This window comes from Paenibacillus sp. (assembly GCF_048976745.1).
Taxonomy (GTDB): Bacteria; Bacillota; Bacilli; order Paenibacillales; family Paenibacillaceae; genus Paenibacillus.
Window position 1 is genome coordinate 1 of record NZ_JBHGUU010000004.1, and the last position, 115343, is coordinate 115343.

General features: G+C 46.4%; 106 protein-coding genes, 1 other RNA gene and 1 other annotated feature (1 of these 108 running past the window's edge). Of the genes, 97 read left to right on the plus strand and 10 right to left on the minus strand.

Annotation, left to right across the window (positions count from 1 at the left end; genetic code table 11):
- Positions 1–1634 (plus strand): SbcC/MukB-like Walker B domain-containing protein (locus tag ACE3K2_RS00895; RefSeq protein WP_421885662.1); only part of this gene is annotated, 1634 nt, incomplete at its 5' end.
- Positions 1635–2156: 522 nt separating this feature from the next.
- Positions 2157–2501, plus strand: a complete 345-nt coding sequence (locus tag ACE3K2_RS00900) for a hypothetical protein (protein ID WP_421885665.1) — start codon at positions 2157–2159, stop codon at positions 2499–2501.
- A gap of 531 nt (positions 2502–3032) precedes the next feature.
- Here ACE3K2_RS00900 and ACE3K2_RS00905 read toward each other — a convergent pair.
- Positions 3033–4166: a bifunctional cystathionine gamma-lyase/homocysteine desulfhydrase gene (locus tag ACE3K2_RS00905; RefSeq protein WP_421885667.1), complete on the minus strand. Its 1134-nt coding sequence runs from the start codon at positions 4164–4166 to the stop codon at positions 3033–3035.
- Between the two features lies 1 nt (position 4167).
- Positions 4168–5091 (minus strand): PLP-dependent cysteine synthase family protein, encoded by a 924-nt coding sequence (locus tag ACE3K2_RS00910; protein ID WP_421885670.1) that lies wholly within the window; start codon positions 5089–5091, stop codon positions 4168–4170.
- Positions 5092–5339: 248 nt separating this feature from the next.
- Between ACE3K2_RS00910 and ACE3K2_RS00915 the strand changes: the two genes are divergently transcribed.
- The 25 genes from ACE3K2_RS00915 (at position 5340) to rnpB (ending at position 28125) form a co-directional block, all read left to right on the plus strand.
- Positions 5340–5699, plus strand: a complete 360-nt coding sequence (locus tag ACE3K2_RS00915; protein WP_278298876.1) for a histidine triad nucleotide-binding protein — start codon at positions 5340–5342, stop codon at positions 5697–5699.
- Positions 5700–5888: 189 nt separating this feature from the next.
- On the plus strand, positions 5889–6062 hold the full coding sequence (gene rpsU / locus ACE3K2_RS00920; protein WP_005547957.1) for a 30S ribosomal protein S21: 174 nt from the start codon (positions 5889–5891) through the stop codon (positions 6060–6062).
- A 15-nt stretch (positions 6063–6077) separates the two neighbouring features.
- On the plus strand, positions 6078–6521 hold the full coding sequence (locus tag ACE3K2_RS00925) for a GatB/YqeY domain-containing protein (RefSeq protein ID WP_062835503.1): 444 nt from the start codon (positions 6078–6080) through the stop codon (positions 6519–6521).
- A gap of 284 nt (positions 6522–6805) precedes the next feature.
- The gene (locus ACE3K2_RS00930) at positions 6806–8128 is read left to right on the plus strand and encodes an NfeD family protein (RefSeq protein WP_421886829.1); all 1323 of its coding nucleotides are present in this window, start codon (positions 6806–6808) and stop codon (positions 8126–8128) included.
- A 161-nt stretch (positions 8129–8289) separates the two neighbouring features.
- Positions 8290–9300: a flotillin-like protein FloA gene (floA, locus tag ACE3K2_RS00935; protein WP_307534251.1), complete on the plus strand. Its 1011-nt coding sequence runs from the start codon at positions 8290–8292 to the stop codon at positions 9298–9300.
- A 13-nt stretch (positions 9301–9313) separates the two neighbouring features.
- Entirely contained in the window at positions 9314–9922 is a 609-nt protein-coding gene (locus tag ACE3K2_RS00940; RefSeq protein ID WP_421885686.1) for a hypothetical protein, read from the plus strand.
- 179 nt (positions 9923–10101) lie between these two features.
- On the plus strand, positions 10102–10395 hold the full coding sequence (yqfC, locus tag ACE3K2_RS00945) for a sporulation protein YqfC (RefSeq protein ID WP_017687241.1): 294 nt from the start codon (positions 10102–10104) through the stop codon (positions 10393–10395).
- Positions 10392–11585: a sporulation protein YqfD gene (gene yqfD / locus ACE3K2_RS00950; protein ID WP_421885689.1), complete on the plus strand. Its 1194-nt coding sequence runs from the start codon at positions 10392–10394 to the stop codon at positions 11583–11585. Before yqfC ends, yqfD begins: the two co-directional genes overlap by 4 nt.
- A 6-nt stretch (positions 11586–11591) precedes the next feature.
- Complete coding sequence (locus ACE3K2_RS00955; protein WP_215077563.1) at positions 11592–12563, plus strand: PhoH family protein; 972 nt, start codon at positions 11592–11594, stop codon at positions 12561–12563.
- Positions 12564–12579: 16 nt separating this feature from the next.
- Positions 12580–14829: an HD family phosphohydrolase gene (locus tag ACE3K2_RS00960; RefSeq protein ID WP_421885692.1), complete on the plus strand. Its 2250-nt coding sequence runs from the start codon at positions 12580–12582 to the stop codon at positions 14827–14829.
- 114 nt (positions 14830–14943) lie between these two features.
- A complete protein-coding gene (ybeY, locus tag ACE3K2_RS00965) occupies positions 14944–15441 on the plus strand; it encodes an rRNA maturation RNase YbeY (RefSeq protein WP_421885695.1) in 498 nt (165 codons plus the stop codon).
- A complete protein-coding gene (locus tag ACE3K2_RS00970; RefSeq protein WP_017687246.1) occupies positions 15441–15812 on the plus strand; it encodes a diacylglycerol kinase family protein in 372 nt (123 codons plus the stop codon). The genes ybeY and ACE3K2_RS00970 overlap by 1 nt, the downstream gene beginning before the upstream one ends.
- 291 nt (positions 15813–16103) lie before the next feature.
- On the plus strand, positions 16104–16517 hold the full coding sequence (locus tag ACE3K2_RS00975; RefSeq protein ID WP_421886831.1) for a cytidine deaminase: 414 nt from the start codon (positions 16104–16106) through the stop codon (positions 16515–16517).
- 37 nt (positions 16518–16554) lie between these two features.
- Positions 16555–17454: a GTPase Era gene (era, locus tag ACE3K2_RS00980; protein ID WP_145151051.1), complete on the plus strand. Its 900-nt coding sequence runs from the start codon at positions 16555–16557 to the stop codon at positions 17452–17454.
- Positions 17455–17558: 104 nt separating this feature from the next.
- Positions 17559–17699: a YqzL family protein gene (locus tag ACE3K2_RS00985; RefSeq protein ID WP_091013993.1), complete on the plus strand. Its 141-nt coding sequence runs from the start codon at positions 17559–17561 to the stop codon at positions 17697–17699.
- A 33-nt stretch (positions 17700–17732) separates the two neighbouring features.
- Positions 17733–18485 carry a DNA repair protein RecO gene (gene recO, locus ACE3K2_RS00990; protein WP_339236016.1) on the plus strand — a complete coding sequence of 251 codons (753 nt, stop codon included), beginning with the start codon at positions 17733–17735 and terminating at the stop codon, positions 18483–18485.
- A gap of 142 nt (positions 18486–18627) precedes the next feature.
- The gene (locus ACE3K2_RS00995; RefSeq protein ID WP_339236014.1) at positions 18628–18759 is read left to right on the plus strand and encodes a hypothetical protein; all 132 of its coding nucleotides are present in this window, start codon (positions 18628–18630) and stop codon (positions 18757–18759) included.
- A 135-nt stretch (positions 18760–18894) separates the two neighbouring features.
- Positions 18895–19782: a glycine--tRNA ligase subunit alpha gene (gene glyQ / locus ACE3K2_RS01000; protein ID WP_339306711.1), complete on the plus strand. Its 888-nt coding sequence runs from the start codon at positions 18895–18897 to the stop codon at positions 19780–19782.
- Positions 19775–21850, plus strand: coding sequence for a glycine--tRNA ligase subunit beta (gene glyS / locus ACE3K2_RS01005; protein WP_421885700.1), 2076 nt, complete (start codon positions 19775–19777; stop codon positions 21848–21850). The genes glyQ and glyS overlap by 8 nt, the downstream gene beginning before the upstream one ends.
- 209 nt (positions 21851–22059) lie before the next feature.
- Positions 22060–22548, plus strand: coding sequence for a YaiI/YqxD family protein (locus tag ACE3K2_RS01010; RefSeq protein WP_339306713.1), 489 nt, complete (start codon positions 22060–22062; stop codon positions 22546–22548).
- A gap of 47 nt (positions 22549–22595) precedes the next feature.
- Positions 22596–24416 carry a DNA primase gene (gene dnaG / locus ACE3K2_RS01015; protein WP_421885703.1) on the plus strand — a complete coding sequence of 607 codons (1821 nt, stop codon included), beginning with the start codon at positions 22596–22598 and terminating at the stop codon, positions 24414–24416.
- Positions 24417–24459: 43 nt separating this feature from the next.
- Entirely contained in the window at positions 24460–25599 is a 1140-nt protein-coding gene (rpoD, locus tag ACE3K2_RS01020; RefSeq protein ID WP_062835490.1) for an RNA polymerase sigma factor RpoD, read from the plus strand.
- A 184-nt stretch (positions 25600–25783) separates the two neighbouring features.
- Positions 25784–26542, plus strand: coding sequence for a tRNA (adenine(22)-N(1))-methyltransferase (locus tag ACE3K2_RS01025; protein ID WP_421885707.1), 759 nt, complete (start codon positions 25784–25786; stop codon positions 26540–26542).
- Positions 26518–27633 (plus strand): Nif3-like dinuclear metal center hexameric protein, encoded by a 1116-nt coding sequence (locus tag ACE3K2_RS01030; protein ID WP_421885710.1) that lies wholly within the window; start codon positions 26518–26520, stop codon positions 27631–27633. Before ACE3K2_RS01025 ends, ACE3K2_RS01030 begins: the two co-directional genes overlap by 25 nt.
- Positions 27634–27715: 82 nt before the next feature.
- An RNA gene (gene rnpB, locus ACE3K2_RS01035) (RNase P RNA component class A) lies at positions 27716–28125 on the plus strand.
- Between the two features lie 286 nt (positions 28126–28411).
- Here rnpB and ACE3K2_RS01040 read toward each other — a convergent pair.
- The gene (locus ACE3K2_RS01040; protein ID WP_421885713.1) at positions 28412–29641 is read right to left on the minus strand and encodes a PLP-dependent aminotransferase family protein; all 1230 of its coding nucleotides are present in this window, start codon (positions 29639–29641) and stop codon (positions 28412–28414) included.
- A gap of 107 nt (positions 29642–29748) precedes the next feature.
- Here ACE3K2_RS01040 and ACE3K2_RS01045 point away from each other — a divergent pair, with 107 nt between their 5' ends.
- Together ACE3K2_RS01045 and ACE3K2_RS01050 are read left to right on the plus strand one after the other, a co-directional pair.
- Complete coding sequence (locus ACE3K2_RS01045; protein WP_421885715.1) at positions 29749–31269, plus strand: PLP-dependent aminotransferase family protein; 1521 nt, start codon at positions 29749–29751, stop codon at positions 31267–31269.
- A gap of 86 nt (positions 31270–31355) precedes the next feature.
- A complete protein-coding gene (locus tag ACE3K2_RS01050) occupies positions 31356–31613 on the plus strand; it encodes a hypothetical protein (protein ID WP_421885718.1) in 258 nt (85 codons plus the stop codon).
- Positions 31614–31712: 99 nt separating this feature from the next.
- Here ACE3K2_RS01050 and ACE3K2_RS01055 read toward each other — a convergent pair whose 3' ends face one another.
- A complete protein-coding gene (locus ACE3K2_RS01055; protein ID WP_421885720.1) occupies positions 31713–33587 on the minus strand; it encodes a S8 family peptidase in 1875 nt (624 codons plus the stop codon).
- A 283-nt stretch (positions 33588–33870) separates the two neighbouring features.
- Between ACE3K2_RS01055 and ACE3K2_RS01060 the strand changes: the two genes are divergently transcribed.
- From ACE3K2_RS01060 to thiI, 6 genes are all read left to right on the plus strand, one after another.
- Complete coding sequence (locus tag ACE3K2_RS01060) at positions 33871–34377, plus strand: YpuI family protein (protein WP_421885723.1); 507 nt, start codon at positions 33871–33873, stop codon at positions 34375–34377.
- Between the two features lie 163 nt (positions 34378–34540).
- Positions 34541–34759, plus strand: coding sequence for a DUF1540 domain-containing protein (locus tag ACE3K2_RS01065; protein WP_339306725.1), 219 nt, complete (start codon positions 34541–34543; stop codon positions 34757–34759).
- Between the two features lie 35 nt (positions 34760–34794).
- Positions 34795–35208: a hypothetical protein gene (locus ACE3K2_RS01070; protein WP_421885726.1), complete on the plus strand. Its 414-nt coding sequence runs from the start codon at positions 34795–34797 to the stop codon at positions 35206–35208.
- A gap of 190 nt (positions 35209–35398) precedes the next feature.
- The gene (locus tag ACE3K2_RS01075; RefSeq protein ID WP_421885728.1) at positions 35399–36151 is read left to right on the plus strand and encodes a lytic transglycosylase domain-containing protein; all 753 of its coding nucleotides are present in this window, start codon (positions 35399–35401) and stop codon (positions 36149–36151) included.
- A 171-nt stretch (positions 36152–36322) separates the two neighbouring features.
- Positions 36323–37471 carry a cysteine desulfurase family protein gene (locus tag ACE3K2_RS01080; protein ID WP_421885731.1) on the plus strand — a complete coding sequence of 383 codons (1149 nt, stop codon included), beginning with the start codon at positions 36323–36325 and terminating at the stop codon, positions 37469–37471.
- Between the two features lie 6 nt (positions 37472–37477).
- On the plus strand, positions 37478–38719 hold the full coding sequence (thiI, locus tag ACE3K2_RS01085; protein WP_421886834.1) for a tRNA uracil 4-sulfurtransferase ThiI: 1242 nt from the start codon (positions 37478–37480) through the stop codon (positions 38717–38719).
- Positions 38720–38843: 124 nt separating this feature from the next.
- Here the strand turns inward: thiI and ACE3K2_RS01090 are convergent, their stop codons facing one another.
- On the minus strand, positions 38844–39554 hold the full coding sequence (locus tag ACE3K2_RS01090; protein ID WP_421885734.1) for a TerC family protein: 711 nt from the start codon (positions 39552–39554) through the stop codon (positions 38844–38846).
- 87 nt (positions 39555–39641) lie between these two features.
- On the opposite strand from ACE3K2_RS01090, the gene ACE3K2_RS01095 reads away from it, so the two are divergent.
- The 6 genes from ACE3K2_RS01095 to ACE3K2_RS01120 all read left to right on the plus strand — a co-directional run bounded on the left by ACE3K2_RS01095 (position 39642) and on the right by ACE3K2_RS01120 (position 45374).
- Positions 39642–40301 (plus strand): TerC family protein, encoded by a 660-nt coding sequence (locus ACE3K2_RS01095; RefSeq protein WP_421885737.1) that lies wholly within the window; start codon positions 39642–39644, stop codon positions 40299–40301.
- A 258-nt stretch (positions 40302–40559) separates the two neighbouring features.
- Positions 40560–41054 (plus strand): hypothetical protein, encoded by a 495-nt coding sequence (locus tag ACE3K2_RS01100; protein ID WP_421885740.1) that lies wholly within the window; start codon positions 40560–40562, stop codon positions 41052–41054.
- Positions 41055–41230: 176 nt separating this feature from the next.
- On the plus strand, positions 41231–43075 hold the full coding sequence (typA, locus tag ACE3K2_RS01105; protein WP_421885742.1) for a translational GTPase TypA: 1845 nt from the start codon (positions 41231–41233) through the stop codon (positions 43073–43075).
- Positions 43076–43374: 299 nt separating this feature from the next.
- Entirely contained in the window at positions 43375–43671 is a 297-nt protein-coding gene (locus ACE3K2_RS01110) for a YlaH-like family protein (protein WP_421885745.1), read from the plus strand.
- 90 nt (positions 43672–43761) lie between these two features.
- Entirely contained in the window at positions 43762–44823 is a 1062-nt protein-coding gene (locus ACE3K2_RS01115) for an LCP family protein (RefSeq protein WP_421885748.1), read from the plus strand.
- Between the two features lie 98 nt (positions 44824–44921).
- Positions 44922–45374: a pyridoxamine 5'-phosphate oxidase family protein gene (locus ACE3K2_RS01120; protein ID WP_421885751.1), complete on the plus strand. Its 453-nt coding sequence runs from the start codon at positions 44922–44924 to the stop codon at positions 45372–45374.
- 7 nt (positions 45375–45381) lie between these two features.
- Here the strand turns inward: ACE3K2_RS01120 and ACE3K2_RS01125 are convergent, their stop codons facing one another.
- Positions 45382–46080, minus strand: coding sequence for a YhcN/YlaJ family sporulation lipoprotein (locus tag ACE3K2_RS01125; protein ID WP_421885753.1), 699 nt, complete (start codon positions 46078–46080; stop codon positions 45382–45384).
- A 152-nt stretch (positions 46081–46232) separates the two neighbouring features.
- Between ACE3K2_RS01125 and ACE3K2_RS01130 the strand changes: the two genes are divergently transcribed.
- Both ACE3K2_RS01130 and ACE3K2_RS01135 read left to right on the plus strand, forming a co-directional pair.
- Positions 46233–47567 carry a PhoH family protein gene (locus tag ACE3K2_RS01130; RefSeq protein ID WP_024628438.1) on the plus strand — a complete coding sequence of 445 codons (1335 nt, stop codon included), beginning with the start codon at positions 46233–46235 and terminating at the stop codon, positions 47565–47567.
- A gap of 221 nt (positions 47568–47788) precedes the next feature.
- A complete protein-coding gene (locus ACE3K2_RS01135; RefSeq protein ID WP_421885757.1) occupies positions 47789–49060 on the plus strand; it encodes an extracellular solute-binding protein in 1272 nt (423 codons plus the stop codon).
- Positions 49061–49159: 99 nt separating this feature from the next.
- On the opposite strand, the gene ACE3K2_RS01140 is transcribed toward ACE3K2_RS01135, so the two are convergent.
- Both ACE3K2_RS01140 and ACE3K2_RS01145 read right to left on the minus strand, forming a co-directional pair.
- Positions 49160–50239 (minus strand): hypothetical protein, encoded by a 1080-nt coding sequence (locus ACE3K2_RS01140; protein ID WP_421885760.1) that lies wholly within the window; start codon positions 50237–50239, stop codon positions 49160–49162.
- A gap of 183 nt (positions 50240–50422) precedes the next feature.
- A complete protein-coding gene (locus ACE3K2_RS01145; RefSeq protein WP_017687281.1) occupies positions 50423–50659 on the minus strand; it encodes a DUF2626 domain-containing protein in 237 nt (78 codons plus the stop codon).
- Between the two features lie 313 nt (positions 50660–50972).
- Here ACE3K2_RS01145 and ACE3K2_RS01150 point away from each other — a divergent pair, with 313 nt between their 5' ends.
- From ACE3K2_RS01150 to ACE3K2_RS01330, 37 genes are all read left to right on the plus strand, one after another.
- Positions 50973–51623 carry an RsfA family transcriptional regulator gene (locus tag ACE3K2_RS01150; RefSeq protein WP_215077527.1) on the plus strand — a complete coding sequence of 217 codons (651 nt, stop codon included), beginning with the start codon at positions 50973–50975 and terminating at the stop codon, positions 51621–51623.
- Between the two features lie 150 nt (positions 51624–51773).
- The gene (locus ACE3K2_RS01155) at positions 51774–52727 is read left to right on the plus strand and encodes a ketopantoate reductase family protein (RefSeq protein WP_421885763.1); all 954 of its coding nucleotides are present in this window, start codon (positions 51774–51776) and stop codon (positions 52725–52727) included.
- On the plus strand, positions 52727–53101 hold the full coding sequence (locus tag ACE3K2_RS01160; protein ID WP_421885766.1) for a DUF3397 domain-containing protein: 375 nt from the start codon (positions 52727–52729) through the stop codon (positions 53099–53101). The genes ACE3K2_RS01155 and ACE3K2_RS01160 overlap by 1 nt, the downstream gene beginning before the upstream one ends.
- Positions 53102–53254: 153 nt before the next feature.
- Positions 53255–54952: a peptide ABC transporter substrate-binding protein gene (locus ACE3K2_RS01165; RefSeq protein ID WP_421885769.1), complete on the plus strand. Its 1698-nt coding sequence runs from the start codon at positions 53255–53257 to the stop codon at positions 54950–54952.
- Positions 54953–55142: 190 nt separating this feature from the next.
- Positions 55143–56075: an ABC transporter permease gene (locus ACE3K2_RS01170; protein ID WP_100527052.1), complete on the plus strand. Its 933-nt coding sequence runs from the start codon at positions 55143–55145 to the stop codon at positions 56073–56075.
- 47 nt (positions 56076–56122) lie between these two features.
- Entirely contained in the window at positions 56123–57004 is an 882-nt protein-coding gene (locus tag ACE3K2_RS01175) for an ABC transporter permease (protein WP_421886837.1), read from the plus strand.
- A 17-nt stretch (positions 57005–57021) separates the two neighbouring features.
- Positions 57022–58791, plus strand: coding sequence for a dipeptide ABC transporter ATP-binding protein (locus ACE3K2_RS01180; RefSeq protein WP_421885772.1), 1770 nt, complete (start codon positions 57022–57024; stop codon positions 58789–58791).
- 157 nt (positions 58792–58948) lie between these two features.
- Positions 58949–60580, plus strand: coding sequence for a bacillithiol biosynthesis cysteine-adding enzyme BshC (bshC, locus tag ACE3K2_RS01185; protein WP_421885775.1), 1632 nt, complete (start codon positions 58949–58951; stop codon positions 60578–60580).
- Between the two features lie 44 nt (positions 60581–60624).
- A complete protein-coding gene (locus ACE3K2_RS01190; RefSeq protein WP_145323188.1) occupies positions 60625–61890 on the plus strand; it encodes an adenosylhomocysteinase in 1266 nt (421 codons plus the stop codon).
- Positions 61891–62163: 273 nt separating this feature from the next.
- A complete protein-coding gene (gene mraZ, locus ACE3K2_RS01195) occupies positions 62164–62601 on the plus strand; it encodes a division/cell wall cluster transcriptional repressor MraZ (RefSeq protein WP_017687291.1) in 438 nt (145 codons plus the stop codon).
- Positions 62602–62619: 18 nt separating this feature from the next.
- A complete protein-coding gene (rsmH, locus tag ACE3K2_RS01200; RefSeq protein ID WP_421885779.1) occupies positions 62620–63570 on the plus strand; it encodes a 16S rRNA (cytosine(1402)-N(4))-methyltransferase RsmH in 951 nt (316 codons plus the stop codon).
- A 27-nt stretch (positions 63571–63597) separates the two neighbouring features.
- Positions 63598–64026, plus strand: a complete 429-nt coding sequence (locus tag ACE3K2_RS01205; RefSeq protein ID WP_421885782.1) for a hypothetical protein — start codon at positions 63598–63600, stop codon at positions 64024–64026.
- A gap of 12 nt (positions 64027–64038) precedes the next feature.
- Positions 64039–66372 carry a penicillin-binding transpeptidase domain-containing protein gene (locus ACE3K2_RS01210; RefSeq protein WP_421885786.1) on the plus strand — a complete coding sequence of 778 codons (2334 nt, stop codon included), beginning with the start codon at positions 64039–64041 and terminating at the stop codon, positions 66370–66372.
- Positions 66373–66465: 93 nt separating this feature from the next.
- Positions 66466–68418: a stage V sporulation protein D gene (locus ACE3K2_RS01215; RefSeq protein ID WP_421885788.1), complete on the plus strand. Its 1953-nt coding sequence runs from the start codon at positions 66466–66468 to the stop codon at positions 68416–68418.
- A gap of 140 nt (positions 68419–68558) precedes the next feature.
- Entirely contained in the window at positions 68559–70046 is a 1488-nt protein-coding gene (locus ACE3K2_RS01220; protein ID WP_421885790.1) for a UDP-N-acetylmuramoyl-L-alanyl-D-glutamate--2,6-diaminopimelate ligase, read from the plus strand.
- Positions 70046–71458 carry a UDP-N-acetylmuramoyl-tripeptide--D-alanyl-D-alanine ligase gene (locus tag ACE3K2_RS01225; protein WP_421886840.1) on the plus strand — a complete coding sequence of 471 codons (1413 nt, stop codon included), beginning with the start codon at positions 70046–70048 and terminating at the stop codon, positions 71456–71458. The genes ACE3K2_RS01220 and ACE3K2_RS01225 overlap by 1 nt, the downstream gene beginning before the upstream one ends.
- 12 nt (positions 71459–71470) lie before the next feature.
- The gene (gene mraY, locus ACE3K2_RS01230; RefSeq protein WP_047843751.1) at positions 71471–72439 is read left to right on the plus strand and encodes a phospho-N-acetylmuramoyl-pentapeptide-transferase; all 969 of its coding nucleotides are present in this window, start codon (positions 71471–71473) and stop codon (positions 72437–72439) included.
- A gap of 3 nt (positions 72440–72442) precedes the next feature.
- Entirely contained in the window at positions 72443–73864 is a 1422-nt protein-coding gene (gene murD, locus ACE3K2_RS01235) for a UDP-N-acetylmuramoyl-L-alanine--D-glutamate ligase (protein WP_421885793.1), read from the plus strand.
- Positions 73865–73912: 48 nt separating this feature from the next.
- Positions 73913–75010 carry a stage V sporulation protein E gene (gene spoVE, locus ACE3K2_RS01240; RefSeq protein WP_278298912.1) on the plus strand — a complete coding sequence of 366 codons (1098 nt, stop codon included), beginning with the start codon at positions 73913–73915 and terminating at the stop codon, positions 75008–75010.
- A 7-nt stretch (positions 75011–75017) separates the two neighbouring features.
- Positions 75018–76127, plus strand: coding sequence for an undecaprenyldiphospho-muramoylpentapeptide beta-N-acetylglucosaminyltransferase (murG, locus tag ACE3K2_RS01245; protein WP_074095850.1), 1110 nt, complete (start codon positions 75018–75020; stop codon positions 76125–76127).
- Between the two features lie 147 nt (positions 76128–76274).
- A complete protein-coding gene (gene murB, locus ACE3K2_RS01250; protein ID WP_421885796.1) occupies positions 76275–77180 on the plus strand; it encodes a UDP-N-acetylmuramate dehydrogenase in 906 nt (301 codons plus the stop codon).
- Positions 77181–77197: 17 nt separating this feature from the next.
- Positions 77198–78481: a UDP-N-acetylglucosamine 1-carboxyvinyltransferase gene (gene murA, locus ACE3K2_RS01255; protein WP_421885799.1), complete on the plus strand. Its 1284-nt coding sequence runs from the start codon at positions 77198–77200 to the stop codon at positions 78479–78481.
- A 58-nt stretch (positions 78482–78539) separates the two neighbouring features.
- Positions 78540–79307 (plus strand): cell division protein FtsQ/DivIB, encoded by a 768-nt coding sequence (locus ACE3K2_RS01260; RefSeq protein WP_421885802.1) that lies wholly within the window; start codon positions 78540–78542, stop codon positions 79305–79307.
- A 293-nt stretch (positions 79308–79600) separates the two neighbouring features.
- Positions 79601–80884: a cell division protein FtsA gene (gene ftsA / locus ACE3K2_RS01265; RefSeq protein WP_076211532.1), complete on the plus strand. Its 1284-nt coding sequence runs from the start codon at positions 79601–79603 to the stop codon at positions 80882–80884.
- Between the two features lie 150 nt (positions 80885–81034).
- Positions 81035–82150, plus strand: a complete 1116-nt coding sequence (gene ftsZ, locus ACE3K2_RS01270) for a cell division protein FtsZ (RefSeq protein WP_421885805.1) — start codon at positions 81035–81037, stop codon at positions 82148–82150.
- A 262-nt stretch (positions 82151–82412) separates the two neighbouring features.
- Positions 82413–83393 carry a sigma-E processing peptidase SpoIIGA gene (spoIIGA, locus tag ACE3K2_RS01275; protein ID WP_421885808.1) on the plus strand — a complete coding sequence of 327 codons (981 nt, stop codon included), beginning with the start codon at positions 82413–82415 and terminating at the stop codon, positions 83391–83393.
- Positions 83394–83404: 11 nt separating this feature from the next.
- Positions 83405–84127, plus strand: coding sequence for an RNA polymerase sporulation sigma factor SigE (sigE, locus tag ACE3K2_RS01280; RefSeq protein ID WP_017687308.1), 723 nt, complete (start codon positions 83405–83407; stop codon positions 84125–84127).
- Positions 84128–84238: 111 nt separating this feature from the next.
- Positions 84239–85021: an RNA polymerase sporulation sigma factor SigG gene (sigG, locus tag ACE3K2_RS01285; protein ID WP_017687309.1), complete on the plus strand. Its 783-nt coding sequence runs from the start codon at positions 84239–84241 to the stop codon at positions 85019–85021.
- Between the two features lie 173 nt (positions 85022–85194).
- Entirely contained in the window at positions 85195–85587 is a 393-nt protein-coding gene (locus ACE3K2_RS01290) for a YlmC/YmxH family sporulation protein (protein WP_251035120.1), read from the plus strand.
- Between the two features lie 51 nt (positions 85588–85638).
- A complete protein-coding gene (gene pgeF / locus ACE3K2_RS01295) occupies positions 85639–86538 on the plus strand; it encodes a peptidoglycan editing factor PgeF (protein ID WP_421885812.1) in 900 nt (299 codons plus the stop codon).
- Between the two features lie 5 nt (positions 86539–86543).
- The gene (locus tag ACE3K2_RS01300; protein ID WP_421885815.1) at positions 86544–87245 is read left to right on the plus strand and encodes a YggS family pyridoxal phosphate-dependent enzyme; all 702 of its coding nucleotides are present in this window, start codon (positions 86544–86546) and stop codon (positions 87243–87245) included.
- Positions 87236–87703 carry a cell division protein SepF gene (locus ACE3K2_RS01305; RefSeq protein WP_215077507.1) on the plus strand — a complete coding sequence of 156 codons (468 nt, stop codon included), beginning with the start codon at positions 87236–87238 and terminating at the stop codon, positions 87701–87703. The genes ACE3K2_RS01300 and ACE3K2_RS01305 overlap by 10 nt, the downstream gene beginning before the upstream one ends.
- A gap of 7 nt (positions 87704–87710) precedes the next feature.
- Entirely contained in the window at positions 87711–87980 is a 270-nt protein-coding gene (locus ACE3K2_RS01310) for a YggT family protein (RefSeq protein WP_301290087.1), read from the plus strand.
- Between the two features lie 14 nt (positions 87981–87994).
- Entirely contained in the window at positions 87995–88777 is a 783-nt protein-coding gene (locus tag ACE3K2_RS01315; protein WP_421885819.1) for an RNA-binding protein, read from the plus strand.
- A gap of 147 nt (positions 88778–88924) precedes the next feature.
- Positions 88925–89434, plus strand: a complete 510-nt coding sequence (locus ACE3K2_RS01320) for a DivIVA domain-containing protein (protein ID WP_062835445.1) — start codon at positions 88925–88927, stop codon at positions 89432–89434.
- Positions 89435–89491: 57 nt separating this feature from the next.
- Positions 89492–89783: a binding site (T-box leader), on the plus strand.
- Positions 89784–90126: 343 nt separating this feature from the next.
- Complete coding sequence (ileS, locus tag ACE3K2_RS01325) at positions 90127–93225, plus strand: isoleucine--tRNA ligase (protein ID WP_421885822.1); 3099 nt, start codon at positions 90127–90129, stop codon at positions 93223–93225.
- A gap of 165 nt (positions 93226–93390) precedes the next feature.
- Entirely contained in the window at positions 93391–93747 is a 357-nt protein-coding gene (locus ACE3K2_RS01330; RefSeq protein WP_421885824.1) for a DUF5665 domain-containing protein, read from the plus strand.
- Positions 93748–93785: 38 nt separating this feature from the next.
- Here the strand turns inward: ACE3K2_RS01330 and ACE3K2_RS01335 are convergent, their stop codons facing one another.
- The gene (locus ACE3K2_RS01335; RefSeq protein WP_421885827.1) at positions 93786–94523 is read right to left on the minus strand and encodes a TraR/DksA C4-type zinc finger protein; all 738 of its coding nucleotides are present in this window, start codon (positions 94521–94523) and stop codon (positions 93786–93788) included.
- A 221-nt stretch (positions 94524–94744) separates the two neighbouring features.
- On the opposite strand from ACE3K2_RS01335, the gene lspA reads away from it, so the two are divergent.
- The 8 genes from lspA (at position 94745) to ACE3K2_RS01375 (ending at position 101457) form a co-directional block, all read left to right on the plus strand.
- Positions 94745–95239, plus strand: coding sequence for a signal peptidase II (gene lspA / locus ACE3K2_RS01340; protein WP_091028497.1), 495 nt, complete (start codon positions 94745–94747; stop codon positions 95237–95239).
- Positions 95232–96194 carry an RluA family pseudouridine synthase gene (locus ACE3K2_RS01345; protein ID WP_421885830.1) on the plus strand — a complete coding sequence of 321 codons (963 nt, stop codon included), beginning with the start codon at positions 95232–95234 and terminating at the stop codon, positions 96192–96194. Before lspA ends, ACE3K2_RS01345 begins: the two co-directional genes overlap by 8 nt.
- Positions 96195–96304: 110 nt before the next feature.
- Complete coding sequence (locus ACE3K2_RS01350) at positions 96305–97558, plus strand: LL-diaminopimelate aminotransferase (protein WP_036674844.1); 1254 nt, start codon at positions 96305–96307, stop codon at positions 97556–97558.
- 209 nt (positions 97559–97767) lie between these two features.
- The gene (locus ACE3K2_RS01355; RefSeq protein WP_421886844.1) at positions 97768–98658 is read left to right on the plus strand and encodes a decaprenyl-phosphate phosphoribosyltransferase; all 891 of its coding nucleotides are present in this window, start codon (positions 97768–97770) and stop codon (positions 98656–98658) included.
- A gap of 18 nt (positions 98659–98676) precedes the next feature.
- Positions 98677–99309 carry an HAD-IB family hydrolase gene (locus ACE3K2_RS01360; RefSeq protein ID WP_421885833.1) on the plus strand — a complete coding sequence of 211 codons (633 nt, stop codon included), beginning with the start codon at positions 98677–98679 and terminating at the stop codon, positions 99307–99309.
- A gap of 26 nt (positions 99310–99335) precedes the next feature.
- On the plus strand, positions 99336–99626 hold the full coding sequence (locus ACE3K2_RS01365) for an EamA family transporter (protein WP_197997836.1): 291 nt from the start codon (positions 99336–99338) through the stop codon (positions 99624–99626).
- A complete protein-coding gene (locus tag ACE3K2_RS01370; protein ID WP_314825574.1) occupies positions 99613–99933 on the plus strand; it encodes an EamA family transporter in 321 nt (106 codons plus the stop codon). The genes ACE3K2_RS01365 and ACE3K2_RS01370 overlap by 14 nt, the downstream gene beginning before the upstream one ends.
- Before the next feature lie 219 nt (positions 99934–100152).
- The gene (locus ACE3K2_RS01375) at positions 100153–101457 is read left to right on the plus strand and encodes a DUF6080 domain-containing protein (protein WP_421885836.1); all 1305 of its coding nucleotides are present in this window, start codon (positions 100153–100155) and stop codon (positions 101455–101457) included.
- Between the two features lie 109 nt (positions 101458–101566).
- On the opposite strand, the gene ACE3K2_RS01380 is transcribed toward ACE3K2_RS01375, so the two are convergent.
- Positions 101567–104242 (minus strand): YhgE/Pip domain-containing protein, encoded by a 2676-nt coding sequence (locus tag ACE3K2_RS01380; RefSeq protein ID WP_421885839.1) that lies wholly within the window; start codon positions 104240–104242, stop codon positions 101567–101569.
- 709 nt (positions 104243–104951) lie between these two features.
- On the opposite strand from ACE3K2_RS01380, the gene pyrR reads away from it, so the two are divergent.
- The 9 genes from pyrR to ACE3K2_RS01425 form a co-directional block, all read left to right on the plus strand.
- Positions 104952–105515, plus strand: coding sequence for a bifunctional pyr operon transcriptional regulator/uracil phosphoribosyltransferase PyrR (pyrR, locus tag ACE3K2_RS01385; protein ID WP_017687330.1), 564 nt, complete (start codon positions 104952–104954; stop codon positions 105513–105515).
- A complete protein-coding gene (locus tag ACE3K2_RS01390) occupies positions 105515–106426 on the plus strand; it encodes an aspartate carbamoyltransferase catalytic subunit (RefSeq protein WP_421886848.1) in 912 nt (303 codons plus the stop codon). The genes pyrR and ACE3K2_RS01390 overlap by 1 nt, the downstream gene beginning before the upstream one ends.
- Before the next feature lie 127 nt (positions 106427–106553).
- Positions 106554–107858 (plus strand): dihydroorotase, encoded by a 1305-nt coding sequence (locus ACE3K2_RS01395; protein ID WP_421885842.1) that lies wholly within the window; start codon positions 106554–106556, stop codon positions 107856–107858.
- Positions 107859–108264: 406 nt separating this feature from the next.
- Positions 108265–109407 (plus strand): glutamine-hydrolyzing carbamoyl-phosphate synthase small subunit, encoded by a 1143-nt coding sequence (gene carA / locus ACE3K2_RS01400; protein WP_047843735.1) that lies wholly within the window; start codon positions 108265–108267, stop codon positions 109405–109407.
- 1 nt (position 109408) lies between these two features.
- Complete coding sequence (gene carB, locus ACE3K2_RS01405) at positions 109409–112627, plus strand: carbamoyl-phosphate synthase large subunit (protein WP_062835433.1); 3219 nt, start codon at positions 109409–109411, stop codon at positions 112625–112627.
- Positions 112628–112729: 102 nt separating this feature from the next.
- Positions 112730–113470 carry an orotidine-5'-phosphate decarboxylase gene (gene pyrF / locus ACE3K2_RS01410; RefSeq protein WP_421885846.1) on the plus strand — a complete coding sequence of 247 codons (741 nt, stop codon included), beginning with the start codon at positions 112730–112732 and terminating at the stop codon, positions 113468–113470.
- Positions 113467–114108 carry an orotate phosphoribosyltransferase gene (gene pyrE / locus ACE3K2_RS01415; protein WP_253439277.1) on the plus strand — a complete coding sequence of 214 codons (642 nt, stop codon included), beginning with the start codon at positions 113467–113469 and terminating at the stop codon, positions 114106–114108. The genes pyrF and pyrE overlap by 4 nt, the downstream gene beginning before the upstream one ends.
- Positions 114109–114380: 272 nt before the next feature.
- Positions 114381–115328, plus strand: coding sequence for an ABC transporter ATP-binding protein (locus ACE3K2_RS01420; protein WP_421885850.1), 948 nt, complete (start codon positions 114381–114383; stop codon positions 115326–115328).
- A protein-coding gene (locus ACE3K2_RS01425; protein ID WP_421885853.1) for an efflux RND transporter periplasmic adaptor subunit crosses the window boundary here: on the plus strand, positions 115291–115343 show its 5' end (the start). 1057 nt of this gene lie beyond the right edge of the window; only the first 53 of its 1110 coding nucleotides appear in the window; it begins with the start codon at positions 115291–115293; its stop codon lies beyond the right edge, outside the window. The genes ACE3K2_RS01420 and ACE3K2_RS01425 overlap by 38 nt, the downstream gene beginning before the upstream one ends.

The window sequence follows — 115343 nt, forward strand, 5'->3', positions numbered from 1 at the left end:
TTGGCGCTGGGGCCGGCGAAGCTCCGGCCGCAGCCGAGGCCGCGCCTGCGGCAGCGGAGCCCGAGCCCGCCGGGTCGCTCGAACACGGGCGCTCCCCGGCAGGCTGGGCATCGCGTGCCGCTGCGCTGCGCGAAGCCGCGCAGGCGCTGGCTGCCGCAGCAGCGCCGCTCCAGGCCGAAGCCGCCGCGTTGCAGCAGGCGGCTGTGGGCGCGCAGCAGCGCCGCATGGAAGCGGCAGCTGCGCAGGAGGCCGGCCTTGCCGGGCTCGCCCAGGCGGAGCGCAAGCTGGCCGAGAGCGAGGCCGCAGCGGCTGCCTTGCAGGGCCGCTGGGCCGCGGAACTGCCGGGCATCGCTCAGGAGGAGGCCAAGGCCCTCTATCAGGCGATGCAGGAGCGCGATGCGCGCGCCGAAGACATCAAGGAACGTCTGAACAAAAGTGTGACGTTCCTTGAGGAAAAAGACCAAATCATTCAATCTCTCCAGCACAAGCTGGTGGAATTGGACAAACAACTGATCCAGTGGCAGACCCAGTGGCAGGGCAATAACAAACAGCTCGCCGAGAAGGAAGAACGCTTGCGCCAGTGGGTTGGGGAGCAGCGGGTAGAAGACCTGATTACTGCGGCTCAGGCGCGTCTGGATGGACTGCGGAAAGCAGCTGCAGACTCGGCACAACGCTTCAAAGAGGCGGACACGCTGAAGCAGGAGTCAGCCAAGAAAGACGTCATGGCTCAGCAGGCAGCTGTTTCGGCAACAGAACATCTGCAACAGGCACAGGAACGGTGGAAGTTATTGCTGGAACAATCCCCGTTTGACTCGGATGATGCTGTTGTGTCCGCGGCGATTCCTTCCCAGGAAGCGGAAAGACTCGCAGGAGAGATTCAGCAGCACCGTGAACGTGAGCGTGAACTGGCATCCCAATTGCGTGAACTGGAACAAAAGCTGGATGGTGCTGTCGTATCGGAGGAACAGTGGTTAGCCTGCGCCGAACGTTTGCAGCAGGTCCGAATTGAGGACGAGGCTGCCCTTCGTGCCAAAGCACGCGCAGAACGTGATTTGGAGGATGTGGAGCAGCGACATGTTCGCTGGACCGAACTGGAGAACAAGCGAGTGGAGGTAAGCCGTCAAGGTGAGTTGCTCAGCAAACTTCAATCTGCGTTCAGAGGTAATGCTTTTGTCGAGTATATTGCGGAGGAACAACTGATGCAGGTTAGTCATGCGGCATCTCAGCGTCTGCGTTTCCTGACCAAACAACGTTATTCACTGGAGGTGGATTCCGGTGGTGGTTTTGTAATTTGTGATGATGCCAACGGGGGAGTCAAACGACCGGTATCAACGTTGTCAGGTGGCGAGACGTTTTTGACCTCGTTGTCACTGGCCTTGGCACTGTCGGCCCAGATTCAGCTGCGAGGTCAATATCCGCTTCAATTCTTCTTCCTGGATGAAGGGTTTGGTACACTTGACCCTGAGCTGTTGGATACCGTTATTACGTCTCTGGAAAAATTACATGACGACCGATTGGCTGTTGGTGTAATCAGTCACGTGCCTGAATTGCGCGCACGATTGCCGCGCAAGCTTGTGGTGATTCCGGCAGGTGAGGCCGGAAACGGCTCACGGGTGGTCTTGGAAACCTTATAGAGGGAAATATATATGATGTACACGCCCCTCCTTATGATCCGAACTTGGGCCGGAATGCCGAAAATATAGAGCGGGTGTTTGTCTGTCTGGAGAAGCGACCTGTTACGGCTTGAACGGCATGACGTGGAGAAAAGAGGGAAGCATTAGGCTTCTCTCTACCCCAAGAGTTTCAGCAATATAAAAGATAAAAGCTCTTATAGCCCAAGTAACTGAATATTACCGAATATTATTATTGTAAAAATATTTCTTTTCTTGCTTTTATAACATAGCGGAGTGAGTTACATCACAGATACAGGTTCATCCCGCTGTTATACTACAGTTAAGCCGACAAACTTGTTTTAAGTACCCCGGCGGACATCTGATCAGGACGTTTCCTGAATAGATGTCCGCGCAGCAGACTTCCAAGGAAGCCGCTCACGGGGTGCTTCTTTTTTTTGTGTTTTCTCGTCGGTAGTGTCAATTCGCCCAGTTCTGAATACCATGAAAAGGTGATCAAGAGCAGAATCAGGGAGGCGTTGGCAAGTGGAAAAAGTGGAAGCGAAGAAATTATGCAAGGAACACATGCACCGTTATGTATGTGTACAGATGAATGACGGTATGCACTACGATGGCATTATGGAAAATGTGGATGATGAAATGATCTACCTGGCTGTTCCCGTTGGACCGGAAGCCATGGTGAATCATGCGAACTGGGCTCCTAATGCAATGCCGGGAGGGAACTATCCAATAGGTCATACCCGCGGATTTTATCCGGGATACGGGTACCCTGCGCCTTATCCGTATTATGGTTATGGCCGCAGACGTTTTAACCGACTGGTGCTCCCGTTATTCGCGCTTACAGCGTTAACTCTTTTACCGTACTATTGAAATTGAGAAATAAAAGCATAAATACAGCGAGTCACTTTTCATGTTCATTATAAGAGTCTTTGAAAAAACAGTGTCGGGATGAATATGTTTCATTTTTGGAACCACCATGCAGGATGAAATAGAGCGGTCTTATCACATACGGAGTCTCAGCCTGATGTATCGTGACAGTCATTGCAATACAACGGGCAACATACCGAACATCCAAAAGGCCATGTCTGCAGAAGCGAACTTCTGCAAGGCATGACCTTTTTTTGAACCTAATCAGTGTGTAAGGTTGATGATGAATAGATGGAACAAGGGGTGTATTTTAAACCCGCTGAAAGCAGAAGCCAGATATCCGCATAAACAGCCGTTTTCATCATGGTTGTAAGGTCATTTTGGGAAATAACGTGCCTGCTGTTCCTTAACATTTGAGATGAGGGCCTTAAACCGACACCAAATAAGACGTCCTGTGTTCCTTAGAAAATCGACAACCGACCATTCGCAAACATCAGCTCGCAAGCATCAGTTAGCATGGGCTTCACAATGCCCTTAACTTAATGCAGATTTCAAATCTTCAAGTAAGTCCTCAACATCCTCGATCCCAACGGAGATACGAATCAAACCATCCGTGATCCCCAATTCCTGCCGCCGTTCATAAGGGATGGAAGCATGTGTCATTCGGGCAGGCACAGAAATTAAACTTTCCACCGCACCCAGACTCTCAGCCAATGTGAAATAACGGATTTTGCTTAACACGTCATCTACTTTATCAGCACTACCTACATCAAAGGAAATCATACCGCCATATCCTCTCGCTTGTGTCGAAGCCAGCTTGTGCTGCGGATGGTCGGGCAACCCGGGATAATAGACTTTGCCCACTGTTGGATGTTGATTCAACAAGGTCACAATCTGCGCTGTATTCCGTTCCTGTGCTTCCATCCGCAATCCCAACGTTTTCAGACCACGCATGAGTAGCCAGGAATCCATAGGTCCCAGAACAGCGCCGATTGCATTTTGGATAAAATGCAGATCCTCTCCAAGTTGCTCGCTGTTAACAACCGCAAGTCCTGCCACGACATCACTATGACCGCCGATATATTTCGTTGCAGAATGCAGTACAATATCTGCCCCCAGACCCAGCGGGTTCTGCCAATAAGGCGTACTAAACGTGTTATCCACGATAAACAGCAATTCATGTTGTTTTGACCATTTCGCTACAGCAGCAATATCCGTGACCTTGAGTAATGGATTAGTAGGTGTTTCTACATAAATGGCTTTTGTATTGGATTGTAAAGCTTGCTTCAGTGCTTGTAATGATGTTGTATCTACAAAGGTAGACTCGATCCCCAGACGATTCAGCACCTTGGTGAAAATGCGATAGGTCCCGCCGTATACATCATCCGTCAGAATGACGTGATCTCCAGTGTTCAACAGCGACAGTACAGCGTGAATCGCAGCCATTCCCGAACTGAAAGCAAAACCTCGAACGCCATCCTCCAGCTCCTTAATGACTTCTTCCAGTGCATGACGGGTAGGATTGCCTGTACGTGAATACTCGTATCCTTTGTGTACACCCACCGATTCCTGCTCATACGTGCTGACCTGATAGATAGGTACACTCACTGCTCCAGTGTGTGGATCACCAACAATTCCTGCATGAATCAGTTTTGTTTTGGGTCTCATTTCATTGTCCTCCATTATAGATATTTTGGCTTAAATACCGTTCGCTGCTATCCGGAAAAATAACGACAATGTTACTTCCCGGAGCTGCGTGAAGGGCTTCATTCAATGCGGCTTGCATAGCAGCTCCTGAGGAACTTCCTACCAGTAGTCCTTCCAACAGGGCTAGATCCTTGACCCGCTCAAAGGCGTCTTCGTCTGAGATCGTATGAATGGCGTCAAAATAATTCACATCCATAAATGGAGATAACGTTTCGACGCCTATGCCTTCTGTACGATGAGGTCCAGAGGGACCCCCTGCTAGAATTGAACCTTCGGGTTCCACGATACATGTTTTAATTAACGGGTTTTGCTCCTTCAAATAGCGGGATCCTCCCATGAAGGTTCCGCCAGAACCGGCTCCGGCGACATATACATGCACCTGTCCGTTCAGATCACGCCAAATCTCAGGGCCCAGATGTTCATAATGTGCGAGCGAGTTATCCGCATTGGAGAACTGACCTGGAATATACGAACCCGGTATTTCTTTCGCCAGCGATTCCGCCTTGCGTATGGCACCAGTGATTCCTTCTGATGTGGGGGTGTTTACAACCGTAGCTCCAAGGGCTTTCATCAATTGCTGTTTCTCAACGCTGAACTTCTGAGGTACCGTGAAAATGACATTTAAATTCAGGCCTACAGCCGCCATTGCAAGACCAATGCCTGTATTACCAGCAGTAGCTTCAATTACCGTTCCACCTGGCTTAACATCTCCTCGTGCCAAAGCCTGCTCCAATAAAAACTTGCCGATCCGGTCTTTCACACTTCCTCCAGGATTCATGAATTCCAGTTTGGCGAACAGGCGGATTCCTTCCGGTAAGGGATATCGAGTTAATTCAAGCAGAGGCGTATTACCTATCAGTTCCTGAACATGTTGATAAACGGTCAAATTAACCAATCTCCTTTTTTACGTTCATTAACTATACATATTTGTTTACTCGGGAAAAGTGCGTGATAAAACCATATTTCGATAAAATGGTCTGTAATACATCAATTGTTGTATAGTATTCGGCTCGATGATAGATGGAGAGTTGAGCTATATTACCTGGTTGTGCGCCTAGAGATTGGACGTGGGTTTTTACTTTTAGTATGATAGAAGGGAATACATACATTGCAATACAAAGGAGGGTATGAACTATGGATTGCTTATTTTGCAAAATTGTAGAGGGCACCATTCCCTCCAATAAAGTACTGGAGAATGACCATGTTATCGTGTTTCATGACATCCAGCCCGCTGCACCGACACATGTGCTTGTCATTCCGAAGAAACACATTGCTTCCATGAATGATGTTACTGCAGAAGATCTGCCTTTGATCGGCGAGATTCATCTGGCTGCTCAAGAAGCGGCCAAGCGTCTTGGGGTGGAGGAAACCGGATATCGTTTAATCAACAATTGTGGTAAGGATGGAGAACAGACTGTTCATCATCTGCACTATCATTTGCTGGGCGGTACGAGACTTGGCGTGCTGACCAGTCTGTCGGATTCTCACAAATAAACGAGCTAATGGGTACTATTATTGAGGATTTAGTCATATGCATTAAGTCCATGAACATGTGACCAAACGCTCATATAAATAAGGGATCATTACATTGAGGTTGACACCTTTATTACCTTTCGCCTATAATGAAAGATGATGAACCGTGTTATTGCTCTTGGACGGTCTGGTCGGAGGGAGGGAAAACTGGTGTCTGAAACTAAAGTTCGCAAAAACGAGACTATTGATGCTGCACTTCGTCGTTTTAAACGCTCCATCGCTAAAGATGGCGTATTGGCTGAGGTGAAGAAACGTAAGCATTATGAGAAGCCAAGCGTAAAGCGCAAGAAAAAGTCCGAGGCTGCTCGTAAGAGAAAGTTTTAGGAGGATTTTAACTACATGAATCTTAGCGAACGATTGAACGAAGATATGAAGCAAGCGATGAAGAGTAAGGACAAGTTCAGACTCTCCAACATTCGGTTGATTCGTTCGACGATCAAGAATCTTGAAATAGATTTGAAAAGAGATTTGGATGACAACGAAGTGCTTGATATTCTGAGTCGTGAAATCAAACAGCGCAAAGATGCCCTCCAAGAATTTGACAAAGCGGGCCGTGAAGACCTCGCGGCAAATGCAAAAGCGGAAATTGAAGTACTCATCCAGTACCTTCCCGCACAACTTTCCGAAGAAGAAATTAAAGTTATTGTACAGCAGACCATCCAGGAAACCGGTGCTTCTTCGAAAGCCGAGATGGGGAAAGTTATGGCGGCCCTTATGCCGAAAGTTAAAGGCAAAGCGGACGGCAAACTGGTAAATCAAGCAGTTCAACAATTTCTGCAATAAAGCAAATCAATAAACACCTTCTGACTTGTCAGAAGGTGTTTTTTCCATTTTCTTAGAAGGCATGATGCCCTTGTGATAGCAAAACTTCTTTTTAATGGTTAATATATATTATTATGGATTTATATTCTTGCAATTGATCAAGTTTTCAAATATAATTTTAAGATTTTGAAACGAAATGTTGCATTGCACGTAATAAATACCATAAGCTGGACAGTATAAGATGAATGGAAAAGGGGGGGACTATTGTGAAGGGAAAGCGCCGGAAGAGGCTTACGGGGCCATTGATGCTCTTAATGCTACTGACGCTGCTGCTTCCTGTCTGGATTGGATCACCGTCAGCGCATGCAGCTGAGAAGAGTGGCGCCGTATATATTATTCCGGTTGATAAACCAATCGAGCAGGGACTTGGCAAGTTCATGGAACGTGGGTTCAAGGAAGCAGAAAAGATGAATGCTGGCCTGATCGTTCTTGATATCAATACGCCGGGAGGCCGTGTCGACACTGCGGAAGCGTTGGGTACCCTGATCAAGGACAGTCCGATTGCGACTGTTGCATTTGTCCGTGGAGACGCTGCTTCAGCCGGGAGTTTTCTGGCTCTGAATGCAGATAAGATCGTAATGTCACCAGGCAGCATGATTGGTGCGGCAGCCATGGTGGATAGTACGGGTAAACACGTTGATGATCCCAAGCTTGTTGCATTCTGGAAGAGCAAAATGCAGGGAGCTGCTGAAATCAGTGGTCGTGATGGCAAGATTGCAGCTGGAATGACGGATGTTAACATCGTTGTTGAAATGCCAGAGATCAATAAAACCAAGCAAAAAGGTGAAATTATTGCTCTCTCGGCTGAAGAAGCGCTGAAAGTTGGTTATGCCGACCACATCAGCAACACACCGGAAGAAGCGGCAGCTTGGCTCGGTTACAGTCAGGATGACGTATTTAAGGTAGAACGTACAACAGCGGAGAATATCTCGTCGTTTCTTACCAATCCGGTTGTTATGACTGTACTATTATTCCTGGGAATCGCAGGTGTGATCATTGAATTGATTGTTCCTGGTTTTGGAGTTCCGGGTATTGTAGGTATCGTGTGTTTCGTCTTGTATTTCTCGGGTAATTACATTGCGGGATTTGCCGGAGCAGAGACATGGGTGTTATTTACCGTCGGACTCATCATGATGATCCTGGAAATGTTTATTCCGAGTATGGGTATTCTGGGTATTCTCGGATCAATTGCGCTTGTAGCAGGTGTTGTGAGAGCTGCTTATGATACGAGCGATGCATTTGTGTCCTTGGGTATTGCTTTCGGAGCAGCATTGGTAGTTATTGCGATTATCGCGGTACTGTTTAAGGATCGAGGGATATGGAATAGATTCATCCTGAGTGACAGTTTGTCTGCGGAGCGTGGATACTCATCCGCTACCGAACGTAAAGAATTGATTGGTATGCAAGGAATCAGTCTGACACCGCTTCGGCCTTCTGGAACAGCAATGTTTGAAGGGGAACGGATTGACGTTGTGACGGACGGAGATTTTATTCCCATCGATACACCAATTATTGTGATTAAAGCGGAAGGTACCCGGATTGTGGTTCAGCAAGCATTGCCGGTGTAACTCTTCTGCTTGTCGGAGCGGATTACGCTTCGGCATTGTACATAGTCCTTATGCGAAGCTGCTGGCAGAAGGGTACCAAATTTACAAATCAGCAGCAAAATCTCTAAATGTTTATTATGATGTAATTTATAAATCAAAGCGAAAATGGAGGAATTTTCACTATGGAACCAACCATGATTACGGTTTTGCTCATTGCGGTAGTTGCTATTATTGTATTGAGCGTATTTTTCAGCTTTTTCCCGGTCATGCTCTGGATCTCGGCAATTGCATCCGGTGTGCGTGTTAGTATTATTACACTGGTCGCGATGAGACTCAGACGTGTAACGCCTAGCCGAATCGTAAATCCTATGATTAAAGCAACTAAAGCAGGCATTCAATTGTCGATGAATCAGCTGGAAAGTCACTTTCTTGCCGGTGGTAACGTTGACCGCGTTGTTAATGCTCTGATTGCTGCTCAGCGTGCAAACATTCCACTCGAATTTGAACGTGCTGCTGCGATTGACCTCGCTGGTCGTGACGTATTGCAGGCGGTTCAAATGAGTGTTAACCCGCGTGTTATTGAAACGCCTGTTGTATCTGCGGTGGCAAAAGATGGTATTGAGGTCAATGTTCGAGCAAGAATCACAGTTCGTGCAAACATTGATCGACTCGTTGGTGGTGCTGGTGAAGAGACGATCATTGCCCGTGTCGGTGAAGGGATCGTAAGTACCAATGGTTCAGCAGAAACGCATAAAGTGGTGTTGGAAAATCCGGATCTGATCTCTCGTACAGTCTTGTCCAAAGGTCTGGATTCTGGAACTGCCTTTGAAATCCTGTCCATTGATATTGCGGACGTAGATATCGGTAAAAATATTGGTGCATTCCTGCAAACCGAGCAGGCAGAAGCTGACAAACGAATTGCTCAGGCAAAAGCGGAAGAGCGTCGTGCGATGGCTGTAGCCCAGGAACAAGAGATGAAAGCGCGCGTTGTGGAAATGAGAGCGCGTGTTGTTGAGTCTGAATCCGAAGTGCCGCTCGCCATGGCTGAGGCTTTACGTAGTGGTAAGATCGGTGTTATGGATTACATGAACCTGAAAAATATTGAAGCGGATACTCAAATGCGTAATACACTGGGAAAACCTGTTGAAGGTTCGAGTTCCAACGATCAGGGTGATTCCAAAAACGGAAGATAGGCGGTGAGTGCATATGGGCCTATTTGAATGGATTTTTAATAATCTGTATATCGTGGCCGTCATCGGTTTTGCGCTTTTTTCCTTTTTGGGGAAAGCGGCCAAATCGGCTGATCCGAACAAAAAGCGCCCTGGAAACGGGATGCCAACTTTTGGAGGCGGTGGTGATTCAGACCGGTCCGATCGTTCACCAGCGCAGACCTCAAGGCAGCAACCTGCCCCGACCGAGACTGCAGGTGGAACTCGTTATGATGAACCTTATGAGAATCCATATGATGAAGACCGGTATGAGAACCCGTATGATGAAAAACATTATGAAAGTGAACAGCATGATGATCGTTATGATCAACCGCATCCGGAGTCTGCGGCGTCTTCTCGCACAAGCTCGCTTGAGCAACAAATGAAAGAAGTGGAACGACAGGAGCGTTTGATTCAAGAGAAGTTAAATCGCTTCTCTTCTGCGAATAAACCTGTTGTGTCTGATTCCAGTTGGGATATACCTGGCACAGATGAAACGGGAGTATCCCCTCTTCGTCCGACGGACATCCGCACAGGTGTATTATGGGCAGAAGTACTGGGTCCTCCACGTTCCAAGCAACCGTTTGGTACAAAAGGGAAACTGTAAACAAGTTAGGCTGTTGGACGGAATTAGAGCCGTCTCTGGTGAGCATGAAGCCGCCAGAGACGGCTTTTTTTTGTTCTAGCCTTTTTTCTCAACATTCGTGCCTAACACGCGCCGGAATTTTCATAAATTCTTAAATCTGCGCATAAGTTGAACTGTAGAGGAAGGGGGAAGACCTTCGAATGACCCGGATCAGCCGCAAGCTGCGCAGATGGACCAGTGAAGTGTTGGATCTGCCGCAGGATGTGCTTTATGATATGCCACGGTTAACCCTGATCGGCAGTAAGCAATTGTATATAGAGAATCATCGCGGTGTCATCCATTTCACGCCGGATCGCATCGTGCTGGCTCTTTCCCAGGGTCAGTTAGAGATCAAAGGAACTGCCTTGGTGATACGTAACATTTTGCCGGATGAAGTAGCTGTGGAAGGAACGATTCTGGATATTCATATGAATGGAGTGGAGGGGAACGGATGAAGCAGCCCAGTCTGTACAAACTGCGGGGAGCAGTCCGAATCACGGTCACTGGGGGAGACATTGAAACTTTGATCAACACGGTGGCAGAGCAGGGACTGGAAGTGTGGAACCTGCGTGCTCACGATGGACGCGTGGCAGAGATGAACATTCTGCTGCCGCATTTTTTCAGGTTGCGTCCTGTGTTGAAGCGGACAGGCTGCAGGGTGAAAGTGACCCATCGCAGCGGTTTCCCTTTTTTTGCAGCCCGATTATTACGTAGGAAGTTCTTTCTTGGAGGAATGCTGTTTTTTGTGGCAGCTTTATTTGCGTTATCATCCATGGTATGGGATGTGGAGGTTAAGGGTAACGCCACCATTCCTACGGATGAGGTGCTCGCAGCAGCGAAGAAAGAGGGGATATATCCTTTCCAATGGGGGTTTCGCTTGCCAAGCCAAGACAAGCTCTCCAGACAGCTTGCACTTGCTCTGCCGGATGTAACCTGGATTGGCGTGAGCAAAGAGGGGACAACCATCACCATTCAGGTCGTGGAATCGGCGCAACCAAAGCGCGAGCCGTTACTGAATCCCAGACATTTGATCAGCAAGTCAGATGCTGTGGTCACTCAAATCTATGCGGAGCAGGGACGTCCTGTTGTTCAGAAGGACATGCGTGTCAAAAAGGGTCAGGTATTAATCTCGGGGATTCTCGGGGATGAGGAGAACACCAAAACCATCGTTGCCAAAGGCGAAGTTCGTGGTCTGGTGTGGCGTGAGTATCAGGTAGAGGTCCCGCTGGTGCAAAAACATAACACAATGACAGGTGAGAGCAAAGAACGTTTTTACATGGTACTGGGGAAATGGGCGATCCAACTGTGGGGGTACGGAAGTACACCGTTTAGTTCATTTGATACCGAGAGTAATCACAGACCTTTAACGTGGCGATCCTTCACACTTCCGATGGGTTGGCTGACAGAGAAAGATCTGGAGACCCGGGAGCATGAGGAACAACAGACGATAGAATGGGCCAGAACAAAAGGATTGGAAGGAGCAAGGAACGATATTATCGCCAAAAACGGTAAAGGAACAAAAATTATAAGTGAAAAAATTTTGCATGAGAAGAAAGAGAATGGTAAAGTTTATATGAAAGTCTTATTTGAAGTAGAAGAAAGCATTGCGGAAGAACTTCCGCTAGTCCATAGTCAAGGAGAATGAGGATATTTGTCAGAGCAAACACGCAGCATACAAATCTCCCTCCAGAGTGCGGGAGAGGGCCAATCTCTTTTTGGACCCCAAGATACTTTTCTTAAACTGATTGAATCCGAGATTCCCGCCCAGATTGCATCCCGTGAAGCGGAGATCGTGATTTTTGGCAACGCACAGCAGGTGGAATCGCTTGAACAATTATTTGATGTGTTACTGCAATTGATACGCAACGGATATGTGTTAACCGAAAGAGATGTGAAGTATGCGATTGAACTTGCCAAGGATATGCGGGCAGACCAGCTATTGGATCTGTTCAAGGGTGAGATTACGACGACATACCGAGGTAAACCAATCCGTGTTAAAACCATTGGACAGAAGCACTATGTAACTACAATTAAAAAACGTGATATTGTATTTGGGATTGGTCCTGCCGGTACGGGGAAAACCTACCTTGCTGTTGTCCTGGCTGTTGCCGCAATTAAAGAAGGCAGCGTCAAACGCATTGTACTCACACGGCCTGCTGTTGAAGCGGGAGAAAGTCTTGGTTTTTTGCCAGGTGATCTTCAGGAAAAGGTAGACCCGTATCTGAGACCGCTGTACGATGCCCTATATGACGTTATGGGACAAGAACAGACCGCGAAGGCACTGGAGCGTGGGTTAATTGAAATTGCGCCACTAGCCTACATGCGGGGGCGTACCTTGGATGACTCGTTCATCATTCTAGATGAAGCACAGAACACAACGCCGGAACAGATGAAGATGTTTCTAACCCGTCTTGGTTTTGGCTCCAAAATGGTCATCACCGGAGACGTGACACAGATTGATTTACCGCGTGGTAAGAAATCCGGGCTTGTGGAAGCGAATACGATCTTGAACGAAGTTGAAGAGATTGGATTTGTGCATTTTGCCGAGCAAGATGTTGTGCGGCATTCTCTCGTCCAGAAAATTATCGTGGCTTACAACCACGCCGCAGAAAATCAAGCATAGAAAGGGATTGTCTAAAGTGACCTCGAAGGAACCGTCAAAAGGCAAATCTTTTCAGAATAAGGCTACAGGATGGAAGTATAGCGTGTGGGCACGCTATCTTCTGTTTTTGTTTCTGGTGATACTTTTCTACGTGAGTCTGGCTTCCAAGCTGCTCCCTGAGCGGTATGATATTCAGGAAGGTACACGGAGTGAAGTGGATATTGCTGCACCCATGCAGATTCCGAATAACAAGGCGACACTCAAAGCACAGGAAGAAGCTGCTGAACGTGTACAGCCGATATTTCAGATCGTGCAGATGCGAAATGAAAATCTCATGACGACCCTGCTTGATCGTGTAGATCGATTGAATCAGGATGATCAGATTTCAAGTCAGGACAAGATTGATATTTATCGGGATGAAATTCCGCAGCGTCAGAAGGACTTTGTGACTAACTATATCAATAATAATCGGAAAGCCGGTACATACTCCGAGACTCTGTTGGAAGAGATCAGAAACGTGGTACAGGAGCAAAGCTACCGTATTCCCGAAGAAACCTACATCAAGATCTCACGTCTGACATCGGATGATATCCAGGAGATGAAACCCGTTGCGAGGGATATTGTTGCCCGGTTAATGACGGATCAGATCAGTGATGCAACTACAGCCCGTGCCAAAGTAGCTGAGATGGTGAGTGTCAGCTCTCTTAGTAAGCGTACGCAACGTGAGGTCGTGCAAGAGCTTGCCCGCCTCGTTGTGACTGCTAATCGCTTCTACGATGAAGAGGGAACCAAGGAAGCGAAAGTGCAGGCGCGTGAGAACACGCAAACCGTCTTTATCAAGCAAGGCGACACTTTAGTTGCCAAAGGTGAGATGATCACCCCGGAGATGTATACTTTGCTGGATGAGAATGATTTGCTGAAAAATGAAGTGAACTACTGGCCACAGCTTGGTCTTCTTATGTTTTCCTGCCTGTTGTCAGCAGCAATTCTGATGTATATTCAGCAATGCAGCGGAACGCATTTCAAATATAACAATGCGCAGCTGTTGATGCTTGTTCTCATTTTTATTATTACAATTGTGGTTATGCATGTGACGGCGATTATTCAAACCAATGAGAGGTCGTATGTGGGCTTCCTTGCACCTGTTGCGGTAGGGGCAATGTTAATTGCGCTGTTGCTGGATACGTCGCTTGCCTTTGTATGTTCGATATTGATCGGTATGTTGTCCAGTATCATTTTGAACACGCATCAGGGTCAGCTTTTTGACTTCGAACTAGGGTTCTTCGCTGTAGTAGTTTCGTTTGTTGCGATCTTTGCAACTCATCGGGCTAGCCAGCGATCAACGATTCTGAAAGGGGCCATTATGGTCTGCCTGTTCGGGTCGATCGCCGTCTTCACCCTGGCTTTGATTGACTCGGGAGACTGGAACCGCACCACGACACTGTATGGTGTTGGGTTTGCATTTGCGGGTGGTGTATTAACTGCCATATTGGTCATTGGGCTGATGCCATTTTTCGAAACTTCATTTGGCATTTTGTCAGCGCTCAAACTGGTGGAACTGTCCAATCCGAACCATCCGCTGTTACGCAAGTTGCTCACGGAGACACCGGGTACCTATCATCACAGCGTTATGGTAGGGAATCTGTCCGAAGCTGCTGCAGAAGCCATTGGGGCTAACGGATTGCTCTGCCGGGTAGGTTCGTATTATCATGATATTGGCAAGACGAAGCGGCCCATCTATTTTATTGAGAATCAGAACAATATGGAGAATCCGCATGATTCAATTGATCCAAAACTGAGCAAGTCCATTATCGTTGCCCATGCGCGCGATGGGGTGGAAATGCAGAAGGATTACAAACTGCCCAGACCTATTCGGGATATTGCAGAACAGCATCACGGCACAACATTTCTTCACTATTTCTATCACAAAGCACTGCGCCAAGCGGAAGAAGCAGGCGTTGAACCTGATTTCACGGAAGAAGATTTCCGTTACCCTGGGCCGAAGGCTCAGTCCAAGGAATCAGCTATTGTTGGCATTGCTGATAGTGTGGAGGCTGCTGTGAGATCTTTGCGCAAACCGACCGTGGAACAAGTGGAGTCCATGATTGAGAAGATTATTAAAGGACGATTGGACGATCATCAATTCAATGATTGTGACCTTACGATGCGTGAACTGGATATCGTCGCCAGAACATTGAAGGAAACGGTGATGGGTATCTTCCACTCTCGGATAGAATATCCGGAGGAGATTAAGAAACCAAAGCCGACTTCACCTGAAGCAGGTTAATTCAATAATAGTTCATGTTCAAAAGGTTCGGTTTTCAGTGCCGAAGAAGATGGGATGAAGCTAGAAAGGCTTTTTGAACAACCTCTAATATGAGCAGACAGGAGTTATGAAAGAATGAGTCTTAATCTGGCATGGAATAATGAACAACAGGATAAAGAAATAACAGAACCGATGATTGCAATGCTGGAACAGTTGCTGAATCTCGCCGGGGAAGCGGAAGGTGTTGCAGACGGGGAAGTCGCTCTGACTTTTGTGAACGATGAGCAGATCCATGAGTTGAACCGTGATTATCGCGGTATTGACCGTCCTACGGATGTATTATCTTTTGCAATGAACGAAACGGTGGATGAAGAGCTTGATATTATCTATGAGCTTGACGAAGATGAGGAAATGGAAGAAATGCCGGATGTTCTTGGAGACATCATCATTTCCGTACCACGGACCATCCTGCAAAGTGAGGAGTATGGACACTCATTTGAACGTGAACTTGGTTTTCTGTTTGTCCATGGTTTCTTGCACCTGCTCGGATATGACCATCAGGATGAAACAAGTGAGGCTGAAATGATGGGCAAACAAGAAGCCGTATTGGCCCAGGCCGGGTTGACACGATAATGAAAAGGCGCTCCTGGGGTCTGGTATTCCGCAATGCTGCGGAAGGAATCGCATATGGGTTGCGGACTCAGCGTAATGTGAGAGTTCACACGGGAGTGGCTATTTTGATGTGTGTAGCCGGCTTTTTTTTCAGAATCTCAAGAACGGATTGGATGTTTGTGCTGACCGCTGTCTTTTTGGTTCTGGTGACTGAATTGATGAATACGGCTGTAGAGGCAGCAGTTGATTTGGCACATCCCCATATCCATCCGCTGGCAAAAGCGGCGAAGGATACCGCGGCCGGGGCAGTTCTGCTGGCTGCGGTATTCGCCGTCATCATCGGTTGTATCGTTTTTATTAAGCCGGTGATGAGCTGGCTTGGTTTGTACTGATTTTGTGGTAACTTTGTTTTGATTCGTTTGGTTTGATTGGTTTCGTTTCAATTTGCTTTGCTTTTAAATACTACACACTAATATAAAGTTACTTGATGCAAACACGATAACGGAGAGGTCAGAAGAAACCTGAAGAAACGGAGTGTGCGCCTTTATCACCGGATTTTCCCTTATTAAAAGGGATCAAAAAAATCTGGGGATAACAGCGCTCGGAAGGTTGTTCTGACAGCGGAGTGTCCAGTGTAAATGCACTAGTTTGATTTTATATTGCACCCTAAGGGAGAGAATATGATGGATAACAGTTTGCTAATGCAAGAAGCAATTAAGGCACGTACGAAGGCATATACGCCTTACTCCCATTTTGGTGTAGGTGCGGCTTTGCTTGACAGTGAAGGGCATGTGCATCATGGTTGTAATATTGAGAATGCTGCGTACACTCCAGGCAACTGTGCTGAACGTACAGCGATGTTCAGTGCCATTGCAGGTGGGCAGAAGCCTCGCAGCTTCAAAGCGATTGCCATTGTGGGAGATACGGATGGTCCGATTGCTCCATGTGGTGTATGTCGTCAGGTGATGTACGAGCTGTGTGAACCCGATATGAAAGTTATCTTGGGGAATATGAAAGGTGATCTGCAAGAGACCACCGTTGCTGAACTGTTACCTTGGGCTTTTGGGCCTTCTGATCTCAATTCTGCCAAAAAATAAACCAATATTCCAGGCCTAGGCGCCTGAGGAGGAACATATGAAAAAACAAGCATTTAAATCCGGTTTTGTAGCTATTATTGGACGTCCGAACGTAGGTAAATCCACACTGATGAACCAGGTGATCGGTCAGAAAATTGCGATCATGTCGGACAAGCCGCAAACCACTCGTAACAAAATTCATGGTGTGTACACATCTGAACATCAGCAAATCGTATTCCTCGACACCCCGGGGATTCACAAACGTCAATCCAAACTGGGCGATTACATGAACCAGACTGCTCTGAACACGCTTGGAGAAGTGGAAGCAGCACTGTTCCTGATTGACGCTTCGGAAGGTATGGGTGGCGGTGACCGTTATATTGCGGAACAGTTGAAAAATATCCGTACACCGGTCATTCTTGTCATGAATAAAATTGACAAAATCGAGCCGGAAGCGCTGCTTCCTCTTATCGAGGAGTATCGCAAGTTACATGATTTCGCTGAAATTGTGCCTGTTTCTGCCATGCTCGGCAGTAATGTAAGCACCTTATTGGAACAGCTCGGCAAGTATTTGCCAGAAGGTCCACAGTACTATCCGGATGACCAGGTTACTGACCATCCAGAGCAGTTTGTATGTGCGGAATTGATTCGTGAGAAAATTTTGCAGATGACTCGCGAAGAAGTGCCGCACTCCATTGCTGTAACAATTGAGGATATGAAAGTACAGGATAACGGTGTTGTTTATATCTCAGCCGTCATTTTTGTGGAGCGGGATTCACAAAAAGGGATCATCATCGGGAAGCAGGGTGCCCTTTTGAAAGAAGTGGGTAAACGAGCTCGTCATGACATTCAAAACCTGCTTGGTTCCAAAATTTTCATGGACCTGTGGGTTAAAGTGAAAAAAGACTGGAGAAATCAGGATCGAGTTCTGCGTGATCTTGGCTTTGGCCGCGAATAATCACCGGATTTGTATCCATTAATTGCAACACATAGTTTACCTTGCAAGACTCCATCCTATTTGGTAGATGCAGACGTCATTTCCGAAGAGAGGATGAAATTCCGATGCGAGATTTTTCGTGGAAGGTTTTTGCGATGACGGGGGATGTAGAGTCCTATTTGTTATATACCGAGGCGTGTAACTCGTTAGGACAGGAGTCGGATCATGCAAGGGAAGTGATTGAAGATGAAGAAGCCGAAGGATAATTGGCTGATTCGGGAATGGTTAGGTGACGAGGCATGCTATACAGGGTGGAAGGGATTGTCATCCGCAGCATGGACTACGGCGAAGGGAACAAAATCATTACGCTTTGCACCGAAAGCGGCGGGAAAGTAGGGGTACTCGTCCGCGGTGCCAAAAAGCCCAAGAGCCGACATGCTGCACTGGTGCAGCCGTTTACGTATGGTCAATATGTATATTTTCGCAATACAGGTCTAGGCACACTGAACGCTGGAGAAATTGTTGAATCCTATCATGAGTTGCGTGAAGATCTGGTCAAGGCCTCTTATGCTTCTTATGCGTGTGAACTATTGGATCGTGTACTTCAGGATGAAGAGACAGGTGCTTTTTGGTTCAAGCAGTTGAAGGCGTGCTTGCAAGCGTTGAAGGAGGAGAAAGATCCGATTGTCATAACAAGTCTGTACGAAATGAAGATATTACAGGCAGCCGGTTATGGTCCGCAGTTTGACGAGTGCATCTCCTGCAATCAGGAGCGACCGGATGAGCAGTTGTTTGTAAGTCCAAGACTTGGTGGTGTCCTGTGTCGTGCATGCAAACATTTCGATCCTCCAGCGATGTCAGTCAGTCCAAAGGCTCTGAAATTGTTACGTTTGTTCGCACAGTTGGATCTGCAGCGTTTGGGAAATATATCAGTGAGTGAATCTACCCGTGATGAGATCAAAAAGCTGATGCGTGCTTTTATGGATCATCAGCTTGGTCTGAATCTTAAATCCCGTTCTTTCCTCGATCAGATGGAGAAGTACGGGATTTGAGGCGTTTTTGTGGGAGTGAAACTATATCTTGACTTCATACTAGATTTTATATATTATGAAATATAATTTCTCTTTATGAGACATGCATTGAACGAGAGAGTAGAAGTCTGGATTTATTGCATTTATGGAGACAAGTCGTTGTATGACACTTGCAATCATGGATGAGCGAGCCGGGGATGGTGGAAGCCTGGCTGAATCGGTCTTTGAAACGGCACTCGGGAGCATGAATGGACACGGAAAAGTGGGCTGGAACGAACAGGATCATCTTGTTTGATCCAAGCCAAGTAGGGTGGAACCGCGGGAATAGCTCTCGTCCCTACGTCTGTACAACAGGCGTAGGACGGGGGCTATTTATTGTTGTCTGCACCGTTCTAAGCTTGCCAACAAACCATCGAAAAGGAGCATGATTATGAATTTTCAGCAGATGATTCTAACGCTGCAACAATTCTGGGCCGAGCATAACTGTATTATTGTCCAGCCATACGATACGGAAAAAGGGGCAGGTACGATGAACCCGATGACCTTTTTGCGTTCGCTTGGACCCGAACCTTGGAAAGTGGCCTATGTGGAGCCTTCCCGTCGTCCTTCGGACGGACGTTATGGCGAGAACCCTAACCGGCTGTACCAGCATCACCAGTTCCAGGTAATCATCAAGCCTTCTCCAGACAATATTCAGGAAATTTACTTGGAAAGTCTGAAACGCCTGGGTATTGATCCGCTCAAACATGATATTCGGTTTGTCGAAGATAACTGGGAGAATCCTTCCCTTGGTTGTGCAGGTCTTGGTTGGGAAGTATGGTTGGACGGAATGGAAATTACTCAATTTACGTATTTCCAACAGGTTGGTGGAATTGAGACAAATCCGGTAGCTGTTGAAATTACGTATGGTATGGAGCGTTTGGCTTCTTACATTCAGAATAAAGAGAATGTGTTTGATCTGGAGTGGGTGGAAGGTATCACTTATGGTGATGTATTCCGTCAGCCAGAATTTGAACACTCTAAATATACATTTGAAGTATCTGATGTCAAAATGCTGTTTACACTCTTCAACATGCATGAAGAAGAAGCAAACAAGGCTATGGCACAGCATCTGGTGTTCCCGGCATATGACTATGTGTTGAAATGTTCCCACACATTCAATTTGTTGGATGCACGTGGAGCCATCAGTGTAACTGAACGTACGGGTTACATCACACGTGTCCGTAATCTGGCTCGCCAAGTCGCTGCAACATATATGGAAGAGCGTGAGAAGCTAGGCTTCCCGCTGATCAAGAAAGGGGGAGCCGAGCATGTCTAAGGATCTGTTGTTTGAAATCGGACTGGAAGAAGTACCTGCACGTTTCATGCGCGCAGCGATTGCGCAGCTGCAAGAGCGTGTCGTGAAATGGCTTGATGCATCCCGCATTGCTTATGGTGAAGTGAATGCGTATGCTACACCTCGCCGACTGGCTGTTTTGATCCAGAATGTGGCTGATAAGCAGGAAGATATAGAGGAAGAAGTAAAAGGTCCTTCACGCAAAATTGCCCTGGACGACAGTGGCAATTGGAGCAAGGCTGCACTCGGTTTCGCGCGAAGTCAAGGTGTTGAACCGGACCAGTTCACATTCAAGGAACTGAACGGTGTCGAATATATCTATGCAATGAAGTCCAGTAAAGGTGTGGAGACGGCTTCTGTGATTGGCGAAGGATTGCTTTCTGTATTGCATGCCATGACGTTCCCGAAATTTATGCGTTGGGCTTCCTATGATTTCAAATTTGTACGTCCAATCCGCTGGATTGTGGCTATGCTGGGCAGTGATGTCATCGATCTGGAAGTGACAGGTGTGAAGTCGGGTAATGTAACTCGCGGACATCGTTTCCTCGGTAAGGAGGCCGTGATCTCCACTCCGTCTTCATACGTGGAAGTGCTGCGTTCAGAGCATGTCATTGCAGATATTCAGGAACGTGAACAGATGATTGTATCCCAGATTCAAGCATTGGCTGCTGAGAAAAAATGGGATATTGCGATTAAGGAAGATTTGTTAGAGGAAGTCCTGTTCCTGGTGGAAACACCTACCGTATTGTTCGGGACATTCGATTCTTCATTCTTGAATATTCCACAAGAAGTATTGATTACTTCCATGCGTGAGCATCAGCGTTATTTCCCTGTACTGGACAATGAAGGACAATTGTTGCCATTCTTCGTGACAGTACGTAACGGTGGAAGTGATTCACTGGATGTTATTGCAAAAGGGAATGAGAAAGTACTGCGTGCACGTCTGTCGGATGCCAAGTTCTTCTATGAGGAAGACCAGAAGTTACAGATTAAGGATGCATTGTCGAAGCTGGAAAGTATCGTCTTCCAGGAAGAGCTGGGAACGGTTGGAGATAAAGTGCGCCGTATTCGCAAAATTGCCGATGGAATTGCTGCTAAACTGCAAGTATCCGCTGATGTTGCCGAGTCGGTCAGCCGCTCAGCAGATATCTGCAAATTCGATCTGGTGACACTGATGGTGGGTGAATTCCCGGAACTGCAAGGTGTGATGGGTGAGGATTACGCTCGTAAATCCGGCGAAAAAGAAGAAGTGGCCAAAGCGGTATTTGAACACTATCAGCCACGTTTCGCTGGAGAGCAATCCCCTGCTTCTCTTGTCGGTGCCATTGTGAGTGCTGCGGACAAAATGGATACAATCGTTGGTTGTTTCTCCATTAACATCATTCCAACGGGATCTCAAGATCCGTATGCACTGCGCCGTCAGGCTGCAGGTATTGTACAGATTTTGCTGGATCACAAGCTTCCGCTGACATTGTCAGACGTATTCGGAGTAGCACTTCAAGTACATGCACAGATGAACCTGTTGAAACGTGCAGATGAAGAGGTGCGTAAAGACTTGCAAGACTTCTTTGGTCTTCGTGTGAAAAAATTGTTGTCTGAAACCGTTCGTTACGACGTAGTGGATGCAGTAATCTCTTGCGGATTCGATGATATTAGTGCTGTAGTTCCAAAAGGTGAAGCGTTGATGGCGGCTGTTCTGACGGGAGACGCATTCAAAACAACGGTTGAATCGTTCAACCGTGTGGGTAACCTGGCAGCCAAAGCATCCACTGCTTCTGTACATCCAGAACTGTTCACAGAAGATGGAGAGCGACAGCTACACGAGGCATGGAGCAGAACGAATGCAGAATATCGTCAGGCGTTGACTCAGCACGATGCTGCTGAGGCACTGGCTATTGCATCTGCTTGGAAAGATGGGATTACCTCATTCTTCGATTCGGTCATGGTTATGGCTGAAGATGAGGCTGTTCGTGCGAATCGACTTGCCTTGCTTGCGGCTATTGATCGCGACTTGAAAGGATTTGCTGATTTTTCCAAGTTGGTTTGGTAATTGGGCGTATTTCATGAGTCCTTTTCCACAGACTTGGAGCAAAGCTAAAATTCAGTATTAAAGAAGGATATATGAGGGTATAAATATACGGAACGGGTTGTGAAATGTATTTTTGACAACCGCTCCGTATTTTAGCCTTTGATTTCCCTTGTTGTGGCAGAAGGATTTTGCCTGGCCGGGGTCGTATATTACAATATGCAGCTATTTTTATGAAACCGGGTGGTCTGGGTTTGAGTGAGTTGAATGTACGTCATATTGTTGTGGATGGTGATGCTTGCCCGGTGAAAACCGAGATTGCGCAAACCGCTCGCCTTTTCAACATCCCTGTATTGTTAGTCTCTTCATTTGATCATTTGCTTCAAGGGGGAGAAGGGGTGCGTACCGTGCAAGTGGATCGCAGTGATCAGAGCGCAGATCTCTATATTGCTAATCATATTAAGCCATATGATGTGGTTATCACTCAGGACTATGGACTTGCGGCACTTGCGCTCGGCAAACGTTGTTATGTTTTATCCTTTCGTGGTCGTGAGTTTAACGACCGTGACATTGATTTCATGTTGGATTCTCGTCATACTGCGGCCAAAGCACGAAAAAGAGGCCACTACGGGAAAGGCCCAAAGCCTTTCACAGAGCAGGATCGTGAAATTTTTCAACATAAACTGACAAAACTTTTAAAAGATTTGCAGGAGAATGTGTAAGTTTATCGAATTATATTTACGTGTTGAAGAGATGAAGGTGGCCAGAGATGAGTACCGGACAAGGCGGTATACCCGAAAGTATTATTGAATCGGTGTTGCAGCAGAATGATATTGTCGATACGGTGAGCCGATTTGTGCATCTGACCAAGCAGGGGAAGTATATGAAAGGCCTCTGTCCTTTTCATTCCGAGAAGACGCCTTCGTTCACCGTTACACCTGAGAAACAAATTTTCTACTGCTACGGTTGCGGCACGGGTGGAAATGCCATCAAATTCAGGATGGAAATCGAAGGGTTATCCTTTCCCGAGGCTGTCAAAACGATGGCGGAAGAAAGTCACATCTCTATGGGGGACTGGCAAGGGCGTGAATCTGCTCATGTGAATCCGGAGACTGAACGTCTGTTGGAGGCTTATGAGCTTACCGCGAAGCTGTATCATTTTTTGTTGAAAAATACAGAGCACGGCAAGTCAGCCATGGAATATTTACGCTCCAGAGGTTTTGGCGACAAGTTGATTGACCAGTTCCAGATTGGTTTCGCACCAAATCGTTGGGACACACTTGTACAATTTCTTGAAAAACGTAATTACCCGCTCGAAGAAATGGAAAAGGGTGGACTTCTATCTCCGCGAAATGAAGGTCAGGGATATGTGGACCGATTCCGAGACCGGATCATGTTCCCGATTAATGGCAGGAGCGGTAAGCCAATTGCATTTGCAGGACGCATATTGGGAGATGGGCAACCGAAATATCTAAATTCACCGGAAACCCGGTTATTTAACAAAAGCCGTGTTCTCTATAATCTGCATCAGGCCAAAAATGCAATTCGCAAACAAAGACAAGCCATTTTGTTCGAGGGATATGGTGATGTCATCTCCGCATGGGATCAGGACATCCAGAATGGTGTAGCGGCAATGGGTACTGCGCTAACCGAGAATCAGGCACTGATGCTCAAAGGCATGTGCGACGAAGTCATCATATGTTATGACGGCGACAAAGCAGGACAGGCTGCTGCACTCAAAAACTTCCCCATTCTTGAGGAAGCCGGATTGCAGGTCAAAGTGGCTCTCATTCCCGAGGGACTTGACCCGGATGATTTTATTCGGAAGCATGGTGGTGAACGGTTCCGAAACCAGATTGTGGACGGTGCCGTGACAACTACAAAATTTAAACTTATAAACTTGAAAAAAAGCCATATACTGCTAGAGGGTGGCGGACAAATCGCCTATTCGAAAGAAGCAGTAAAATTGATTGCCCCCTTGCCTTCTCCAACAGAAAGGGAAGTGTATCTTCGTGAACTGGCTGCAGAAGTGGACGTATCCTTCGAAACATTGAAGCAGGAGTGTAATGAAGAACGGGAGGCGATGAAAAATAACCTCCAGTTTGGGGATAATAACCCGAAAAGGTGGAATAATGGTAGGCAACAAAATAGGCAGGTGCCTACACCCAATCTGTTGCCGGCTTATCACGCTGCTGAACGCAAACTGATTGCCTGGATGTTGCAGGATGATGAGGCTGCCCAGTACGTGAATGAGCATCTTGGTGAAGCTTTTAACTTGGATGATCATGCAGCTATTGCTGCTTATCTATATGCCTACTATGCGCAAGGCAAACCGTCGGATACAAGCCGCTTTATGTCTTCACTGCATGACGATCGCTTGGAAAAAACGGTCAGTTCAATCTCAATGATGGATGGTCCGGGTGAATGGAGTATTCAAATGCTCGATGATTGCATCAGGGAAGTGCTGAAGTATCCACGTAAGAAAGAGTATGATTTGAAAAAAGAAGAAATGATTGCTGCCGAGCGGGCAGGCGATTCTGTACGCGCGGCACAAATTGCAATTGAAATGATTGCCCTAGAGAGACAGTGAATGTCTGATTATTAGATGTTTCTAGGGAGGAGGGAGTCGAGTTATGGCGAATGATCAGCATACTGAACTAGAAACAGAATTGACACTGGATCAGGTTAAAGATCAATTGATTGAATCAGGTAAGAAAAGAGCTTCGCTGAATTACAAGGAAATTATTGAGAAACTCTCTCCTTTTGAGCAGGATGCAGAGCAAATGGATGAGTTCTATGAGCAACTGAGTGATCTGGGTATCGATGTAGTGAATGAGAATGATGAAGAGGTTACACTGCGTCCTAGTGAAGATTCCGAGAACAACACCAGAGAGGGAGAGGACGAATTCCACTTTGATGATGATCTGAGCTTGCCGCCAGGTATCAAAATCAATGACCCTGTCCGTATGTATCTCAAGGAAATTGGTCGTGTGCCATTGTTGTCGGCAGATGATGAAGTACAACTGGCCAAACGGATTGAGAACGGGGATGAAGAAGCCAAACGTCGTCTGGCTGAAGCGAACCTGCGTCTCGTAGTCAGTATCGCCAAGCGTTACGTTGGACGTGGCATGTTGTTCCTTGATTTGATTCAGGAAGGTAACATGGGTCTGATCAAAGCGGTTGAGAAGTTTGACCACAAAAAAGGATACAAGTTCAGTACGTATGCTACATGGTGGATTCGCCAAGCGATCACTCGTGCTATTGCTGACCAGGCGCGTACCATTCGTATTCCTGTACACATGGTAGAGACGATTAATAAGCTGATCCGGGTATCCCGTCAGCTGTTGCAGGAACTTGGACGTGAACCAACACCAGAAGAAATCGCTGCTGAGATGGATCTGAGTGTGGAAAAAGTTCGTGAAATTACGAAGATTGCACAGGAACCGGTTTCTCTGGAAACACCAATCGGTGAGGAAGATGATTCCCATCTGGGTGACTTCATTGAGGATCAGGAAGCACTTGCTCCGGCAGATGCTGCTGCGTATGAGTTGCTGAAAGAACAGCTCGAAGATGTACTGGATACACTGACTGAGCGTGAAGAGAATGTTCTTCGTCTACGTTTTGGTCTGGACGATGGACGGACGAGAACGCTGGAAGAAGTGGGCAAGGTATTTGGTGTTACGCGTGAGCGTATTCGTCAGATTGAAGCCAAGGCTCTTCGTAAATTGCGCCACCCGAGTCGTAGTAAACGACTCAAAGATTTCCTCGAATAATCGAACTATGGGAGACTTTCCGCAAGACGCTTTAGCGGCGGCGGGGTCTCCTTTATTTTTAATTTGAACGTCTTGATTTCTTGGTTTTGGAAATTCATCCTTGAAATGTTTGATTGGATTTTATTTTATCGCTTTTCCTTGTTCAATGCAAATCAATAAATTAAATGAATGGTGTAGGTGCTTCATGAAACTTTCGAATCGATTACAGCGAATACATGATCAAATTCCCGATGGTAGCCGCATGGCTGATATCGGTTCAGACCACGCGCTGCTGCCAGTAGCCGCAATCCGCAGTGGGAAAGCCGCAAATGCAGTAGCCGGGGAAGTTAATCCTGGGCCTTATGATGCTGCATGCAAACAAGTCAGTGATGCTGGCCTGAAAGAAAAAATAACGGTACGCCGTGGAGACGGATTAGATGTGATCTCTGCGGGAGAAGTGGATGTCATTACCATTGCAGGTATGGGTGGTGCTCTGATTGCTTCTATTTTGGATCGAGGCATATCCAAACTGGAAGGCGTCCAGTTACTTATTTTGCAACCGAATGTGGGAGAGGATATTCTCAGACGCTGGTTGCTGGAGCATCACTGGGTGGTTGTAGCAGAACAGTTGCTCGAAGAAGATGGAAAGATCTATGAGATTATAACGGCGATGCCACAATCCGTAAGCCCGATTGCAAATGAAGAAGTGTATCGTGCACGTCCGCTTCAAGGCGGGGCAAAATTGACGGAAGATTTGCTGCTGCGGATGGGACCCTATTTGGTGGATCGTCCAACGGATGTATTTTTTGCGAAATGGGAAAGTGAGATCATCAAATTGCAAGGGGTTGTAAACTCCATCTCCAAATCCGATCAGGATTCTTCTCGGGACAAGGCAGCTGAGGTAGAGCGGCTTATCGCAAACTTGAAGGAGGTTTTGGCATGTTTGCCAAAGGTCAAACTGTAATTCAACTGATGGAGCAGCTTGCTCCCAAACATCTGGCTGTACCGGATGACCGGATTGGTCTACAGCTCGGCAGTTTGCAAAAAGAAATCAGCCATGTGTTGGTTGCATTGGATGTGACGGACGAAGTGGTGGACGAAGCGATTCGCATCGGTGCCAACCTGATTATCGCGCATCACGCCATCATTTTCAGACCAGTTAAGTCATTGAGTACAGATACACCTATGGGTAAATTGTATGAAAAGCTGATTAAGCATGATATTGCTGTTTATATCAGTCATACGAACCTGGATGTGGCCGAGGGTGGTATGAATGACTGGATGGCCGAGGCACTTGGCATCGACAGTAAAGAATCGTTGGAAGATGTACACACAGATCATCTGTACAAGCTGGCTGTATTTGTCCCACGTACGCATCATGAACAGGTGCTTCAAGCGGTTCTTGAAGCCGGAGCGGGGAGTATCGGCCAATACAACAAGTGCAGCTTCAACACGGAAGGTACAGGAACGTTTGTACCTGGTGAAGGGACTGAGCCGTTTATCGGAACCAAAGGGCAGATGGAACGTGTGGAAGAAATGCGGATTGAGACCATCGTACCCCAAAGTCTGAGAAGTAAGGTCGTTCAGGCGATGCTTAAGGCTCATCCGTATGAGGAAGTGGCCTACGACCTCTATGCTATGGATTTAAAGGGCCGTACGCTCGGTTTGGGACGCTTGGGGCCCCTTAGGGAGCCTAAGACATTAGGTGAGCTGGTGGAGGTCGTGAAGACCCAATTCAATGTGCCTCATGTACGTGTTGTAGGAGATCTGAACAAGCAGATCAAAAAAGCAGCGGTTCTTGGCGGCTCTGGCAGCCGTTACGCGCTCACTGCACGTTTCAAAGGTGCGGATGTTATTGTGACCGGAGATATTGATTATCACACGGCTCATGATGCGTTAATGGCAGGTATGTGTATCATCGACCCGGGACATAATTCCGAGAAGATTATGAAACCCAAAACAGCCGATTGGCTTCGTTCCCGTTTGGAAGAGAAACGATATGATACGCAAGTTACTGCTTCAGAGGTCAATACGGAAGTATTCCAGTTTATCTAAAAAGACAGTTGTTGTGTGATTCCCAGTAATATTAAGCTTGTCTGGGAACCCAAATGCCTGTATACTATGTAATGTTGTTCGGAAAGCTTGACAGACAATCGCTGGTGGCCTTTGTTGCCACGAGAGGAAAGTCCGGGCTCCACAGGGCAGGATGCTGGATAACGTCCAGTCAGCGCGAGTTGAAGGATAGTGCCACAGAAATGGACCGCCGATGGCCGGATTTTCCGGCACAGGCAAGGATGGAACCGAGGTGTAAGAGACCCCGAGGAACGCTGGTGACTTCGTTCCTGGTAAACCCCATCTGGAGCAAGACCTAATGGGACACAGTCGCCTCTTCGGAGGAGGCAGCCTTAGCCCGAGGTGTGTCTAGGTTGGTCGCTTGAGCTGTGCAGCAATGTATGGCCTAGATAGATGATTGTCGCTTCTGGTGGGAGGGTAGTTCCCGTATGAACCACGAAGAGCACAGAACCCGGCTTACGGTAAGCTTTCCCAACTGCAACAACACCATAACAACTAGCTACACAATGTAGTCCACCTATCAGTCGAGGACAATCCGTGTGATTCACCGATGGCCTGACTGATCAGAAGGACCCATGACCATCTAAAAAACATAATTCCTGTTGATAACAGGTTCTATAAAAAAAGGAGGCAGTTCCGAGATTCTCGGGCCTGCCTCCTTTTTTGTTGCTCATATCAAGTTTTGGACGTGCCTGGTGTTTTCAGACACGCCCTAATTAATCTCATACGCAAAATATAGGGCAACGTTTATGACAGTTCATTACAGTGTAACAACACTGTCCGATGTTAACGAAGCATGCCAGCGTTGGATGGCGCGATCCATTCTTTCCACGGCTTCCGGAAGGAGCTCAGGGTCCGTATGAGTAAAGTTGATACGCATGCGGTTTAACTCTGGTGTACCTGCATAGAAGGAATCACCTGGCACAATGCACACTTTCTCCTGGATACCATAAGTGAACAGATTGCTTGCCAGCATGCCTTCAGGCAGTTGTAGCCACAAGAACATGCCACCTTGTGGTGAATTCCACGAGATGCCTTCCCAAGCTTTGGCTGCCATAAGAGTAGTCAGAGTTTTCATTCGTTGTTCGTAATCCTCTGAAACATGGCGAATATGCGCATCCAGATCGAATGATTCAAGCAGCGCATGAAGCGCTCTTTGGTCAATGCTGCTGGAATGCAAGTCGGCACCTTGTTTGGCTCGTGCTGCCATTTTGACAATATCGGGAGCAGCCAGTATCCAGCCCGTACGAAGGCCAGGTGCTACCGTTTTGGAAAATGTGCTGGTGTAGATAACATTGGAAGGGCCGTCATAGGATACTGCATCCAGTTCTGCGAGAGCAGGGACATCCAATTGCTCCGGATTGAAGCGAATTTCACCATAGGGATCATCTTCCAGAATGAGTACACCATACTTGCGGCACAGATCCACAGCCTGCTGTCTTCTTTCTCGTGACCATACTTTTCCTGTAGGATTGGAGAACGTTGGGTTAATATAAACAAGTTTTGGACGATGCAACTGAAGTTGTTCCTCCAGAGATTCAGGCAACATACCGTGATCATCACAGGCTACGCCGTGAGATTCAGCCTGATAGGAATGAATGACTTGCAGAGCAGCGAGGTAGGTCGGTGATTCAACCAATACGCGGTCACCCGGGTCGAGAAGGATGCGGCAAACCAAGTCAATGGATTGCTGTGAACCCGTAGTGAGAAGCATGTGATCGGGTGAAGCGGGAATGCCCTTGGATTCAAGACGTTCGGCGATTTTGGCGCGAAGAGGACGGTAACCTTCAGTCTCCGCATATTGAAGAGCGGCTGCTCCGCTCATAAATACTTTTTCATACGCAACGCGGATGGCTTCCAGCGGGAATGAAGTCTGGGCTGGTAATCCACCGGCTAGTGAGATCATTCCAGGTGCCTGAGCGGCCTGGAGCATGTCGCGAACGACAGAGGACGGGGTGTTTTGTGCCATTTTGGACCAAGGGATACTCATGTTATTCTCATCTCCTGTTATTCACTGTTATACTGATATTATAAACTATAATAGACGGACTGCACTATAACAGTAAAATGAAGATCATAACAGTTGGGGGAGCAACCATGCATATTGAATTAAAACGGGGAAGCAGTACCAAATTGTACGTGCAGATTGCGCTAACGATTGCCGATCGCATCCGATCAGGACTCATTGAACCCGGAACCCGACTTCCTTCTGTTCGTAAAATGACCGCGGATTTGGGTGTCAGCCTGGTCACTGTATCTAAAGCGTATGCTGAACTTGAAGCGATTCAATTGATCACCTGCTCCCAGGGGAAAGGTTGTTATGTGAGAGGTACATTGAACGTGGATCAGACGGAGGATATGGACCGAATGCAGCGAAATAATGCCAACAGTGAATCCACTACGTCATGGAATTGGCAGATGGCACTTGTGGATTATTTACCTCGAGCGCAACTCTGGAGACATTTCGATACATCACCTCAGGTGCGGTATGAACTTCATATGTCAGCAATTCAGCCTGAACTACTGCCTACACGAGAGATTATCGACAGCGCCTACCGGCTCTCTTCTGATCATGCAGAGCGTATGGCGGCGTATGGATCTTTTCAGGGAGATCGGGAGCTAAGACAGGTTTTCGCCGAACATTTTGCCGAGCGTGGACTACAGGTGACACCTGAACGCATGTTAATTACAAGTGGTGCTCAGCAGGGAATTGATCTTGTGGCACGGACTTTTGTCGGACCTGGGGATGTTGTATACATGGAGGCACCAAGCTATACCGGAGCCATTGATGTCTTTACGAGTAGAGGGGCGAAGATCATAACAGTCCCGATGGATGACGAAGGCATGCGTATTGATCTGTTGACCCGGTTATGTGATACCTATCCGCCCAAGCTGATCTATACGATCCCGACCTATCACAATCCAACAGGTATTACGATGAGTGCAAGAAGGCGAGCACAGCTTCTGAATCTCGCGCAAAGCTACCACTGCCTCATTCTGGAGGATGATCCGTTTGCAGATCTTTATTTTCGGGATCCTCCTCCAGCTTCCATTAAATCGATGGATGGGACAGGTCATGTCGTATATATCAAAAGCTTCAGCAAGGTCCTCTCTCCGGGTTGCCGTATAGCCTGTGCCATCGCAGACGGAAGTGTATTGACCCGGCTTGTGGCTGCAAAATCTACGGCAGATTTGGGCAGTCCGCTGCTTACACAAAAGGCATTGCAATCCTTCATTCAGAATCAGTACGGGGCCTATGTATCCCGATTGAGGGATGAATTGTATTCTCGCTTGTGCGCAGCATCTGAAGTGCTGGAGGAGCATGCTCCTATGGGTATGCAGTGGCGATTGCCAGAGGGAGGACTCAATCTGTGGCTCCAACTTCCGAGTAACCTGGATATGCGTGAGTTGCATCATCAGTCACTTGCTGCAGGAGTTTCTTTCCTGCCAGGATCCGCCTGTTATGTAGGGGAGACGGATACACCAAGTCTGCGCATCTGCTTCACTGTAACAAGCGTTGAGCTTTTGTGTGAAGGTCTTCGTGTACTGTGCGGAGTCATTGACAGAGTAACACCTGGGCAGGGTGGGACAGTGGCGGACAGGCTACCGCTCATATAATTTTTCGGAGTATGGACATACATCCAATCCACTTTCGATCTACTGCAATAGGTTATAGTATCACCAGAAAGGGAGTTGGTTTTGAAATGAACCATTACTGTCCACCGCTTTGCCCGATTGTCTGTGACCCAATCCAGGTTGTTGAGGATTATTACATCCCACAGATCGTGCCTGTAATCCACCCGATTGAAGTGATCAAAAAACATCACTGTGTTCCGATTCATCACCACATGTATCCTGTTGTTGTCAAAGAAGAGGACCCTTGTTATGTTTCCAGTCACAATGCGAAGAAAAAATCCGTGAAAAAATCAGGTAAAGCCCGCACATCTTCTCGCAAGCGCTAATCGCAGCGGGTGCCCCGGGGAATTGGATACAAACCAAAGAGCAGCGTACGCCCCGGGGCGCAGCTGCTTTTGTATTTTTACGGAGTAGAATCATCACGGTTACGGGGTATACTTTTTCATTGTATTATCCATTTGTTGTCTGACATGTTGCGGCCAGAACTGCAAAGGAGCGCTGTTGCCTGATGCGGCTTGCAGTGCTTTATAGACATCGATTTGTCCATAGCCGAAATACTTATCGTGACCCGGATCACCGAGGTCAATCACACTTTGGCGCATCAAATCCATCACTTCCGTGTTGGTCAAATCCGGGTTTAACGAACGAATCAAACCTGCAAGTGCGGCTACATGGGGGCTAGCCATGGACGTTCCAGACAAGGCCGCATACTGATTGTTTGGATAGGTACTGGCGATACTGGACCCCGGCGCCATCACATCCACATAATCCCCATAGTTGGAATAGGAAGCTTTGCTCATATCCGGGTCTGTGGCAGATACCGCAAATACTTCCGGATAAGCAGCAGGGTATCCTGGACGCTCTGTATTATCGTTCCCCGTGGCTGCAATCAGGACGATATCCCGGTCAAAAGCATATTTAATGGCATCATGAAGAAATTGCGCATCAGCATAATTCCCCAGACTCATGTTGATAACTTTGGCTCCATGATCGGCTGCCCAGATGATGCCTTCGGCAACGGCATACGTGGTACCAGAACCCGAGTTGTCGAGTACTTTAACCGGTAGTACCTTGTTATACCAGCTCATGCCTGCCACGCCTTCATTATTGTTGACGATAGCGCCGATAATGCCTGCGACGTGTGTGCCATGTCCCACATCATCCATCGGTTTGCTTCCCGGCTCAACCACATTATAACCTTCAAGAAGTTTGCCCTTCAGGTCAGGGTGATTCATATCAACCCCCGTGTCAACCACTGCAACGATGACATCTTGGTTTCCCTTGGTAATATTCCATCCTCTATTTGTCTCAATTGCAGGCAGGTTCCATTGATAATCGGAGAACAAAATGTCATTGGGTATCGTTACATCTGTTTGTTCAGTTACGGTATCATTGGTTAAATACATGTAGTGGGGTTCCATATAGAGTGGATTCCATTTGCTATCGAAATAGCTATGCAATTGCTTGTAAGTCATGTGTTCTGACCGAAAAACATACGTGTATCCCAGCTTGCGCACGGAGTTAGACCTCAGATCAGATTTAATGATACGCATATCACGCTCACCGGGATCCTGGCGAAAACGGATGACGATTTCATTTTCGTAAAAATGACTGGCATTGGCATTATCATGTCCGGTTTTCACTGTGATTTCGTTAAGCGTATCCGGGTGAACAGACTCAATTTTGAATTTGCCCTCACGCGGATAAGGGATCATGCGCAGATTTTTGCGCTGATGTTGTTCAACAGCATTTAATACGTTCTGGCTGAACAAGGCAACTACAGCTCTTTTGCCATCTTTGGAGGGTTGCCCCATAACAAAATATTTTTCTTTGCCCAGAGGAAAAGAAGAGGATTCGAAACTTTGACGTTTGTTTATCGCTTTTTTGGCAAGGTTCAGCGCATGTTGAAGCTTCTGTTGTTCCAACTTACTCCCTTGTGTGGAAGCTTGATCTAACGGCTTGTTGAAAGAGCCATTGATACTCATGAGATGAATGGATCTGATATGTTCATGTGAACTTTGGAGATCATTCACATATCGACTCACCTGCGCAGCATTCATTGTAGCGGTTTTCTCCAGCATGATACTGAGATGCTGTTTGGCATCCATGCGGGTCAGAAGATCAGTTGCTTTGACATCCTGCACTTTCAGACGCTGCTTACTTGTGTGCTCTTCATGAGCAGAATTGGACAGGGCGCTTGGCTTAGGTTCTTGACGATTTGATGTTGGAAGCAGAAGCGTCAGGGCGAGTGCTCCCGCACCAGCTGCAAGGGCCCAGTTAATCCATTTCGGTCTGGACATGGTGGATGGAACCTCCTTCGTTCATTTTGGACAATCATTAACAGTGCTTCATCGTTGTCACTGGTTATATCTATCGTTAGAAAAAGCGGATCGTTTTATGCAAACCAGTTCGAGTCTAACTGCGTATAATAGGCATGTTTAATGGCAGAAACGGAAAGCATGATTAAGGGATACCGCTCGTCATCTTTTTATGGTAGGATTATAGCTGAGAATTCAAAGGTCAGGGGAAAACCACCGTTGGCCGACCTATATGTAAGGACTTATTTAAGGGGGAGCTACCTTTATGTCAGCAGCCAATGTACAGAAAACATGTGAGTCAACTAGGGAAAAGTTAAAACCGGCTATCGATCGGATTGAAAAATTTTTGAATGAGAATGCTTTGCCTGAACTGGATCAGAATCAGACGGAAGAATCAACAGCCTTCTACAAAGGATTTCTTTCAGATCTCCGTCATTTGCTCGTTTTTTCTGAAGTTTCTTACGAAAAACTTGGCGTTGTGCTGCGTCGTGCCAACTTTGATGTCGATTTTGCCGAAAAGGCTCTTTATAATACGTATCACCAATGCGTAAATAGCTTTTTCTATCCCAAAAATGAATGTTATTCCGAAGACGGAAGATACGCTTACACAGGACAAGATGCTATTCGTTTTCGTGACAAGCCGATTCGTGCAGTACGGGATGTCATTCTTGAGGTTTCCAAAACGTACGAAGAATTGCGCGATGATCTGGCATTTTATGAAAGTGACTACCTGACTCAGCGCCGTATGCAAAATCAACGGAATCACGCTTAATTCATGTGTAAATCTTAATATGAAATTGGACGAAACCGCCCTTGTGGCGGTTTTTTGTGTTTTTAGTGAAAATCAGACGAGTGAGATCATGTCATCATCTGGCATTTTAGCGGAGAATATCGGGTTTGTGGCGGGGAGACAATAGTAGTCGAGGTGATAAAAAATGAGCCAAGACAAACCAATTGTCAAATGCAGCGTCTCCAACTGCAACTTCTGGGGAGAAAACAACTTCTGCCAAGCTGATGCCATCATGATTGACATTGACCAACATGCCACCCGTCGTTTGCATGAGGAATTTGCCGGTGAGACATTTGACTCGGATCACCATGATCATGCACGTACATCCTCTGCAACATGCTGTCACACGTTCAGACCCAAGTGAGCAGTCATCCCTATTCATAATGGAGGTGCTTCCAAATGAAAAATGACGATAATAACATTCAATCTACGGATCGCCCTAAAATCAAGGGCGAAGGTGAAAAGCAGCGTAAGCGTGTCGATTATCCAAGAAAAGCACATCGGGAAGAGTACGGGGCAGAGGTCGCTCCTCCGACTGTTGTCAGAGCTGGAGGGACCGAGCGTTCAGAGCCTGTAGTAGAGAAGCATGAAGCTGACCGTGTCATGGAGTCGACAGGCAAAGTCGCAGGTTATATGGGACTGGCCTTCGGTATTGCGTCCTTGTTCATGTGGTCAATCGTACTTGGGCCAGCGGCAGCTGTTCTGGGTTACTATGCTTATGTCAATGGTCGGAAAACAGCGGGAGCTTGGTCCATTGGACTGGGTATTGTAGCCACGCTGAGTTATTTTTTCATGATTCCATTTGCGCGCTAAGTGTAAAATGTTCATCATCAAGCCTTCTGTGTTTTCACCTAAATGTGGTGAATTGCAGGAGGTTTTTTTCGTATATGCGCAGGTTTGATGATCAGATTCACATATTTTTTTGAAAACAATGGAACCTTGCTGTAAAACGATGTAGAATAAGGTCATAATACGCTTAATTATACGGGAGTGGGTATAACTCATGCAGATTGATCCAAGCGGATCGCGGCAGTTGTTGGAACTGCAATTGTCCAATGTGAATAACCAAACCAGTGGATCACAATCAGATGCTGGTTCAGCAGTGGATTTCTCCAATGTGATGGACGGGCTGTTAAGTACGGGGGCCAATTCAACGAACAATACGGATTCCACCGCTACGCTCTCCAAAAGATCCAGTGATGGTTTGTTGTGGTTACAACTTGGAAGCACGTACAACCCGGATATGAGTACATCAGGATTATCCTCTGCCTCCAATCATATTGTTGAGACTTTGTTATCTTCATCCAATACAGGAATCATGGATTCGGGTGCATCTGTACCTACGGATTATGAATCTTTGATTGCGGAAGCAAGTGCGAAGTACGGTGTTCCTGAATCATTGATCAAGGCGGTCATTGACACAGAGTCCAATTTTAACCCAAATGTCGTGTCCTCCGCCGGTGCCAAAGGGCTCATGCAATTAATGGATGGGACGGCTGCAGGGCTGGGTGTGAGTAATTCATTTGATCCTGCCCAGAACATTGATGCTGGTACTAAATATCTTTCTCTTCAGCTCCAGCGTTTCGGTGGAGAAGTGAAGATGGCGCTTGCTGCATATAATGCAGGACCGGGCCGTGTTTCACGTCTGGGCGTGTCGAGTGATAGCGAACTGATGAGTGTACTTAACCGTCTGCCTTCAGAAACACAGAATTATATCTCCAAAGTGGAGAAGGCACGGTCGAAATATATGATCTAAACTCACAGAAAACATTTGCGATAACACATGATAGGCAGGATGAGATCAAATGTGGGAGCAGCAGCGCCTGAAACGCCTGTTCCCGGTTGGTCTTTTTGTGTTGTATGGGTATCGTGTTACAATGCTTACTGTAGGTTTATGAACGAAGAGATAAGGGAGGTCTAACCTCATTTGAAATATTTTGATTATGCTGCAACCACGCCTCCCCATCCGGATGTGATTCGTACGATGGCCGAAATTATGGAGACACAATTCGGTAATCCGTCCTCCATTCATGGCTATGGAGAGCGTGCTCATCAGTTGTTGCGTCGTGCTCGATCCGGCTGTGCTGCTGCAATAGGCGTTAAGTCTGAGGAGATTGTATTTACTTCTGGTGCGACCGAGAGCAATAATCTTGCGATAAAAGGTGCGGCATTACGTTATCAGTCGCGAGGCAGACACATCGTCACAACGGCTACCGAACATGCTTCGGTGTATGAAAGTTTTATGCAATTGCAGCAATGGGGATGGGACGTGACGCTAATTCCTGTCAATTCCAATGGAGTGGTCAACGCTCAGCAGGTTGTAGACGCGATCAGACCCGACACGGTGCTTGTGAGTCTGATGCATGTAAACAATGAAACAGGAGCCATCCATCCGATTGCAGAGATTGCCAAACAGCTCAAAAAGAAAGCACGACGGGTACTTTTCCATGTGGATGGTGTTCAAGGCTTTGGAAAAATGAAGGCTACACCTGCTGCTTGGGGTGCAGATCTGTACAGTCTGTCTGCTCACAAGATTCGTGGACCGAAGGGAGCAGGTCTCCTGTACGTGCGAAGTGGAGTTGAACTTACGCCACTGATGTCAGGCGGATCACAGGAGCATGGCCTAAGAGCAGGCACGGAGAACGTGGCCTTGTTGGTAGGTATGGCTAAAGCCATGCGAATGGCAGCAGAAAATCAGGTTGATTTTGCCCGGCGTACAACGGTGCTCCGGGATCGATTGATGGAAACGATACGTGTTATTCCTGAATTTGAATTGAACAGTCGCCCAGAGGGTGCACCTCATATTGTACACTTCTCCTATCCCGGAATGAAGGCAGAAGTGGCGCTGCACACCTTGGAGCAACTGGGTGTAACCATATCCACCCAATCTGCCTGTTCTTCGCGTTCGGCTGAACCAAGTCGGGCTCTGCTTGCGATGGGCAGAGATGCAGCTTGTGCGGGTGGCGGATTGCGTATTAGTCTTGGAGATGAACATACAGAAGAAGATGTAGCCTTGCTTGAACGGGCTTTACATGAGATGGTGGCGCAGTTGCGCCCCCTCGAAAGGCGGATGTGAATGGATATGAAATATGATATGCTGCTTCTCCGATTCGGAGAGTTTATGTTAAAAGGGAAAAATCGTGCCCGATTTGAAAAAACGATCATTACACAGGTTAGAGCTTTGCTTAAACCTTATCCAGGAGCGAGCCTTCGCAAAGAATATGGCCGTGTCTATGTGGATCTTGGCGGTGAATCACATACTGAACTAATTAAGGTCCTGAAGCGGGTATTCGGAGTGATGTCGATTAGTCCGGTTAAAGTTACTCCATCCGAGCTTGATGAGATTGTGAAAACAGCAGTCGCGTTTATGGATGAAAGGGAGGACGAATTCAAAGAAGGCACCACATTCAAGGTGAATGTAAGGCGGGTATGGAAGGAGTTCCCGAACTCTTCACATGAAATGAACCATTTGGTTGGGTCCCCGATCCTTCGAAAGTTCCAGCAATTGAGTGTTGATGTTCGCGAGCCTGATATTGAACTGCGAGTGGAAATTCGGGATCTGGGCACGTATATTTTCAATGAAACCATTCCAGCAGTAGGCGGGTTTCCGCTGGGCACGAACGGAAAAGCGATGGTACTGCTATCAGGTGGAATAGACAGCCCGGTTGCAGCCTGGTCTTCCATGCGCCGTGGACTTGAAGTGGAATGTGTACATTTTTATAGTTACCCGTTCACAAGCGAGCGTGCCAAAGAGAAAGTCATTGATTTGGCGCGTGCCCTTGCTGATCATGCAGGAACAATCAAGCTGCATCTGGTTCCATTTACGGAGATCCAAACGGCATTTACCCAACTGGGTCAGGACAATTTGATTATTACGCTGATGAGACGTTCAATGCTGCGAATTGCATCCAAACTTGCCGAGCGTGAGCGGGCACTAGCGCTGATTACCGGTGACAGTCTGGGCCAAGTAGCGAGCCAAACGCTTCCAAGTATGAATGTCATTGGTCGTGCGACGGAACTGCCACTTTTGCGACCACTGGTTATGATGGATAAACAGGAGATCATTACCCTGTCCAAACAGATCGGAACGTATGACATCTCTATTTTGCCATATGAGGATTGCTGCACTCTCTTTGTGCCCAAGTCGCCGTCAACCAATCCAAATCTTCGAATTGTGGATAAAATTGAATCAACAATGAGCCATCTGTCAGAATGGGTGGATCAAGCGGTGGAACAAACTGAAACGATCATACTGCACGCTGGTGAAACTTCTGTGGTAACGAATCAGACAGGCGACAATGGCATGAAGGATGACTGGTTCTAAACTCGATAAAAATTAGCATGGCTGACATAATAAGGGCTATGTTAACCGCAAAAAAAGGACTGTCCGATGAAATATCGTTCAGTCCTTTGCTGTATTCATAAAGAATTGTTTGGATGAATCTAGCCTAAGAATAGGAGCGCTGTTGTTCCCCACTAGATCCCTTGTGGCTGGAACTGTTGGAGCGTTTGCGATAACCTGCAAAGACTACACCTGCGATAACCACAACGATGAAGAGAATGCGCAATGCCGGATGTTCAGTAAAATAAGGCAAGAGTCGCTGCTCCTCAGTAATCATATTGGAAGCCGTATACCCGAGAACAATCGCTCCGACATAGATGATCCAAGGAAAGTGATTAATTAGCTTGATAAACAGGGTACTACCCCAGACGATAATAGGTACACTAATCAGGAGTCCAAGGATGACAAGCACGAGATGCTGCTGCGCTGCTCCAGCAACTGCAATCACGTTATCGAGTCCCATGGCTGCATCCGCAATGACGATGGTACGAATAGCGGTCCATAAGGAAGTTCCCGCCTGGACATCATTGTGTTCATCTCCCTGATCCGCCAATAATTTATAGGCAATCCAGATCAGAAGTATGCCTCCCACAAGCAAGAGCCACGGAACTTTAAGCAACCATAAAACAACAACTGTTGCTAAAATTCGAATCAAAAGTGCGCCGCCAGTTCCATATAGAATCGCCTTTTTCTGCACGGAAGGGTGCAAATTTCGAGCTGCGAGACCTATGACGATGGCATTATCTCCAGCCAGAATGAGATCAATAAAGACAACGTTCAGCAAAGCCAGCCAAAATGTGGGACTAAATAGCTCCATGAGATATGTCACTCCTTATATACGGTTCAATCATTAAGAATAGCATGGACAACTCTCACATACAAGTTAATGTGGGGGGATGAGGACATGGATACACTTTGGCTGTTAACTGAAATTTTAATGATCAATCTGGTACTGAGTGGAGATAATGCGGTTGTTATTGCCCTTGCAAGCAAGGATCTGCCACCGATCCAACGCAAAAAAGCGGTATGGTGGGGGGCTTTTGGTGCGGTGTTGTTGCGCTGTGTATTAACCTTCGTAGCGGTATTATTGCTGGGGATTCCCTTTATCCAAGCGGCAGGTGGGCTGTTGTTATTTTGGATTGCAGTGAAGCTGCTGCTTCAAAATGATGATGAAGTACATATTCGAGAAGCTTCTACGACGTGGAAAGCCATTCAAACCATTCTAATTGCCGATTTTGTAATGAGCCTGGATAATGTTTTGGCCATAGCGGCTTTGGCAGATGGAGATTTGGCTTTGATTGTCATCGGGATTGCGATCAGTATCCCCATTGTTGTATGGGGGAGTGGGTTAATTGTTGGTTTGCTCAAGCGATTTCCGATTCTGGTATTCGTCGGCTCTGGTATTCTTGCCTTCACAGCCGGTGAGATGGTCATGAAAGATCCCAAGTTGGGAGAGTGGCTGGGAGGTATGGCATCAGAAGTGCACACGCTGCTACCCGCAGCAATGGCTTGTCTCGTGGTTGCGGTTGGAGGGGCGCATAAATTTGTAAGAAAGAACGCATAGCTATAACTACGTATTGGGTAAAAGCTTGAACATATGACCGTCTGAACCATCCGGTTTAGACGGTTTTGTTTTGAGAGAGTACACTTGTCAATACAACTCCCATTTGGCTAGTCATAAGTTGCACATTTTAGGGTAATACAGGTAAAGGGAGCACGCAAAGTGCGACATAAAGTATAGTTTTTTGCAGAAACATCGGATACACTAGAAGCAGGATTACAGGAATAAAGTACATAGCCATGGTATAAGAGGTGATTGCAGATGAGGATGAGAAATGAAAAAGCGATTGGACTATTCATTGTAGCTGCGGGAATGATTATTCTGCTTGGCAAGTTTGGCGTGTTTGGATTTATTGGTCGTAATTTTTGGCCTTTGCTGATCCTGCTCCCAGGTATCGCCCTTCATGCGTTATATTATGCGCGTATTTCACCATCCTGGTCACTTGTTCCTGCCGGCATACTGACGGTGTATGGTGTTTTATTCAGTATAACGAATACATGGGGCGCTGGACTTATGAGCAGGCTGTGGCCAGCATTCTTGCTTGGGATTGCCATAGGGTTACTTGAATATGGAATGGCTGAACGGCGAAGACCGGAATATGTGGTGCCTGCAGCTATGATCCTTGGGGCGGTGTCCATCATATTATTCGGATTTACCTTGCTGCAAACGGGAATAATCTATGTACTTGCTGCTCTTTTGATCCTAGGCGGAGTCTGGTTATTGCTTGGACGAGGACGTCAAGGGAGAGGCTGGTAACATTCCCAGTGGTCTTTTCGTGCGAAATATCTTGATTTTTACCTATAATAAACTATAATATAAGGGATATAGACATGCGTCGGGATATCACCGACGCTTATTTTGTGAGTAACCTGCGAAATTGCGGGAAGTTTAGTAGATAAGAATTGAAATTGGAAAGGATATGGATACAAACCATGCATTCAAGAGAACACATTCGCAATATTGCGATTATTGCCCACGTCGACCACGGGAAAACTACGCTCGTCGACAAGTTGCTCCAGCAATCCGGTACTTTCCGTGATCACGAAACGGTACAGGAGCGCGCAATGGACTCCAACGATTTGGAGCGTGAACGCGGTATTACGATTTTGGCCAAAAACACGGCTATAACTTATAAAGATTACCTGATCAACATTGTGGATACACCAGGACACGCCGACTTCGGTGGTGAAGTGGAACGTATCATGAAAATGGTTGACGGCGTATTGCTCGTTGTTGATGCATATGAAGGCTGTATGCCACAAACGAAGTTTGTACTTCGTAAAGCACTGGAGCACAACCTGACACCAATCGTTGTTGTAAACAAAATTGACCGTCCAGCGGCTCGCCCGACTGAGGTTATTGATGAAGTATTGGACCTGTTCATTGAACTGGGTGCCAACGATGAACAACTTGAATTCCCTGTTGTATATGCTTCCGCATTGAACGGAACATCCAGCATGGATAATGATCCTGCAAAACAGGACGATAACATGATGGCGATCTACGATACGATCGTTAGTCATATCCCTCACCCTACCGAAAATGTTGAAGAACCACTTCAATTCCTCGTTACTTTGATGGACTACAATGAATACCTTGGCCGTATTGCCATTGGTCGTGTTAACCGCGGTGTGATCCGTCAAGGACAATCGGTAACGGTTATTATGCGTGATGGTAAGAGCAAAACTGCCCGTATCGAGAAACTGTTCGGTTTCCAGGGTCTCAAACGTATTGAGACGGAAGAAGCAGGAGCAGGTGACATCGTTGCCATTGCAGGGATCAAGGACATCAATATTGGTGAAACCATTGCCGACCCTAACAATCCAGAAGCACTTCCAGTTTTGAAAATCGATGAGCCTACACTGCAAATGACGTTCCTCGTGAACAATAGTCCATTCGCAGGTCGTGAAGGTAAATGGGTAACTTCCCGTAAACTTCGTGAGCGTTTGTTAAAAGAATTGGAAACAGACGTTTCCCTTCGTGTTGACGAAACGGATAGCCCGGATGCATTTGTCGTTTCTGGACGTGGTGAGCTTCACTTGGGTATTCTGATTGAGAACATGCGTCGTGAAGGATATGAGCTCCAAGTATCGAAACCGGAAGTTATCATCAAAGAAGTTGATGGTAAGAAAATGGAACCGGTTGAGCGCTTGTTGATTGATATCCCTGAAGAAAGCATGGGTTCCGTAATGGAGAGCCTGGGCGCACGTAAAGCAGAGATGGTTAACATGGTCAACACAGGTAGTGGTCAAGTTCGTCTGGAGTTCCTGATTCCAGCACGTGGTTTGATCGGATACAGCACAAACTTCCTGACATTGACTCGTGGTTATGGTGTTATGAACCATGCATTTGACAGCTACGCTCCAGTAGTATCCGGTCAAGTGGGTGGACGTCACCAAGGTGTACTGATCTCCACTGAAACAGGTACATCTACGTTCTATGGAATGATGGGTGTTGAGGATCGCGGTACGCTCTTCTTGGAGCCAGGTACTGAAATCTACGAAGGTATGATTGTTGGTGAACATACACGTGACAATGATATCGTTGTTAACATCTGCAAAGAAAAACAACTGACTAACGTTCGTTCTTCTGGTAAAGATGATACGGTTAAAATTAAAACTCCGATTATCTTCTCATTGGAACAGGCGCTTGAATATCTGAATGAAGATGAATATTGTGAGATTACTCCTAAATCCATTCGTCTTCGTAAGAAGATCCTGAACAAATCCGAGCGTGAGCGTGCAGAAAAACAACGCAAAATGGCTTCAAAAGCTTAATAACAACAAAATAATTTATATAAGTTAGCATTTGATGGAACACAGAAGTTAACGATGTTATGCACAGTGGAAGTAGTGAAGGGATCGGAATCGATTCTGTAGAAGCGAAGCGTTCGCCTTTATCCCCGGATTTTACCATTGAGTAAATGGATCAAAAAAATCTGGGGATAACAGCGATCAGAAGAACGATCCGATACCGGAACGGTCACCTCCGATGTGTGTTTTATTCAGAGTTATCGAAAGGGTTTCACAATAGTTAACTTATATCCTAGCATGAACACGAAAGGAGCTGGCTGTGCATGCAAGCATGGTTCGCATCACACCCGATCGTAGCCTACATCGTCATCTTTGTATTGATTACTTACGTATATAACAAGGTGTTTCGGGTACGTCAGAAATTGCCACTTGGTAAGGAAATCGTTCTCTATGTATTGATGGCGATGGGTACATTCATGCTTCTTATTTTTCAGATCGACAAGCTTCCCATCATTCAATGTTTGTTGGTCGCGGTTGGTTTGATGTTGTTAGTGAGAGTGCGTTATTTCATTGAAGGTCGTCAAAAGAAAAAAGCGGAAGCTGCCGCTCGAAATTCATAAATCCTGTCTTGTACAGACCATCCGTTTTCCTTAGGGAAAGCGGTTGTCTTTTATTTGGACAAAAACAGATGTGATAAAGGTGTTGAAGATATGAACTCAAATTCGAACGGACTGCCTCCACGGAGACAGGCACCAACGCAATCCGGTGCTTCTGGATCGAAGAATGGCAAGGGCAAGCAGCCTAAGAAGAAAAAGAGAATGAATGCTTTTGGCAGAATCCTTTTAAGTCTATTGGTTATTGCCATTGTGGTAGGCGGTGGATATGCGTACTGGGTATACAATCAAGTCGTGGATACAGGCATCGATAAACCGGTACCTCCCGGGATGTCAGCCACAACCAAACCGATCACGATGCTATTATTAGGCACAGATAACCGTCCTGAAACTGGAACACATCTCTCGGATGTTGTTATGGTGGCTTCGTTGAATCCGGAGACCAAGACAGCAACCATTGTCTCTTTGCCTCGAGACACGCGTATTCAATTGGATGGGTACAAATCCAACAAGCTGAATTCTTATTATCCTAGATTCAAAGCACAGGAAAAAACCACTGGCAAAAATGCAGAGGATCAGATGAAAGAAATGATGAGCAAGTATTTGGATGTAGATATTAATTATACAACCGTCCTGAATTTCCAGGCATTCCGTGATGCTGTCAATGCCGTGGGTGGCGTGGATGTGACTGTGGATAAAAATATGTGTTACAGAGACACAGCTGATGGTACAGATATCAATCTGGTCGCAGGCGCACAACATCTCGATGGTAAAGCGGCACTGGATTTTGTTCGTTACCGCAAATCCAATTGTAATCCGAAGACTGATGAATCCAATGACTTTGATCGTAATAAACGTCAAAACCAAGTGCTGAACTCCATGCTGGATCAGATGAAATCTCTTGGGGGCATTACGAAGATTAGCAAAGTGATTGGTGCAGTTGACAAGAATATGACGACAGATGTGGAATCGGAACAAATGAAAAACTTTATCTCGACGTATTGGAACATTTCCACCTCGGATGTGCATTATACTCCGGTTACCGGAGAGTGGAGAAGTCCCTATGTGTATATTAATGAGACAGAACTCGCCAATGCGAAACAAGCATTACAAGATACACTTTCAGGTAAAGTGACCACCTCAACATCAGGTGAATAACCTTCATTCTTTTGGGATTGGAAGCACGTTAATCAGTATGCTATAATAACATAAACCAAGTATAAGAATTGCATAAAGAAGGTTAGGGGGCTGGTTGAATGTCCGAAGCCGTCACACAATTAACTGAATCTCTTTTACAGCAATTCAAAAATGAGACCTTTGTGCTTCTGAGCACAGTGGATGTAGAATCCGGAGGTCCGACTTCAACAGCCATCTCCTGGATTTATGCGGAGAATGCTTCTACTTTTCGTGTGGCGATCGATCATCGTTCACGTTTGGTGAATAACATGATGGCTAATCCGCTCATTACGGTTACTGTTTTTGGAGAAGAGACGGTGTACGCAGTGAACGGACGTGCTGCGGTACGACAAGATCCGTTGCAGGATGTTCCATTTAATATGTGCTGTTTCGACATTACCATTGAAGCGGTGAGGAATGCTCTGTTTTACGGCGCTCAATTGTCCTCTGTGCCCCAATATGTCAAAATATATGATCAGCGTGCTGCTGAGAAATTAGATGAGCAAGTTTTTGCTGCCATGAAAAAAGCCTAGTGAGAGATCACTGGGCTTTTTGTTGTCTTTTGTCAGATGAATGCAGCTGCTGCATTTGTTGTTTTTGATTCACGTGTTCATCCGGATTTTGACGGACTTTAACGTCTTTCGGGAGTTGGGGGATAATTCGCCCCACCATGTCAGCTAGTTCTGAAGCAAAACCGGATATCGGGTGGCCTTGACGAATATGTTCACCAATTTCTTTAATTCGTTCAGTAACATCGGCGTCTGCAGTAACAATGGAATCTACACCTTCGGGGTCTTTGCGAAGCGCTTCGGCAACAGCGTATTTAATGGTACCTACCCGAGCACGTTCCAGTTCACCATCAACATCAATACCAACGACGGCTGTATTACCAAGAATTACGCAGTTCGCATCTTTAACACCTTCCACTTGCTTGGCAAGGGCTTTAAGGTGATTAATTCGTTTTTCATTTGGCATCCGGCCACTCTTTTCATCATCCGCAATGTTGGTATCATGGACTTCACCTGTATTCTCATTAAGACGGTCCAACCGTGAAGGATTCATCCGATCTTCCTGTGCATTGAGCATGTGAGATCCTTTCCTTTGATCTTGCTGAGTTGTTACATTTCCTCCGTAACTTCTTGGATGCGATGTGTGTGGCTCCTGTGAAGCACTGCGTGTGGAACTGTTGCAACCTGTAAGTATACAGATCAGAAGCAGCGTGCAAACCCATATTTTCATAAATGTTCATCCTTTCTTGGAGTTTTTCAGAATGGTTGACAATTATTTTGCCCTAGTCGAATACATTTATGTATGGGATCATGATTGTCCATGCCGCTGCTGAAAGATCACACTATCCATGCCTTTAACGACGCCGCTTTGGAGGGGATTGAATGAAAAAGATTTTTGTATTGGATACCAACGTGCTTCTGCATGACCCCAATGCCATATTTGCCTTTGAGGAACATGAGGTAATCATTCCCGCGGTAGTATTGGAGGAGATCGACTCCAAAAAAAGAAATGCCGATGAAATTGGGCGTAATGCCCGTAATGTATCCAGACTGTTAGATGGATTACGTGAGCTGGGTCACCTGCACAGTGGGGTCCCTTTGGCTAATGGAGGTAACCTGAAAGTAGAGCTGAATCATCGGAGTTTCGTTAAAGTTCAGGAAATGTTTGGTGAAGTGTCCAACGATAATCGCATATTGGCTGTCGCACTGAATTATCAGATCGAGGAAAATGAAAAGGAAGTCGTCGAACGTCAGGTCGTGCTTGTCAGTAAAGATGTACTTGTGCGTATCAAAGCGGATGTACTAGGTCTGTTCACACAGGATTACTTATCAGATCGGACGGCAGGACTCAGTGAGTTATATCCAGGTTATACGGCCCTAAAAGTTCATCCGTCAGTGATTGATGAGTTTTACACATATCGTTTTTTACCAATCAAACCGTTACAGTTGTCTTATTCGTTGTATCCGAATGAATTCGTCATTCTCAAGGATGAGATGGGAACCAATAAATCGGCTTTACTTAAAGTGAATACAGAGGGAACCAAGCTGGAGCCGCTTTTCCTCAGTAATGATAATGTATGGGGCATTAGCGCACGTAACGCACAACAACGCATGGCACTGGAACTGCTTTTGAATGACGACATCCCGCTTGTTACCATCACCGGTAAAGCTGGAACAGGGAAAACCTTGTTGGCACTGGCAGCAGGTCTGCTTAAGGTAGAGGATGATCATAAATACAAAAAACTGTTGATTGCTCGTCCTGTCGTTCCGATGGGGAAAGATATCGGTTACTTGCCTGGGGAGAAGGAAGAAAAACTTCGTCCATGGATGCAGCCGATTTATGATAATCTGGAGTTTTTGTTTGATACCAAAAAAGCCGGAGATATTGATAAAATTCTAATGGGGCTTGGCAGTATTCAGGTGGAGGCATTAACGTATATTCGTGGAAGATCGATACCTGGACAGTTTATTATTATTGATGAAGCTCAGAATTTGTCCCGCCATGAAGTGAAGACCATTGTTTCCAGGGTCGGTGAGGGCAGTAAAATTATTTTGATGGGAGACCCCGAACAGATCGACCATCCGTATCTTGATTCCGCCAGTAACGGTCTGACGTATATCGTGGAACGGTTCAAGCAAGAGGGAATCAGCGGACACATCATGCTTGAAAAAGGAGAGCGGTCCAAGCTGGCACAGCTTGCAGCTGATTTATTGTAAAATTTAGGGGATTTATTTCCCGGAAAATGTTGTTTTTGAAGCCGGCTCCAGGAGCCGGCTTTTTGCTGAAAAAATAAGAAAGCGTTATTGCACAGAACTCGATATGCTCGTAGTATGCAAAAATCCGAAAAAGTGTTTTTCAGCAGGGTAGGACAAGAGTACTACTTATTTGTTACAATAATTGCTGCAGGAAAAAACTAGGTGAACAAGGAGGGAAGTTAATGAAACGTAGACATCAGGTTGTTTTGTTCGCGGTATTGCTGCTTTCGTTAACAATCTTGTCACCGAGTTTTGACTTTAAAGGTTCACAGCTCAATCAGGAATACGACCAGGACAAGGATACCTTTCCAGGTTCTTCATCCCGTAATGAAGATGCAGAGGCTCCACTGGAGATTGTGGTTGCCATGTCGGATGAAGAGTTTGATGCCTTTCAAAAGATAGCCAAAGAAGTTGCTGCTTCCCAACTGGTAGAGATTAATCTTCGGAATGAGAAGCCGGATACATATAAGCGTGTTTTGGATCTTGAATTTTCACTAGGGGAAAACGGAGATGTTGTTCTGCTTGATAGTGAGGAAGTGCAATTCTATGCCCAAAAAGGGTACCTGTATCCGTTAAACGGAACAACATTATCGAAGTCGCTCGGAGATACGGTAGTTGGGTTACGGGGAATGACAGAGTGGAATGGTTATCAATGGGGGATGCCTTTTGATTTTGATCCGTACATTCTGGCTGCACAATCTACATTTCTGAAGAGAGCTGGTCTGGAGTCGTTACCTCACAATAAAGATCAGTGGGTCAAACTTACTCAACAAGCCATTGCGGAAGGCATCCCTTTAATTACAATGAACATCAATGATATGTATGGGACTAATGCGTGGTTGAATCATTTCGAACCGAGGATGGCACCGGATCAAGTTAGTCAAACTCAAATGGATTCGCAATCAGGGGAACTTCAGCAGGGGATCCAGTTGATGAATGACATCCAACCTTATATTATCGCTCAGTCTACTAATCCAATGATCTCATCAACTGCTGACGAGAACAATACACCGATGGTTGTGTCATTGTTATCTCAATTATTAAGTGCAGATCAAGGGAGTGCAGTTAATAAAGATTCTTTGGAGCGGATTTCTATCGAAACATTGGAAACTGTAAACTCCAGAAGCCTTGTCATTACTGCGGGTTCAGTTGAGGCGGAGGAGGCAAGTAGATGGATTGAAGGAATGACGTCCGCTGCGACACAGTTAAAATGGTACCAGCAGGTTAACCGTTTGCCTGCAAAGCAACAGGAACTGGATTTGGAGTCTGAGAAGCTTGCTGGACGTTATGGGATGACGAAGAGACATTCCTGGTTCCCAACAACCCAAGATGCCCCCGCTGCAACGACTGAAAGTCATGCTCTAATCACTCGTTTTCATCAAAAAGTGCAACAATTCCTAAAGGGAGAAATTACAGCTAATCAATACGTAAACAGTATTAGAACGACGAACTAACTCTCAAGTTTGTGTTCAAAAAGTCTGCATTTTAACTTCGATGCCGGGGATGCCAATAGGCATCCTTTTTAATCAAAGCGGGCTTTTTGAACAACCTCATTAAAATGATATAGCCAGTTTTACTTCCAGTATGCCTTCACTTGTTGAAACATCCGTTGCTTTGACAAAAGACAGGATTTTCTGTGGATAGAAACCAAGGTCAAATTCTCTTTCCAGCATTTGGCGAGTGGTGTCTGGTAGTTCAAGCTGGTTGAATACAAGTTTGTCCACATGAAAACGAATGGAGTTTTGAGGTTCATCTTCTACCTTATAATGTCCTTCAATACTTAATTGCAACTGATCCCGCTGACCGGAAGCTATAATCTTATCCTGTTTAAATTGAAAGGCAAAGTCTTCAAAGATGGAATTTTGAGAACGTAGAAATCCGTTAAGCTCATCCTGCCCAATTCGAATCGTATACGTTGTTCCGGTTGTGGATATGCCTCCGTTTTGTTTTTGGATAAAATCAGGTAGGTTCTGCATGGCAGATGCCAATGCTTTGAAATATCGTTTCACCTCATAGATACCGATATTCTCCCAATAAAGGGTCAATTCATCCATCAGTTTCTGAATCGCTGCCGCATCTCCGCTGGTGGCTATTTGAGCATCCACTTCTTTTTGCAAGGCGACTACACGTTCCCGCTGGTTTTGAAGATTAGTCTTCATTTCGGATAATTCTGCTGTAGTCTGACGAATCTGAGTGGAAGTCTGTAGCAGGTTGCGATAACGGTCCTGATACTTGTCCAGCACAGCCTGATCGCGTCCAATAATAATCTGGTAATAATCATACAGGACAAACAGATCTTTGAATGACCTGGCTCCCAGGACCGTCATGAGAAGACTGTCGCGTTCTCCAGTATAGTAGGACCTCACAACAGCGCCGGCCCGATCTTGCTGAATATGTATCTCCTCTTCCTGTTCTTGAAGCTGGACGGATAATGTCTCGTGTTGTTGAGCCAGCCGCTTCTGCTTTTCAGCGATGCGTTCGATTTCATGATCGATTTCGACGATGGATAGACTTTTTTGCAATATCTCACGTGTATCCTCAGGTGAAGACTCTCCATAGGCATAGGTTGAGGGTAGCTGTAGGAATATGATGATGCATAATATAAATGCGGCAATGCCGTTATGACGTCTCACCGATCATTCTCCTTTCCACTTCTTCAATGACAAGAGTACAGGCTTGTTGTCTTCCAGACAATATATGAAACAAATACGTGAAATATCCTTAGTGGTTACATAACACCAGGAACATTCATTTAATCTGAACACAACAAAAAAGCAACCCGACAGATATCGGATCACTTTGATGCTGCAGGTGGATTAGAGCGGCAAACCCATTTCGAATACGGTCCAGTAGCTGAACCCCGTGAATGTTACGATCATATAACCCCAGAAGAGCAATATGTACGTTCGCTCGGTAAATTTCAAGTATCCCAAAATGACAAAAAACGCAGTCTGCAGGAAAAAAAGCAAAGCCATTTCGACCAGATCTCCCGCAAAAGCCATCAAGCCAATTGCAAGCGTGAAGAACCCGAGTACCCGAAACATGCGTGCCACGGTAAATCCTCCTCTCTAAGTACGATCATAGATTGTCTACACAACATTATACCGGGAAAGGAAAAACGTGTAAACAAATTTGGATATGAAAGCGAATTCTTTTTTTACTCAAAGTAAGTATAGACGGATATGTTTTACATATGTCACGTATGAGCAAGCCTGAATGTGGAAATACATTTTAGTATGAAATCAATTCTATGAACTCTATGAGAGGCATAAGAATGAATGAAGCAGCTTTTATACCTAATTCACATACCGGGCTTCCGGTAATGCGGACGGTTATTTTAGGATGTTGTTAGGAGGGTATTATAGCATGACTGCAGTGAGACAGGATGCTTGGAGTACAGAGGACGATTTGATATTGGCTGAGGTTACTTTACGTCATATTCGGGAAGGCAGTACACAATTGGCGGCTTTTGAAGAGGTGGGCGAGAAAATAGGCAGGACATCTGCCGCTTGCGGTTTTCGCTGGAACAGTTGTGTTCGCAAAAAGTATGAATCTGCCATCAGTAACGCCAAGGCACAACGACAAAAACGGAGTTATCTCAGAAAGCAGCCAGCTATGCTCGGACCACAGGTTGCAGCATTGTCTACACTGGACACTGAAGAACATCTGTACAAATCAGATGGGATTTCAGACGATTCATTATCGATGGATGCCGTAATTCGCTTCCTGCGACAATGGAAGGGAACAGTGCAGGAGAGTAATCGTCAACTCAAGATGCTGGAGAAGGAGCTTCGAGAGAAAGAAGATGAGTTGCTTGAACTGCGTCTTGAGAATGACCGTCTCTCCAAGGAAGTGAATGAAGTACAGACGGATTACCGCGTGGTGAATGACGACTACAAAGCTTTGATTCAGATTATGGATCGGGCTCGCAGACTCGCTTTTTTGTCCGAAGAAGAAGAAGAACTCAAGACACGTTTCAAGATGGATGCCAACGGGAATCTGGAACGAATTGAATAGCAAGTTCAGATTTCTGATTTGTGAGAGTCAGGTATGAACCCGCCACACCTCCGTTATACAACGGCAGGTATGACGGGTTTTTAGTTTGGTGTTTTTGTTCTATTATAGATAAGAGAAGTGCAACTACTGAAGCGGATAGGAGTGCATCATATGATCATAGACATCGTAGGAGCAGGGGCACTGGGTCTTTTGTTTGGCGGGAAACTGCTTATGGCAGGTAACCAGGTCAGATTTTGGACTAGAACAACTGCTCAAGCAGACCTCCTCAGCCATGATGGTGTAACCATTTTGGAACGAGACGTGGAGATACATATTCTACCGGATCAAATACTGGCCAAACCAATAAGTGACCTGGCTGACACATGGAAGAAAACGCCTGGAGACTGGTTACTGCTCATGGTTAAGCAGACAGGCATTGATGATTTTATTCATGAGATTAGTCCATTACAAGATTATATGCTGAGTATCGCTTGTTTTCAAAATGGGATGGGCCATCTGGAAAAACTTCAAGCAGCTATGCCAAAGGCACTTCTGTGTAGTGCGATTACAACAGAAGGTGCTAAGCGTACACAGCTTGAGGTGACTCGTGCAGGTGCGGGTGAAACCAGGTTGGGAAGGTACAACATAGCTGCTTCTATCTCTATAGAAGAGAAGAAAACATTTACTCTGGCGGGATTATTGCAGCAGGCAGGATTTGACTGTACAGTGTCGAATGAAATCGATAAGCTGATATACAGGAAACTGTTGATTAATGCAGTCATTAACCCGCTTACAGCGCTATGGCGCATCCCTAATGGAGAATTGTTCATCACGGAAGAACGCAAGAGGCTAATGCGGCAATTATATGATGAAGTATTGTTAGTTTACTCTGAGCGTGGGATATGTTTGGATCAGGATATGTGGGATCAACTGATATCAGTCTGCCGTTCTACTGCCACGAACACTTCCTCCATGCTTGCAGATGTTCTCGCTGGGCGTGGTACAGAAGTGGGATCAATTAACGGTCACATTGTAAGGATGGCACGAAAGTTAGGCCTTGTTGTACCTACACATGAAATACTGCTTCATCTGATTGAAGGAATGCAACCGGAAGGAGTGAATTAATGGGACTTTTTATCGTGTTGAGCATATTGCCCTTTTTTCCGTTCTTTCTTGTCTATTGGGGGATGTACGTATGGAAAAAAGACAAACGGAACGCCATGCGGATGGCAATGGATGTAACCACCTTTTTTCTTGTTTTTTCAGTATCGGCGTTATTCAACTTAACATTTGATTCGAATTTTGGTTTTTATCTGACATTATTACTCATACTACTAGCACTTGGATTCATCGGAGGAGCGCAAAATCGACTAAAGGGGAAGGTCGATGGGGGTAGAATGTTCCGGGCCGTTTGGCGCATGGCTTTTGTAATCATGAGTTTCGGGTATATTTTGTTTACTTTATTTGGATTAATTAGATACTTCATGCAGCAGATGTGAGGATACATAACGCAAAAGGGCTGAAAAATGTGTCGATTTTGTCGAAAACTGAAAAAAACATTACTTTCTGAAAAAGTAATGTAGATTTTTTTGACCGGTGGTTGTATAATCTATAAACATATAAACCATATCAATTTAGGGGGAACGTGTTAGATGAAAAGGAAAAGTCTATTAGTCCTTTTGACGCTGATTTTGGCGTTCGGTACCGTACTTGCAGCGTGCGGATCGAAAAACGAAGGCACAGGTAACACCGATACTGGTTCTGCAAGCGAAGGAAATGGTCTTGCTAAAGATCAAATCCTGAAAATCAACCTGTCAGCTGAACCTCCTACGTTGGACCCGGCTCAAGCAAAAGACAGCCAAACCAACACAGTTCTGAAATTCTTGTATGAAGGTCTTGTACGCATCGATGCTGATGGTAAAGAAGCTCCAGGTGTTGCTAAAGACTGGACAATCTCCGAAGATGGTTTGAAATATGTTTTCAACCTGAATCCGGATGCTAAATGGAGCAATGGTGATGCAATCACTGCCGAAGACTTTGTTCGTTCTTGGGAACGTGCTTTGAAACCGGAAACAGCTTCCCCTTATGCATACCAATTGTACTACATCAAAGGCGCTGAAGGTTACAACCTCAGCAAAGACGAAACATACAAGGGTACTAAAATCACAGATTTCTCACAAGTAGGCGTTAAAGCTACTGATGAGCACACGCTTGAAGTAACGTTGGAAAACCCAACACCTTACTTCTTGGGTCTGACAGCATTCTACACGTACTACCCAGTACATGCATCTGCTGATACAAATGACAAATTCTTCACAGACTACAAAAACATGATCGTTAACGGACCATTTGTAATGGATCAATACGCTAAAGGTCAAAAAATTGTTGTGAAGAAAAATGATGGTTACCATGCAGCTGCTGACATCAAATTGGCTCAAATCGATATGTCTCTGACAAACAGCAGTGCTTCCGAACTGCAAGCTTACAAATCAGGACAATTGGACTACACTGGTGCACCTAACGGTGAAATTCCATCCGACCAAATTCCTTCTGTAAAAGCGGAATTGCCGGACGAGTTCAAAGCTACTGGTATTGCAAGTACGTACTACTACCAGTTCAACGTAAATGAAGCTCCATTTAACAACGTTAAAATCCGTAAAGCATTTGCAATGGCAATTCAACGTCAGCTTATTGTTGACAAAGTAACACAAGGTGGACAAATTCCAGCATTCGGCTTTGTACCTCCAGGTATCCGTGGTGAAAACGGCGAATTCCGTGATGAGCACAAAGACGATTACTTCACTGAAAATGTGGACGAAGCTAAAGCATTGCTTGCTGAAGGTATGAAAGAAGAAGGTTACACAACATTGCCAGCTGTTACTTTGATCTACAACACTAGTGATGGGCACGCAAAAATCGCTTTGGCGATTGCTGACATGTGGAAACAAAATCTTGGTGTTGATGTGAAAACAGAAAACCAAGAGTGGGGCGTATTCCTTGAGAACCGTCAAAACCAAAACTTCCAAGTAGCTCGTGCAGGTTGGTCTGCTGACTACAACGATCCATACAACTTCTTGGAAATGTGGACTACTGGAAACACAAACAATGATTCCAAATTCAGCAACGAACAGTATGACAAAGATGTTAAAGAAACTGTAAAATCTGCTGATCCAGCTGCACGTATGGCTGCATTTGCTGACGCTGAGAAAATCCTGATTCAAGATGAAATGGGAGTTATGCCGATCTATTACTACACTAACGTATCTTTGACTAAGCCTTACCTGAAAGGCGTACAACTTGATTTCAGTGGAGCTATTGACTTCACTCGTGCATATCTGGAAGAGAAATAAGTTGTTCTGAAGTCTAATATGATTACTTCGGGATATATATGTGGAATTCCATATATATCCCGATTTTTTTGTATGTGCACCGATTTTCCTTATAATTCTTGAAATTTCCGATAAATGGATTGGACTTTATTTCTGTCTAATTCTACAATCGATTTGTATACAAAATATTGTTTGTGGAGGTGTGCAAGGGTTGGTTAAGTATGTGTTGAAAAAACTACTATTTATGCTGCTATCGCTTTTCATACTCGCATCGCTGACTTTCTTCTTGATGAAGGCCATTCCTGGTGACCCGTTTACAGCAGAAAAGAAACTATCGCCAGAAATTCGTGCACTTTTAGAAGTTAAGTACGGTTTGGATAAACCGATGTATGAACAATACCTGAAGTATATGGGTGGAATCCTTAAAGGGGATTTCGGCGTTTCAATGAGGTATCTGAATCAAGACGTAACGGACATGATTACCCAAACATTCACAGCTTCACTGAAGCTTGGAATCTTTGCAATCCTCATCTCCATTATTGTTGGTGTATTGTTGGGTCTTCTCGCAGCAGTTTATCACCGCAAATTGATTGATGATGTCACCATGGTTGTCGCTGTCATAGGTATTGCTGTCCCGAGCTTCTTGCTTGCGTCCTTATTGCAATATGTTTTTGCTTTCAAATTAGGATGGTTCAACGTTATGGGCTTCGACGGACCACTTGACTATGTGCTCCCTGTTGCAGCGTTGTCTGCATCACCTATTGCCTTTATTGCACGTTTGACTCGTTCCAGCATGCTGGAAGTTTTGCATGCAGATTATATCAAAACGGCTAAGGCTAAAGGTTTGAAGTGGCCAGCCATTATGTTTAAACACGTTGTACGAAATGGTATTTTGCCAGTAGTAACTTATGTTGGTCCAATGACAGCAAACATCATCACAGGTTCCGTTGTTATTGAACAGATCTTTAACATCGGGGGAATTGGTAAAGTTTTCGTAGAAAGCATCACTAACCGGGATTATACCATGATCATGGGAATCACGATTTTCTATGGTATCCTCCTTATGTTGGCACGCTTCCTGACGGATATCGCTTATGTACTAATTGATCCTAGAATTAAGCTGGAAAGCCGGAAGGGGGCATAACGTTGTCTGGCACGAATAATAAAAAGAATGAAACGGCGAACACTAACCTGACTAGTCAGGCAGCGGTTAAACCGCAAGAAAGTGTATCCCTTTTTAAAGATGCCATGTACAGACTTGCAACCAATAAGGCTGCAATGATTAGTCTGAGTGTGTTGGTTCTTGTCGTGATTTTCGCTTTGATTGGTCCAACTTCTTTGTTTTCAAGTTATAATTATTATTCCAATGATTTGATGAACGCTAACGCTGCACCTAGTGCCGATCATTGGTTCGGTACGGATGAACTTGGCCGTGATGTATGGGTAAGAACGTGGGTTGGTGCTCGTGTATCCCTTACTGTAGGTTTGGCAGCGGCTCTGATTGACCTTATTATTGGTGTAATCTATGGTGCAATTATGGGTTACTATGGTGGACGTGTTGATGGTATCATGAACAAGTTCTCCGAAATTCTGTATTCCCTGCCTTACATGCTCGTTGTTATCTTGTTGCTGGTTGTGTTGGAACCAAGTCTGACAACCATCATCATTGCCCTCACCATTACAGGCTGGATCAGTATGTCGTGGATTGTACGTGGTGAGATTATGCAACTCAAAAACAGAGACTTCATTCTCGCGGCCCGCTCCATGGGTGCAAGCACCGGACGTCAATTGTTCCGTCACTTGTTGCCAAATGCAGTTGGTCCGATTATCGTAACGTTGACATTGTCTATTCCTAACGCGATCTTTGCTGAGGCGTTTCTGAGCTTCCTCGGACTTGGTGTATCTGCACCGAGATCGTCCCTGGGATCCATGATTAATGACGCTCTCACAGGCTGGACGCTGTATCCTTGGCGGATGTGGTTCCCGGCAGGTCTGATGGTACTGACTATGCTTGCATTTAACTTGCTCGGTGACGGTTTGCGCGACGCGCTTGATCCGAAATTACGTAAATAGAAATAGGAGGTGGGATTATGGAGCCGATTTTAACAGTCAAGGACTTGAGCGTGTCATTTTCAACGCGCTCTGGTGAATTTGATGCCGTTAAAAATGTGAGTTTTGAAATTGGCAAAGGAGAGACGCTGGGGATCGTAGGTGAATCCGGTAGTGGTAAGAGTGTTACCGCCCAAACCATCATGAAATTGATTCCCTCCCCGCCTTCGAAGGTCAAAAGCGGAGAAATTACTTTTCACGGGCAAGACCTGCTGAATAAAACAGACAAACAAATGGAATCGATTCGTGGTAAAGATATCGGTATGATCTTCCAAGATCCGATGACTTCTTTGAATCCTACCATCAAGATTGGTAAACAAATTACCGAAGTATTGCGCAAGCACCAAAACATGTCCAAACAAGCCGCGGATAAAGCTGCTTTGGAAATGCTTGAACTTGTAGGAATCAAAAATGCGGCTATCCGCATGAATCATTACCCACACCAATTCTCTGGTGGTATGCGTCAGCGTGCCATGATTGCGATCGCCCTTGCATGTCGTCCATCCCTTCTAATTGCGGATGAGCCGACAACTGCACTTGACGTTACAATCCAGGCTCAAATTCTGGATGTAATGAAAGATATGCAGCAAAAGCTTGGAACATCAATCATGCTGATAACGCATGACCTTGGTGTAGTGGCGGGTATGTGTGACCGTGTTGTTGTTATGAAGGAAGGCGAAGTTGTTGAAACAGGAACAACTGCTGAAATCTTTAGTAACCCTCAACATCCATATACGATTAAATTGCTGAACGCTTTGCCTCGTCTGGACGAGCCCAAAAAGGAAAAACCAGCTCCCGCTGGGATTATCAAAGGAAGTAACAAACCTCTGGTACAAGTGAAAAACTTGAAACAGTACTTTAATCTTGGTAAAGGTAACATTCTTAAAGCGGTTAATGACGTAAGTTTTGATATCTTTGAAGGAGAAACACTTGGCGTTGTAGGTGAGTCCGGTTGTGGTAAATCTACAACAGGTCGTACCATTCTGCGTCTTTATGAGCCAACTGGCGGAAATGTTAACTTCAACGGAACGGATATCTACAAGTTGTCCCCGCGCAAAATGAAAGAAATGCGTAAAGATATGCAAATGATCTTCCAAGATCCATATGCATCCCTTAACCCGCGTTTCAACGTAATGGATATTATCGGGGAATCCCTGGATATTCACGGTTTGGCTTCCAGCTCTAAAGAGCGCAAGAGACGAGTGGAAGAGTTGCTTGATCTCGTAGGTTTGAATCCGAGTCATGCACTTCGATATCCACATGAATTCTCAGGTGGTCAAAGACAACGGATCGGGATTGCACGTGCACTGGCTGTAGACCCTAAATTCATCATCTGTGATGAGCCATTGTCTGCACTGGATGTATCCATTCAGGCGCAGGTCGTTAAATTGCTTGAAGAACTTCAGCAACGTCTCGGCTTGACATACCTGTTTATTGCGCATGACCTGTCGATGGTTAAACATATCAGTGACCGTGTTGCTGTAATGTACATGGGTAAAGTGGTAGAGCTTGCAGAAAGTGAAGAACTGTATGCAAACCCTGTCCACCCTTACACCAAAACATTGCTTTCAGCGATCCCTGTACCTGATCCGGAAGTCGAAGCGAACAAACGTCGCATTTTGCTTCCGGAAGAGCATATGAGCCCGATTCAGAATGGATCTGGTGGGCCTGCAAATGATCCATACAACCTGGAAAATGCTCAATTGATTGAGGTTTCCAAAGGTCACTGGGTTGCAGAACCTTACGTATAATAGGAATATTAAAGCGATATGCTATTATTGATGTATTAATTGCCGCCGACTCGTTCGGCGGTTTTTTCGTATTTTTGATCACTTTCTTTTGACGAAGCGGCCTTGAATTCGGTACAATCAAGAAAGGCTCTTTGAAGCAGAATAGGAGGCAGACCTCATGAACGGTATTACCGAGGCACTCCGCAGCGGATCAAGACTTGCAGAAGATTATATCTGTTCAAGAGATGCTGCGCGTGGCCTTTACGAGTATGACATTCGCTGGGAATCAGGACTTCAGGCGCGTGCCGAATGGCTGGACCAATCGGAAAACACACGTATTGATCGTCGTGATCTGGCAGAGTATTTACGTATATATAACAAGCGCGTGAACGACCATGGAGAGGTTCATGCGTCCATCACACGTCTAGCAGAACAAGATGCACTTGTGGTTACAGGAGGACAGCAGAGCGGTCTGCTCACCGGACCACTGTTCGTCATATACAAAGCAGCCAGCGTTGTGGCAGCTGCGCGTGAAGCGGAAGAAAGACTTCAACGCCCGGTAGTCCCCGTATTCTGGATTGCCGGTGAAGATCATGACTGGGATGAGGTTAACCATACGTATCTGCCTGATCATCAGGGAGACATGAAGAAGGTCAAGTTACAAGGACGATTCGCAGGAAGGGATTCTGTGAGTAATGTTCATGTGGATACGCAGCAGTGGATAAATGTACTCGAACAGGTTGAACAGCTGTTACCTGATACGATACATAAACCAGGATTGATGAAATGTATCACAGAGATTCATCAATCCAGTTCGAATCTGAGTGATGCATTTGCCCGCATGATATCTGCCTTGTTTGCGAGCAGTGGACTTGTTCTGATGGATGCATCAGATCCAGAATTACGCAGGTTGGAACAGCCCGTTTTTGAACGGTTGATCCGTAGTAATGAAATGTTGCGTAACGCTTATTTACAAGGAGCTTCGTTGGTACAACAAGCTGGTTATGCTATGCCTGCCGAAGTGGCGGAGGATGGAGCCAATCTGTTCTATATCCATGGAGGCGCGCGTTTGCTGTTAACGCTGAAGGATGGCTTGTATACCGACCGCAAAGGTCTGGTTTCTTTCACAGAGGAACGTTTGCTTCAGGAACTGGAAGAACATCCGGAGCGTTTCAGTAACAACGTATTGACACGACCATTAATGCAAGATTCTGTGCTACCTGTAGCCGCTGTTATTTTGGGGCAAGGTGAAATTGCATATTGGGGTTTGACTCGAGAAGCATTTCGTCAGTTCGGACTGCAAATGCCCATTTTGTTACCGCGGTTGTCCTTCACCATTATGGAAGATATTCATCACAAACATATGAGACAATATGGACTTTCTTTTCAGGATGTTCAATATCATATGGAAGAAAAGAAGGAACAGTGGCTCGCACAACAGGAGACGTTCCAGGTAGATGAACAGTTTGACAAGGTTCAGGAAGCGTTTCTTGATCTGTATGGACCATTGCTAGATGAGATCGCGGAGATTCATCCGGGGCTGGAACGAATTGGCGATACCAATTTGGGTAAAATCAACGAGCAAATGCAATATCTGAAACAGCAGACTCACAAAGCCATCGAAGATAAACATAATGTGAGTCTAAGGCACTGGAACGGCATTCAGAACTCCTTATTTCCAACGGGCAAACCACAGGAACGAGTACATAATGCACTCTTTTACCTGAATCGTTATGGCACCGGGTGGATCGATGAACTGATTAAGGCCTCAAGCGAATTCCTTGGAGAGCACAAGGTTATTTCACTATAGAGCCCTTTATAATAGAAGAAACACATAAACGAGGAGGATATGGAATGACTACACCTGCATTGCAAAACAGTATTGTTAAAGATATGGGACTCGCTTCAGAGGGTCATCTGAAAATTGACTGGGTAGAGGCACATATGCCGGTATTAAACCGCATTCGTCGCCAGTTCGAACAGGACCTGCCTTTCAAAGGTTTGAAGGTTGCCATTTGTCTTCATCTGGAAGCGAAAACAGCTTACTTGGCAAAAGTGATCCAAGCGGGTGGGGCGGAAGTAACCATTACGCACAGTAACCCATTGTCTACACAAGATGATGTCTGCGCAGCATTAGTGGAAGACGGCGTTACCGTGTATGCGAAGTACAATCCGGAACCTGCGGAGTTCAAATCACTGCAACTTCGTGCACTTGAGGTGAAACCTGATCTCATTATTGATGATGGTGGAGACTTTGCAACCATTATTGCATCCGAGCGCCCTGACCTCGCAGCAACAATTCGCGGCGGAGCAGAAGAAACGACAACGGGTATTATTCGTTTGAAAGCATTAGCGAAAGAAGGCCAATTGAAGTTTCCAATGGTTGCGGTTAATGACGCATACTGCAAGTATCTGTTCGATAATCGCTACGGTACAGGACAATCTGCATTTGACGGAATTATTCGTACAACTAACCTGGTTATCGCTGGTAAAAACGTAGTGGTAGCAGGTTATGGCTGGTGTGGTAAAGGGGTAGCGATGCGCGCCAAAGGTCTTGGAGCAAATGTGATCGTAACCGAGATCGATCCAATCAAAGCGGTAGAAGCACACATGGACGGATTCCGGGTCATGACGATGGTGGAAGCCGCCAAACTGGGTGATTTCTTTATCGCAGTTACAGGCAATAAGGATGTTATCACGGGTGAACATTACGATGTGATGAAAGACGGAGCCATCCTGAGTAATGCAGGACACTTTGATGTTGAAGTGAATAAACCTGAACTGGCTAAACGTTCGGAATCGATTCGCACAGTTCGTCGTAACATTGAGGAGTATCGTTTCAAAGATGGTCGTAAAATGTACCTTCTTGCAGAAGGTCGTCTTGTGAACCTGGGTGCAGCAGATGGTCACCCTGCCGAAATCATGGATACAACGTTTGCTCTTCAGGCACTCGGTCTGCGTTATGTGAGTGAGAACTATGCTGAGCTGGGTAAAAACGTTGTTAATGTACCTTATGATATTGACCAACAGGTTGCCAGCTATAAACTTGAAAGTTTGAACATTGGTATCGACTCTTTGTCAGCTGAGCAAGAAAAATATCTGGATAGCTGGAAATTTTAAGTTTTATCCAATAATTACAAGCGGATGAAATGATTCAAAAGGTATAGAATGGTTTATTGATGATACGGCTCATGTGCGGGTAGACATACGAATGCCCGTTTGCGGGAAACGTCTTTGATCCTGAGTGACAGGATCAAAGACGTTTTTTTATGCTGAAAAATTAAAAAATCAAGTATTGCAAGAAGGGTTTTGATTTTTTTGTGCGAATCTATTATGCTTAGGTGGTGGAAAGTGGGGCAAAGTGGGAGAAACGGGTGAGGAGTGAGTGGGCCAATGTTTATGGGGGAGTTCCAACATAGCATTGATGATAAGGGTCGGGTTATCATACCGGCCAAATTCCGCGAATCTCTGGGACCGTCTTTCGTTGTCACACGGGGTTTGGACCAGTGTCTTTTCGTGTACCCCATGGAGGAGTGGGGGGTCATGGAACAGAAGCTCAAAGCACTGCCATTGATGAAATCTGATGCACGTGCGTTTACCCGGTTTTTTTTCTCGGGTGCAACCGAATGTGAACTGGACAAACAGGGCAGGGTAAATCTGCCGGGGAATTTAAGAGAGTATGCCAAGCTGGACAAGGATTGTGTTGTTCTTGGCGTGTCGAACCGGGTGGAGATTTGGAGCAAAGGCATATGGGAGAGTTATTTCAATCAATCCGAAGAAGCATTCAACGACATTGCCGAAAAGCTGGTCGATTTTAATTTTGATTTATAAAGTCAGGAGGGGTGCAGGTTGTTTCACCACATAACCGTACTCAAAGAAGAGGCAACAGAGGGATTAAACATCAAGCAGGACGGTATATACGTGGACTGCACTTTAGGCGGTGGCGGACATAGCTCCGTGATTGCGTCCAAGCTTGGTCCAGGGGGACGTCTGATCGCACTTGATCAGGATGATTGGGCTTTGGATAATGCGCGCGAGAAGCTCGCTGCCTATGGAGAACGTGTAACATTGGTGAAAACCAATTTTCGAGATCTGGAACAGGTACTTAAGGATCTGGATGTACCAATGAAGGATGGTGTCCCACAGGTCGACGGTATTTTGTACGACTTGGGTGTGTCATCTCCGCAATTTGATGAAGGAGAACGTGGGTTCAGCTACAATCACGATGCTCCGCTCGATATGCGAATGGATCAGGATGCAATGCTGACGGCCAAAGAGATTGTGAATGAGTGGCCGGAAGAAGAGATTGCTCGAATTTTGTATCGTTATGGTGAAGAGAAGTTTTCGAGAAGAATTGCTCGGGTTATCATCGGAAAACGAGCACAATCTGCCATTGAGACGACAGGTGAACTCGTGGAACTGATCAAGGAAGGCATCCCGGCAGCAGCTCGCCGTACGGGTGGACATCCTGCCAAACGCAGCTTCCAGGCATTACGCATTGCCGTTAACGATGAGTTGGGTGCTTTTGAAGAGGGCTTGCATCAGGCTGTCCGTTGTCTGGCACCAGGAGGACGTGTATCTGTTATTACCTTCCACTCCCTTGAGGATCGGATATGTAAACAGATTTTCAGCAGTTATCTGGAAAAATGTACATGTCCACCCGATTTTCCGTTGTGTGTATGCGGCGGCAAGGGTACCTTGCGTTTAGTGAACAGAAAACCGCTGATTCCAACGGAAACGGAATTGGCCGAGAATTCACGTGCTCGTTCAGCCAAGCTGCGCGTAGCCGAGAAATTGTAGATCAAGAGTGGAGGAGAGAATCGGAGTATGGCATATACACGTGGTAATCTCGCTGTAAAAGAAAAAGCGTCCCAGGAACGTGTGACCCAGCAACGATACAAAGAAACCACCAAAGTGGTGACCCGTCGTACGGGTCTTCCGGCACGTGAGAAGATTTTGTATCTGATTACCGTGGTTGCAGTGATCCTTGTTGGTGGAGCCTTAATGTCTCGTTATGCTCATATCTATGATCTGAACAAACAGGCACAGTCTACTATTTCGGATATCAAGGGGTATGAGAAGACGATTGCAGACCTGCAAGTGGAAAAAGAAACATTGAACAACCAGGTCATCGAAAATGCAAAACAACTTGGTTACGTTGAGGCTTCCGGTAAGGATGTCATTTATGTACCTCGCTCAACAAGTACGAAATCAACAGGTACTGAATCGTCCTCGAATACATCAAGCAGTAAATAAAGAGGTGTTCCGATGATAAAAAGAATAAAGATGCGCACGTTGCTTATAGGGGGATGTATTACCCTCTTTTTTCTTGTACTCGTAACCCGAATCTTTTTCATTCAAGTTGTGAATGGCGGTGTATGGCAGGAACGGGCGGCCGGTTTGGTAGAGCGTGAACAGACGATTAAGGCTGCACGTGGGACGATGACGGACCGCAATGGTAACATTCTGGCTACCGACGCACCTGCATACACGGTTTCTGTTAATCCTTTATTAATTAATGAACTTGGGATTCAGGATGTAGTCACGGAGAAGCTCTCAGCCCTTCTTGGGAAAAATGAGAGTGAGATGCGTGCACTGGTCACAGCCAAGAATGCAAAGGGCAAGTTTTTTCAGCAGCGTGAAGTACGAAGTGAAGGATATAAGATAAGTCCTGAGCTTGCGGAAAAAGTCAACGAACTGCGTGAGGAATTACAAGAAGAATACAAGGCTCGTAATGCAATTGTCATGGCTCAAGAGTCGAAGCGTTTTTACCCTGAAGAAAGCCTTGCATCTCACGTCTTGGGATACATGAGCCGTGACGGGAAAGCTGTCAATGGACTTGAAGTCTCATATGATGAGGCATTGACTGGGACAGATGGCTATCTGAATTATCAGAAGGATGCCAAAGGCATTAAACTTCCGAGTTCACAGGATAACTATCTGCCGCCTCAGAACGGGAAAAACCTTACGCTGACCATCGATGATACGATCCAATTTTACATCGAGGATGCAATGAAAGAAGCCGTTGCGAAGTATAATCCGCTGAGCATGACAGTTATTGCTGCGGACCCGAATACGATGGAGATTCTAGGGATGGCAAACTGGCCAACCTTTAACCCCAATTCGTATGGGAGTACACCCGATCAAAAGAATTTTATCAATCATGCTACCCAATCCATCTATGAGCCAGGTAGTACATTCAAAATAGTTACGCTAGCAGGGGCTGTTGAAGAGAAACTCTTTGATCCCAATGCAAGTTTTGAATCCAAACGGATTTATATCGGTGGTTTCCCGATTAGTGATAATGGTCATGCCTACGGTTGGATCTCTTATCTCGAAGGTGTCAAACGGTCAAGTAACATTGCCTTTGTTAACTTGGGTTACAACATGCTTGGTGGTGAACGTCTGCGTCATTACATAGACGAATTCGGTTTTGGTAAAAAGACGGGTATTGATCTGCCGAATGAGTCAGCGTCACCGATCAAGCCACTGGTTTACAAATCCGAGATTGCTACCGCTGCCTATGGTCATGGTCTTGTACAAGTAACACCAATTCAACAGGTCGCAGCAATCTCTGCAATTGCCAACGGAGGCAAATTGTTGGAGCCACATCTGGTGAAGGAGATCAAGAACCCGAATGATGGAACAACGGAAGTGATCAAACCCAAAGTTGTTCGTCAGGTGATTTCCAAGGAATCTTCCAAACTCGTGAGTGGTTATCTGGAACAAGTGGTTGCAGACCAAACAATTGGAACCGGTCGTAACGCCTATATTGAAGGTTACCGTGTGGCTGGTAAGACGGGTACGGCAAGAAAGGTCGTTAACGGAGAATACAGCAAGTCGAAGGACGTTGTATCGTTTATTGGATTTGCACCGGTCAATAATCCGAAGATTGCTATACTTGTTGTCATTGACCAACCGGATGGAACCAACATTGGGGGAGGAACCGCGGCTGCCCCGGTATTCAAAAAGATTGTCAGCCAAACTCTTCAATACATGGGAATACCCAAAGATACAGCCAAAACTTCTGACAAAAAGTCAAAAGAAGTCGCTGTCGTGCAAGCCAAGGCGCCTGACCTGAGCGGCAAGACAGCCAAACAGGCCAGAAGCCAGCTTCTAAGCGCAGGTATTGCTTATGTGACTCTTGGTCAAGGTGATAATGTAATTCGGCAGTATCCGGTTGCTGGGGCCTCTATGAATCCAGGCCAACGAATCTATCTGCTAACGGAAGAAAGCAGCAAGATGAAGATTCCCGATCTAACAGGTGAATCACTCCGTGATGCCTTCGAAGTCCTTTCTCTGATGAAAGTGGGAGTTACGGTCAAGGGTGAGGGCTATGTCGTGAAGCAAACCGAGCAGGTCGCAGGTGAGCAGAGAACTGTGCAGTTGGAGTTGCAGACTGCTAAAGCTGCAGTGACAGGTATAGCTGATGAGGCTCCAATCTCTTCTAGTCCATCGTCAGGAGTTGAAGGGAAGGAACAAGAGGCTTCGGGCGGCGAAGGTAACACCGACGGAACAGACGAAAAAGATAACAACAAGGCTGCTGCCAATGAATCCGAATCCTCTGACGATCCAGCAACAAATGGGACCTCGCTCCCCTAGAGAGCTCTGACAGCTTGTTCTAACCCCCGGTTGTCCTGAATATTCATGAATGGAACGAGATCATGATTTTGGGACGAGTGGGGGGATCTTTTCGTGAAGGGATCAAGCGTAAATCTGCGGCGCAGGTTACTATGGAGTTTAGTGATTTTAGTTTTGTTATTTTCGGCCTTGGTGATCAGGCTTGCTTATGTACAGCTCGGGAAAGGCCCTGAATTGTCAGCCAAAGCAGAAGAATCCTGGCGGCGTAATATTCCTTACTCAGCCAAGCGAGGGGAGATCCTGGATCGAAATGGAACCTCTCTGGCCTATAATGTGACGACACCGACCATTATGGCCATTCCGGCTCAGGTCAAAGAAGCTGAAACGACAGCTAAAGCGCTGGCCCCATTGCTTGGGATGACGGAAGAAAAAGTGCTGGCAACCATCAAGAAACGAGAACTGATTGTACGACTACAACCCGGCGGCCGCAAAATTACGATGGAGAAAGCTCAGCGCATCCGTGATTTGAAGCTTCCGGGTATCGTTGTTGCTGAGGACAATAAACGTTTTTATCCTTATGATGATTTGGCCGCCCATATTCTTGGTTTTACGGGCATTGATAATCAGGGTTTAACGGGTGTTGAGAAGAAATATGATGATAAGCTGAATGGTCTGAATGGCAGTGTGTCCTACTTGTCCGATGCGGCCGGAAGGCTCATGCCGGGCTCATCCGAGAAGTATGTGGAACCGAAGGACGGCCTTAACCTCAAGCTGACCATTGATAAATCCATTCAGTCCATCATGGAAAGAGAACTGGATCAGGCCATGGTGAAATTCCAGGCGAACTCAGCATTGGCCATAGCGATGAATCCCAAAACAGGTGAAATTTTGGGCATGTCCAGCCGGCCGGGATACGAACCTGCCGATTACCAGCAATATCCTGCGGAGATATACAATCGGAATTTACCGATCTGGATGACCTACGAGCCGGGCTCCACATTTAAGATTATTACTTTGGCAGCAGCGCTTGAAGAGAAAAAAGTCAATCTGCAACAGGATCAATTTTTTGATCCCGGATATGTTGAGGTGGGTGGAGCCCGTCTGCGTTGCTGGAAAAAAGGCGGCCACGGAAGTCAGACCTTCCTGCAAGTAGTGGAGAACTCGTGTAACCCGGGATTTGTAGCTCTGGGGCAGAGGTTGGGGAAAGAATCACTCTTCTCCTATATTAAAGATTTTGGCTTTGGCACCAAAACAGGGATCGACCTCAGCGGAGAAGCCAGTGGAATTCTGTTCAAACTGTCCAGAGTGGGCCCTGTTGAGCTTGCAACGACGGCTTTTGGTCAAGGTGTATCGGTAACACCCATTCAGCAAGTAGCAGCTGTGTCAGCGGCCATCAATGGGGGTAAACTTTACAAGCCGTATGTTACGAAAGCGTGGGTCCATCCAGTCACGGGAGAAGTCATGGAAGAAGCCAAGCCGGAGCTCGTGCGTCAGGTGATCTCGGAGAATACATCCAAGCAAGTACGTGAAGCACTCGAGAGTGTTGTCGCAAAAGGTACCGGGCGTCCGGCATTCATTGATGGATACCGGGTTGGTGGCAAAACGGGTACAGCCCAGAAGGTTATCAACGGACGTTATTCCTCGACCGAGCATATCGTATCCTTTATCGGATTTGCACCGGCAGATGACCCTCAGATTGTAGTCTATACGGCAGTGGATAATCCTAAAGGGATTCAGTTCGGAGGTGTGGTTGCCGCCCCGATTGTGCAGAACATCCTTGAGGATGCGTTGCATTATATGAATGTCCCTGTTCGGAAGGATCAGGTTGCCAAAGAATACAAGTATGGTGAAACCAAAATCGTGACAGTCCCAGACCTGACTGGAGCTACTGTCGAAGATCTGTACGAAGACCTGAACATGAATTTCATGCTGGCAAAGTCTGGCAGTGGTAAATACGTAATCAATCAGGCACCCAAGCCTGGGGCAAGGGTAGATCAGGGATCAACCATTCGCATTTATATGGGGAATGTACTGAACGATGCACATGATCACACGAAGGATGAATAACTGGAGCGCTGAAGCCATTTCGGCTTCAACCGCAACAAAATTCATCCAAGTGCGTTTCATTATTTGGTTGTATTGACGATATTAATAAATACAGACATATGTTAAAACAGAAGTAAAATTGGAAAAGTGAGGTTATTCATGTGCTTTTAAAACAATTTGCATCGATGCTGACCACCGCCCGCCTCGTGGGCGAACCAAATACAGAATGCCAAAACCTTCAGACAGATTCCCGGCAGGTAAAACCGGGTGATCTGTTTATCTGTCTTCCGGGACATACGGTAGATGGTCATGATTATGCAGAAAAAGCTGTAAATGCAGGTGCAGTTGCATTGGTGGTTGAACGGCAGCTTGATCTGCCTGTACCCCAATTGCTGGTGAAGGACAGCCGGTTTGCCATGGCTGTGCTGGCCGATTTCTTTTTTGACTCGCCTAGCCAGAAGATGAATATGATTGGTGTAACGGGAACGAACGGTAAAACGACGACCACTTATTTGATTGAAAAAATCATGAGTGATTATGGACGCAAGACGGGGTTGATCGGTACTATTCAAATGCGATACGACGGTCGCACCTACCCGATGTCAGGAACAACACCAGAAGCGCTTGATTTGCAGCGTAGTCTGCATGATATGGTTCAAAAGGGTACGGACTGCTGTGTTATGGAAGTTTCTTCTCACGCATTGGAACAAGGACGGGTGAAGGGAACGGACTTCCGTACTGCGGTATTCACCAACCTGACGCAGGATCATCTGGACTACCACCATTCCATGGAGGAATATCGGGGGGCCAAAGGATTGTTCTTTGCACGGCTGGGTAACGGCTATACGAAAGATGCTTCACAGCGTAAATTCGCGGTGATCAATGCAGATGATCCAGCTGCGGCTTATTTCATCTCTGTGACTGCTGCTGAAGTGATTACATATGGCATGGGTGAAGAGGTGGATGTACGTGCATCCCAAATCTCAATCACTTCTCAGGGAACTTCTTTCCACGTGGATACATTTGCGGGCAGCACGGATATTCGCTTGCGCATGGTAGGTAAATTCAATGTGTACAATGCAATGGCGGCTATCTCTGCAGCGCTGGTGGAAGGTATTCCGCTGGAAGAGATCAAGCGCAGTCTGGAGACGGTTCCGGGCGTGGATGGACGTGTTGAAGGCGTGGACGAGGGACAGCCATTTGCTGTTATTGTCGATTATGCCCATACACCGGATGGACTGGAGAATGTGCTTCGGACGGTGAAGGAATTTGCCGAAGGACGTGTAATCTGCGTGTTTGGCTGTGGTGGTGACAGGGACCGTACCAAACGCCCTCTCATGGGGAAAATTGCTGCGAAGTATAGTGATTTTGTACTGGTTACTTCCGATAATCCTCGGACAGAAGATCCGGATCTGATTCTCAAAGACATTGAACAAGGCTTGATTGAAGAATCCGTTCCTGCTGAACGTTATACGATGATTGTGGATCGGCGTCAGGCGATTCATGAAGCTATTGAAATGGCAAGCCCAGCCGATGTAGTATTGATTGCGGGCAAGGGTCACGAGACCTATCAGATTATCGGCACAACCAAAACCGATTTTGATGACCGAATCATAGCCAAAGAAGCGATAAGGGGCAAATCCAATTGATAAAAAGAACATTGGCACAATTGGCCGAGATGTGTGGAGGAACATTAAGTGACGTTGCTGCTCATGGCAATGTAATGGTTGAAGGGGTGTTTACCGATTCGCGTAAACCCCTGGAAGGCAGTTTGTTTATCCCGCTGGTGGGTGAAAGGTTTGACGGACACGAATTTGTGCAAGCCTGTCTAGAGAAGGGTGCCGCAGGGGCGATCTGGCAAAAGGATCATGGTATTCCGCCACAAGGAGCTGTCATTGTTGTTGACGACACACTTGTCGCACTGCAAGCACTCGCATCTGCTTATCTAACGGAGAATAAAGCGGCTGTAGTCGGCATTACAGGCAGTAACGGCAAGACAACCACGAAGGATATCGTGGATGCCATTCTCTCGACTACGTTCAAAGTGCATAAGACGCAAGGCAACTTTAATAATCACATTGGTTTACCACTGACTGTGTTAAGTATGGACCCGGATACGGAGATTATTATTTTGGAAATGGGTATGAGTGGTCGCGGGGAAATTAACGATCTGTCGGTTATTGCTCAACCTGATGTAGCGATCATTACCAATATCGGTGAATCACATCTGCTTCAGCTGGGGTCCAGACTGGAGATTGCCAGAGCCAAAGCTGAGATTGCCGCGGGATTGAAGACTGGCGGTTTACTGATCTACAACGGAGACGAGCCTTTAATTGCACAAGTCCTTGAAGAGCCCGCAACGAAGCAACCCGATGGGTTGCAGCGGTTTACATTCGGCCTGCAAACCGATAATGATGACTATCCTACTGGACTTATGAATGCGCAGAACGGAGTAGTTTTCACCACCAAACAGTCCGGAGAACATGCATTTACGCTACCTCTGCTGGGAACGCATAATGTCGTTAACTGTCTGGCTGCTTTGGCTGTAGCCCGTCATTTCAAAGTGACAACGGAGCAAATTGCCGCGGGATTGTCTCGATTGAAACTGACGGGCATGCGTATTGAGGTTACTCAAGGTGTTAGTGGTCTAACCCTGTTGAATGATGCATACAATGCAAGTCCAACCTCCATGAAGGCTGCAATCGATGTCTTGGAAGGTCTGAAAGGATATCGCATGAAAGTGGCTGTGCTTGGTGATATGCTTGAACTTGGTCCTCAGGAGCAGGATCTGCATCTTGGAATTGGTGAGTATATTACATCTGCCAAAATGGACATGGTGCTCGTATATGGCCCGCTATCAGCGCATATTGCTGAAGGAGCAAGAAAGCATATGCCGGCAGAGGCTGTGCATGCTTTTATAGATAAAGAAGAAATGACCCGTTATCTACTGGAGAAATTACATCCCAGAGACGTTGTCTTGTTCAAAGCCTCAAGGGGCATGAAGCTGGAGGACGTGGTCGAAGCACTACAAATAGCACCATTACAGAATCGAGTAGACTAGAGGGGTGAACCCATGGATTTTCAGGTATTACTGTTAACAATCGGCGTTTCATTTATTCTGGCGGTGATTGCCGCACCGCTCCTGATTCCCCTGTTACGCCGAATGAAATTCGGACAACAGGTTAGGGAAGATGGGCCTCAGAGCCATTTGAAAAAAAGCGGAACACCTACAATGGGTGGAGTCGTCATTTTAGTTGCGTTCACATTGGCCTTTTTGAAATTTTCGGCTGTCAAGAATACAGACTTTTATGTCTTGCTCGTGGCTACGCTGGGATTTGGGCTGATTGGCTTCCTGGATGATTACATCAAAATTGTGTTCAAACGTTCGCTGGGACTGACGGCCAGACAAAAAATGCTGGGCCAATTGTTCTTCAGTGCAGTGATGTGTTTCTTGCTGATCCAGAACGGACACAGCACAGCCATCTCTATTCCAGGTACGTCATTCTCGTTTGACTGGACCGGTTGGTTCTATTATCCGTTTGTTGTATTCATGATGCTTGCCATTACCAATGCGGTTAACTTTACCGACGGTCTGGATGGATTGCTGTCAGGGGTAAGTGCGATTGCCTTTGGGGCGTTTGCCATTGTGGCGATGCAAGCCACATCGATGCCGGCGGCAGTGTGTGCAGCAGCGATGATCGGAGCCGTGCTCGGTTTTCTGGTATACAATGCACATCCGGCCAAAGTGTTTATGGGAGACACAGGTTCTCTGGGGATTGGCGGTGCGATTGGTGCGGTAGCAATTGTAACCAAAACGGAGCTTCTGTTTGTCATCATAGGCGGTATTTTTGTCATCGAGATCCTGTCTGTTATTATTCAAGTGGTATCATTTAAGACTCGTGGCAAGCGTGTATTCAAAATGAGCCCCATTCACCATCACTTTGAATTAAGCGGTTGGTCAGAATGGCGGGTTGTTATTACCTTTTGGGCGGTAGGCGCAATTTTGGCCGCTCTTGGACTTTATCTCAACAAGGGGTTGTAGATCATGAACCATCCAGAATCATATCGCGGACAACAGGTAGTCGTGCTCGGATTGGCCAAAAGCGGCGTACAAGTCGCCAAAGTGCTTGATCGCGCCGGAGCGAAGGTTACAGTAAATGATAAAAAAGAGAGAGATCAATGTCCCGAAGCTTCCGAATTGGAGGCTTTGGGAATTTCTGTTGTATGCGGAGGACATCCGGATGATCTGATTCACAGTGATGTGAAGCTGGTCGTCAAAAACCCGGGTATCCCATACCATGCCGCTCCTGTGCAGCAAGCTTTGGCGTTGGGCATCGAAGTGGTAACAGAAGTAGAGGTTGCTTATCATCTATGTGCTGCGCCCATGATCGGCATTACGGGTTCCAACGGCAAAACAACAACGACCACTTGGGTTGGGGAAATGTTGGAGCATGCCGGCCTCAAGCCGATCGTTGCCGGTAATATTGGAACACCTCTCTGTGAAGCGGCAGAGCAAGCTTTTCCAGATCACTGGATGGTTGTTGAACTCAGCAGTTTCCAGCTCAAAGGAACGGTGGAGTTCCGTCCACGTATTGCGTGCTTGCTTAACGTAACAGAGACACATCTGGACTATCACGGTGGAATGGAAGACTATGTAGCCTCCAAAGCCAAGCTCTTCGCCAATCAGCAACCGGATGATGTAGCTATTTTGAATTGGGATGATGCGGTATGTCGCGAACTGGTTCCTTATATTAAAGGCAGATTGCTACCGTTCTCGATGACCGAGAAATTGGATACAGGTGTATATGCAGATCCTTCTTATGTGGATGGAGAAGAGGATGATGTGAAGCGTCAGATGATCTACGCGGATGAAAAGGGAAATCACCACACCATTATTGACATCGAGAACATTGGCATTGCTGGACGATTCAATGTGGAGAATGCAATGGCTGCTGTAGCCATCGCCGTAGCGGCAGGAGCTGATCCAGCAGTGCTGGCTGATCCACTTGCAGATTTCAAGGCGGTTGAACACCGACTTGAATACGTTCTAGAGCATAATGGCTCTGCGTATTACAACAACTCCAAAGCGACCAATTCCAAGGCTACGGTCATGGCTCTGAACTCGTTCAAGGAGCCTGTTGTATTAATTGCTGGAGGGCTGGATCGCGGATCAGACATGATGGAGTTGTTACCCTTGTTCCAGGAACGGGTAAAAGCTGTCGTTGCGCTTGGAGAAACACGGATGAAAATTGCCAAAGTCGCGGAACTTGCCGGATTAAAGCAAATTAAGGTCGTCGATAATGAGGAGGACGCTGCCCGGACGTTAACCGTTGCTGTGCAGGAAGCATCAAAGCTTGCCAGTGCCGGTGATGTCGTTTTGTTATCCCCGGCATGTGCAAGTTGGGACATGTTTGCTTCCTATGAAGAGCGGGGACGCATTTTTAAAGAGGCGGCGCATAACTTGTAAGTAGGGGGGTGGAAAAGCCCCTACTTCCATGCAAGGGGTGGCCTCCTGATGAAACAGACGCGACCGGCACCAGATATTTGGTTGCTGATTAGTATTTTGGCATTGCTTGCCATCGGCATCGTAATGGTATATAGTGCGGGCTCGGTACTAGCCTTTCATGACTATGGCGATTCATTTTATTTTGTAAAAAGACAGGCCTTGTTTGCGGTGCTTGGGCTTGTGGCCATGTTCGTCACCGCTAACGTGGACTACCGGGTGTGGAGAAAGTATGCCAAGCCAATATTAATCGCCTGTTTTATTATGCTCATTGCGGTGCTCATTCCTGGCATCGGCGTGGTTCGCGGTGGTGCACGAAGTTGGCTGGGCATTGGTTCATTCGGTATCCAGCCTTCAGAATTCATGAAGCTGGGCATGATTTTGTTTCTCGCTCACTGGCTGAGCAAGGAACCGGGCAAAATCAAAACCTTCACAACGGGGCTCCTGCCACCGCTGGGATTGATCGGTTTGGCTTTTGGGATTATTATGCTGCAACCTGACTTGGGGACAGGCACCGTGATGATGGGTGCATCGATGCTTATTATTTTCACAGCCGGAGCGCGAATGAAACATCTGAGCCTGCTTGCTCTTGGCGGCGTAGCCGGGTTTGCAGCTTTGATTGCCGCAGCACCTTATCGGTTGCAGCGTATCACAGCGTTTTTGGACCCGTGGTCCGATCCGCTGGGTGCCGGATATCAGATCATTCAATCGTTATACGCCATTGGTCCTGGTGGACTGGCGGGATTGGGATTGGGGATGAGCCGGCAGAAGTACAGTTATGTACCTGAACCTCAAACGGACTTTATTTTTAGTATTTTGGCCGAAGAACTCGGCTTTATAGGTGGAATGATTGTATTATTGCTGTTTCTGGTGCTGGTGTGGAGAGGGATGCGTGTAGCGATGACAGTTCCGGATGCCTTCGGCAGTCTGCTTGGTGTTGGGATCGTCGGTATGGTCGCTGTGCAGGTCATTATTAACATTGGTGTTGTCATTGGCATGATGCCTGTCACAGGCATTACATTACCTCTGATCAGCTACGGCGGATCATCATTGACCCTCATGCTCACAGCACTGGGCATTTTAGTGAATTTATCCCGTTATGCGAGGTGACTATGCGATGCGAGTCGTTCTAAGCGGTGGCGGTACGGGTGGACATATCTATCCGGCCGTTGCCATAGCAAGACAATGTGAGGCGGAGAACCCGGACTCGACATTTCTATATATTGGAGGAACCAGAGGGCTGGAAAGCAAGCTGGTTCCCCAGGAAAATATTCCTTTTAAATCCATTGATATTACGGGCTTTCGGCGGAAATTATCCATCGACAACCTGAAAACGGTCATGCGTTTCATTCAAGGTGTACGCAAGTCCAAAAAAATGCTGAAGGAATTCAAACCGGATGTTGTGATTGGTACAGGAGGATATGTGTGTGGACCTGTGGTATATGCAGCAACAAAATTGGGTATTCCGAGTATAATTCATGAACAGAACGCCATTCCTGGTCTGACCAACAAATTTTTGATGCGGTATGTAGACACGGTTGCAGTAAGCTTTGAAGGTTCTGAAAAATCGTTTTCCGGCGCAAAAAAGGTGATCTACACCGGTAATCCACGGGCGACTACGGTAGCCCAGGCTAGCCGTGATCGCGGTTTTGCCACGTTAGGTGTACCCATGAACAGCCGTGTTGTTCTGGTGGTTGGTGGCAGTCGCGGGGCAAAAGCAATCAATCAGGCCATGGTGGACATGGCTCCAATGCTGGAACAACTGGACGATGTACATGTGGTTTACGTGACAGGAGATACCTATTTTGATGAAACGCGCGAAGCCATTCGCAGCTCATTGGGTACGATGCCAAACCATCTGCATGTCCTGCCTTATGTGCATAATATGCCAGAGGTGCTTGCATGCACATCCTTGATTGTAAACCGCGCAGGTGCTTCATTCCTTGCGGAGATTACATCACTGGGTATTCCTTCGATCCTGATTCCGTCTCCTAACGTGACTAACAATCATCAGGAAGCCAATGCACGTACGCTTGAAGGTGGAGGCGCATCACTCACGATGCTGGAGAAGGATCTTACAGGCAAAGTCCTGTATGAAGCCATCGCCAAGATTATGAACGATGAATCGGGACGTAAACGAATGGCTGAAGCCTCCCGGAAATTGGGGAAACCCGATGCAGCTGAAGTGCTTGTTCATGAAATTCAGCGTCTTGCTGCACGCCGATAACGTGCGTTTGTGGGCGATTGTCACACACAAGACGGGGCTGACATAAGATACCGTATAAATCGTGACTATCGTTCCATGGCGCCAGAGCACAGTGTAGCAACAGAACATACTGTGCTCATCGGTTTTGAAGCAAAGGAGGAAGCAAACATGCACCAGTGGATAGCATTATTATCCCAGAATAATGTTGGCAGAGTTCTTGAAAACGAATCGCTAGCCAAATACACCACATGGAAGATCGGCGGTCCTGCGGATGCACTGGTCATTCCCGAGAATAAAGAGCAGATGATAAATCTCGTTCAGTTGCTTCACAAGGTGCAGATTCCGTGGGTGCAACTTGGGCGGGGTTCAAACATGCTGGTGTCAGACAAAGGAATACGTGGTGTTGTTGTGAAACCAGGCGACGGTTTTGATTATGCTGAATTTCACGAAGGTGGTGTAACCGCCGGAGCAGCGCATTCTTTTGTTAAACTCAGTGTGGTTGCTGCCAAAAAGGAATGGACCGGTCTGGAATTCGGCAGCGGTATCCCCGGCACTGTCGGTGGAGCCGTATACATGAATGCAGGTGCTCATGGATCGGATGTGTCACGGATATTCAAATTCGCTGAGATTGTACTGGAGACAGGGGAATTGGTACGTTACAGTAAGGAGGACATGGATTTTGCCTACCGTCACTCTGTTCTGCATGATCGGAGAGGCATCGTGCTGGAAGCTACATTTGAACTCCAGCATGGAGAACGCAAAGTCATTTCGGAAACCATGGCAGCTTACAAAGATCGCCGGCGCCGCACACAGCCACTGCAGATGGCATGTGCAGGTAGTGTATTCCGAAATCCACCGGGTGATCATGCAGCCCGTCTGATTGAAGCAGCAGGGCTGAAAGGAATGACTCAGGGAGGCGCACAGGTATCCACCATGCATGCCAATTTCATTGTCAATACAGGCCAAGCAACAGCAGAGGACGTTATCACCCTAATGCAGCAGATTCATAGCACTATATCATCTCAAAACGGTATTAACCTGGTACCGGAAGTCTTCGTAGTGGGTGAACGGTAAACCCCGGAGGTGATACATTGGACAAATTGGTGATTGAAGGCGGGAAACCCCTCTCAGGATCCATACGCATCCATGGAGCAAAAAATGCCGCTTTACCGATCATGGCCGCAAGTTTGTTGGCAGATGGAGAAGTTACACTGCATAACGTTCCACACTTGCTGGACATTGAAGTGATGCTGTATATCCTGGAACGGCTTGGATGCACGTGTCGGCATGAACAGGGAACAGTGACGATTAATACCTCGTCTATCCGGTCATATGATGTGCCAGAAGATCTAATGAAGCAGATGCGCTCTTCCATTTTTTTGATGGGACCATTGCTGGCTAAGTTTGGGCAAGTGTCAGTGTATCAGCCAGGGGGCTGTGCCATTGGAGAACGCAAAATTGATCTTCACCTCCGGGGCCTGGAAGCGCTCGGAGCTTTGATTGAAGAGCAGGACCAACAGATTATCTGTCATGGACACAATCTGGTGGGTACAGATATTCTTTTGGATTTCCCGAGTGTGGGAGCGACCGAGAATATCATGATGGCAGCCGTTCTGGCTAAAGGGACAACAACCATTTGCAACGCGGCAAGAGAACCTGAGATACAGGACCTGCAGCACTTTCTGAATGCTATGGGTGCAAGCATTATTGGTGCAGGAACGGATACGATTACGATCAATGGCGTTGAGAAACTAAAGCCTTGTTCCTATGAGATTATACCGGATCGAATCGTTGCCGGAACCGTGATGATTGCAGCAGCAGCAACACGAGGCAATGTTACACTTACACACTGCAATCCTGCTCATCTTACTTCACTTATACATGTATTGAAGCGCACTGGTGTTCAAATCACAGTCTGCAATGATATAATGACGGTGAGCTGTATGAGCCGTCCCAAATCAGTAGACCGTATTGTGACTTCTCCGTATCCTTCGTTTCCAACAGATTTGCAATCGCAAATCATGGTGCTGCTCAGTCTGGCAGACGGATTCAGTGTGATGAAGGAAACGGTATTCGAGGGCCGGTTCAAGCATGTGGATGAACTGAATGTGATGGGGGCTGATATCTCAGTCGATCTGAACGCAGCATTTATCCGTGGTGTTCCCCGTCTGTACGGGGCTACAGTTGAAGCAACCGATCTTCGTGCAGGTGCAGCTCTGGTCATTGCTGGTCTGGCTGCTCAAGGCAAAACGGTTGTGGAGCAAGTGCATCATATTGACCGTGGCTATGATCAGATCGAGAAGTTATTCCAAAGTCTTGGAGCATCGGTTGAGCGACAGTCGCCCGTTTCGAAACAGTTGGATTTTGCCAATTAACGTCCTTGGAGTCCCCTTCTTGAAGGGAGGGGACCTGAGGCTTTGTGGAGCGCTACTTATGCCTAAAAGTCAAATTCCGGTTCTGAAGAAGAACCGGCCAAAAGGAAACACAAGCCGCAAAATTGTAATTATTCTCTTATTACTATTTATTGTATTGCTCGCTGTATTATTCTTTCGTTCTTCCATGAGTCGGATTTCGGCAATTGAAATTACGGGTAATGTATACACATCCACTTCAGAACTGCTGGAGAAAAGCGGTCTGAGAGAAGGAGATCAATTTTTTGGGACAAGTACTGCCGAGGTTATTGAGCGCCTTAAGACCATCAAGGCGATTTCCACCGTTTCCGTGGACAAGCAATTTCCGGGTATTATCCATATCAAGGTTCAGGAATATGCCACGGTTGCGTATGAGCTTGGTTCTGACGGTACGCTTAAAGCGATTTTGGCCAGTGGGACAAGCTTGACGGTTCCGGCAACCATTGGTGTTGCTGTGGAGAAGCCCATATTGACTCAATGGAAGGCTGATGATCCACTCAAAGCCAAACTGAGCCAGACACTGGCTAAAATTCCGAATGAATTGACGACGGATATTTCGGAAATTATCCCGAACCCAACGCCTTCATTTCCAGATCAGATTCGGATGTATACCAAATCACAGTTTGAAGTGATCACAACCGTCTCTCTTTTATCGGATAAAGTGGAATATTTGAATCAGGTGATTGAGACCGAACGGCCTGGGAAAATCACCATGCTTGAGGCAGATACCTATGTCCCTTTCATCCCGGATGACCCTGAAGATGATGCTGAACTAGGAGCAAGCCCTTGATCTTTGCCATTATGAGGCTGAACTGAATATGAAAGCCTTGGCAGGTCGGGGGTTGACCCCGTCAGAGCAATGAAACTTGTTCTTTCTGAGATGAAGAAAAAATGATACACTTGAACTTATGGCACATAAGTTGCCTCCTTCTTTTTTCTTCAAGGTTTTATGTCTCGCAACCAGATTTTGACACCCAAAAACATTGTAGAAAAAAGAGGGAAAGCCTAAAGTGTGTTGAATATGTTTTAAGAGTGTTTAAATTCGAACGTAATTTACTATTGGAGTCAGGAGGTGCCACAGACTTGAGCAACAATGACATCATTGTTAGTTTGGACATCGGTACATCCAAAATTCGCGCTATTATTGGGGAAATGAATAATGGAACCTTTAATATTATAGGAGTTGGATCTGCCGACTCGGAGGGAATTCGCAAAGGTGTAATCGTAGATATCGATCAGACTGTGCAGTCGATCCGCAACGCAGTGGATCATGCAGAACGTATGGTAGGTATTCAAATATCCGAAGTGTATGTTGGAATCTCGGGAAATCATATCGGACTGATGAGCAGTCACGGCGTTGTGGCTGTGTCTAACGAGGATCGTGAAATCGGAGAAGAAGACATGGAACGGGTGTTGAAAGCAGCCGAAGTCATTGCAGTTCCGCCGGAACGGGAAATTATTGATGTTGTCGCCAAGCAATATGTTGTAGATGGCTTGGAGGGCATTCAGGACCCCCGTGGTATGATTGGTGTTCGTTTGGAAGTTGAAGCAACGATCATTACAGGTGCAAAAACCGCGATACATAATCTTTTGCGCTGCGTGGAAAAAGCGGGTCTGAAAGTAAGCGATCTGGTTCTCATGTCGCTTGGAGCGGGTCAACTGGCTTTGTCCAAAGATGAAAAAACGATGGGCTCTGTGCTTGTTGATATTGGAGCAGGTGCAACAACCATCGCCATTTTTGAAGAAGACAGTCTTGTTGCAACATCAACGTTGCCTATAGGTGGGGAATTCGTAACGAATGATATCGCCTATGGCTTACGCACGTTAACGGATCAGGCGGAGAAGGTGAAACTGAAATATGGCTGCGCCTGGTTGGATGATGCTGCTGCCGATGTGATGTTCAAAGTCACCCGTATTGGCAGTAATGTAGACAAGGAGTTTTCACAGGAGGATCTGGCGGCTATCATTGAACCCAGGGTTCAGGAAATATTCCAGATGATATCCCAAGAAGTGAAGCGTCTTGGTTACAACGAGCTTCCTGGAGGTTATATACTAACGGGAGGTACGGTCTCTATGCCGGGGGTTCTGCAGGTCGCTCAACATGAGCTTGCTGCTTCGGTACGAGTTGCAGTTCCGGATTATATTGGTGTGCGTGACCCTGGATTTACAAGCGGAGTCGGCATATTGCACAGTGTAATTCGCAGTTTGCGCATTCGTCCCTCGATCAATAACGGCGGTGGAAATAACAACAACAATAATAACAACAAGAAACCGACCAACCGTCCGAAGCCAAATGCGGCACAGGAATCGGAGCAAAAACCTGGTCTTTTCGAACGGCTGAAGAATATGTTCAGTGAATTTATATAACAGGTTGGATCCATTTCATACATTCTTGAAACCGTCTGAATGCGCCGATACTAAAATAAACGCTTTCGTTCGTCGATATATGAAATTGATTCGGTTCAAATCAAAAATTGGACGGGCCATCCATGCACATTGAGGGGGAGATGGAATAATATGTTGGAATTTGATTTCGAGATGGAGAGCTTGGCTCAAATTAAAGTCATCGGTGTAGGCGGCGGCGGAAGCAATGCAGTCAACCGTATGATTGAAAATGGTGTACAAGGTGTTGAATTTATTACGGTGAATACGGATGCTCAGGCGTTACACCTGGCGAAATCCGAGCATAAATTGCAAATCGGTGATAAATTGACTCGTGGTCTTGGTGCTGGCGCCAACCCGGATGTAGGTAAAAAAGCAGCGGAAGAGTCCCGCGATCTAATCATGAACACGTTGAAAGGTGCAGACATGGTATTTGTTACAGCCGGTATGGGCGGTGGTACAGGTACAGGCGCGGCTCCGGTTATTGCCGAAATCGCTAAAGAGTGTGGTGCACTTACAGTGGGTGTCGTAACTCGCCCATTTACATTTGAAGGACGCAAGCGTTCCAGCCATGCAGAGCAAGGTATTGAAGCTCTCAAGGAAAAAGTCGACACACTGATCGTTATTCCTAATGATCGTTTGCTCGAAATTGTGGATAAAAAGACACCTATGCTTGAAGCATTCCGTCAAGCGGATAACGTACTTCGTCAAGCAGTACAAGGTATCTCTGATTTGATCGCTGTACCGGGTCTAATTAACCTTGACTTTGCAGACGTCAAAACGATTATGCATGAACGTGGTTCTGCCCTTATGGGGATTGGTGAATCAACAGGTGAGAACCGTGCAGCTGAAGCAGCACGGAAAGCCATTATGAGTCCTTTGCTTGAAACTTCTATTGAAGGTGCTCGCGGCGTAATCATGAACATTACGGGTGGCATTAATCTGTCCCTGTATGAAGTGAACGAAGCGGCAGAGATTGTAACGTCTGCTTCCGACCCGGAAGTGAACATGATCTTTGGTGCCATCATTGACGAAGACCTGAAAGAGGAGATTAAGGTTACAGTTATTGCAACTGGTTTTGAAGATAAACCTGCTCCACCACCACCAGGACGTAAGCCAGCTCCAGCAACAACGGAGACAACGGATACGCGTTCGCCGAACCTGCGTCCGTTTGGAAATCAGCCGAGCAATGATCAGCTGGATATTCCGACATTTTTACGCAATCGTTCACGCAATAATAACAACGATTAATACTCATATTGATTTATCGAAAACCCGGTACTCCTGATGGAGCGACCGGGTTTTTTCTGTTTTTTTAGATATCATAGCATACCGCATTGAACAAATTCTGAACAACGGGCCTGAGCAATTCCGACAAAAAAAGTTGGAACCACGCCCCCATGATTAGACAGACTTTGAACAGGGGGCTCCGTATACTTGTGAATATGCTCAAGAATATCGGAATACCGGGATACTGATATTTCGATATGTTGCGCGCAGGCAGGTGAAGAGTTTGGTTGTGTATGTAGATCTTATTTTTTTGACAAACCTGTGTATTGACGGTGCACTCATCGGAATGACTGCTTGGATGCGCAAAACAAAGCTGGTTTGGTGGCGATGGTTGCTGTCCGCCATTGTGGGTGCATTATATGTGGTCATGATGTTTGTACCGGAGTTTGATTTTATGTTCACCTTTTTGATCAAGTTCGGGTTCTCGCTGGTCATGCTTACGATTGCTTTTGGTTTTAAAGGTCTGCAGGCTTTTACGAGGACGCTAGGTACCTTCTATGTGATTAACTTTGTCGCTGCCGGAGGTATTCTGGGTGTGCATTACATGCTTCAGAGCTCCGGTGAGTTGTTTAACGGCATTTGGTTCACGGCTTCTGGCGGTATGTCATTTGACCTGAAGATTGCCTTTTGGTTCACGTTTATCGGATTTTTTGCTGTCCTGTTTTTATTCAAAGCTGTGCAGAGCTCCAAACGGAAAACGGATCGCATGACGACCTATTTGGGTAAAGTTGAGGTTTGCATCGATGAGGTAGTCATTTCTTGTACAGGCCTTTTGGATACGGGCAATCAACTTACAGATCCCTTATCGCGCATGCCGGTTATGGTGATGGAGGTTTCGTTATGGCAAGACATGTTACCTGCTTCATGGAAGGGCAGGCTTAAGGACGAGGCGCCGGACAACCTTATTCTGGAGCTTGATCAGGAAAGTTTTCAGTGGCAGGATCGACTGCGGCTAGTGCCCTATCGGGGCATTAACAAAGGGACTGCGTTTATGCTGGCAATGAAGCCGGACCGGGTGAAGGTGACGATGGAGGAAATATGTTATGAGACGACAAGGGTACTCATTGGGCTGGATGGAGGTGTTTTGTCGTCGGATGGGAAATACCAGGCCGTGATTCATCCTGAACTTGTGCAAGACGCTGCTTCTGCGCAGTCTACGGCTCTCTCTGCCGGAGCAACAGAAAAGCCGCTGAATGTGGTATAGGAGGAACGTACATGCTTGTGAAATGGAAACTGGTGGCACAGCTGCAATATTACCGTCTGTTATTTTTGTTGGGACTCAAAAGTGAAGAGATCTATTACATTGGGGGAAGTGAGGCCCTTCCGCCGCCGTTGACAAGGGAAGAAGAAGAATTTTTACTGCAAAAATTATCCTCGGGAGACTCGGCCATTCGCGCGATGCTTATTGAGCGCAATCTGCGTCTTGTGGTGTACATCGCACGAAAATTTGAGAACACAGGAATCAATATTGAGGATTTGGTCTCCATCGGAGCCATCGGGCTGATTAAGGCAGTTAATACATTCGACCCGGAAAAGAAAATCAAACTGGCAACTTATGCTTCACGTTGTATCGAAAATGAAATTTTGATGTACCTGAGACGTAATAGTAAGATCCGAACTGAAGTTTCTTTTGATGAACCGCTGAACATTGATTGGGATGGAAATGAACTATTATTATCCGATGTATTGGGTACAGAAAACGATACAATCTATCGGAATATTGAAGAGCAGGTAGACCGGAAACTTTTGCACAAGGCACTGGAAAAATTAACGGAGCGCGAGCGAATGATTATGGAGCTTCGTTTTGGCTTGACGGATGGGGAAGAAAAGACACAAAAAGATGTAGCGGATCTACTGGGAATCTCCCAATCCTACATCTCTCGTCTCGAAAAAAGAATCATTAAAAGACTCCGCAAGGAGTTCAATAAAATGGTCTGAAATACATCATTGCTCAGAATGGGTATTACTGGCAAGGGTGCCAAGTACGAATAAAAAAGCCTGCCCCGGAGATAATGTACATTAATGTTTCTCCTTGGGAGGTAAATCACGATGACCCGAAACAAAGTCGAGATTTGTGGCGTGGACACCGCAAAATTGCCTGTCCTCACCAACACTGAAATGCGGGAATTGTTTCATTCCCTTCAGCAACACCATGATCGCTCAGCAAGAGAGAAATTAGTGAATGGCAACCTGCGTCTGGTACTCAGTGTCATTCAGCGTTTTAACAATCGGGGGGAGTTTGTCGATGATCTGTTCCAGGTTGGTTGCATCGGCCTGATGAAAGCCATTGATAATTTTGATTTATCCCAGAATGTCAAATTTTCAACCTACGCGGTGCCGATGATTATCGGTGAAATCCGTCGATACCTGCGTGATAATAACCCGATTCGGGTATCTCGCTCCTTGAGGGATATTGCTTACAAAGCTCTTCAGGTCCGTGACAGCCTGACGAATAAAAATTCCCGGGAACCGACGATCTTCGAAATTGCGGAAGTACTGAATGTGCCGAAGGAAGATGTTGTTTTTGCATTGGACGCCATTCAGGACCCGGTCTCGCTCTTCGAACCGATTTATCATGATGGTGGGGATCCGATCTATGTCATGGATCAGATCAGTGATGACAGAAACAAGGATGTCTCGTGGATTGAGGAAATTGCGCTGCGTGAAGCGATGCATCGTCTTGGTCAGCGTGAAAAAATGATTTTGTCGATGCGGTTTTTCGAAGGGAAAACCCAGATGGAAGTAGCAGATGAAATTGGCATTTCCCAGGCTCAGGTATCACGTCTGGAGAAATCAGCGATACAACAGATGCAAAAACATGTGAAGTCGTAATACGATGCAAGGGCAGAGGACGATCAATCGGGGCAATGTATACCGTTGGTCGTCTTTTTGTGTTAAGCCGTTTCCACTTTCGATGAAAAACAGGACATTTTTCGCCCTTGAAACATATATTGTATAGAAGCGTGGGGAACGGGCTGAAGAGGAATAACAGGGGGCGGGAATGAATGAAAGTAAATACGAGCGAAGTTGCAGCACGAGGCATGAAAATCTCGGATTTTCAGACTAAGGATGTCATTAACATCACGGATGGTAAACGTCTCGGTCAGATCAGTGATTTGGAGCTGGATCTGAAGCAGGGGCGAATTGAAGCGATTGTTGTGCCGGGGTACAGCCGTTTTATGGGTCTTTTTGGCGGGGGAACGGACTTGGTGATTCCCTGGAGAAATATTGTGAAGATTGGTTCAGATGTGATTCTGGTAAAGATGGATGAGGTGAAGGAAAACACGTATGACGAGCGTGATCGCGAAGCGCGCCTGTATGATGAACAGCAGCATAACCGCACAGAGCGTGTGGAACGCATTGAACGATCAGATCGTAATCAGCGTCGAACGATATAAAAGAGACAGAATGTGGCTCATTTGGTACACTGGAAGTGGTGAGGTGAGATAATGGAACCCTTTGTATTGGATAAAGAATTACTTGAACGGACAAAGAACCCAAATTCAGATTTCGGTCCTGATCCGTTATTATTATATGTTGAGCCCTGGACACAGCAATTTGAACAGTTGTCAGCCGGGTTTACGACGAGACATGGTGGAGTCGGAAATGTTCCCTATGCTACGCTTAACTGTGCTTATCATGTGGGGGATGATCCTGAAGTTGTGCTTAACAATCGCAGGCTTGTAACCGAGAAGCTTGGCTTTGCAGCGGAAGCCTGGACCTGTGGAGAGCAGGTGCATGGCAAACATGTAGCTGTAATTACTGCTGAAGATCGGAGCAGGGGATTGCTTGATCGTCAGTCGGCGTTACAGGATACGGATGGACTGGTCACAAATGTGCCGGGTGTGCTGCTGACTTCTTTCTACGCAGACTGTGTTCCGCTTTATTTCTATGACCCTGTGCAACAGGCTGTGGGCCTTGCTCATGCCGGTTGGAAAGGTACAGTCGCGGGTATCGCTGTATCCATGGTGGAGACGATGGAACGGGAGTACGGCAGCCGTAGACAGGACATTCGAGCTGCAATTGGTCCGTCCATTGGGGATTGCTGTTATGAAGTGGATGAGGCGGTCATGCAACATGTACGGGTTTGGTTTGGTGATTCCCCGGTTAATGATGAACACAAGGATTCTGCATCCAAACAAGCATATCGATCTGTGAATAACGATAAAACGATGTTAAACTTGAAAGAATGTAATCGACACATTATGATGAAAGCAGGAATATTGCCGGATCATATCGAATGTACAACATGGTGTACAAGTTGTCATCCCGAACTATTTTTCTCCTATCGGAAGGAAAATGGTGTTACAGGACGGATGGCGAGCTGGATTGGGCTGGAAGAGAGGTGACCTCTGTGTCATTGGAGGAGCGTATACAACAGGTAAATCAGAAGATCGAGGATGCATGTCAGCGCAGTAACCGTCATCGTGATGATGTGAATGTGATTGCGGTCACCAAATATGTCTCACTTGAAACAACGGGATCGGTGCTGAATCATGGTCTTGAGCATATTGGAGAAAACCGGTGGCAGGATGCACAGGCCAAATGGGAAGCTTTTGGTCAACAGGGTACCTGGCATTTTATCGGTCATTTGCAGACGAACAAGGTGAAAGACGTGATCGGCAAGTTTCGTTACATACATTCACTGGATCGTTTGTCATTGGCGAAGGAGTTGGATAAAAAAGCAGCTTCACTTGGCATCCAAGTGGAAACGTTTTTGCAGGTGAATATTTCGGGTGAAGAGAGCAAGTATGGCTTACAGCCTGAACAGGCAAGTTCTTTTTTGCGTGATATTCGTTCGTTCAACAATCTCAAGGTCGTCGGCCTGATGACCATGGCACCTCATGAGGAAAATCCCGAGCTGACACGTCCCGTATTTCGTGGATTGCGTGAGCTGAGGGATCAATTGAATGGACAAGCCCTCACAGCTGAACCATTAACTGAGCTGTCGATGGGGATGTCCAATGATTTTGAAGTGGCCATTGAAGAAGGGGCAACCTGGGTACGGCTAGGATCGATTCTCGTAGGAAAAGAGGAGGGTTCACGATGGGCGTGATGAATAAATTTATGAATTTCCTCGGACTTCAGGAAGAGGAAGAGATTGTGGAACGTGAACGGATGGCTGCGCAAGAGGAAAATGAGTCTGAACAGCAGGAAGCTGAAACCTCCAGTCTCGATAAACGTAGAAACCAAAGGGGGAATAATGTGGTGAGCATTCATTCCCAGAAAAATGTTAAAGTTGTCCTGTATGAACCACGTTCTTATGACGAGGCTCAGGAGATTGCCGACCATCTGCGTTCGCATCGTACTGTTGTGGTAAACCTGCAACGGATACGTCAGGACCAAGCGTTGCGCGTTATTGATTTTTTGAGTGGCACGGTATATGCATTGGGTGGCGGTATTTCCAAAATCGGCGGAAACATTTTTCTCTGTACGCCAGATACGGTTGAAATTCAGGGATCAATTACGGAAATACTGGCTGACAGCGAGCAAGATTATAACAGAATGAGGTGAGCCACTTTTGTATCAGATTGAAAGCGTGTTGTACACGTTATACCAGATTTACTTTTACATGGTCATTGTCTACATATTGATGTCTTGGCTTCCCAATGCGCGGGAAAGCTTCATCGGTGAATGGCTAGGCAAGTTTGTAGAGCCATATCTAAGACCGTTCCGTCGATTTATACCACCTTTGTTCGGTGTGCTGGATATTTCCCCGATTGTGGCGTTAATCGTTCTGCAACTCGCGCTTAACGGATTGATCTCCATACTTCGGTATTTTGTATATTAGGGTAGGGTGCATAGATGAGCGGTGAAATTTACGAACATTTCAGCCATGATGAGCGAGATTTCGTAGATAAGGCTTCGGATTGGGTTGAGCGGGCAGGCAAGTATCATGACATGAAGCTAACTGACTTTCTTGACCCAAGACAGGTTTTTATTTTACAAACTCTTGCCAATCGTCGTAATGACGTTCAGATTCGTCTGGACGGTGGTTACGAGGCTGCTGAGCGCAAGCGTGCGCTGGTTGCACCTGATTATATGTATCTGGATGATGAGGATATGGGGATGCAGGTGCTCAGTATCACGTCTGATGATCAGAAAATCTCGGAGCTGGAGCATGGGGACTATATGGGTTCCCTGCTCGGGCTTGGGATGAAACGTGGAAAGATCGGGGATATCCAAGTGCTGGAGGACGGTTGCCATACAGTGGTGGCGGCGGAAACCGGCGCTTTTTTATCGCTTCAACTGAATCAGGTGCATCGGTTACATGTGTTCACAGAGTTACTTCCTTTGGATCAGATGCGATGGTCCGAGACCAAATTGGAGACGATGGACATAACGGTCGCTTCGCTTCGTTTGGATGGAATCTGTGCAGATGTGTATCGGCTTAGTCGCAGTAAAGTATTGGTGCCGATCAAAGCTGGGCGCTGCCGTGTGAACTGGAAGGTTGAGGAAGATCCATCCAAATCGCTAAAAGCGGGAGATGTCGTATCCATTCAGGGATTTGGCCGCTTCAAGGTTATGGAACAGGATGGGATGACCAAAAAAGGGCGCTGCCGAGTGAAAATCGGCAAATTTGCCTGAGTCTGTTGCAGGAAAATCCGCTTTCTTGTCGAAATGTTTATCATAAAGGTGTAGAAAATACGCGGTGTATCCGATATACATTAAGTCAAAGCTTTATGCTGCAAACCTTCTCAGGACGGGAAGGAAATTTTACAGGAGGTGGACAGCATGCCATTAACGCCGCTGGACATACACAACAAGGAATTTTCCCGACGTTTGCGCGGGTATGACGAGGATGAAGTCAATGAATTCCTGGACCAAGTCATCAAAGATTACGAAGGCGTCATTCGCGAGAACAAAGAGCTGAGCAATCAGTTGCTGTCCGTTCAGGAAAAGCTGGATCATTTTGCCACGATTGAAGAAACGCTCAGCAAAACGATCATCATTGCGCAGGAAGCTGCTGATGATGTGAAGAATAATGCGAAAAAAGAAGCGCAGTTGATCGTGAAGGAAGCAGAGAAAAATGCAGACCGGATCGTGAACGAATCGTTGGGTAAATCACGTAAGATTGCTTTGGAAGTGGAAGAACTGAAAAAGCAGGCATCGATTTATCGTGCTCGTTTCCGCACGCTTGTTGAAGCGCAGCTTGAACTGTTGACTCAGGATGGTTGGGAAGTGCTGGAGAGCCGGGAGCAGGAAGTACGTGACCGTGAGCGGGAGATGAAAGAAATTTATTAGTCTGTCGCCTGGTTGACTTTTGTCTGCAAAGAGGCTATAACTATATTCATAATGAATAGTGATTCCATGACGGGTTCAGTACGTTATGATCTCATCCCTCAGAGAGTTGGTGGTTGGTGCAAACCAATGGATGAGTTATAGCCGAATATCTCCCCGGAGAAGTGACGCTGAAGCGGTGATTGTGATTGCCGTGTGTAAGCCGAACCGTAAGCCGTACGTTATAACGGCACCCTGCGGTAGTTTAGCGGGGCATAAGCGCTGTTGATGACAGAGCATACCCAGCTTGCCTGGATGTGGTTTGTGATGAACAGAATTAGGGTGGTAACGCGAGCATAGCCTCGTCCCTTTCCAGGGATGGGGCTTTTTTGTGTTCAAAAAAGGCGAACATCCCTGAGGCCCGAAGGACCTCAAGGAGAGAGCCGCCCGCCGGGAGAGCGAAGCACCCGGCAACACCCGCCTCGCAGTAAGGCCATGCGGCGTTCACGCAGGGAACAGCCGCAAAATGGCCGCCACTACGCACATCCACCCCTCGCCCACAAGCGGCGCAACTGTTCCCCATATCCGACAACCCATCCCGGGTGTCCAGAGGGCGGAGCGCCTATGGGTCCCCCTTGGCAAGGGGGATTTAGGGGGATTGAAACGCTTTTTGTGGACGGTCCACAATTTAACCAAAGAAAGGGAAGATGATCCTCATGCAACGAGTTGACGTCAAAGAGAAGGCACGCGCCAGAGAATTACGCGTGTTAGATAAATGGAAAACGGAGAATACATTCAAAAGATCCATCGAAAACCGGGAGGGCAAGCCAAACTTCGTATTTTATGAAGGGCCGCCTACTGCGAACGGTAAACCACATATCGGTCACGTACTGGGACGGGTAATCAAGGATTTCGTTGGACGGTATAACACGATGAAAGGTTACCGTGTGGTCCGTAAAGCAGGTTGGGATACACATGGTCTGCCTGTAGAACTGGGTGTACAGAAGAAGCTTGGCATCTCCCACAAGTGGGAAATCGAAGATTACGGTGTAGAGAAATTCATTAACGAATGTAAAGCGAGCGTATTCGAGTATGAGCAACAATGGCGTGATTTGACAGAAGGTATCGGATATTGGACGGATATGGATAACCCATATATCACTCTTGATAACAACTATATCGAGAGTGTATGGAACATCCTTGCCACAATCCACGAGAAAGGACTGCTGTATCGGGGTCACCGTGTGAGCCCGTATTGTCCATCTTGCCAGACAACACTGAGTTCACATGAAGTTGCACAAGGGTACAAAGACGTCAAAGACCTGAGCGCTACAGCGAAATTTAAACTGAATGACAGCGGAGAATTTGTACTCGCTTGGACGACAACGCCTTGGACACTGCCTTCACACGTCGCACTTGCCGTGAATCCGGACATGGACTACTCCCGTGTTCGTCAAGGCGATGAAGTGTACATCATGGCAACCAACCTGGTGGAGAAAGTAATGAAAGACACCAAGGGCGAGTATGAGATCATCGGTGCATTGAAAGGTGCCGACCTCGTTGGCAAAACGTATGATCCTCCGTTTAACTACGTACAGGCTGAGAAAGCCAACATCATTCTGGGCGCAGGCTTTGTAACGGATGCAAGTGGTACGGGTATCGTACACATGGCTCCTGCCCATGGTGAAGATGACTACCGTGTATGCCGTGAGAATGGAATCAGCTTTGTAAACATGGTGGACCTGGAAGGTAAATTTGTCGCTGAGGTTACTGACTTTGCCGGACGTTTCGTGAAGGACTGTGATATTGATATCGTACGATATCTGTCTGAGAATGGACGTCTGTTCAGCAAAGAAAAATATGAGCACAGCTATCCATTCTGCTGGCGTTGTGATACACCGCTTCTGTATTATGCAATGGACAGCTGGTTTATCCAAACAACAGCCATCAAGGACCAATTGATTGCCAACAATAGTGAGGTGGATTGGTACCCGGGTCACGTTCGTGAAGGACGTTTCGGAAAATTCCTTGAGGATCTGGTGGATTGGAACATCAGCCGTGATCGTTATTGGGGAACTCCGCTGAACATCTGGGTGTGCGAGGAGACTGGCGAACAATTTGCTCCACACAGCATTGCAGAATTGCGTGCTCGTGCGGTTGGTGATGTGCCTGAGAATCTTGAATTGCATAAACCATATGTGGATGACGTTAAAGTCATGAGCTCTTGTGGCAAATATGAAATGAAACGTACACCGGAAGTGATCGATGTCTGGTTCGACAGCGGCTCCATGCCGTTTGCCCAGCAGCACTATCCATTTGAAAATAAAGAAGTATTTGAACAGCAGTACCCTGCTGATATGATCTGTGAGGGAATTGACCAGACACGTGGCTGGTTCTACAGCTTGCTGGCGGTTTCTACTCTTTTGACAGGCAAAGCGCCGTACAAAGCGGTTATGGCTACAGGACACGTTCTTGATGAGAACGGACAGAAGATGTCCAAATCCAAAGGTAACGTTATCGATCCTTGGGAAGTAATTGAAGAATACGGTACTGATGCATTCCGCTGGGCTTTGTTGTCTGACAGTGCACCATGGAACAGCAAACGGTTCTCCAAAGGTATCGTGGGCGAAGCCAAATCCAAAATGGTGGATACGCTGGTCAACACCCATGCATTCCTGACGCTGTATGCCACCATTGATGGATTTGATCCACAGGAGCATCCGTTCCAACTGTCCGCACACAAGCTGGATCGCTGGATTCTGTCGAGGCTGAACAGTCTGATCCTGGTTGTAGAAAAAGCGCTGTTGGTTAACGACTATCTGAATTCTTCCAAAGCGATTGAAGCATTTGTTGATGAGCTGAGTAACTGGTATATCCGTCGTTCCCGTGACCGGTTCTGGGGAAGTGGCCTGACAGAGGATAAACTGGACGCTTACCGCACATTGACTGAGGTGCTGGTGACTACTGCAAAACTGGTTGCTCCGTTTACGCCGATGCTTGCAGAAGATATCTATCTGAACCTTGCAACAGGCGAGAGTGTGCACATGGAAGATTATCCGGTAGCGAATGAATCGCTAATTGATGCAGGACTGGAACAGGATATGGAGACGGCTCGCCGTGTGGTTGAACTTGCCCGTAACGTTCGTAACGAAACAGGCATCAAGACACGTCAGCCGCTGTCCGAATTGATCGTTTCCCTGGATAAAGGCTTTGACCTGGCAAGTTATGAAGAGATCATCAAGGAAGAAATCAATGTAAAAGGAATCCGTACGGAGCATAACGATGCGGAATTCGTTGACTTTACATTGAAGCTGAACCTGAAAGTTGCAGGTAAGAAATACGGTAAAAACGTAGGATTCCTACAAAACTTCTTCAAGGGAATGTCAGCCGATGAGACGCGTAAAGTGGTTTCGGAAGGTGTACTGAACATCGTTTCTCCGGAAGGTGAAGAGCTGCAAGTGACGAGCGAAGAATTATTGGTTGATAAACAGGCCAAATCAGGTTTTGCTTCTGCATCAGGTTACGGTTTGACGGTTGCGCTCAATACTGAAATCACCGAAGCATTGGAACAGGAAGGCTGGGTCCGTGAAGTGGTTCGTGCAGTGCAGGATACCCGGAAACGACTGGACTTGCCGATTGAGAAAAGAGTACGTTTGACACTGGATGTGGATACATCCCTTCAGGCAGCTATCCAGGCGTTTGATGATGTGTTGCGTGAAAATGTTCTCGTAACCGAAGTGACATTTGGCTCGAATGAGTCCATGGAACGTGTTGAGGCCGGAGGCAAATCGATCGGTATTTACATCGAAGCATAATTCGGAGCATTACCCATTCAACAGGGACAGAATCTAGAGCATAAACAAACGAGCCGCAGAGGCAGGGACATTTTCCCTGATTCTGGGCTCGTTTGTTTTTTAGACAAAAAGGAAATGATTCTATAGTGCAGTCAATCTATATTGATCAAAGGAACTGACCAAAACATGAGCGAACATGACAAGCAAACGGCAACTGCTTCACCATCAACATCAGATAATCTGAATTCACATGACAAAATTGAAGAACTTCATACCCTGACTAACCGTCTGGCGAATGAACTGGAACGTTCACGAATTGCGCAATATACAGAATTGCTGAACAGGCCATGGAAATTGATCGGACTTAACCTATTGTCTGGAGCCGCACGAGGTGTGGGAATCGCGATTGGGTTTACCTTTTTTGCAGCAACGATCATTTATGTTTTGCAGCTACTTGGAGCACTCAATCTTCCCATTGTTGGAGATTACATCGCTGATATTGTGCGCATTGTCCAGCGCCAGCTTGATATGAATACGTACTAAGCGATTAGCGATTGAAGGTGAATAATATCCAAGTGCAGTTAATAAACGTCATCCGTCTCCAAATCCGGTTCCAACAGCCCCTCGCCTTCACGGTTCTCCAGATACTGGCGATATTGCCGATTGCGCACGATGGATACGTCATGACCATAGATGTCCGTTGCAACAAAGCTTTCGTACGCTTCAACGCAGCCTTCCACTTCATCGGTGGCTTCAATGGCCATAACATCATAGCTGTCGATATCACGTCCTTCAGCCATGGCTGGTGAGTTTGATGTGCCCCAACTTTCAACAATCTGCCAGGTGTCTTCACCATCGAAGCCATTTTGATCATCACGCTCATCCAGACTGGTTCGGCCAAATGCCGGGGCAAGGAATTCTTCCTCTACAGGACGGTTTTCGGAGACAACGGTTTCCGGTTGATGTTTTTTGCAGTATTTCGTGTAGGGAACAGCTTCCATGCGTTCATAAGGAATGGGTTGCTGGCAGACGGCGCATGTACCATAATGTCCTTCTTCGATGGAGTGCAGTGCAGAATCAATTCGTTCCAATTGGAATTCATCATGTTCCAGCAGGGAAATATCTTTTTCGCGTTCATACACCTCCGTGGCTATATCACCAGGATGGTTATCAATCGGTGATAATTCACCTGTCTGTAGTTTAAGGGAGTCTCCAAGGCCATAATGCTCGTTTTCCGATAGTCTATGTTCAATATCGCGCTTATCGGACATCAGTTGGGAACGTAAAAATTGCAGTTGTTTGGTCGTAAAATGTGACATGATTTTCCCCTTTCTGCGTTCATGCTGGAATCCGGATTTTGACTCTATTGTAGGATGTGCCATTAAGGGCAAGATTACAGAAGGGAAATGTTATCGTTTTTGCCATGAGCATGGTGATGTAGCGCGTCGTGGACGATTTCCAAACAGCTGTGCTACAATAAACAAGTCTGGCGTAAGCCTGGTATCGTTTGGAAAAGACAAGAACGGAGTGACAAACAAACGTGGTGTATTATATCCTCGCTTTTATCGTATTTTTATTGGATCAGGGAACCAAGTATCTGATTGCAACCCGGATGGAACTCAGAGAAGAAATTCCGGTCATTGGCAATTTCTTTGTCATCACATCACATCGTAACTCAGGAGCAGCTTTTGGCATTCTGCAAGACCAGCGTTGGTTCTTTATCGTGGTTACGTTGATTGTGGTCGTTGCTTTGATTTGGTATTTGCAAAAGGTAAAAGATACACCGCACAAATTGCTGCCTGTGGCGCTTAGTTTGGTGCTTGGTGGAGCAATTGGCAACTTCCTTGACCGGGCATTGACCGGAGAAGTTGTGGATTTTGTGCAACTTAATTTTGGAAGTTATACGTTTCCCATTTTTAACATCGCCGATTCGGCAATCTGCATCGGTGTAGCGTTGATCATTGTGGAGACGTTGCTGGAAGGACGGCGTGAAAAAGCAGCCGCGAAGATTGAAGGGAATGAACATCATGAGTAATCCGAATAAGGAACAGATTAACGACGAAGAACTAATGAATGGCAATGAACGTATGGAATGGACCGTTGCCGCTGAACATAAAAAAGAACGAATTGACAAATATATTACGGAAGCCGTGGATAACGTATCTCGCTCCCAAGTTCAATTGTGGATCGGGGACGGAATGGTTACGGTAAATGGTGCTGTTGTCAAAGCCAATGCCAAGTTATCCGAAGGCGATCTGGTGGAGTTACAGATTCCGGAACCAACTTCTGTGGAGATCGTTGCTGAAGATATTCCACTGGAAGTGGTATATGAAGACAGTGACCTGATCGTGATTAACAAACAGCGTGGTCTTGTGGTGCATCCAGCACCAGGACATACGTCGGGTACTCTCGTTAATGCACTCATGTATCATTGCAAAGACCTCTCGGGTATTAATGGCGAGCTGCGCCCTGGCATTGTGCATCGTATCGATAAGGATACATCAGGCCTGATCATGGCTGCCAAGAACGATCGCGCTCACGCATCACTGGCTGCCCAGTTGAAGGACCATACGGTGAACAGACGGTATATTGCGCTTGTTCATGGTCATCTTAACCATGATCAAGGGACTATTGATGCACCGATTGGACGAGATACCAATGACCGCAAAATGTATACGGTCACGGAACGTAACAGTAAACATGCCGTTACGCATTTTACCGTGACAGAGCGGATTAATGATTACACCTTGCTGGAATTGAAACTGGAGACAGGACGTACTCACCAGATTCGGGTTCACATGAAATTTATTGGTCACCCGCTTGTAGGAGATCCAACGTATGGACGTAATAAAGGCATTAAAATGCAAGGACAGGCTCTTCATGCGGCCATTCTTGGATTTGTGCATCCAACATCGGGAGAATACCTTGAATTTTCAGCTCCGCTTCCTCAAGATATGGAGGACGTTCTTGCTTCGCTACGCAGTCGTTAACAGCTCCAAGAAAGTACAAATGTTCGGATACTTTGTCCATGGCTTTGATCACGCAAATGCTTCATATTAAAGTGTAGAAATTTGCGTCAAATGAGGAGATGAACAACGTTATGAGTATCGATAAATATCAAGAAACTTACATTCAGACTAATTTTGCCGACCGTATCGGTGGCTCCAACTATGGTAAAGACACGAACATTTATAAATTTGAGAAAATCAAACGTGCCAAAGCTTCGGCCAAAAAAGATTTTCCCGATGTGGAACTGATTGACCTTGGTGTAGGTGAACCGGATGAAATGGCGGATGCAGGCATTGTAGCTGCACTTGCAGAAGAAGCTTCGAGACCTGAGAATCGTGGTTATGCCGACAATGGTATTCCTGAATTCAAAGCTGCGGCTGCTTCTTACCTGAAAAACGTATTTAACGTAGAAGGTATCGATGCAGATACTGAAATCGTGCATTCCATTGGCTCCAAACCGGCTTTGGCGATGATGCCTTCATGCTTCATCAATCCGGGTGATGTGACCATCATGACCGTCCCAGGTTACCCGGTTATGGGTACACATACGAAGTATCTGGGTGGAGAAGTATTCAACATTCAATTGACAAAAGAGAATAACTTCCTGCCTGATCTGACGGCTATTCCGGAAGACATCGCAAAACGTGCGAAGTTGCTCTACCTGAACTATCCGAATAACCCGACAGGTGCAAGCGCGACTGTGGAGTTCTTCACTGAAGTTGTGGAGTGGGCTAAGAAATACAATGTTGTGGTTGTACATGATGCTCCATACGCAGCATTGACGTATGATGGCAAAAAACCGTTCAGTTTCCTGTCCGTACCTGGAGCGAAGGATGTCGGCGTGGAACTGCACTCTCTATCCAAGTCCTACAACATGACGGGTTGGAGAATCGGATTTGTAGCGGGTAACCCGCTTGTAGTCAAAGCATTCAGTGACGTGAAGGACAACAATGACTCCGGTCAGTTCATCGCGATTCAAAAGGCTGCTGCTTACGGATTGAATCACCCTGAAATTACGGAAAAAATTGCAGAAAAATATTCCCGTCGTCACGACATGCTCGTTGCCGCATTGAACGAACTGGGCTTCCAGGCTGAAAAACCTAAAGGTTCATTCTTCCTGTATGTTGAAGCACCAAAAGGTGTGGTGGGTGGACGTCGCTTCGAATCTGGCGAAGACTTCTCTCAATTCCTGATCCGTGAGAAACTGATCTCATCCGTACCTTGGGATGATGCGGGTAACTTTGTTCGTTTCTCCGTTACCTTTGAAGCGAAGGGTGAAGAGGAAGAGAAACGTGTTATTGCTGAGATCAAACGTCGTCTGAGTGACGTACAATTCGAATTTTAATTGAAATGTAACACCCTATAGATTAAACATATGAAAACGAAGAGACCGGTAACGGTCTCTTTTTTTATGCTCATATTAGAATTTTTTTGATTTACTCCCTTTACAAAATTATACAAGCAACATATGATTAGATCTTTACGTTATTTGTTATATACAGAAGTTGTTTTTGAAGGGAGTTATTTCAATTGTTATCATCACGAACGAGTACGGTGTCCTCACCGACTACAGGTACAGGCAGTACAGCGTCAGGATTAATTAGATTGTTAAGACCCAAACAGTGGACGAAAAATCTGCTGTTATTTGCTGCGTTGCTATTCTCTTTTGAGGAGATTCGAACGGAAACCATTCTTGCGACGTTGCTTGGTTTTATTCTATTTAGCCTCGTCGCAGGCTGTGTTTATATTTTAAATGACTTTGTAGACCGGGACAGGGATCGACAGCATCCAGTTAAAAAATATCGTCCCATGGCTTCTGGGCAGGTGAATCCGACACATGCTTTGTGGTTTGGCATTATTCTGTTAATGCTTTCCTTAGGAACGGCCTTCATGATGAACCCTCTATTCGGGGTGTTGTGTATCGTCTATTTCCTGTTGAATGTTTCGTATTCATTTGTCCTGAAACATCTCGTTATCCTGGATATGATGACCATAGCAGCCGGCTTTGTACTTCGTGCCATTGCAGGTGGTGTGCTGATCCATGTACCATTCACTCCATGGTTTTTGATCTGTACCATGCTGTTGTCGTTGTTTTTGGCTATTGGCAAACGCAGAAATGAACTTACGTTGCTTGAGGGAAATACAGGATCACACCGTAAGGTGTTGGATAACTACTCCATTACGTTACTGGATCAATTCAATACGATTGTAACGACAGCTACGATTATCAGTTATTCCCTGTTCACATTCACTTCAGATCGGACCATCCATCTTATGTGGACCATTCCATTGGTGATCTACGGCATGTTCCGTTATCTGTATCTGATCCATATGAAGAACCAGGGTGGCTCGCCCGATCGTGTACTGTTTGAGGACAAGCCCATATTAATTACGGTTATTTTGTATGTCATAAGTGTTGTTACCATCTTTACTATCTTTGAATAAAGTCGGAGGGGGATCAGGGTGAAAAGCACGAAAGTCGCCATTTTTGATATTGATAAAACGATTATACGCAGTGATTCCATGTTTCAATTTGTGCATTACGGTGTTCGCCGTTACCCGTGGCAGGTATGGAGATTACCTGTCATCGCATTACATACTGTTTTATTCAAGGCAGGCTTCATGACTGTTGAACAAGTCAAACGATCCTACTTTCAAGAGATTGAGCGTATGTCTGAAAAAGATCTCGAACATTTCTTTGATACCCGATTGCGTACGTCCATTTTTGCCGAGGCCAGTGTTGAGATGCAGCATCGCAAAGAAGCAGGATATCATGTCTTGCTGGTCACTGCATCTCCACATGCCTATATGAAATACTTTAATAATTTTCCCTGGGTGGATCATGTCATTGGAACTGAACTTGTCCGTCATGAGAATGGTTACACATGCAAAGTTGATGGCAGCAATTGCAAAGGGGAAGAGAAGGTACGCCGAATTCAGGCTTATCTGAGTGAGAAGAATATGGTCATTGACTATGACCAGTCATGTTCCTACTCGGACTCCCTATCCGATCTTCCGGTTATGCAGCTTGTGAGTCAACGATACTTTATTAACAAGCGTGTTCCGGACATGGAGGCATTAACGTGGGGGAAATAAAATCGCGTCATAGCGGTAAATGGTTGATGCTCGTTTCCGCTTTTCTGACAGCAACGGGTCAATTGTTCTGGAAATGGGGACTAACCGAGTGGATCTACCTGGGCGTTGGTTTTCTGTGTTATGGACTTGGAGCCATTTTGATGATTAAAGCTTTTGCTCTGGAAAAACTCTCGGTTGCTTATCCTCTGATGTGTGCCAGCTACGTATTTGCCTTAATCTATGGATATTTTTTGCTTGGGGAAGAAATTACGGTGCAAAAGCTGGCAGCAGTTGTGTTGCTTGGAATCGGGGTGACATTAACCAGTGTTGATCGATAGCTGGATGGTTGCCGTATTAATTGTCATGACGTTGTGTGGTGCACTGGGCGGGGCCGGACTGAAAGCTTATGCATCGAGTCGCAATCGTCTGCATGTACTCATGGGACTCGGATTCTACGGAACGGGTGCGTTGCTGAACATTGTATTGTTGAAGTTTCTTCCATTAACGGTTGTACTGCCCGCGAACGCATTAACGTATGTCTGGACCCTGATCATTGCGATGTTGGTATTTAAAGAGACAGTGGGCCCTCTACGCTGGATCGGTGTGGCATGTATTATGGGTGGCCTATGTTTGTTGGTGTTTTAATTTGAACTAAAGATTATTTATACTGACACTACGAGGACAGAATAACCTTCCAATCGCTGTTATCCCCAGATTTTTTGATCCCTTTTCTTAATGGGAAATCCGGTGATAAAGGCGAACGCTCCGCTTTTTCAGGTCTTTTCTGTCCTCTCCGTTTTTGTATAAATGATTAGTTCAAATTATATAGTTTTTTTATAAAATGTATTGGATGTGAATGTAAGCATGAAATTTTTGGATTACTTATTTTATAATCGCAGAGCCAACTGGACAGCCTTATACCTGTTTGCGGGATTTGCTCTGTTCTATGGTTTAATGAACGGCTCGTACGTTCTGTACATTGAAAACAATGCAGAATTACTTGGGAAGTATACCCCATTTAATACAACGCTGTTTCCAATCAACTTATTCAACTTTGATCCATCGATGTATTACGGCGACAACAGTTCTTCCGTTATTCATCCGCTGATTTCCTTTCTTGCAGTCACTCTTGCGGCTGTAGCGAAGCTGCTGGGAGGCAACTGGTTCTTTCTAGTATTACAATCGCTGGTGAATGCAGGTTCAGTGGTGCTGGCGTATCTCTTCCTGAGTCAAAAAGAAGATAAACCGACCATCGTACCTTTGCTGTTCGCCTTACTGTTTGGTTTCAGTTCCTACCTGATGTATACCGCGTTGATCCCGGATTCGTATCCTTATGTACAGTTCGTTATTCTGTTCTCCGTGGTTTACATGCAGTATACTCGTGAGCGTCAGGACGTGCGTTATGTACCCAATGCATTGCTTGCATCGATTAACTTTGGACTAACCTCGACCAATATCGTACCGTTTGCTGCGGCCACTTTTTTCAATATGCATGCATGGCGTAATAAGGCCAATTTGAGAAAATACATGGGCATCATGGCACTAGCGGTTCTGATGATTGCCGTATTAACAGGTGTTCAATATGTTGCATTTGGAGGTCGCAGCTGGGTTAGTAACTGGCTATTGGGCATTCAAAATGGTGGAACTAGCTATGCAACACCATTCCAGTTCGCCATTCACTGGAAAGCATTGAACATGTTAACCATCAATCCGATGATGACACCGAAGATGCATTTACTGGACCCGGGCATGGCTGCCTTTGTTACGGATCTATCCCGTTCCAATCCAATCGTTGTACAGATTACAGGTATCTTTATCTTATTACTGGCACTCATGGGCTTCATCAAGGGCATTCGTGAACGTGAAGTGTGGACACTTGTGCCATATATTCTGTTTGCCTTTTTGCTTCATGTAGTCGTGGGCTTTGGTCTGGCAGTATTTCAATATGATATGTACCTGTATGCGGGACACTATCTGTTTGCGTTCTTCCTGTTGGGTGGAGGATTCGTCATCAGCCTGCGTCCGGGATTGGGCAAAAAAGTGATTATAGGCTTAATCATGTTATGTATTATCGTTACGGCCAGTAACAACATCTATCGTCATGTAGAAACATTAACAACAATCAAGCAATCCTATGATCAGCTGGAACAGGAACGCTCAGTGAAATAATCAACTAGTCAAATGTATCGATTCATATAAGGATTCATATAAGGAAATAAGAAAGGCCATTGGATGCAAAGTCCAATGGCCTTATCTTTATTTGTGTCCAGCTAATGAGTTAAGCAATAATTTTGGTCTTCTTGGCATTCTCGGCTGAACGTTTGGTGAGACTGCTGAGTGGGCGTTTCAAAAAGAGAGCAACGATGAGACTCAGCCCGATGAACATACATAACCACAGAATATCCTTGATGGCAGTAGACCATAATATACCACCAACCGATTCACGCAGCAGACTGATCGCATACGTGAAGGGCATGAACGGATTCAATGCCTGGAAAAAGGGTGATGTCATGCTGATTGGGAACGTACCACCGGAGCTGGAGAACTGGAACACCATAAAGATGATGGCGATCCCTTTTCCGATATTCCCAAAAACGGACAGCAGCGTGTACGTGATGGTGACAAATACGGCACTCACCAGCATGGCAAACAGAACAAACCACAGTTTATCTGCAACATAGGTGCCCAGAATTAAGATATCTCCCAAGGTGACGATTATCGCCTGAAGTAAGCCAATGGTCAGAAAAGTAGCGAGACGTCCAAGATATAATTCATATCCGCGGAACCTGCCCTCTGGATTCTCAGCTTCGGCACGAAGAAGAGAAATCAACAGTGTTGAGCCGACCCACAAGGACAGCACGCCATAAAAGGGTGACATGGCCGATCCATAGTTCGGAATCGGATAAAGCTGTTGTTCCTTGATTTGTACTGGACTTGCAAGGAAATCACTCTCTTCTTCGATATCGCCGCGCAAAAGTTTGGCGAGCTCGGCAAACTGGTTATTACCTTCAACTTCCCTAAGTTTGTCTGCAGCCTTGCTGATGGCACTTTCCAATGCTGGCAGATCATCACGTACCAGCGTGGCAACACGATGTACTCCTTTTTCGACCTCCGGAAGCTGGTTCTGAACAAAATCGGATGCCTTGCCTATTTGTTTCTCGGCATTAGGCAGATCATTACGAACAAAATCAGCCGCTTCGTTCAGTTTGGTTCCCAGCTTGGGCAGATCGGTCCGAATGAAAGAAGAGACGGTGTTCAAAGCCTGGATAAAACCTTCACTTTTATTGGCAAGTGTCTCCGATATCTCATGGATCTTGGATTGGATTTGAGGCAGTTCGCTCTGGATTTTGGTCAACTCGGTCTGCCCAAACGTAATGCCTTCTTTGGCAGATGCAAGAATGTCCGCAATATCCGGAATTCGATCTCTTGCTCCCTGCAGTGTACTTGCTGAAGTGGAGAGGATGGATCTTAGTTTATCCGCTCCCGCTGATAGAGCCGGCGATATGTCGCTTTCATACGTGTTCAAGAGATTGCCAATGCCGCTGCTAATGTCTTTAGAGAGCAAATTCAACTGAGCGATGACGTCAGCGGGCGGCGTAGTATTGCGACGCATGGCATCACTCATGATGCCAGCCAGACGAATTTGCAACTGTAGTTTATCTGAAACGGAGTTCAACTGCTGAATTTGATCGGCAAGTGGATGGCTTGGAAGCAAGTTGTCTATTTTGCCCAGTAGGTTTGCCATACTGTCAACGAGTTTTACCGCAATCCCCAAGCGTGCAGCAATCCGGTCCAGATCTTCTGCTGTGGGCAGGTTATCCAGATCCGAATTTTGCAATTGTGCAAATACGTCTCCAGCAGCGTTAGTAATCTGCTGTACCAGCAGCAAATTCTGGCGGATCGTTGGGCCAATAGCCTGAAACGCATCCTCACTGGAATCCACGAACTGATTTAATCCCTCTGCAAGCTCAATCCCGTTGCCAGCGATTTGGGATACTTTGTCCAAATCTTGCTCCGCGGCCGTTACGATAGACAGAGCTTTATTGGTTTTATCCAGCGCCGTTTGGATGACAGCTGATACCTGACCAAAGTTTTCATCCACTTCTCGAATGCGTTCTACCGCTTTTTGTATATCCGGTATCCGACCTTGAGCAGCCAGTACTTCGGAAGCTGCATCATTAATTTGGGGCCAAAACTCCTGGACCTTGAGCACATACTGTGCCGCTTCATTGATTTCAGGCCATTTTTTCTCGATCTCAACGATCTTTTGAGCATCTTTTACAATCTCAGGCATTGCTTTTTCCACTTCCAGTACCTTTTGACCTGCGGCTTGAATGGCCGGGAGATTTTTCTCCAGTGTGAAAATGCCATTCTCCATCTTGCGCAAAGTTGGAAGCTGGGCGTTAATTTCAACCCCGGCTTCCTTCAACTTGCTTAGAACGGCTTCGCTGACAGCTTCAGTGAAATTTTCATTGATTTGTGTTGTTATCGCAGATACACCAGAGCCTGTGATTTTAGGAGCAATGGCATTCACCTTCTCGTTAACGGTATAGATGACCTCCGGGCGCTCCAGCTTTCCGTCAACGATGCCTGTAATTTTGGATGAAAAATCTCCGGGAATGAGCAGACTTGCATAATAATCTCCTGTTTGTACACCCCGACTGGCCTCGCTCCGATCTACAAAAGTCCAGCCCAGCTTTTCATTGTGTTTGAGGCTGGATACCAATTCATCTCCAATATTGACATGTGTTCCTGCAACAGTTGCACCCTTGTCCTCGGTTGTCACTGCAATTTTAATCCCCTGGGTGTTGCTGTACGGGTCCCATACGGACTTCACGTTGACCCAGTCATACACCCCGGGCAGTAGAATAATAGCCACGATTAGAAATATACCTGTGGGAACCTTCAGAATATGCAACCAGTCTGTTTTGTAAATTTGCCAAATGTGACGCATGACTTCCTCCTAAATGTACATAAATGTAGAGCGTATTTTATTTCTGTGTCTCATATTTGTGAATCTTATGTATATCGACATTATTGCAGCAACTATGAATGGGTTCATGTGTATAAACTGTACCCATTTCACTTGTTGCTAATGCAGAACCTGCATTTATTGATGGAATACAACTTACCGTTTGTTCTAAAAAGAGAGTTTTGTCTCTAATTCAGCATAGTCAGAGGTTTATTTTGGTTATAGCAAATTTCTCATTTACCTATGGATAAATATGCAGAAATATTGTATAATTATGAGTAACCAATGAGATGTATTGTGCATGGATGTTTTTCAGCCTAACTGCTGATTCTAAGAAGAACGTAGCAGAGGGTTTTCACCTGCGATGGTGAGGTGTTGACAGGGGGTTGTCTTTCTGTCATAATTCATGAAGACAAACGGACATATTGAATTACAGAACCCTGTGAGGTCCTGCAATATGAACGACATGAATAGCACCTTTAAATCAGTCCCGTGAGACTGGCAAGGTAACGTGAACGATACATCGTTTTTTTGCTGCGGCAAATGAAGCGATGCATCCCCGAGAGTAAACTTTCTTCAGAGCGGTCTGAAGTTCGGAGACTCCTTGCCAATAAACACGGCAAGGAGTCTTTTTTTTTCTCCTCGTCACGGGGCCATGATGCTGAAGGGAAATCCTGAGGAGGCTGAACGCATGAGCACAGAGACACATGTCATTATGGATGAGACGGCGATCCGCCGCGCATTAACACGGATTGCCCATGAGATATTGGAGAAAAACAAAGGAATCGACGATTGTGTGCTGGTCGGTATCCGTACACGCGGGGTTTACCTCGCAGAACGGATTGCCGCAAAGATTGAAGAAATCGAAGGCGCTAAAGTCCCCTGGGGAGAACTGGATGTAACTCCTTACCGCGATGACCGCTTGGACGAAAATAAAGCGAATCGCAAGGAAATGTTGATTATGACACCTGAATCACTTTCGATCCATAACAAAAAAGTGATTTTGTTCGATGATGTGCTCTATACCGGACGGACGATTCGCGCAGCGATGGATGCCCTGATGGACTGTGGAAGACCACAGAACATTCAGCTGGCTGTACTCGCAGACCGTGGACACCGGGAACTTCCAATTCGACCTGATTTTATCGGTAAAAATGTGCCGACTTCCAAATCAGAGGAGATCGAAGTTGCACTCATGGAAACGGACGGACAGGATGAAGTCAAAATCACTCAGAACCGGGGGGAGCAAGCATGATGATTACACAGACAGCATTGAGAGACCGGAGCTTGCTTGGACTGAAGGAACTTAGTCGAGGAGAGATCGAGTCCATTCTGAACAGAGCGGCACACTGGGAAGCACAGAAAGAAAAACTGGTTCCTGTACTGGAATCACGTTTTGTTGCAAACATGTTCTTCGAGAACAGCACACGTACCCGTTTCTCCTTCGAAATGGCAGAGAAACGGCTGGGCGCACAAGTGCTGAACTTTACGGCAGCCGCATCCAGTGTGGAAAAGGGAGAATCCATCTACGATACGGTACGAACACTTGAGTCGATGGGCATTGATGCAGGGGTGATCCGGTTGAAACCGGCAGGCGTTCTGCAACAACTGGCTCAGAAAGTGAATGTGCCGCTCGTAAACGCCGGAGACGGCAACAATGAACATCCCACACAGGCATTGCTGGACCTCTACACAATGCGCAAAGCATTCGGCGAACTGAAAGGTTTGCGTGTTTCCATCATTGGCGACATCCTGCATAGCCGTGTAGCACGCTCCAATCTGTGGGCACTGCAAAAGTTTGGTGCAGATGTGCGCTTCTGTGCTCCACAAACGATGCAGGCACCGGAACTTGCAGAGCATGCTCCATATGTCGGTCTTGAAGAAGCGCTGGATGCAGATGTAGTCATGATGCTCCGTGTTCAACTGGAACGTCATCAACATGGATTAATTACTTCAGCTGAGGATTATCGCGAACACTACGGATTGACGGAAGAACGGGCGTCACGCCTAAAACCAAGCACAATTATCATGCACCCTGCTCCAGTGAACCGCAACGTCGAGGTAGATGACGTGGTTGTGGAGAGTGAAGCATCGCGGATCTTCCCGCAGATGGCAAACGGCGTTCCCATCCGCATGGCGGTTATGGAACGTGCGATGAAACTGTAACAGGGTCTGGCTATGGGTCATAGGCTGACGAAGATGACAGTTCTTATAGAGCAATAAGAGAGTACACGATAAAGAAAATCATCCGGCTTGCCTGGTAAGCCGGACAGAACCGAAGCGGAGGGCAATTATGCTACAGATTATAAAAAATGCAAACATCTTGAACCAACAAGGGGAACTTGAACGGAAAACCATCATTATAGATGAAGGTAAAATTAAAAAGATCGCTGGCCTGGAAGATCAAGCCGTATTGGATGCCGAAAAGTCAGCGCATCGTGTGACAGACGCATCAGGCAAACTGGTCATTCCGGGATTGATCGATATGCACGTGCATCTGCGTGAACCTGGATTCGAACACAAAGAGACGATCGAGACAGGTGCCCGTTCAGCAGCACAAGGTGGTTTTACAACGATTGCCTGCATGCCAAACACAAGACCGGTAACAGACAGCCCGGAAGTGGTGAAGCTGGTACTGGATAAGGCCAAAGAAGCCGATCTGGTAAAAGTGTTGCCTTATGCAGCCATTACCAAAAACGAACTGGGTCGTGAACTTACGAATTTTGCCGCCTTGAAAGAAGCAGGGGCGATTGGATTCACGGATGACGGTGTTGGCGTACAAAACGCTCAAATGATGAAGGATGCCATGAGCCTCGCAGCAAGCATGGATATGCCAGTTATTGCTCACTGTGAAGATGACTCATTGGTTGTCGGTGGATATGTGACGGAAGGCGAGTTTTCCAAACGTCACGGCATCAAAGGTATTCCAAATGAATCCGAGGCTATCCACGTAGGTCGGGATATCCTGCTCGCAGAAGCAACGGGAGTTCATTACCACGTCTGCCATGTAAGTACAGAGCAGTCGGTTCGTCTGATTCGTCTGGCGAAGTCCATCGGCATCAAAGTAACTGCTGAGGTATGTCCGCACCATCTGGTGTTGTCGGATGAAGATATCCCGGGCATGGATGCCAACTGGAAAATGAACCCGCCGCTACGCTCACCACGTGATGTGCAGGCGTGCATCGAAGGTTTGCTGGACGGCACGCTGGACATGATCGTAACCGATCATGCGCCACACAGTGAAGAAGAGAAAGCTAAAGGCATGGAACTGGCACCATTCGGAATCGTTGGATTCGAAACGGCCTTCCCGCTGCTGTACACGAAGTTTGTGGAAACAGGACTGTGGAGCTTGGACTTCCTGGTGAAACGAATGACAGCTGATCCGGCACGTGTATTCCGACTGGACACAGGCAAGCTGGAAGAAGGAGCACCAGCAGACATCACGATGATTGACCTGAACGAGGAAAAAGCAGTTGATCCTGCAACGTTTGCCACCAAAGGTAGAAACACTCCATTCACAGGCTGGAAGCTGAAAGGCTGGGCCGTACAAACTTGGGTGGATGGCAAAAGCGTGTGGGATAACACGGTACAACAGTAAAACAGTAATTGGTTAAACCGATATGGCAATTAGATCATCAAGTTTTGAATGATCAATCATACAACTAATTTTCATAGCTCAAAATTCACAACTTTTACACCAGTAACATCTTTTCAACTAACTCGAGGCAAATCATGCCGAGAGTCTAACATACGAAACAAGCAAAGTTGAATGTCATGATTTTGAACGTGGACACCAACGTAACTGCGGAGTGGGCAGAAAGAACCCGAAGATGCAAAGCGTTCGCCTTTATCACCGGATTACATCATTTGAAAAATGATAAAAAGTAATCTGGGGATAACAGCGATCAGAGGGTTTTCTGCCCACGGAGCCACACCGTACGTAACGTCCCCCATGTTCAACATAAATGAGTTCAACGTTGATAAACACAGAGGAGTGAAATGGGATGCAGGCACAGGCAAGATTATTGTTGGAAGACGGCACACTGTTCACCGGAAAAGCATTCGGTGCTGAAGGTGAAACGACAGGTGAGGTCGTTTTTAATACGGGAATTACAGGCTATCAAGAGGTGCTTTCGGATCCTTCCTATTGCGGTCAAATTGTAACCATGACGTATCCGCTGATCGGAAACTACGGCATTACGCGTGATGACTTTGAGTCGATTCGTCCATACGTACACGGTTTCGTTGTGCGTCGTCATGAGCCTACGCCAAGCAACTGGCGTGCGGAATATAGCGTAGACAATCTGCTCAAGGAATACGGTATCGTAGGAATCAGTGAAATTGATACACGCATGTTGACTCGCCGGATTCGTCACCACGGCACCATGAAGGGAATTCTCACAACAGGATCGAAGCCTGTGGAAGAACTGCTGGAGATGATGGGAGATACAACCATCGCCGAGCTGCGTAACCAGGTGCCAATGACTTCTACAGAGCATGTCTACAACAGCCCGGGAACGGCTGAACGTATTGTACTCGTGGATTATGGTGCCAAAACAGGAATCTTGCGCGAACTGAGCAAACGTAACTGTGACGTTGTCGTTGTTCCACACGATGTAACCGCAGACGAGATTCGTCGCCTGAACCCGGACGGCATTCAACTATCCAACGGCCCTGGGGACCCGAAAGACGTACCTCACGCAGTTAACATGATCAGTGAACTGCTTGGCGAATACCCAATTTTCGGTATCTGCCTGGGTCACCAGTTGTTCGCACTTGCGGCAGGAGCAGACACCGAAAAACTTAAGTTTGGACATCGCGGAGGAAACCACCCGGTCAAAGAACTGGAGAGCGGACGTTGCTTCATCACATCCCAAAACCATGGTTTTACTGTAAACGAAGAGTCTGTCAAGAGTACAGATCTGGAAGTTACACATATCAACAATAACGATAAGACCATTGAAGGTCTGAAACATAAATCATTCCCGGCATTCTCGGTCCAATACCACCCTGAAGCAGCCCCAGGTCCATACGACAACAGCTATCTGTTTGACCGCTTCATCGAGATGATTCGCGAGCACAAAATCACTAACCCGCAAAAGCCGCGTCAAGCCGTATTGGCAGCCGCAGTGAAAGGAGCACAATAACATGCCGATTAACAAAGATCTCAAAAAAATCCTGGTGATTGGTTCCGGTCCAATCGTCATCGGTCAAGCGGCCGAGTTCGACTATGCCGGTACACAAGCTTGCCAGGCTCTGAAAGAAGAAGGCGTGGAAGTTGTACTTATCAACAGCAACCCGGCGACCATTATGACGGATACCAACATGGCTGACAAAGTCTACATTGAGCCCATTACACTGGATTTTGTAACCCAAATCATTCGTCAGGAGCGTCCAGACGGCTTGCTGCCAACACTGGGTGGTCAAACAGGTCTGAACATGGCGGTAGAACTGGCACGTGCAGGTGTGCTGGAACGTGAAAATGTGAAATTGCTCGGAACACAGCTGACTTCCATCGAGAAAGCGGAAGATCGTGATCTGTTCCGTGACCTGATGCGTGAACTGGAACAGCCTGTACCTGAGAGTGTGATCGTAACGACACTTGAAGAATCACTTGAATTTGCAAATGAGATTGGTTATCCAATCATCGTGCGTCCAGCCTATACGCTGGGCGGAACAGGCGGCGGAATCTGTGCGAACGAAGAAGAGCTGCGCGAGACTGTGGTAGCGGGAATTCGTTACAGCCCGATTGGGCAATGTCTGGTTGAGAAGAGCATTGCAGGCATGAAAGAAGTCGAGTATGAGGTTATGCGGGACAAAAACGATAACTGTATCGTTGTCTGCAACATGGAAAACTTCGACCCGGTAGGTGTTCATACAGGCGACAGTATCGTTGTAGCACCAAGTCAAACTCTGTCGGACCGTGAATATCAAATGCTGCGTTCAGCTTCCCTGAAAATCATCCGTGCCCTGAACATCGAGGGTGGATGTAACGTACAGTTTGCACTGGACCCACACAGCTTCCAATACTATGTTATCGAAGTAAATCCACGGGTAAGTCGTTCATCAGCTCTGGCTTCCAAAGCGACGGGTTATCCGATTGCCAAAATGGCTGCCAAAATTGCGATGGGTTACACGTTGGATGAAATTGTGAACCCGGTAACAGGCCAAACGTATGCTTGCTTTGAGCCTACACTGGATTATATCGTGAGCAAAATTCCTCGCTGGCCGTTTGACAAGTTCATCTCGGCAAACCGTAAACTGGGAACTCAGATGAAAGCAACAGGCGAAGTGATGGCGATTGGCCGGACATTCGAAGAGTCGATCCACAAAGCCGTTCGTTCCCTGGAAATTGGCGTACATCGCCTCTACCTGAAGGATGCCGAAACGCTGGACGAAGCTACCCTGAACGAGCGCCTGATCAAAGCAGATGATGAGCGTATCTTCCTGATTGCCGAAGCATTCCGTAGAGGTTATACGCTGCAACAGCTACAGGATCTGACCAAGATTGACTGGTGGTTCCTGGACAAAATCGAAGGTCTGATCGCATTCGAAGATCGCATTCGCGAAGAATCCGAATTATCTTCTGACATTCTGTATCAAGCGAAACGCCTTGGATTTACAGACCGTGCCATTGCTGAACTGCGTGCGCAAGGTCAACCAGGAGGCACATTAACAACTGAAGCGGAAGTTAGAACTCGTCGGGAAGCAGAGAACCTGCGTCCAGTGTACAAAATGGTAGATACATGTGCAGCTGAGTTCGAAGCAACAACGCCATATTACTACTCGACTTACGAGACAGAGAATGAGGTTATCCCTTCAGACAAGCAAAAAGTTGTGGTGCTGGGTTCTGGACCAATTCGGATCGGTCAAGGGATTGAGTTTGACTACTCTACTGTACACGCAGTATGGGCATTACAAAAAGCAGGTTATGAAGCAGTAATTATCAACAACAACCCGGAGACCGTGTCTACGGACTTTAATACATCGGATCGCCTGTACTTTGAACCGCTCTTCTTCGAAGATGTCATGAACGTGATTGAACAGGAGAAGCCAGTAGGCGTTATCGTGCAGTTCGGTGGTCAAACGGCCATCAACTTGGCAGCACCACTGCGTAATGCAGGTGTGACCATTCTCGGAACGGATCTGGAAAGCATCGATGAGGCGGAGGATCGTAAGAAGTTCGAGCGTCTGCTCTCTCGTCTGGAGATTGCACAGCCAAAAGGTAAAACGGTCATTTCCGTTGATGATGCGGTAGAAACAGCTCAAAGTCTGGGCTACCCGGTACTGGTTCGTCCTTCCTATGTACTTGGTGGTCGTGCGATGGAGATTGTATACTCCGATGCAGAATTGCTGACATACATGGAACAGGCGGTTAAAATCAATCCGGAGCATCCGGTTCTGATCGACCGTTATATGATGGGTAAAGAAGTTGAGGTTGATGCCATCTGTGATGGTGAAACGGTATTGATTCCAGGAATCATGGAACATATCGAGCGTGCAGGGGTTCACTCTGGTGACTCCATCGCGGTATATCCTCCGCAACATCTGTCCCAGGACATGAAAGAGAAAATTGTAGAGATTACAATCAAAATTGCGAAAGAACTGAAAACAGTAGGTTTGGTTAACATCCAGTTTGTTATCCATGATGGTCAAGTGTACATTATCGAGGTGAACCCGCGTTCATCCCGTACCGTACCATTCCTGAGCAAAGTAACTAACATTCCGATGGCGAACCTGGCAACACAAGCCATTCTGGGTGTGAAACTGAAAGATCTTGGTTATGTTGACGGGTTGTGGCCTGAGTCGGACCATGTCTCTGTCAAAGTTCCGGTCTTCTCCTTTGCGAAACTGCGTCGTGTTGAACCAACCCTCGGACCTGAAATGAAATCCACAGGTGAGGTTATGGGTCGTGACCCGAATTACGCTAAAGCGTTGTTCAAAGGTCTCATCGGGGCAGGAATGAAAATTCCGGCAACCGGAGCGATTGTCGTGACTGTAGCAGACAAAGACAAGGACGAAGCTGTACCATTGCTCGAAGGTTTCTACAGACTGGGTTACAAAATCATGGCTACCGGCGGAACAGCAGCTGCGCTTGAAGCAGCGAACATTCCGGTAACGACGGTAAATAAATTAAGCGAAGGTTCGCCGAACATTCTGGATATGATCCGTAGCGGCGAAGCGAACTTTGTCTTCAACACACTCACCAAAGGCAAAACGCCGCAGCGTGACGGATTCCGTATCCGTCGTGAAGCGGTAGAGAACGGCATTGTATGTATGACTTCACTGGATACGATTCGTGCGCTGCTGATCATGCTGCAAACGATCAACTTCTCTTCTGAAGCAATGCCTGTCTTTGTAAAATAAATAAGCTCTGATGAAGGACATCAGTCAGCCTCCGGGCTGGCGGGATGTCCTTTATATCGGGCAAAAAAGGAAAAAATGAGCAAGTGGAGGGGAGCGCTGGTGATGAATCACGCGAGTTTCAATGAAATGGCTGGCCGTCTGATGGTGGCACTTGATTATCCTGGAGCGGAAGAAGCAAAAGCATTGGTACAAGCTCTTGAAGGCATTCCCTGTTATCTCAAGGTGGGTATGCAGCTGTTCTACGCAGCAGGACCGGACTTCATTCGGGAGCTGAAATCCAAAGGCTACTCCGTTTTTCTGGATGTGAAAATGCATGACATTCCCAACACTGTTCGTGGTGGTGCTGAGAGTATCACGCGTCTTGGGGTAGACATGTTTAATGTACATGCAGCAGGTGGAACCATGATGATGCGTGCTGCACGTGAAGGTGCTGAGGCAGCTATGGATGCTGATCCTTCCTTACACAGACCCGAGATCATTGCAGTCACCCAACTGACCAGTACAAGTCTGGAAACAATGAACAACGAGATTGGCATCCCGGGAAGTGTGGAAGCTGCTGTGGTCCGTTATGCAGGACTGGCTCAAGAGGCCGGACTGGATGGAGTTGTTGCTTCTCCACTGGAAGTGCCCGCCATTCGGGCAGCGTGCGGCAGTGCTTTTCACACGGTTACGCCGGGAATTCGTCCAGAGGGTAGTGGCCTGGGAGATCAAACACGCGTATTGACGCCGGGTGAAGCCATCGCCAGAGGAAGCCATTATATTGTTGTAGGCAGACCGATTACTGGTGCTCCCAATCCGCGTGAAGCGGCAGAAACCATTTTGAAGGAGATGTTGAACGCATGATCGAACTGAATGAGATTCCGAATCATATAGCTTCCCAACTGTTGAAAATTAAAGCCGTGGCGTTGCGTCCGCAGCAGCCATTTACATGGACATCCGGCATCAAATCACCAATCTATTGCGATAATCGTTTAACGATGTCCTATCCCGAGATTCGTAACGATATTGCTGAAGCCTTTGCAACGATCATTCGTAACCAATACCCGGATGCAGAAGTCATTGCAGGTACGGCAACCGCGGGTATCCCGCATGCTGCCTGGGTGGCTCAGAAGCTGAATCTGCCGATGGCCTACATTCGTGATAAAGCCAAAGGACACGGTAAGGAGAACCTGATTGAAGGCCTTATTGCCGAAGGACAGAAAGTAGTAGTTATCGAAGATCTGATCTCTACAGGTGGCAGTTCAATCAAAGCAGCAGAAGCTGTACGCGTAGCAGGTGCAACACCGCTCGCTGTACTTGCCATCTTCAGCTACCAGCTTGATAAGGGTGTTAAAGCCTTCGAAGATGCTGGAATTCCGCTTCAGACGCTGTCCAATTACACGGCGCTGATGGATGTGGCTTTGGCTCAGGGAACGATTCAGGAGAGTGACTTTGAGTTGCTAAAATCCTGGCGTGAAGATCCTTCTTCATTTGGAAAATAATATCATTGGTACCTCAGAATAAGGATCAGGAATGAACGGTATCAAAATTGTAATGATTGCCGTCATGGCGGCAAAACCATCGAATAAGCAAGAGGCATCCCATACATTGGGGTGCTTTTTTCGTTTGTTCATCAAAATATTAACTTTTTCACTCTAACGTTGTAAAAAGCTTGTAACTTTTAGTGGTGATCGGTCGTTTATAATTCAGTGTAGGTTGGAACAGATTTCTAATTTTAGGTTTTTTGAAGAAGTGATCGGGATATCAAGAAAGGATGAGCGTGATTGCTGGCATGAAGAATTTATTTCTCAGAAAAAGACCTGCCAAAAGCCAGTCAGGCGATGAACATCAACAGGAGGAAGCGCAGCTGGAGACCTCGACGGTTTCGGGAGAAAATACATACAACAATGAAGACGATCACCTGACGAGTGAACCTCCGTTACCTGAAAGTGAAATCACTTCAGATGAAGTGGCTGCAGCTGCTTTCACTACCATTGATGAACCCCAGAAGAAGATCAAACCGAAGAAGGATATATTGCCCCCATATGATGGGCCTGTACTGGAGGTGCGTAACGTGCATCGCAGTTTCCAGACAGGCAGTCGTATCATCCATGTGCTCAAAGGCATTGATATGGAAGTGAATCCGCAACAACTGGTCATGCTGAAGGGGCGATCAGGCTCAGGCAAAACAACGCTGCTGAATATGCTCGGTGGATTGGATCAGCCTTCAAGTGGAGACATTCTGTTCTCCGGCCAGCCTCTTCAGGATTGGGGGGACCGGCGGCGGACGGCTTTGCGGCGCAAAGAGATCGGTTTTATTTTTCAGGCATATGCACTCATGCCCTTATTGTCTGCTTGGGAAAATGTAGAACTGTCGCTGCGAATGGCGGATGTTCCGCGATCGGAGTGGAAGGACAGGGTTGGTCACTGTCTGGACCTCGTTGGACTATCCAAACGGGTGAAGCACCGACCTTTCGAGATGTCCGGGGGAGAGCAGCAGCGGGTAGCTATAGCCAAGGCTATTGCCCATAGACCCCGATTGTTGCTTGCGGATGAGCCTACAGCGGAACTGGATTCCAAGATGGGCGCTCAGGTCATGGCCGTATTCCGAAATATTATTGAAGTAGAACAAGTAACGATATGTATGACTACACACGATCCTACAATTTTGGAGGTTGCGGACCATGTTTATGAAATGGCGGACGGCAGATTTATCAAGTAAAGGGGCCGCTCCGAA

Excerpts from the sequence above, each read along its gene's own strand:
- ACE3K2_RS00905 (WP_421885667.1), bottom strand. The coding sequence starts at position 4,166 with ATGAGACCCAAAACAAAACTGATTCATGCAGGAATTGTTGGTGATCCA.
- ACE3K2_RS00915 (WP_278298876.1), top strand. The coding sequence starts at position 5,340 with ATGGATTGCTTATTTTGCAAAATTGTAGAGGGCACCATTCCCTCCAAT.
- ACE3K2_RS00925 (WP_062835503.1), top strand. The coding sequence starts at position 6,078 with ATGAATCTTAGCGAACGATTGAACGAAGATATGAAGCAAGCGATGAAG.
- ACE3K2_RS00930 (WP_421886829.1), top strand. The coding sequence starts at position 6,806 with ATGCTCTTAATGCTACTGACGCTGCTGCTTCCTGTCTGGATTGGATCA.
- floA (WP_307534251.1), top strand. The coding sequence starts at position 8,290 with ATGGAACCAACCATGATTACGGTTTTGCTCATTGCGGTAGTTGCTATT.
- ACE3K2_RS00940 (WP_421885686.1), top strand. The coding sequence starts at position 9,314 with ATGGGCCTATTTGAATGGATTTTTAATAATCTGTATATCGTGGCCGTC.
- yqfC (WP_017687241.1), top strand. The coding sequence starts at position 10,102 with ATGACCCGGATCAGCCGCAAGCTGCGCAGATGGACCAGTGAAGTGTTG.
- yqfD (WP_421885689.1), top strand. The coding sequence starts at position 10,392 with ATGAAGCAGCCCAGTCTGTACAAACTGCGGGGAGCAGTCCGAATCACG.
- ybeY (WP_421885695.1), top strand. The coding sequence starts at position 14,944 with ATGAGTCTTAATCTGGCATGGAATAATGAACAACAGGATAAAGAAATA.
- ACE3K2_RS00970 (WP_017687246.1), top strand. The coding sequence starts at position 15,441 with ATGAAAAGGCGCTCCTGGGGTCTGGTATTCCGCAATGCTGCGGAAGGA.
- ACE3K2_RS00975 (WP_421886831.1), top strand. The coding sequence starts at position 16,104 with ATGGATAACAGTTTGCTAATGCAAGAAGCAATTAAGGCACGTACGAAG.
- era (WP_145151051.1), top strand. The coding sequence starts at position 16,555 with ATGAAAAAACAAGCATTTAAATCCGGTTTTGTAGCTATTATTGGACGT.
- ACE3K2_RS00985 (WP_091013993.1), top strand. The coding sequence starts at position 17,559 with ATGCGAGATTTTTCGTGGAAGGTTTTTGCGATGACGGGGGATGTAGAG.
- recO (WP_339236016.1), top strand. The coding sequence starts at position 17,733 with ATGCTATACAGGGTGGAAGGGATTGTCATCCGCAGCATGGACTACGGC.
- ACE3K2_RS00995 (WP_339236014.1), top strand. The coding sequence starts at position 18,628 with ATGACACTTGCAATCATGGATGAGCGAGCCGGGGATGGTGGAAGCCTG.
- glyQ (WP_339306711.1), top strand. The coding sequence starts at position 18,895 with ATGAATTTTCAGCAGATGATTCTAACGCTGCAACAATTCTGGGCCGAG.
- glyS (WP_421885700.1), top strand. The coding sequence starts at position 19,775 with ATGTCTAAGGATCTGTTGTTTGAAATCGGACTGGAAGAAGTACCTGCA.
- ACE3K2_RS01010 (WP_339306713.1), top strand. The coding sequence starts at position 22,060 with ATGAAACCGGGTGGTCTGGGTTTGAGTGAGTTGAATGTACGTCATATT.
- dnaG (WP_421885703.1), top strand. The coding sequence starts at position 22,596 with ATGAGTACCGGACAAGGCGGTATACCCGAAAGTATTATTGAATCGGTG.
- rpoD (WP_062835490.1), top strand. The coding sequence starts at position 24,460 with ATGGCGAATGATCAGCATACTGAACTAGAAACAGAATTGACACTGGAT.
- ACE3K2_RS01025 (WP_421885707.1), top strand. The coding sequence starts at position 25,784 with ATGAAACTTTCGAATCGATTACAGCGAATACATGATCAAATTCCCGAT.
- ACE3K2_RS01030 (WP_421885710.1), top strand. The coding sequence starts at position 26,518 with ATGTTTGCCAAAGGTCAAACTGTAATTCAACTGATGGAGCAGCTTGCT.
- ACE3K2_RS01040 (WP_421885713.1), bottom strand. The coding sequence starts at position 29,641 with ATGAGTATCCCTTGGTCCAAAATGGCACAAAACACCCCGTCCTCTGTC.
- ACE3K2_RS01045 (WP_421885715.1), top strand. The coding sequence starts at position 29,749 with ATGCATATTGAATTAAAACGGGGAAGCAGTACCAAATTGTACGTGCAG.
- ACE3K2_RS01050 (WP_421885718.1), top strand. The coding sequence starts at position 31,356 with ATGAACCATTACTGTCCACCGCTTTGCCCGATTGTCTGTGACCCAATC.
- ACE3K2_RS01055 (WP_421885720.1), bottom strand. The coding sequence starts at position 33,587 with ATGTCCAGACCGAAATGGATTAACTGGGCCCTTGCAGCTGGTGCGGGA.
- ACE3K2_RS01060 (WP_421885723.1), top strand. The coding sequence starts at position 33,871 with ATGTCAGCAGCCAATGTACAGAAAACATGTGAGTCAACTAGGGAAAAG.
- ACE3K2_RS01065 (WP_339306725.1), top strand. The coding sequence starts at position 34,541 with ATGAGCCAAGACAAACCAATTGTCAAATGCAGCGTCTCCAACTGCAAC.
- ACE3K2_RS01070 (WP_421885726.1), top strand. The coding sequence starts at position 34,795 with ATGAAAAATGACGATAATAACATTCAATCTACGGATCGCCCTAAAATC.
- ACE3K2_RS01075 (WP_421885728.1), top strand. The coding sequence starts at position 35,399 with ATGCAGATTGATCCAAGCGGATCGCGGCAGTTGTTGGAACTGCAATTG.
- thiI (WP_421886834.1), top strand. The coding sequence starts at position 37,478 with ATGAAATATGATATGCTGCTTCTCCGATTCGGAGAGTTTATGTTAAAA.
- ACE3K2_RS01090 (WP_421885734.1), bottom strand. The coding sequence starts at position 39,554 with ATGGAGCTATTTAGTCCCACATTTTGGCTGGCTTTGCTGAACGTTGTC.
- ACE3K2_RS01095 (WP_421885737.1), top strand. The coding sequence starts at position 39,642 with ATGGATACACTTTGGCTGTTAACTGAAATTTTAATGATCAATCTGGTA.
- ACE3K2_RS01100 (WP_421885740.1), top strand. The coding sequence starts at position 40,560 with ATGAGGATGAGAAATGAAAAAGCGATTGGACTATTCATTGTAGCTGCG.
- typA (WP_421885742.1), top strand. The coding sequence starts at position 41,231 with ATGCATTCAAGAGAACACATTCGCAATATTGCGATTATTGCCCACGTC.
- ACE3K2_RS01110 (WP_421885745.1), top strand. The coding sequence starts at position 43,375 with ATGCAAGCATGGTTCGCATCACACCCGATCGTAGCCTACATCGTCATC.
- ACE3K2_RS01115 (WP_421885748.1), top strand. The coding sequence starts at position 43,762 with ATGAACTCAAATTCGAACGGACTGCCTCCACGGAGACAGGCACCAACG.
- ACE3K2_RS01120 (WP_421885751.1), top strand. The coding sequence starts at position 44,922 with ATGTCCGAAGCCGTCACACAATTAACTGAATCTCTTTTACAGCAATTC.
- ACE3K2_RS01125 (WP_421885753.1), bottom strand. The coding sequence starts at position 46,080 with ATGAAAATATGGGTTTGCACGCTGCTTCTGATCTGTATACTTACAGGT.
- ACE3K2_RS01130 (WP_024628438.1), top strand. The coding sequence starts at position 46,233 with ATGAAAAAGATTTTTGTATTGGATACCAACGTGCTTCTGCATGACCCC.
- ACE3K2_RS01135 (WP_421885757.1), top strand. The coding sequence starts at position 47,789 with ATGAAACGTAGACATCAGGTTGTTTTGTTCGCGGTATTGCTGCTTTCG.
- ACE3K2_RS01150 (WP_215077527.1), top strand. The coding sequence starts at position 50,973 with ATGACTGCAGTGAGACAGGATGCTTGGAGTACAGAGGACGATTTGATA.
- ACE3K2_RS01155 (WP_421885763.1), top strand. The coding sequence starts at position 51,774 with ATGATCATAGACATCGTAGGAGCAGGGGCACTGGGTCTTTTGTTTGGC.
- ACE3K2_RS01160 (WP_421885766.1), top strand. The coding sequence starts at position 52,727 with ATGGGACTTTTTATCGTGTTGAGCATATTGCCCTTTTTTCCGTTCTTT.
- ACE3K2_RS01165 (WP_421885769.1), top strand. The coding sequence starts at position 53,255 with ATGAAAAGGAAAAGTCTATTAGTCCTTTTGACGCTGATTTTGGCGTTC.
- ACE3K2_RS01180 (WP_421885772.1), top strand. The coding sequence starts at position 57,022 with ATGGAGCCGATTTTAACAGTCAAGGACTTGAGCGTGTCATTTTCAACG.
- bshC (WP_421885775.1), top strand. The coding sequence starts at position 58,949 with ATGAACGGTATTACCGAGGCACTCCGCAGCGGATCAAGACTTGCAGAA.
- ACE3K2_RS01190 (WP_145323188.1), top strand. The coding sequence starts at position 60,625 with ATGACTACACCTGCATTGCAAAACAGTATTGTTAAAGATATGGGACTC.
- mraZ (WP_017687291.1), top strand. The coding sequence starts at position 62,164 with ATGTTTATGGGGGAGTTCCAACATAGCATTGATGATAAGGGTCGGGTT.
- ACE3K2_RS01205 (WP_421885782.1), top strand. The coding sequence starts at position 63,598 with ATGGCATATACACGTGGTAATCTCGCTGTAAAAGAAAAAGCGTCCCAG.
- ACE3K2_RS01210 (WP_421885786.1), top strand. The coding sequence starts at position 64,039 with ATGATAAAAAGAATAAAGATGCGCACGTTGCTTATAGGGGGATGTATT.
- mraY (WP_047843751.1), top strand. The coding sequence starts at position 71,471 with ATGGATTTTCAGGTATTACTGTTAACAATCGGCGTTTCATTTATTCTG.
- murD (WP_421885793.1), top strand. The coding sequence starts at position 72,443 with ATGAACCATCCAGAATCATATCGCGGACAACAGGTAGTCGTGCTCGGA.
- spoVE (WP_278298912.1), top strand. The coding sequence starts at position 73,913 with ATGAAACAGACGCGACCGGCACCAGATATTTGGTTGCTGATTAGTATT.
- murG (WP_074095850.1), top strand. The coding sequence starts at position 75,018 with ATGCGAGTCGTTCTAAGCGGTGGCGGTACGGGTGGACATATCTATCCG.
- murB (WP_421885796.1), top strand. The coding sequence starts at position 76,275 with ATGCACCAGTGGATAGCATTATTATCCCAGAATAATGTTGGCAGAGTT.
- ACE3K2_RS01260 (WP_421885802.1), top strand. The coding sequence starts at position 78,540 with ATGCCTAAAAGTCAAATTCCGGTTCTGAAGAAGAACCGGCCAAAAGGA.
- ftsZ (WP_421885805.1), top strand. The coding sequence starts at position 81,035 with ATGTTGGAATTTGATTTCGAGATGGAGAGCTTGGCTCAAATTAAAGTC.
- sigE (WP_017687308.1), top strand. The coding sequence starts at position 83,405 with ATGCTTGTGAAATGGAAACTGGTGGCACAGCTGCAATATTACCGTCTG.
- sigG (WP_017687309.1), top strand. The coding sequence starts at position 84,239 with ATGACCCGAAACAAAGTCGAGATTTGTGGCGTGGACACCGCAAAATTG.
- ACE3K2_RS01290 (WP_251035120.1), top strand. The coding sequence starts at position 85,195 with ATGAAAGTAAATACGAGCGAAGTTGCAGCACGAGGCATGAAAATCTCG.
- pgeF (WP_421885812.1), top strand. The coding sequence starts at position 85,639 with ATGGAACCCTTTGTATTGGATAAAGAATTACTTGAACGGACAAAGAAC.
- ACE3K2_RS01305 (WP_215077507.1), top strand. The coding sequence starts at position 87,236 with ATGGGCGTGATGAATAAATTTATGAATTTCCTCGGACTTCAGGAAGAG.
- ACE3K2_RS01315 (WP_421885819.1), top strand. The coding sequence starts at position 87,995 with ATGAGCGGTGAAATTTACGAACATTTCAGCCATGATGAGCGAGATTTC.
- ACE3K2_RS01320 (WP_062835445.1), top strand. The coding sequence starts at position 88,925 with ATGCCATTAACGCCGCTGGACATACACAACAAGGAATTTTCCCGACGT.
- ileS (WP_421885822.1), top strand. The coding sequence starts at position 90,127 with ATGCAACGAGTTGACGTCAAAGAGAAGGCACGCGCCAGAGAATTACGC.
- ACE3K2_RS01330 (WP_421885824.1), top strand. The coding sequence starts at position 93,391 with ATGAGCGAACATGACAAGCAAACGGCAACTGCTTCACCATCAACATCA.
- ACE3K2_RS01335 (WP_421885827.1), bottom strand. The coding sequence starts at position 94,523 with ATGTCACATTTTACGACCAAACAACTGCAATTTTTACGTTCCCAACTG.
- ACE3K2_RS01345 (WP_421885830.1), top strand. The coding sequence starts at position 95,232 with ATGAGTAATCCGAATAAGGAACAGATTAACGACGAAGAACTAATGAAT.
- ACE3K2_RS01350 (WP_036674844.1), top strand. The coding sequence starts at position 96,305 with ATGAGTATCGATAAATATCAAGAAACTTACATTCAGACTAATTTTGCC.
- ACE3K2_RS01365 (WP_197997836.1), top strand. The coding sequence starts at position 99,336 with ATGCTCGTTTCCGCTTTTCTGACAGCAACGGGTCAATTGTTCTGGAAA.
- ACE3K2_RS01375 (WP_421885836.1), top strand. The coding sequence starts at position 100,153 with ATGAAATTTTTGGATTACTTATTTTATAATCGCAGAGCCAACTGGACA.
- ACE3K2_RS01380 (WP_421885839.1), bottom strand. The coding sequence starts at position 104,242 with ATGCGTCACATTTGGCAAATTTACAAAACAGACTGGTTGCATATTCTG.
- pyrR (WP_017687330.1), top strand. The coding sequence starts at position 104,952 with ATGAGCACAGAGACACATGTCATTATGGATGAGACGGCGATCCGCCGC.
- ACE3K2_RS01390 (WP_421886848.1), top strand. The coding sequence starts at position 105,515 with ATGATTACACAGACAGCATTGAGAGACCGGAGCTTGCTTGGACTGAAG.
- ACE3K2_RS01395 (WP_421885842.1), top strand. The coding sequence starts at position 106,554 with ATGCTACAGATTATAAAAAATGCAAACATCTTGAACCAACAAGGGGAA.
- carA (WP_047843735.1), top strand. The coding sequence starts at position 108,265 with ATGCAGGCACAGGCAAGATTATTGTTGGAAGACGGCACACTGTTCACC.
- carB (WP_062835433.1), top strand. The coding sequence starts at position 109,409 with ATGCCGATTAACAAAGATCTCAAAAAAATCCTGGTGATTGGTTCCGGT.
- pyrF (WP_421885846.1), top strand. The coding sequence starts at position 112,730 with ATGAATCACGCGAGTTTCAATGAAATGGCTGGCCGTCTGATGGTGGCA.
- pyrE (WP_253439277.1), top strand. The coding sequence starts at position 113,467 with ATGATCGAACTGAATGAGATTCCGAATCATATAGCTTCCCAACTGTTG.
- ACE3K2_RS01420 (WP_421885850.1), top strand. The coding sequence starts at position 114,381 with ATGAGCGTGATTGCTGGCATGAAGAATTTATTTCTCAGAAAAAGACCT.